The sequence below is a fragment of the Chthoniobacter flavus Ellin428 genome (assembly GCF_000173075.1).
GTDB classification, from domain to species: Bacteria; Verrucomicrobiota; Verrucomicrobiia; order Chthoniobacterales; family Chthoniobacteraceae; genus Chthoniobacter; species Chthoniobacter flavus.
In genome coordinates this window covers 570974-675211 of the sequence record NZ_ABVL01000001.1, presented here as the reverse complement: position 1 = coordinate 675211, position 104238 = coordinate 570974, and the positions used below count along the sequence as shown (strand labels likewise).

The window sequence follows — 104238 nt, the reverse complement described above, 5'->3', positions numbered from 1 at the left end:
GAAGTGTAGAGACTCCTATCAGTCCCATGGTCCTATACATCCTATCCCTCCTATTCTGGCTCGGCGAAGGCAGCGCCCCTCACTCGAAATGAATATTCCCCTGCCGGTTCGGCTTTCGTAGCGGGGTTTTGCCGCCCGCCTTCCGGCGCAGTTCGTCGAAGACCTCGTCCAGCCCGTCCACCTTCATCTGGTGCACGATGCGCAGCAGCTCGCCCAGTCGCCCCTGGGGAAATCCCCCTTTGCGGGCAAACCAAGCAAGGTATTCCACCGGCAAATCGTAGAGCGGCACCCCGCGCGGTGGAAAGTGCGCAGGGCCGAATTTGCCAAACGGCATGTGCGTCGTCGCGATATCGGCGAAGTCCGCTGCCATCCAGTCGCGAAGCCGCTGATCGTCTTCGTCGCTGGCCATCGGGATATACAGATGGACGCGGGCGCGCCGCTTACTTCGCGTCGAGCGTGCGAATCTTGATGTCGCGGAACTTCACCAGGCCGCCGTGATCCTGCAGCAGGATCGGCGAGGAAACCTTCTCCCCGAAGTGCGCCACCTTGGCGAATTTGCTCTTGGCGATGCGTGCCTTCATGTCGTCGCTGCCGAGTTCGAATTCCACGGTCTTCACGCCGTTGAGCCACTCTTCGCAATGGTTGCCTTTCACCACGATGCGGCTGGAATTCCACTCGCCCACCGGGTTGATCTTCTTGTCGGCCGGCGGTTCGATGAGGTCGTAGAGGCTGCCCGTTTGATGCAGACGCCCGCCCTTGATGCCGTCCGGATGATGCTCGTCGTCGAGCAACTGATACTCGAAGCCGACATTTTTGTCCGGGTTGGGCAGATTGTATTTCACCCCGCTGTTCGCGCCCGCGCCGATGATCCAGTCGAACGTCAGCTCGAAGTTTTCGAAGCGATCCTTGGTCACGACATCTCCGCCGCCGCCCGCTTCCGCATGGACGAGCACACCGTCCTGCACTGACCAGCCTTTTTCCGGGAAAGCGGTCTTGCCGATCGCCACCCAGCCATCGGTGTCCTTGCCGTCGAAAAGCAGTTTCCAGCCATCCGCCTTTTCCTTGGCCGAGAGGGTATTATGATCCTCGGCAAAGGCCGCGACGGTGAGGATCGAGAGGCTGGCAACGAGGGGAAGGAAGCGGGACTTGATCATAAAGGGGAGAGTGGGTGGGGAATGAAGAGCACCCGAAAACGGGCACCACGTCAACCGCGCCGTCATTCAACTCCTAGCAGCCTGTCGGAGTTAACCCTTGGTGCCTTCCTCACTGGCAGGAGCATTCGGGAGCGTTTTCTGGTCTGAGTTTTGGGTTGCCCCCGTGGCGGTTGGTTTTGCGGTCAGCGTGAAGGTTTAAAAGTCGCGCGGGAGCGTTCTCCGGTGCTGGAGGGCGGCTTGGCGTCCTTGCTCAGGTGGTTTGGAGATCCGTCCCGAGATGATAGAGGCGTTTGAGGTTGTAGCTTAGACTGACCAGCGTCCATTCCAGGTTCACCTTGGCCAGACCGCGCAGGCGGAAGCGCCGAAAGCCCAGCGCTTCTTTGATGATCCCGAAGACCGGCTCGATGGTTTGTTTGCGCAGCGCGTAAAGCGCGCGTCCGGCTTGGGTCTGGACCCGATGGGCCATGTGTTCGACGGGCGGAGCAGCGGCGGCCGGCGGGCTCGGATCGTCGCGCTTTTCGAGTTGGGCGATCGTCCGTCCGTGCTGCTGCCGGCCAGTCGCCGCGTAGACTTTCGGGCCGCTCCGCTCGCCCTCGGGGGCTTCGACGGCGGCGACGGCCGCCGCACTGTAGAAGCCGCTATCGACCAGCACCGAGGCGATGGTCGTCACCACGGGGCTGATGGCGGCCACGGTCGGCACCAGTTGTTGTTTGTCGTTGGGGGCGTTCGTCACGTGTTGGGCGATGATCAGGCGGCTGTCGACTTCCACCGCCGTCTGGGCGTTATAGCTTTGCTCAAAGTGCTGGCCACTTCCCGCTTTCATCACCCGGCTTTCAGGGTCGGTGAAGTTATATTGGTCTTGGGCGTCCGGGCCTTCGGGAGGCGGCTTGGGATCGCGTCCCCGCGGTTTCTTCCCACTCCTTTTGGCTTTGGCTTCTCGCTCCTGGACTTTGGCCCGGTAGGCGGCCAGTTCCTCCTGGCGGCGGGCTTGCGCACGCTCTTCGATCACCGCCACCGCTTCCTTGAGCTTGGCCAGGCGATCCTGCCGGCGGCTCACTTCCTCGGGAATGGAGAGCCCGTCCTGCAATGGAGCACTGTCGGCGCTTTCCGCTTTGGCCAGCAACTGTGCGATCTGCTCTTCGAGCAATTGCATTTGGGCGACGGCGTGGCCGTGGCTCACCGCGCTATGCTTGCTCGCAGAGGCGAGGATTTTTGTGCCATCCAGCGCCACGGTGATGTCCCCCACCTGGAGCACTTTGGCGCGCGCCGCGCATTCGAGCACCTGGTGAAAACTGCTTTCCAAAAGCGCCCGGTTGCCCCGGCGAAACTCGCAAATGCTGTCGTGGTCGGGATGAGTGTCCGCGCACAAGTAGCGCACCGCCACGTTCTCGTGCGTGAGCCCCTCGATTTTCCGGCTCGAAAAAGTCCCCGTGGCATAGCAGTAAATGAGCAGCCCCAGCATCATCGCCGGCGGATATTGTTCGTCGCCGGTCCCACGATGGTTGACCCGCGCTTCCCCCAGATCGAGCAGTCCAATGGCGTCCATGACGAAATGCACCAGATGGTTTTCCCGCACCCAGTCCCGCAAATCCGGCGGCAACAAAAGCGGCGTGTCGTGGTCGATATTGACAAAGCGGGCGGCCATTCCTTCTCTCTACCGAATTGGCCGCTCGATGGAAAGTCCGACAGGCTCCTAGGGAAAATCCTGCCCTTATCGAGCGCCCGTCGCCGCGGCCGGAGCCGCCGGAACTCCAGGGGCCCCCGGGGCCGCCGCGTTCCAGATCGGGCGGATGCGCAGGTTACGGAATTCCACTTCCTCGCCGTCGTCCATGATCAGCAGCGCCGTCTTGAACTTCGTGCCAAAGCCCTGCCACTGCTTCACACCACTCGCCTTCACCTGTTGCAGGAATTGCGGCGAGCCGAGATCGTATTCCACGACCTTGCCGCCATTGAGCCAGTGTTCGACATGATTGCCCTGCACCAGGATGCTGCCTTCATTCCATGAATCCGGGCCATTCAGTTTCTTGTCCGCCGACGGGGGGATGATGTTGTAGAGCGCGCCCGTGCGGCGGATCGGGCCGCCTTTGAGGCCGTCCGGATTATGGACGTCGTCCATGATCGTATAGATGAAGCCCTTCGGTTCCTTCGCCGAACCGGTGGCAAAATACATGATCCCCGATTTGCCGGAGACCGAGAGCTTCCATTCGAAGTGGAACTCGAAGTCCAGATACTGATCGAGCGTGATGAGGTGACCACCGGTCATGAGACCCATGTCCTTGATCTCCTTCACGCAGAAGATCGAGCCGCGGTCGATGCGCCAGCCGCGGTTGATCCAGTCATTGAAGGTCAGGCCGCGGAGGCCGTAGTTGTTGCGTCCATCGAAGAGAATCCGCCAGCCAGCCGCACGCTCTTCGTCAGTCAGCGTAAAGACCTTGGGTTCCTCTTTTTTCTCCCCCGTCTGATCCCCGGCTTTGGCCGGAGCATCCTGTGCCATTACCATGCGGGCGCCACACAAAATCACAGCGATCAGACTCAAAAACTTGGGTTTCATAGGGAAATTGCGCCGAGATGACTACGGCAGGGGTTAATTTCTTTGAAGCGGAAAAGGTTGTGCGGGAAAATGCGGAGGGCAAGGGAAGACCTGGTGACATTTCGGCAACCAGTATTTCCCCCATTTCGCGGGCATTCTCCTAAAGACGCACGAGTCCCCGGAATCTTAGCAAAGGATTCTATGACACTGCCCATTCTTCCCATTCATCCGCTCTTTCCCAACCCTTGGAAAAGCCACCGTCCGCCCTGCCGAAATTGACTTCCCACTTTCCCACTTTCGCACAATCTCCCATTCTCGACCCATGACCCTCCCGCCCGTCACCCTTTATCGCTCCTCGGAATACCTTCTCGCCCAGCGGGGCGAAGATTGCTTCCGCCTCGCGGAGCAGCAGCTCGACACGCTTTTCACCCAGGCCGACCCCGCGCGCTGGCTGCAGGATCAGCTCAGCCGCGCCGAACCCATCGTGCGCCCGTCAGCCCTCCTCGCCCCGATCGGCAGCCAGGAAGTATGGGCAGCCGGCGTCACCTACCTGCGCAGCCGGGACGCCCGCATCGACGAGTCCAAGGACGCGGGCGGCGGCACTTTCTACGACCGCGTCTATGACGCGCCGCGCCCGGAAATCTTCTTCAAGGCGACGCCGCAACGCGTAGTCGGGCAGGGCGCGAAGGTCCGCATCCGCAGCGATTCGAAGTGGAACGTGCCCGAACCGGAAGTCGCGCTGGCGATCAATCACGAGGGCCGCATCTTCGGCTACACCATTGGCAACGATATGAGCTCGCGTGATATCGAAGGCGAAAACCCGCTCTATCTCCCGCAGGCTAAAGTCTACGCGGCTTGCTGCGGGCTCGGGCCCGGCCTAGTCGTCCGCGAACCACTCCCGCGCGAGACGAGCATCGACCTCGAAATCCTCCGCGGCGGCCAGGCGGTCTTCAGTGGCTCGACCGCGCTCAACCAAATGAAGCGCAATTTCGAAGAACTCGCCGAATATCTCTATCGCGACAACACCTTCCCGCAAGGCGCCTATTTGCTGACCGGCACCGGCATCATCCCCCCTGGCGAATTCACCCTGCTGCCCGGCGACACGATTCGCATTAGCGTTGCGGGTCTCGGCACATTGGAAAACATTGTCGCCTAGATAAAAAGCTGCCTTCTCGACTGAGACGCCGACGGTCATAGACCGCCGCCACAGTCAGCCCTCATCCTTCACTCAATATGACTCTTCACGGAAAAAGCCTCATCGCCGGCGTCCCGGCCGAAACCAGCGCGCGGAGTTTTCGCGCCGTCAGCCCGCTCGACAGCAGCGAACTCGAACCTGCCTTTCACGAATGCGTGGCCGAGGACGTCAACCGCGCGCTCACTCACGCCGAGGAAGCCTTCCCCATTTACAAAAAAATCAGCGCCGAAGATCGAGCCGCTTTCCTCGAGAAGATCGCCGAAGAAATCCTCGCCATCGGCGATGACCTGATCCAGCGCGCCCATCTCGAGACGGGCCTGCCGATCGATCGCCTCACCGGCGAGCGCGGGCGCACCGTCGGCCAGCTTCGCCTTTTCGCCGAGGTCATCCGCGAAGGCTCCTGGGTCGATGCCCGCATCGATCCCGCGTTGCCGGATCGCAAGCCGCTCCCGCGTCCCGACCTGCGCCGCATGCTGCGCCCGCTCGGGCCAGTCGTCGTCTTCGGCTCCAGCAATTTTCCCCTCGCCTTCTCCGTGGCGGGCGGGGACACCGCAAGCGCCCTGGCCGCGGGCAATCCCGTGGTGGTGAAAGCGCACCGCGCGCACCCCGGTACGAGCGAACTCGTCGCCGGCGCCATCGTGCGCGCCGTGGAAAAGTCCGGCCTGCCGCACGGCGTCTTCGGCATGTTGCACGGCGCTGGTTCGGAAATCGGCATCGCGCTGGTGAAGCATCCTTTCACCCGTGCCGCAGGCTTCACCGGTTCGCGTTTCGCTGGCCGCGCACTCTTCAACGCCGCCGCCGGTCGCCCCGATCCCATCCCCGTTTTCGCTGAGATGAGCAGCCTGAATCCGCTCTTCATCCTGCCCGGCGCCCTGCGGGAACGCGGCGCGCAACTTGTCGAGGGATTGAAAACTTCCGTCACGCTCGGCGTTGGCCAGTTCTGCACCAAGCCGGGTCTCGTCTTCGGTCTCGGTGGGGCGGAGTTCGAAAGTTTCGCCGAGAAATTCGCCGCCGCCATCCGTGGCGCCGCTCCGGCGACGATGCTGCATCCCGGCATCTGCAAATCCTTCCACGAAGGCCTCGACGCCATGCATAAAGTCCCCGGCGTGGTCGTGCTCGCGGAAAGCGATACCGATGCCGAACCCAAGCGCACCCAAGGGGAGCCGACCGTTTTCGCCACCGACGCGGAAAATTTCCTGAAACATCCCGCGCTGCACGAGGAGGTCTTCGGCCCCTACACATTGCTCGTCGATGCGCTTAGCTACAACGACCTCCAACGCATCGCGCATCATCTCGAGGGCCAGCTCACCGCGACGATCCATGGCACGGCGGAAGATCTCGCCAATGCCGCCGACCTCCTCGCGATCCTCGAGCGCAAGGCCGGACGCCTGATCATCAATGGCTTCCCCACCGGCGTGGAAGTATCGCCCGCGATGAACCACGGCGGCCCGTATCCTGCGACGACCGACGAACGATTCACCAGCGTCGGCACTGCGGCGATCCAGCGTTTTGCCCGTCCGGTCTGCTACCAGGCGTTCCCCGGCAGCGCGCTGCCACCGGAACTCGCCGACGCCAATCCCCGGGGCCTCATGCGCCTCGTGAACGGCAAGCTGACTCGAGACCCGCTCTCCGCATAAAAGAGCCGAAGCCGCCGGCGATTCTTTTGAGAAAAGGTTCCCACAGACAGAAACCCTCTCCGCAAACCACCGGCGGCTCTCAACTGTCAACTCTCAACTATCAACCAGTCAGTGCACATCGCCACCCACACTCACGTGATGGTGCTTCGTGCCAACGGTCGTATGTGATGAGCAGCCCGACGCGAAAACCAAGGCGCTGGCTGCGAACAGAATAAGAAACAGGGTTTTCATAAGGATTTAATTACTGTTTCGCACGCCGCAGTCATCCTGCGCGGGTTACCCCATTCATGTTTTTCCATCGCATCAACGATCGACACAGTCTCCGCCAACTTTCCGTGCGCGATGCCGAGGAGCTTTTCTCCGTCCTTGATGCCAGCCGCGCCCATCTGCGCCACTGGCTGCCGTGGCTCGACCGCACGAGATCGGTCGCGGACTCCCGTCAGTTCCTCACTGAGGTCGTGCAACAAGCCGAGGTGAATCACAACATCCATGCTGCGATTCTCCTCGATGGCCGCATCGTCGGCGTGGCCAGCTATCACCGCATCGACTGGCAAAACCGCAACACCGCCATCGGATATTGGATCGCCGCGCCGCAGGAGGGACAAGGCTTGGTCACCGCAAGTTGCCAGGTGCTCGTGGATCACGCCTTCGCCGCACTCAACCTGCATCGCCTCGCCATCGCCTGCGCCACCGGCAATGCCCGCAGCCGCGCCATTCCACCGCGGCTCGGTTTCGTCCACGAAGGCCGCCAGCGCGATGCCGAATGGCTCTACGATCATTTCGTCGACCACGAAATCTACGTACAATTGCAACCGCAGTGGGAAGCGCGGATGATTACCCGCCTCGCGGACACTATCCCGCGGCCCAAATAACCTCGCGTCACCATGAACGAAGCCATCCAGGCCGGACTCACCAAAGCCGGCGTTGCCACCGCCGAGCGCCATCTTTTCTTGTGCATCGGTCCGGACTGTTGCGCGCCCGCCGACGGCGAACGGGTGTGGGAGTATGTGAAGCAGCGCGTCCGCGAGACCGGCCTCAAGGCGATGCGCACGAAGGCAGGCTGTTTTCGCATCTGCTCCGGCGGGCCGTGGCTGGTGGTTTATCCGGAGGGGATATGGTACGGCGGCATCACGCAGGATCGTTTCGAGCGTATCCTGCAAGAGCATCTCCTTGGCGGGAAGCCGGTCGCCGAATGGCTCGTCGCGCGCAACGATTTGCACTGCGGAGGATAGAAATAATAGGACCGATAGGAGTTATGGGATTGCCGCTTCTCTCATGTTTCCTATTCCTCCTATAACTCCTATCTCCTCCTATATTCTCTCACGTAGCGCGCCGATGCGCCGTTTCAACTCTGCGGTATTGAGGTAAGTCGTCCGCACTGCCCACCACACCCGCGGCAAGCCGCGCGGCACCACCAGCTTTTTGCGCAACAGCGCCACGATCTCCGGCCGGCCATATCCCTCGAGAAACCTCCCGGCACTCGGCAACCATTGCTCGGCGGCAATCCGCCCGACCATGTCCTGGAGGAAGATCAGCAGATCATCCGCCTGCCGCTCATCGGCGCGAATCGTCGGGTGATGCATGACCTCGAAATCGATCAGCCTCGCCCGGTCCGTCGCGGCGTCGTAGACGAAATTCCCCGCGTGCGGATCGCCATGCGACCATGGACCGCGGAAGGTCGCGCACTCTGCCGCGTGTGCCCGGCGCAATTCCCGCGCCGCCGCTTCCAGCATGCGCGGGGTCAGCGTCCCGTTATCGAGATGATACGAAAGGTTCTTCCCCGGCACCTCTTCCGCGGCCACCGCCGATGCGCCCTCGGCAAAGGCGCGGAATTCGCCGCCATGCAATTGCAAAAAACATTCCACCTCCCAGCGCTGCCACATCGCGATCTGGTCCAGCGCCTGGATGGGATTGCCCGCCAGTCGAAAAAAGCGATTGGCGCACGCCATGACGGGCCGCGCCGTCCAGCGCCGCTGTTTGATCCACAGCGCACGGCCGTCCCGGCATTCCCGCCAGACGGCATTGATCTTGATCCGGTCCACGAGGGCTCCGGCGGCGCTAACGATTCGGCTCATGGCCGCTCAATGTGATGTGCCGGCAGCGGCGACGCAACCACGCTGGGGGCTGTTCCTTAGAACAAGTTAAGGAAAGAACGAGTCGCGCGAAGCGAGTGTTGCCATCGCCCCGGCTCTCGATAGCCTCGCTCTCGATGCGCCCCCTTGGATGCTGCATTCTGCTCGCGCTTCTCGCCCTGCCGGCTCTGGCCGCGCCGGACTCGGGTGCATCGTCCCCGGCAGTGTGCCGACTTCGTTCCGCCAGTTTCCGCCACGACGTGCTCCTCCGCGAAACCGCCGAGGACGCGGCCAATAACCACGCGTCTTTTTCTCTGCCTCTCGGGGGCCGTGAACTGGAGCTGCAGCCGACCGCGTCCACGCCCTACGATCGCTATTTCAGCAGCGTGCGCTCGGTAATCGCGAGCCTGGAACCGCACAGCACGACGAGCATGGTCAAGGCCTGCCACCTCATGAAGGTCGGTCACAGTTTCAAATACCTCTCCCGTGATCCCTACCGGCCCGATCCTCCGAAGCTCACCGAGATGCAGCACTCCGGGGACTGCAAATCAAAAGCTCTATGGCTCTACGATAATCTCGCCGACGCCGACGCGCTCTTCGTCATCGGCAAGGCGGAAAAGAACCTGAGCACGAGCCACGCGTGGGTCTATTGGCACAGCGGTGGACGTTGGTGGATTCTCGATTGCACCGACCGCGCCGACCCCATCGCCGCGGACACCGTCGCGCCTGGCCGGTATGTGCCCTATTACTCCTTCGGCAAGCTCGGCACCTATCGGCATCCGGCCGGAAAACTCGCCGCCAATTCCGCCAACATCAGCACGGCCAGCACCGCACCGGTCACGTCTCCCTCCGCTCCCCAAAAGACGCGCTAGCAAATACCGGCCTCCTAAAGGAAGCCTTTCACGCCAGGAGGCTTACCCTGTCGTCCGCAATCCACTCGCGATCGCGTTAATCGACAGCAGCAAATCCGGCAACATCTTTTCCGCTGCGGCTTCATCGCCGGCTTTGCGATATCCACGCCATTTCTTCAGCAGATGAATCTCCTGCAAATGCAGCACCCGCAAGGCATCGGCCCGTAACTTGAGCGTGCGCAACATCCGCGGACGACGTTCCGCCATCGAGGCTCCGCGCAGCTTTTCCAGCATCTCGCGGGTGAGGTTCCACTCATCGATGATGATCTTCATGAAGCGATCGCGCAGTGACGTGTCCTCCACGAGATCGGCGTACGCTTGCATCAATTCCAGGTCCGTGCTGGCGATGCTGGCTTCGATATTTGTGAGCACGTAATAGAGAAACGGCCAGGTGCGCAGCTGGTCCTTAATGTCGGCGAGTTCCGTCTCGGTCAGCGCCTTCAATCCAGACCCCGCTCCAAACCAACCGGGCACATAAAAGCGCGACTGATTCCAACTAAACACCCACGGAATCGCGCGAAGATCAGCGAGGCTCGGATTCCCGGTGCGGCGTGACGGACGCGATCCGATGCGGCTGTGCTCCAGTGCATCGATCGGTGTCGCCTGACGGTAAAACGTGATGAAATCCTCCGCATCGAGCAGTCTCCGATACGACTGCTGACTCGCTCGCGAAAGACGCTCCAGGACCGGTGCCAGCGGCGGCGTCACCGGCGCGCTGCGCTCGTGATCGATGGTGGTGGCGGCGACGCCGGCGAGGAGCAGCTCGAGATTGTAAGTTGCGGTAACGAAGTGCCCGAATTTCTGCGCGATCGTTTCACCCTGCTCGGTAAGGCGGATATCGCCGGAGAGTGAATTGTTCGGCAGCGCTTCGAGGAAACGATGTGTCGGACCCGCACCACGGCTGACCGTTCCGCCACGACCATGGAAAAAGCGAATGCGTATACCGGTATCCCGCCCAAGCTGCGCCAGGCGCGCCTGCGCTTTTTGCAATCCCCACTGGCTCGCGAAAATGCCGGAGTCCTTGTTGCTGTCGCTGTAGCCGACCATGACCTGCTGGGTGAGCGACAGCTTTTCGCGGCCCCAATTCCACGCGAGAAAATTGAGACTGCGGCGGGTCATCGGCTCATCGAGAAATGCGCCGAGGATCGAAGGCGCGGCCTCGAGATCGTCGAGCGTTTCAAACAACGGTACCACCGGCAGCACACAGACGAGACCCTCGGGCAAACTGCGCGTAAGGCCGGCTTCGCGAGCGAGCACGTAGACGATAAGCAAATCGGAAAGACGCCGCGTCATGCTCACGATCAGCGCGCCGATGCCATCCGCACCGTAACGCGCGATGTGCGCGGCGAGCGTGCGAAAGCAGCCGAGGACCGCATCCGCTTCCGGTCCCGCCGAGGCCGAGGCATGCAGGAAAGGCCGCGGCGAACGCAGCTCCTTTTCCAAAAAACGCAGCCGCTCATTTTCCGTCCACTCCTCCCACTGGCTGCCGTCGAGGCCCGAGGCGTCCATGAGTTGCGACAACGCTTTCACGTGGAAAACACTGTTCTGGCGAATGTCGAGTTGGGCGAGGTGGAAACCGACGAGTTGCACCGCGCGCAGCACCGGCCGCACGTCGGAGTCCGCCAGGCGTTGCGCGCCCACTTCCACCAGCGAATCGCGCAGAATCCCAAGGTCCGCGGCGAGTTGTTCGGCCCGCTCGTAGCTACCGGGGTCCGCCCGTAATTGCGAAATCCGGTGCGGCACGATTTCGATCGGCAACCGATCGATCATCAATTCCACATACTGCCGCCAGGGCTCGCTCGTGTTGGTGGAAAGAACGGCTCGCGCTTTTTCGCCCAGCGATTCCGCGAGCTTGTCCCGCGCTGCCACCAGCGATGCCGGCAGCGGTTGCATCCACTGTGACAGACTGAGCTTTTCCGCCAGCATCACCAGTTGCTGGCGAAGAACGACAAACGCATTCGCCCGCAAACGCTCCAAAGTTTCCGCCGTCACCTCGGCGGTAACGCCCGGGTGCCCATCGCGATCGCCGCCCACCCAGGTCCCGAAACGGACCTGCGGCAATTTCGATTCATCGCGCAAATGACTCGCGTCGAAACCGGCCGCCACCCAGGCCTCCTCGAGGCGTTCATCCAAGGCTGGCAGTACCGAGGGGAAAACGTCGCGCAGATAGTGGAAGACGTTCCGCCGCTCATCGGTCAGCGTCGGCTTTTCGAGGAGGATTTCACCCGTGCGCCAAAGCCGCTCGAGCGCTGCCTTGGTCTTCGCCCGCAGGGAGTGCAGTTCGGAATTCGGGAGGGTCTCGCGGTCCGGACCGGAGAGCAGCGCGAAGAGCGAGCGGTGCTGATCCAGCACCGCCAGTCGCTTGGCCTCCGTCGGATGCGCCGTCAACACTGGCTCCACTCGCACCCGCGCGAGCATCTCGCCGATAACTGACTCGGGAACCCCTTCCGCCTTCAACTTGGCAAAGCGTTCGCCCCACAATCCGCGCTCGGCGATCAAACCACTTTCCCGCTCGCGAATCGTTCGCACATAAGCCGCGGCGTTCTCCTCGACCATGTTCAGGATTTGGAAGGCGATGGAGTAAACCAAACCGATTTGCCCCGGCACCTGCTCGGTTTCGAATTTCGTGGGATCCGAGCCAAACCAAGGCAGGTGGCTGGCCAGGTCGCTGTGGCCGAGTTCACGCAAAACCTCGCCCAAACACTCGATGAAAAACCGCAAATCGCGCTCGATTTTCTCGAAGCCGATCGTGACGTAGTCGGAAGCAGGTTGGCCCTTAGTCATAGAAATGAAAACCCTGCGCTGTTTTTCCTCCCGGACATGGCAGGCGGCAAGAAAAACCGTGGCGTCGGATTTTTCTTCAAGGTCGAGCACCCCTCTGCTAGGCCGTTGAACGGAAAGGATTTGGCGCTAATGAGATTGCTTACGTTCCTTGCATTTGTGTTGGCCGGATCGGTGCTGTTTTTTGAACTCACCGGGAAGCAGAGCAGCGTGCCCTCGCCCGGCGTGGCTGTCTCCCAACCGTCCACCTCGAGAATCGCCGCCTCGCCCAGTTCGCCCGTACCGGCGAAATCTTCGGTGCCATTATCCTCTCCTTCGGTCATTTCGCAGTCGTCGGATGCGCTTTCGTCCGCGCTGACCTTCGTGAAACAAAAGCTCTCCGCAATACCGTCCGCGATTCCCGGCGGCGCTCCGGCGGCTCTGCTTTCAAAAAGTCACAGCCGCTCCGAGTTGCGGATCGCCCGAGGCATCGTGATGGATCAGGTCGGCTCCGACCTGGTGCTCAATTGCAGCGGCTGGATCGTGCACGGCGTCAGCACCCCGACCTATGCTGGCGATGGTTTGGGCATGAACGTCATTTACGGAAACCTCGTGGAGACTCATGAGCAGTTCCAATTTGGCCGGCTGATGACCGTGGATCACGGGGTCCTGCGGGAAAGTCACAGCGTTTTCGACCGGTCGATGTGGAGCACCGCCAGCTATCTCGACGGTCCCGTCATCGTCAGAGGCTACCCAACCGGAAGGGCGACCAAAGGAAAAGGCATCAAAATGGTCGTGGCGCCCGAGGGCAGTGATGACTGGCAAGGAAGCTCTATCCCCGTCTACACCGCCAGCTTCGATCTCGCGGATTAGCTGGAGGCGCATCAGTGCGCTCACGAGACAACGAGCCATTTGTAGGCGGAAAGGACCGCTGAGGAACTCCCTTTCCACCTTCACTTTCACTTACCACTACGGGTCCACCGGAAGAACTGTCCCCTAACGCCAAATCACCCCAACGAGGGCAAAGAAAAAGCCCCATCTCCTGATTTAACAAGAGATGGGGCGTAAAACTGGCGACGTCCTACTTTCGCACAAGCTAGACATGCACTATCATCGGGGCTGCAGCGTTTCACTTCCGTGTTCGGAATGGGAACGGGTGGGTCCACTGCGCTGGGATCACCAGAAGTCTGACGAATTTGAGGCCACACTAAGGCTCAATCTGGGAGGTTTCTCACTGGGGGGTGTGAGTCGAACCTCAAATTCGCCAGACTTCTAACGACCCCATTTCATGGGGATTTGATCGCTGCTTCGCAGCGAAGGGTTTCGATACTTTCATATCGGTTCCCCTGCGGTCAATTGGATTTTACTCCAACTGAACCGTCGCTTTTCGTTTTTATTTGGTTGTCAAAGAACCCGGCCAAGTCGCCTTACGACGCTTTATGGCGCTTTACCGATTCTCTGACATCTACATACAGGAGTTTCATACAGCCCTTTTCAGGCTGAGTTTTGTTTAAATTTGTCAATTTCGCTCATCTCTTAAAGTAAGAGGATGAGGAAATGACCAAGCCGAACGGATTATTAGTACTTCTCAGCTGAACATGTTACCATGCTTACACCGGAAGCCTATCAACGTGGTGGTCTGCCACGATCCTTCGGGGAAGAGTCATCTTGGGAGAGGCTTGGCGCTTAGATGCTTTCAGCGCTTATCCTTTCCGAACATAGCTACCCAGCACTGCCTTTGACAAGACAACTGGAACACCAGTGGTTCGTCAGACCCGGTCCTCTCGTACTAAGGTCTGAACCCCTCACTCTTCCTGCGCCCACAGCGGATAAGGACCGAACTGTCTCGCGACGTTCTGAACCCAGCTCGCGTACCACTTTAACCGGCGAACAGCCGGACCCTTGGGACCTTCTCCAGCCCCAGGATGTGATGAGCCGACATCGAGGTGCCAAACCGAGTCGTCGATATGAGCTCTTGGACTCGATCAGCCTGTTATCCCTAGCGTACCTTTTGTCCGTTGAGCGATGGCAATTCCACATTCAACCACCGGATCACTTGGACCTGCTTTCGCACCTGCTCGACTTGTAGGTCTCACAGTTAGGCTGGCTTATATCCATATACTCGTCACCTGATTACCAACCAGGCTGAGCCAACCTTCGTACTCCTCCGTTACTCTTTGGGAGGATACCGCCCCAGTAAAACTGACCGGCTGCCAGTGTCCCTCTGCCAGATCATGGCAAGAGGTTAGAGTTTCCAGTTTCAAAGGGTGGTGTTTCATTGACGACTCAACATCCCCCGAAAGAGATGTATCAAAGTCTACCACTTACGCTAAGCATTAAAACCGAAAACACAGTAACAGCGTACAGTAAAGGTGCATAGGGTCTTTCCGTCCTGCTGCGGGTAGGCGGCATCTTCACCGCCACTACAACTTCGCTGAGCTCCTCGTTGAGACAGCGGTCAACTCGTTACACGATTCGTGCAGGTCGGAACTTACCCGACAAGGAATTTCGCTACCTTAGGACCGTTATAGTTACGGCCGACATTCACGGGGACTTGGGCTCGAAGCTTCGCTTGCGCTAACCTCTTACCGTAATCTTTCCGCATTGGTCACGTGTCACACCCTATACTTAGTCTTGCGACTTGGCAGAGTGCTGTGTTTTTGTTAAACAGTCGGTTGACCCCTTTCACTGCGGCCCCTATTGCTAGGGGCACCCCTTCTTCCGAAGTTACGGGGCTAGATTGCCGAGTTCCTTAACGAGGTTTCACTCACGCGCCTGGGTATACTCTACCCACCCACCTGTGTCGGTTTACGGTACGGGCGACCTTGGAAAGGGGCAAAGGGTTTTCTCGGTGTTTGCTTTAAAGGATCCGTCTTGGCCGTAGCCTCAACGTCCGCTTGCGCGACAGTCACTTTCAATCGACTGCCCTTCTCCGCACCCACGTCACCTTCGCTTTAACCAAAGCCGGTGCTGGAATATTAAACCAGCTGTCCATCGTCTACGCCTACCGGCCTCGACTTAGGTCCCGACTAACCCTGTGAGGACGAACCTTGCACAGGAAACCTTGGGTTTACGGCGGCCAGGAATCTAACCTGGCTTATCGCTACTCATGTCTGCATTCTCACTTGTAGAAACTCCACGGTTGCTTCCGCTCCCGCTTCTGCGTCGCTACAACGCTCCCCTACCAATCAAGGAAAACGAATTCTCCTCAATTCCAGAGCTTCGGTATACCGCTTATCGCCAATCATTTTCGGCGCGAAAACACTCGATGAGTCAGCTATTACGCACTGTTTAAATGATGGCTGCCTCTAAGCCAACATCCTCATTGTCTAAGTATCTTCACATCCTTTCCACTGAACGGTATTTGGGCACCTTAGCTGCTGGTCTGGCATGTTTGCCTCTCGCGCACGAAGCTTATCCCTCGCGCACTGACTCCAGGACTTCTCCCTGTGGCATTCGGAGTTTGATTGAATTCGATACCCTGGTATGGGCTCTAGTTCATCCAGTGCTCTACCTCCACAAGTCAGCATCCTAGGCTAGCCCTCAAGCTATTTCGGGGAGAACCAGCTATCACCGGGTTTGATTAGTCTTTCGCTCCTACCCACAGCTCATCCCAGAACTTTTCAATGTTCACGGGTTCGGTCCTTCACGCTGTATTACCAGCGCTTCAACCTGGCCATGGGTAGATCACCTCGGCTTCGGGTCTACTGCCAGCGACTATGGGCGCCCATTTCGGACTCGCTTTCGCTTCGCCTCCACCCCAGAAGGGCTTAGGCTCGCCACTGACAATAACTCGCAGACTCATTAAGCAAAAGGCACGCCATCACCCTTGCGGGCTTTGACACCTTGTAAGCACATGATTTCAGGGACTATTTCACTCCGCTCACAGCGGTTCTTTTCACCTTTCCCTCGCGGTACTTGTTCACTATCGGTCGCCAATTAGTATTTAGCCTTACGCCGTGGTCGGCGTGGATTCACGCGAAGCTTCACTTGCATCGCGTTACTCAGGGACTCCCTAGGCGTGCTCGGATTTTCGATTACGGGCCTCTCACCCTCTATGGAGCGATTTTCCAGTCGCTTCATCTAATCGTTGCACTGCCACATCGGGGCCCTACAACACCACGAGTAAACCCGTGGTTTGGGCTGTTCCGCTTTCGCTCGCCACTACTTACGGAATCGCTTCGCTTTCTTTTCCTCTGGTTACTGAGATGTTTCACTTCACCAGGTATTGCTCACGCTGAGCTATTGATTCACTCAGCGGTAATGGAAGGTTAATTCCACTGGGTTACCCCATTCGGAGATGCACGGGTCAAAGCGTATTTGCCGCTATCCGTGCCTTATCGCAGCTTATCACGTCCTTCATCGCCTTTTGGCACCAAGGCATCCATCATGTGCTCTTTGTAGCTTGATCAATCTGATCCTCACATCCCGGTTAAGGGACATGGGAAATATGATAACTGAAACTCTCGTTTCAGACTCAGCTCTAAAAAAGTTGTATTACTACCCTGTATGTAGATGTCAAAGAACCGGCCGAGCTCAAGTTGGCTCGACGGGGAGAATTTGATGCCTGGAATCTCTTCCTAAGTCACACAAACTCAAAACGGTCGTTCTTGCTTCTTTTTTTCCCCTTCTCCCACTCTCCCTTTCTCCCTTTCATTTTCACCCCTGCCCTGCTCAGCCTGGTGGGCGTGGCAGGATTCGAACCTGCGACCCTGCGCTTATCAAGCGCATGCTCTAACCAACTGAGCTACACGCCCGAAAAGCGGGTTGATAGTTGAGGGTTGATAGTTGATAGCCGCGCGGCGTTTGCCGGGCGGTCTTTTGATGGCTGAACTATCAACCATCAACTATCCACTATCAACTTTCTAGTGGAGGCAAGGGGATTCGAACCCCTGACCTATAGCTTGCAAAGCTACCGCTCTACCAACTGAGCTATGCCCCCTTGGGTTCACTTAATGTGTGTTCGAATGTCTTTTGGTGTTCCCTTGCCTAATTAGGCCAAACGCTTTCGCGTTTAGTCTGGGAATCGAAGCAAAAACTGAATTGTGCGCTACCGTTTCAGATACTCTGATGCTCCGGTTTCTTTCGTTACCGAAGTCTTAGGGTCGCATCGTTTCCAGGGAAGCTTTTGAAGGGCTTCCAGGAGACATTAGCGATCGACCTATGCCAGTTCCGTGAGGAAGTAAGGCATTTCTCCTTAGAAAGGAGGTGATCCAGCCGCAGGTTCCCCTACGGCTACCTTGTTACGACTTCATCCCAGTTACCACCCATACCTTAGGGCACTGCCTCCTTGCGGTTGGCGCATGCACTTCGGGTACAAGTGACTTCCATGATGTGACGGGCGGTGTGTACAAGGCCCGGGAACGTATTCACGGCGTCGTAGCTGATACGCCATTACTAGCGATTCCGGCTTCATGGAGGCGAGTTGCAGCCTCCAATCCGAATTGAGCCCAGTTTTAGGGATTTCCTCCACCTCGCGGTTTCGGTTCGTTCTGTACTGGGCATTGTAGTACGTGTGCAGCCCTAGCCGTAAGGGCCATGCTGACTTGACGTCATCCCCACCTTCCTCCCCGTTTCACAGGGCAGTCTGAACAGAGTGCTCGATCCGTAGATCGGTGGCAACAGTTCACAGGGGTTGCGCTCGTTGCGGGACTTAACCCAACATCTCACGACACGAGCTGACGACAGCCATGCAGCACCTGTGCAAATTCCATATTGCTATGGTCGCCGGCTTTCACCGACTTAGAGATGCATGTCAAGGCTAGGTAAGGTTCTTCGCGTTGCATCGAATTAAGCCACATACTCCACCGCTTGTGCGGGCCCCCGTCAATTTCTTTGAGTTTTAATCTTGCGACCGTACTCCCCAGGCGGCGCGTTTAACGCGTTAGCTCCGGCACAGAAGGGGTCGAATCCTCCCACACCAAACGCGCACCGTTTACTGCCAGGACTACCGGGGTATCTAATCCCGTTTGCTCCCCTGGCCTTCGTGCCTCAGTGTCAGTAACTGTCCAGAGATTCGCCTTCGCCACTGGTCTTCCTTACGATATCTACGCATTTCACTGCTACACCGTAAATTCCAATCTCCTCTCCAGTACTCCAGCACCACAGTATCAAGTGCAGTTTCGGGGTTGAGCCCCGAGATTTCACACCTGACTTATGGCGCCACCTACGCACCCTTTACGCCCAATGAATCCGAACAACGCTTGAGACCTCTGTATTACCGCGGCTGCTGGCACAGAGTTAGCCGTCTCTTCCTCTTCAGGTACTATCAAGCCGGCAGTAGTTATTTGCCGGCAATTGTTCCCTAATGACAGGAGTTTACAATCCGAAGACCTTCATCCTCCACGCGGCGTCGCTCCTTCAGGGTTTCCCCCATTGAGAAAAATTCTCGACTGCTGCCACCCGTAGGTGTCTGGACCGTGTCTCAGTTCCAGTGTGGCTGGTCGTCCTCTCAGACCAGCTACCCGTCATAGCCTTGGTGAGCCGTTACCTCACCAACTAGCTGATAGGCCGCGGGCTCATCAAGAAGCGCCAGGTTGCCCCGGCTTTGGTGTCAGAGAGATGTCTCCCCTAACCACATGCGGTATTAATTCGCCTTTCGGCGAGCTATCCCCCACTTCTCGGCAGATTGCCCACGTGTTACGCACCCTTACGCCACTGGACATCACTTGTATTGCTACAAATAATATCCCGTTCGACTTGCATGTCTTATCCACGCCGCCAGCGTTCGTTCTGAGCCAGAATCAAACTCTCCGTGAAAAACGGATGAGAACATTTAAGTCCTCAAAGTTTGCGTAAGACAGCTGCTAAAGCTGCTTACTAAATCTGACTGTTCATAACCTGCTTTCTCGCCTCAACCCGAAGGTTGTCAGCTTAGGCAGGGTTTGTTCAGTCTTTATAATTTTTGAAATCAAAGATCTGACGTATAACGCACAATTCAATTTTTGCTTTCTACGCCTCGATTTCTCCTCCAGGAAACCAAACCTTGCGATTCGAATTCCTCGATTCAATCCGAGGCGTCTAGTTGACCGTTCTGAGTCTGCTCTTTCCGCCAACGCTTTCCACCTTCGCTTGCGCTTTGGTTTTCAGCCTCGACGGAGTCGTGTGACAAACTCCAGAATCAAACTTTCAAAGATCATTGGCTTCACAAACATCCGGGCAACAAAAAACTCAATCTCATCGCTCCGACTTTAATGATCACCGTCATCTCGACGTTGACCCTCATTGTCGGGACAAGATTGAGTCTCAATCTGAAGTCCCAGTTGTTTGGAAGATCCACCGCTCCATCTTGAGGAGCAGTCCCGCTTTTCGTGTCGGGCCTGCTACTTTAGCTGTCGGCTTCGGCGGGTCAACCGGAAATTTGAAATTTCTTTCAACTTTCTCAGTTACCTCTCGAAACTTTCGCTTCGGTAACAGCGCCTTTCGTGGCGGGGCGCGCACTCTAGCGGGTCGCTTTGATCGGTCAACCGGATTTTTGAAATTTCTTTCAACTTTTCCAGTCGCCGCTCAGCGCGCTTTCGCGTTGTGCAGCACCACCTTTTTGGGCGGGGCGCGGAAATTAACGGGACGCCACAATCTCACAAGAAGAATCTCGAAAAAAGTGACGTTTACCTCTGAAAATTACGGCGCAGGGTGGGTGTTTCAGACTCCATGATCACCCGCCAGGGCGGGCGCAAACTGGTCCTTTCCCAAGCTGAAACGATATCCGGGCATCGTTTAGCGATCGATTGCTGTCGCGGCGGTCGGTTACCGGCAGAGGAGATGGGAGGAATAGGAAGAATAGGAATTATGGGAGTCCCATGCCTCCTATAATTCCTATTTCTCCCATCTCTCCTATTCGCCGACAGTCACAGGCCACCGCTACAGAGACGGCTTCGAAGGTCGCCCCTCCCCCAGGCAGACGCTCTCGAGCGTCCGAGGCTGGACAGGAAGTCGGGGGAAGAGGGACAAAAGCACTCTGAGCCATGCCCCGTTTTCTCCCCTTCCGGTTCTCTCTTTCCTATCGGCAATCTGCTCTCTCCCATTGCTCGTCTTCCTGTTGCCTCTGATGGCCGCGGACGGTCCCGCAATCCCTTCAGCCACCAATGCGACCGAGGCCACGGAGATTTCCTGGCGACTCGCCGGTCCCGGTGGCGGCGGATGGATTCCCTCTCTCCTCTGGGACCCGCATGACGCCCACACCCTCTACGTCGGCTGCGATGTCGGCGGCTTCTTTGTCTCCAAGGCCCACACGCCATAGGGTCCTCTCAGCCCTCCGCTTTTTCCGACCCCGTTTCTTCGCTCGGAGAGCCATGCGGCCAGCGCGCGAGGCTCTCGGCGTGCAAGTGGCGAGCCGGACGCAGGCGGCGGATGAGGCCGTAGCGCGGGCTGAAGAAGAACGCCGCGAAAAAGACGATGCCGAGGACGAGGACAATGCTGGCGCCCGAGGGAAGATTCAGCCAGTAGGAAAGCAGCAAGCCCGCGAGGGAGCCGAGCATGCCGATCACCCCCCCGCCCCAGAGCATCGTTGAATAGGAATCGCAGAGGAGATAAACGGTCGCGGCGGGCAGAATCAGCAAGCCGAGCAACATGATGACGCCGATCGCCTGCAGCGAGGCGATCATGGTCAGCACGAGCGAAAACATGAGGATGAAGTTCAGCCAGTTCACACGGATGCCCTGGCTCGCGGCCACCGTGGGATCGAACAGGGTGAGCAGCAAGGGCCGTTGCAAGCCGACGAGCAAGGGCACAACGATGAGGCTGATGCCCCAGATAATCCACAGATCCGAATCCGAAAGCCCGAGGATGTTGCCGAAGAGATAGTGGAGCAGCGAGACGCGCACTTTCACAAAGCTGATAAGCACGACGCCGAGCGAAAACGCCACGGTGTAGAGCGCACCCAGTGCGGTGTCTTCCTTCAAGCGCGAGCTACGGGCGATGATTTGCGCGCCCATGGCCACGATGAGCGCCGCGACGAGGGCGCCGAAAAACAGACCGACGGGCGCCAGTCCGAAGAGTAACAACGCGACCGCCAAACCCGGCAGCAGCGAGTGGGAAAGCGAATCGGCCATCAGCGCCAGTCGCCGCAGGACGACAAAGGCGCCGAGGAAACCATTGGTGAAGCCGAGCAGCGCGCCGCCGACAACGACGCGCCGCATGAATTCGTGGTGAAAAGGTTCAGTGAGCCAATCCATGGAGGAAGTGCTTAGTGCTCAGTGGTGATGGTGATGCGGCCGTCCGGCGGGTCCGGTGAAAGGCGCGGTGTGGTAGGTCTTGTGAATGTTCGCCTCGGTGAAGACTTCGGCCACCGGACCTTCGGCGATGAGTTCGCCGTTGAGCAGGATCACGCGATCAAAGAGTTCCGAGACGGTCTGCAGGTCGTGATGCGAAGCGATGATCAGCTTTCCCTGGCCGCGCAGGGTCCGCAGCATTTCCTTGAGATTGTCCTGCGAAGGCTTGTCGAGCCCGGTGAAGGGTTCATCGAGCAGGAAGACGTGAGCCTGTTGGGCGAGTGCCCGGGCGAGGAAGGCTCGCTGCTGCTGGCCGCCGGAAAGCGCGCTGATCTGGCGGCGATGCAGCGTTTCCAGACGCATGGCGGCGATCGCTTCATCGACAGCAAGGCAATCTTCCTCCCGGAAACGCCGCCACCAACCGAGCCGCAAATAACGGCCCATCTCGACGAGACCGCGGACGGTGGTCGGGAAATCCCAGTCAATATTTTCCCGTTGGGGCAGATAGGCGAAATCCTTGGTCGCCCCAGCCACTTCGCGGCCGTGAAAAGTGATGCTGCCCGTCTCGCGCGGCAGCAGGCCGACCAGTGATTTGAGCAGCGTGGATTTGCCCGCACCGTTCGGCCCGAGCAGGGCGACGGATTCGCCACAGCCCAATTCGAAGGCGATGTGGTGTAGCGCCGGTACGCGGTTGTAGCTCACCGTGAGGTCGCGGACGACCAGGCGATGGGCCGATGTAGGATCGAGAGTCGGGGTCAGGCGGCTCATGGGAAAGTGACCACTTCATCGTCCGCTCCTTTGCCCCAAACGCTCTTGTCATGCGTGTCCCCGGCCGGGTCGGTCAATTGCACGCGCATCGCGGAGAGCGGGCCGTCTTCCGGCCATTCGACGTGGAACTGCAAATCGACTCCTTCCGCCGGATATGCCATGGTCACATCATGCTCCATATCCGCCTCGGGAGCGGGCGCTTCCCAGATGACTTTGTCGAGGTTGCTGACCACCACTTTTTTCGGCACGGTGGTGAATGTCAGATGCAAATGAATTGCTTGTGCGGCTTCCTCTTTCGGAGCCGGAGGCGCGGGCGCAGCCACGACCACTTCGGGGCGCGTCAATTGCCACAGGGGAATGCCCGCCAGGGCGATGATGATGAAGGCGAGCAGCGCCCGCAGGAGCGGCGAGCCTCTCATTATTTCAGGGCCTCGACGATCGTCACGACGTTGTGCTTGTACATCGCCTCATAGGTGGAAGCCTCAGGTGTGTCGCCCAATCCATCCGCATAAAGCGGCGGCGCGATTTTCACTCCCGTCTCGCGCGTGATCTCCGTCATCACTTTGGGGATTTTCGATGTTCTCCCGGGAAGATGGCTTTCACGCCCTCAGATTTAATCGCAGCGACGATGTCGCCAACTTTTTTCGACGAAGGCTGATCTTCGCTCGAGACGCCTTCGATAGCGTGGATGGTAAAGCCATTCTCGCGGGCGAAATACTGGAAGGCGTCGTGTGAGGTCACCAATTTGCGTTTGTCGCGTGGCAATTTCGCGAGTTCCACTTTCACCCACTTCTCCAGCGCATCCAGTTTGGCGAGATACTTGGCGGCGTTTTCGGTGAACGTCGCTTTGTCCGCGGGGCTCACCTTGATCAACTCATCGCGCACGATCTTCACCGCCTTCTCCGTATACAGCACGCTCTGCCACCAGTGCGGATCTTCGACGACTTTGTCAGGGTCCTTCTCCGACTTCATCTTCAGCGAGGCAAAGCCATCGCCCACCTCGACGAGATCACCCTTCGTGCCGGTCGCTTCCTTCAGTTTGCCGACGTAGCTTTCCATGTGTTTCGCGGAGAGCAGGATCAGTTGCGCATCGCCGACGATCTTCAAGTCCTCGGGCTTCGGTTCGAATTCATGCGGATCGATGCCGGGCTTCACGTGCCCGGTCACGGCCACGCGGTCGCCGCCGACTTGCTGGGCGATTTCGGTGAGAATGGTCGAGAAGGTCGACACACGAATTTTGTCGGCGGCCTGCACAGCCATGGCGGCCGCGAAAAAGGCGATGAAGGAAAGGAGCGAAATCTTCACGGCAGCAACTAAAACAGTCGATTTCCTAAATGCAATAAATTTGCATCTGTAATTTTCGCCTACTGGCCGCGGCACGGCTCCTCACAGTGTTAACCTTCCAAGGGGCAAAAAATTGACGTTTAATTCTCCCCTCCCGCGCGATTGCATTTTGCCGTCCGCTCATTACTAAACCCCACATGCGCTTCATCCGTCTTTTGCCGCTCCTCGCTCTTTCCTTGTCGTTTCTCGGCGCACGCGCCAGCGCGGAACTGAAGTGGGATCATCCCGTCCAGACATTTCATCGGGTGCCGGAGGACAAGGAAATCGACGCGCACTTTCCTTTCAAAAACGTGGGTGCCACTCCGGTCACGATCAAGACCGTGCGCACTTCCTGCGGTTGCACCACGGCACATCTCGAGAAAAAGACTTACGCGCCCGGTGAAACGGGTGAGGTGGTGTTGCACTTTACCTTCGGTGACCGGAAGGGCGCTTATCGCAAGAGCGCGACGGTCACCATCGACGACAAGGCGATCGAACCATACGTCATCGGCCTGATCATCGACATCCACGATCCGGTGACCATGACTCCGGCGCTCGTCTATTGGAAGAAGGGTGACCCTACCGAGGCCAGGAACGTGCAATTCACCGTCGAAGCGGGCCAACCGGTGCACATCAAGAGCGTCACGTCCTCGAATCCGCGCCTCGCGGCGAAACTCGAAACCACCAAGGCCGGCGAGCAATACGCCATCTCGGTGACGCCCACGGATACGGCGCAGAAAGAGTCCGCGGAGATCAGTATCCAGACGGATTTCCCGTCGGACGCGCCGCGCGCCTACACCATTCACGCGCGCATCAAGTGATCCGCGCGCTGCGTCAGCTTGCCATCGTGCTCGGCATCGCGCTCCTGCCGGCGCTGATCTCGGGTGCGGTGCAGTTGAAATGGAACGCCGAGGTGCCGTCGAAGAAGGACGAGGTGACCATCGCGATGGTGCACAACAACTGGTCCGACCATGTGCTGTGGGTCGACGCCCGGACGCGCGCAAAATACGATCACGCTCACATTCCCGAGGCGGTGTTGCTCAATGAAGATGAGTGGAATTCGCTGGTCGCGAAATTCCTCGATGCCTGGGATCCGGATGTGCCGGTGGTGGTCTATTGCGATGGCGGAAGCTGTGACGCCAGTCACGCGATCGCGGACCGGATGCGCTCGGAATTGAAAATCGAGAAGGTCTACGTCTTGAAAGGAGGCTGGGGCGCATGGTCGGGAAAATAATCGTCCTGCTCCTGCGTCTCGCCGTGGCGGCAGTCTTCCTCTACGCGGGCGTGATGAAGATCTGGGACTTCCGTCACGGCCAATCGGCCACGCCGGATTTCACCCTGGCCATCCAGCATTTCGAGATTCTCCGGAATCCCGACCTGCCCGTGCTGCTCGCGGTTTATCTGCCGTGGCTGGAGGTCACCGCGGCGATCACGCTTTTCGTGAAACGTCTAGCCCTCGGCGCGGCCACCGCGGTCACGGTGATGAGCGTGGTCTTTCTCGGCGCCATCGGCAGCGCCTGGGCGCGTGGCTTGGACATTTCGTGCGGATGCTTCGGCAAGGATGAGGTCTCCATTCCGTATTCATCGATGATGTTGCGCGATGGAATATTACTCGCGGCAGCGGTGGTCCTGCTCGTTTGGGAAGCTCGGCGGAATCGGGCATTGATTCCCAATTCGAAGGCGGAGTCACTTTCCTAGTGTAGTGCGTCGCAATTCGCTCCTGAGAACCGCTCCCACTCGTCACCCGCAACCGCTTCCCCAATGAAACGATTTCTCGTCTTCCTCGCCGCTCTTGCGCCCTTGGTCCCGCCGGTTTTTGGCGATGAGGCGTTGAGCCCATGGGGCGTTGGCAGTTGCTATAGCAACAATCGCTCCGCGGCGGATAATGCGCGCTGGATTCCGCAGATGGAGGAAATCGGGTTACACAGCTATCGGACGCCGCATACGGATTGGGGCGCGCTGGAGACGACGCCGGGCCAATGGAAATGGGAAGCGCTGGATCAGCAGATGGATTATCTTACCCAACACGGGATGAACTTCGGCGGCACGCTGATCGGGACGCCGAAATGGAACACCAAGGACAGGCCCGGATCGCTCCCAGTGAACAACATCGAAGGATGGTCGGCCTATGTCTCCGCGGTGGTCGGACATGCCAAAGGCCGGATCCAACGGTGGGAAGTGTGGAATGAGCCGCCCAATTTCACGGGGAAGAATCAGAAGCCGGCGGACTATGCGAAGATCGTGGCCAGCGCTTACGATGCGGCGAAAGCGGCGGATCCTTCGTGCCTGATCGGGCTGGCCGCGAAATCGGCACATATCAATTACCTGGAGCAGGTCATCCAGGCCGGGGCGAAGGATCATTTCGATTTCATTACCCTGCACCCTTACGAAATCCTGAACGGTGTGGTGGAGGACGCCGGCACGGAGTCCGTCTTCCTGCACATCGTGCCGACCCTGCGCAAAATGCTGGCGGCGCAGGATCCGGCGAAGGCGAACGTGCCCGTCATCTTCACCGAGTTGGGCTGCGACGCAAAAAAGGGCCTCGACGTGCAGGCCAATGCGCTGGTGAAAGCCTACGTCATGGGCATCGCGGAAGGCGTCGCGTGCATCGAATGGTTTGAAGGACGCGACGGCGACAGCGGCCCGATGGGCCTGCTCGACGGGAAGGGAAATCCGCGGCCGAGCTATGAGGCGATGAAGCATTTGATCGAGCATCTCGGGCAGCACCCGAAGTATCTGGGTTGGATCCTGCTCAATGACCGGCATTACGCGTTCGCATTTCAGGGCGCGAAGACGACGGCGCTTGTGACCTGGGCACACACGCCGGAAGCGAATGCCGTGCAGTTTGGCAAAGCCGTGCAGATCGTGAGTGTCACGAGCGGCGAAAGCAGGACCGCGAAAGATCTTACCCTGACCACCGCACCTGCGCTCGTCCTCGATGCGCCAGAGGATCTACTGAAAAAGGCGGCGGCGAACAAAGACAAACCCGTCCCTTGGGATGGCGATTACTCCAAGGCGCAAAGCGTCTCGCTCACCATGGGCGAACAGCACGCCGAGCGGGGCTTGCACACGCTCTCGGGTGAATCCCTGGCCAAGGCCGTGGTCGTGTATGGCGGGGCGGCGCGAGCGGGCAATGTCCCGGGTGGCAATGTCTTCGTGGTCGATCCGGAATTCCTCTCTTACACGACTACGCCGATCGAGATCGAGGTCGTGGTGCGGCGGAATGAAGCGAACGATAACTCGGGCTTCAAACTGGTGTACGAATCCAGGACGGGCTTCAAAACCGCCGGCGGATGGTACACGGTGCCGGACAACAAGGAATGGCACACGCAAAAGTGGCGGATCGATGACCCGCAGTTTGTGAATTACTGGGGGTATAACTTCTCGCTGGTGTCGGATGGGAATGTTTACAACAAATACTATCTGCAGAGTGTGACCGTGCGGAAGCTGGAGAAGTAACGCGGGGGCGGCGCGTTCGTGGCGACTTGACCGTAACTCGGGCGGCCTTGGGCCGAAGGCGCGCGTCGTGCTTTCCCTGCGACGCGGCCGGCGACATTTACACTTTCTTAACAACAAACCGGCTGCGCAATCATACTCTCTTAACAAGCCGTTGCGAGAGTGCTGCATGGAAACCGGCGGAACCCCGCCGCTTCCCCAACACAAAACTGATGCAGCATATGAAATCCTCCACTCGCCGCAGCCTGGTGCTGTCCGTGTTCGCGCTGATGGGTGTCAGCGTCGTCGTCGTGGCTCAAGTCGATCCCCCTAATAACAAGGTCCGCGCGCGACGGCAGATCCATCATCACGACGGCAATGCTCCGCACGCCAATGGCCGGCTCGGTGATCCCCTCCCAGACCTGACGCAGGATCAACTCGCCGCCTTCACCGACGGGCTCGGCGAATTTGAAAACGTGGAAACGCCGGAGAGCGGTCTCGGGCCGGTTTACAACAACACCTCGTGCGCCAATTGCCACTCGGCTCCCATCGTGGGTGGCGCGAGCGCGGCCACGGTGACCCGTTTCGGCAGAATGGACAAAGGCGTATTCGATCCGCTCTCGCAGGACGGCGGTTCGCTGATGCAGAGCCGCGCGATCGATCCCGCAGCGCTGGAACATGTGCCCGCCGACGCGACGGTCGTCGCCCAGCGATTGGTCACCCCGCTCTTCGGCGCGGGGCTCATCGAAGCAATTCCCGACGCGGCCATCCAGGACCTGGCCAAGCGCAAGAAAGCCGATGGCGTCCTCGGCCGCCCGGCACTCGTGCAGGATGTAACCACCGGGACCATGCGAGTCGGCCGCTTCGGCTGGAAAGCGCAACAAGCCACGCTGCTGGCCTTCGCCGCTGACGCCTATGTAAACGAGATGGGCATCACCAGTCGTTTCTTTCCCACGGAGAATGCGCCCAATGGCGACCAGAAACTTCTCGCCGAGTTCGACAAGACGGCCGACCCGGAGGATCAGGTCGACCCAGCGACCGGCAAGAGCGACATCGACAAAGCCGCCGACTACATGCGCTTCCTCGCTCCGCCGGCGCTGCCGCGCGTGAATTCCGAGGTGCAACTCGGCCTCAATTTGTTCATGCGCGTCGGCTGCGCCGAATGCCACGTGCCGACCTTGTTCACCGGACCCAACACCGTACGAGCCCTCGACCGCAAACCGGTGAACCTTTTCTCCGATCTGCTCCTGCACGACATGGGCAGTCTCAATGACGGCATCGCCCAAGCCGATGCCCTGGCCAATGAAATGAAGACCGCGCCGCTCTGGGGCCTGCGCCATCGCGCGCCGTATCTGCACGATGGCCGCGCGCCGACGCTCTTCCTCGCGATCACCGGTCACGATGGCGAAGCCGCACCGGCTCGCGACCGCTTCAACAAGCTGCCGAGCAGCCAGCAGAAGCAATTGGTCGATTTCCTGAATAGCTTGTAAGCCATTCGCATTTCGCGAGCAGCGCCGGGAGACACCTTCATGTCTCCCGGCGTCTTCATTTGCATGACCCGAAAGTGGTATTTTCGCGGGTCTCAGTTTCGGATAAGCGTGATGTCGTTTCCGTTAACTCGTCGAACGACTACACCGTTCCGCCAACCCCGAAACTCCCCCTATGAACTGGATCCGCATCCTCCTCGCTGCGTGCCTCGTCTCCCTCACCACCGCTCGCGTCCACGCCGGACTCGCCATCACCACGGATGGTCAACCGAAAGCCACCATCGTCCTCGCGGAATCACTCCGCCCCACTGACCTCGCGGTCACGGCACTCGTCTCACACATCAAGGAAATCTCCGGTGCCACATTGCCGGTGATTGCGGAAAAGGAACTCGCCAGCGCGCAGATCCAGAATGGCCGCATCGTTCCCTCGGACAGCAAGCTCGCCGCGCAAAATTTCATCCTGCTCGGGGATGGGGCATTGACGCACAAGCTCGGGTTGTCCCTCGATGACCTGGGCCCCGGCGGAATTGTCGTGCAGACCGGCGGCAACACACTCGCGCTGCTAGCCAAGGACGACCACAGCAGCAGTCGTGAACCCGCCAGCGCGCGACCGGTGTTTCGTTTCCTCGAGGCGCTGGGCTGTCGCTACCTGTGGCCGGGGGAAACCGGCAAAGTCATTCCGCGCGAGAGCACCATCACCGCGCCCGATCTGCGTGTACGGTTCACTCCGCAAATTGGACAGCGCAACATTCGCTTCTCGCCGCCGGATGCACGCGACATGGCCAAGGGTCTCGCCTGGCTCGGCGCTACGGTTGACGACTATCGCACGGGCTTAAATAGCGCCGAGCAGACCGAGGCCACGGGTTCGTGGGTAGCGTGGAACGGCCTCGGCGGAAATGTCGGCATAGTCGGCGGCTCAGCGGGCGGTGGCCTGCGTGGCGGCTGGACAGAGTATGGCGCGACGCACCCCGAGTGGTTTGCCCTGCAGGTGGATGGCACGCGCGACCAGAGCAAGGCTAAGGGACGCTGGCGGCTTTGCGTTTCCAATCCCGGTCTCATCGAGCACGTCGCCGACGACATCATTGCGCGGCTCAATGGCCACGCCCAGGGCATCATCTCGCTCTGCCCGAATGATGGCGGCTACTCGAGCTTCTGCCAGTGCGAGGAGTGCAAGAAGCTCGATCCGCCGAATGCGCCGAAAGTGAAAATGCTTCTCTTCGCGCATGTCGGCGGCTCGGAGCGCACGGAAGTCGAAGTGCCCGCGCTCACCGATCGCTTCGTGCACTATTGGAACGCGATCGTCGAACGCGTGACGAAGGTCGTGCCCGACCAACTCTTCCTCGTCGAAGCTTACAGCTACTACTCCGATCCACCAGTGCGCGAGAAGCTGCACCCCAATATCGTTGTGCGTTACGTGCCGAGCGTGGCCGATGGCTGGAAGGGCTGGCACGATGCCGGTGCCCGACGGCTCTACTGGCGTCCGAATAATCTGCACAGCGGCTATCGCGATGGCGTGCTCAGTCCGAAGGCCCGCGAAACGGCCGAAACGCTGAATTACCTCGGCAGCGAGGGCATTCTCGCCACGGACATGGATAGCATTCACAACCACTGGGCGACGCACGGACTGACCTACTACGTTGCGGCTAGATTGAGCTGGGATCCGTCGCTGAAATTCGACGCGGTGCTCGATGACTATTGCCAGAGCGGCTTCGGTGCCGGTGCGGAATCGGTGAAGAAATACTTCCAGCTCGCGGGAAAAGGTGTCGTCCCGGTGACGGTCGGCCAACGCGGCGCATTTCCAAAAATAGCCTCCGAGACGATCGACCAACTCCGCGGCCTGCTGGTGGCGGCGGCCAAGGCGACCGAGAAGGACGCGCCCGCACATCGGCGGGTCGCCTTTCTGCGAGCCGGCCTGGAATTCACCGCGATCAATGCCCAAGCCCATCGCCTCGCCGAGGCCGCAGAGGCCGGAACGCCACCCGAGGCAAAAGCCGTGAGTGAAGTGATGGAGCACCGCTGGCAACTCATGCGCGCGCTGCTGCAACAGCAGCCGCTCGCCGTGAATGTGGGCGTCGTGGCCGCGGCCGATGAACCGCTCAACCGCGCCTTGCAATGGAAAGGCCCCTCGGAGTCGGGCAAAGCCGGAAAGCTGCAACTTCCCGCCGGGGACAACTGGCTCAACGAAGACCAAAGCGCGACACGGAAATGAATAGCAGACGAATCCTTCTGTGCCTCTGGCTGGCCAGCCTGGCCGTCGCGCACGGTGCCGACACGCCGCGCGACTACACCTCGCGCGTTCCCAAGTTCACCTTCGCCGAAGATCTCGCGGCTCAAGAAGCGCAGCTCAAGGACAACCCACTGATGCAGCGTTTCCGCGAGGAGCGTCACGCCCTTGCCGCCGATCCCTTGCGGCCCGCCTATCACTTCTACAGCCCGGAGGCGCAGCTCAACGATCCCAACGGCCTCTGTTTCTGGCGGGGTCGCTGGCATCTCTTTTACCAGGCGAATCCGCCGGACGATCATCGCTGGCACTGGGCGCACGCGGTCAGCGACGACCTCATTCATTGGCGCGATCTCCCCTACGCGATCTACCCGAATCCCGAGGAGCAATGCTACTCCGGCGCGACCTATGTCGATGGCAACCGCGTCATCGCCATGTATCACGGACGCGAACTCGGCAACATGGCCGCGACCTCGCACGATCCGCTGCTGCTCAATTGGGAGAAGGTCACCGGCACGACGGTCATCCCGTTGAACAAGGACGGAAAGCGCTATCACTTCCTCTCCGCTGAGCCGTTGCCTTATCGCATCTACGACGCGTGCATTTGGAAAAAGGGCGACACGTATTACTCGCTCTCCGGCTCGGTGGATTACAACGGCCCCGCGGGCAAGCCGATGCTCGCCGAGTTTCTCTTCCGCTCCCGTGATCTCGCAAAGTGGGAGTTCGTGCATCAATTCGTCGAAGGCAACCGCTTCACGCCCCCCGGCGACGATGGCGCGTGTCCCTATTTCTGGCCGATCGGCGACCGGCACATCCTGATCTTCTTCAGCCACACGAGCAGCGCGCAATATCTCCTCGGCGATTACGACACGCAGAACGACAAGTTCAACGTCACCGCGCACGGTCGCTTCTGCTTCGGCCCAGTCCTTCCCGGCGCGGTGCAGGCGCCCTCGGCCACGCCGGATGGCCAGGGCGGCGTCATCGCGATCTTCAACATGAATCCCGCGATAGCCGGCCATCGCAGCGACGGCCTCATGACGTTACCGCGCCGGCTCACGCTGGTCGGCAAAGAGGATCTACATCAGGAGCCTGCGGGTGACATTGAGTCCCTGCGCGGTGCCCATCAGCACCTCGATGCAAAGTTGTTGCCGGCGAATCAGGAAATTGTCCTGCCCGATATTCACGGCAACACGATGGAGCTCAACGCCGACATCGATCCCAAAGGCGCGCCCATGGTCGAGTTGAACGTCCTGCGTTCCGCCAACGCGGAGGAAATCACTCGCATCGCCCTTTTTAGAAATCGCCAGGTCACCAGCCGTTTCATGCCGCCGCAGCAGAAGCTCAGCGTCGTCACGCTCGATAACACGCGCTCTTCGCTGCTCGCCGACGCCCAGTCGCGCCCGCCCGAAACCGCCTCCGTTCTCATCCCACCGGATGAACCGTTTCACCTGCGCGTCTTCATCGATCGCAGCGTGGTCGAAGTTTTCATCAATGGCCGGCAATGTCTCGCCGTGCGCGTGCAACCGAGCCGCAGCGACAGCGTCGGCGTTTCCCTGCGGGCGCAAGGCCAGGACGCGGAACTCCGCTCGCTCGATGCCTGGCAGATGAAGAGCATCTACAAGTAACCGCTCTAGTAAGTGTAAGGCTCCGGCAGTTTGAAGGCGTCCTTGATGATGTGAAAAGTCGGCACATCCTCTTCGAAGATGATCTCCACGATGTCGAAGCGGAACAGGATGTTGTCCGGATTGCCGAGCAGATCCAGCCAGGCCAATGCACCGCGCGCGATGAGCTTTTGCTTTTCCCGCGTCACCGACTCCGCCGGCGATCCGAAAGTCAGGCTGCGCCGCGTCTTTACTTCCACGAAGACCAGCGTGTCGTGATCGCGGCAGACAATGTCCACTTCGCCGCCGTGCGGCGCGCGGAAATTCCGATACAGGACGCGATAACGGTTGCGCTTGAGATGCCGTGCCGCGAGCCGCTCCCCTTCCCGCCCGAGCCATTCCCGGTCGTCTTCGCCGCTTCCGTTAGCGGAAGGGGAGTTCCGCCTGTTCGACGGGGAGAAAAGATCGGCGATGAATCGGACAAGGCCCATGTTCCTTGAGTCTAGCGAGGTGCAGCTCAGTGCCATAGCCTTTATGCTGCCCAAATGCATAGCCGGGATGCCGTTGATCCATCTCGACCATAATACGGTCGCGCGTGACCTTGGCGATCACACTCGCCGCGGCGATGCTGAAGCTTAGCGCGTCGCCGCCGACCAAGGCGGTGTGCGGTATGGGAAACGGGCGGACCGGCAGGCCGTCGATGAGCGCGTGATCCGGTTTCGTGGCCAGCGCGGTCACCGAGCGCCGCATCGCTTCGTGCGAAGCGCGCAGAATGTTGATGCGGTCGATTTCTTCGACCTCGACGACGCAAACGGTCCAATGAACGTTTTCCCGCGTCGTCAGCTCGGCATAGATTTTCTCGCGCTGCTCGGCGGAGAGCTTTTTGGAATCGTTCAGCGTCTTGTGCCGAAATTTCTCCGGCAGAATCACCGCCGCCGCCACTACCGGCCCGGCCAGGGGCCCGCGCCCGACTTCATCGATCCCCGCGACCAGTACGCAGCCATCCGCGCGCAACTTGCGTTCGTGGCGCATCCCACAAGGCATCAGCGGGCGAAGGGGGTTGAGGGTTCGAAGCGGGATTCAACGCTCATCGCTAAAATGGAAAGCCGCGTGAGGAACCAAAGCAAACTCCAAACGCATCGTCTTTGCAGATTATTCGTGTTCACGAATCCGCGAGCTATGAGCGCTTGCGTTTTTTAGTGCGGTAGTCCTCTACCGCTTTCGAGAGGTGACTCCCAAAGCGCCAGAGGACAAGCGCACTCCAAAACGCAAGCGCCTCACCTTACCGCAAACAATTCGCGGACGCTCGGGCGTTCGATACCACCCGTACAAAAAATGTGCGGCGATCCAATGGATCGCCGCACACGAATTTCGATTTGGCTGCGCTGTTCAGCTTAGGCCGAAGCCGACGCCTTTTCGCGGACGGCCATCGCCGCCTTGCCGGTGCGCTTGCGAAGATAGTTGAGCTTGGCGCGGCGGGCCGTGCCAGCGGTCTCCACTTCCACCTTGGCGATACGCGGCGAGTGCATCGGGAAAACGCGTTCCACACCTTCGCCGTAGCTGATGCGGCGGACGGTGAAAGTCTGGTTGATGTCGCGGCCCTTACGGCCGATCACGATACCCGTGAAGATCTGGACGCGCTCCTTGTCGCCTTCCTTGACGATGGTGTGCACGCGCACGCTGTCGCCCACGTGGAACCGTGCGGTATCCTTCTTGAGTTGCTCCTGATTGATTTTGTCGATGATAGTGGGCATGGCAGTGGCTCCGGGTTGTAATGAAAAAAAGGGACGGGAGTAATAGCTTGATTCCGCCGCAGCGCAACCCAATTTTCACGCCTCCCTCACTTTCGCAATCCCCTTTCTCTCATGGACGAGATCATCGACCTGCACAGCGATACCTATTTCATGGGCGAAGCCCTGCGGCAAGCCCGTCGGGCTTGGGAGCAGGAGGAGGTGCCGATTGGGGCGGTCATCGTCCACCAAGGGCGCATCATTGCCCGGGCTTGCAATCAAGTCGAGGTCTTAAAAGACGCCACAGCGCATGCCGAGATGCTGGCCATTACCCAGGCGGAAAGCGTGCTCGGCGACTGGCGGCTCAACGAATGCGACCTTTACGTGACCAAGGAGCCCTGCCCGATGTGCGCCGGGGCACTCGTCCACGTGCGCATGAAACGGGTGGTGTTCGGGTGCCCATCGCCGAAGGATGGCGCCGGCGGCAGCCTGCTGCAGATCCTGCAACACCCCAAGCTCAACCATTCCTGCGAAATCACGACCGGCGTCCGGCAGGACGAATGCGCGGCCATGCTGCAGGCGTTTTTTAGAGAGCGGCGCGGCTGAGACCTCCCAGCTTACGGCACCTTGAGTTGCGACTGCGGGATGAAATCGTGGGTGGCGATAATCTGCTGGCCTTTTTCGCCAACCAGAAACTCGAGCATCTTCTTCTTTTCCGAGGCCGGTTCGTGGGGAAAAACGACCACCACCGGGCGGGTCAGCGGGTAGCTGCCGTCGAGAATATTCGCCTTGTTCGGTTCGATGGCTTTCCCGTTTTCGCCGATGAGGGCCAGCGGGTAGGCGGTCTTGTGATCGGCCCAGCGCAGGTTGGCGACAGAAATTCCCCCGGAGGCGAACTCGAGCGCGTTCTTCATGTCCGGGCCATCGGCCACCACCTGCCAGGCCACGCCCGGCGCACGATGAATGTCACCGTAGAGCCAGTTCGCGAAAATGTCCCACAACCCCTTTTCGTGGCCGGGCTCGAAAAACACCATCGGGCGATCCTCGCCCCCCACTTCCTTCCAGCTGCGCACCCGGTTTTCGTAAAGGCTGATGATCTGGTCGCGAGTGAGTGCGTGGACACCGCCATCCCAAACCGTGCGCGACACCACCACGGTGACGACCTGAGTGCCCAGCGTCGTCTCCACAAAATGCATCGCCGGATTGCTCACACGCTCGTCGACTTTCAACGGACGGGTGAGCAGGATCACATCGACATCCCCCCCGCTCAGGCTCGCGGCGACCTGCGTATTTCCTGCCTCCTCCACGAGGCGAACCTCAATCCCCGACTCGTGAAGCGGGCGGATGATGTCCCTGGCCAGGGGCACGAGCGAGGGCGTGCACTGCAGCCGCAACGGCGGATCAGCCAGAGCGCTGACACAGAACAGGCCGGAGACGGCAGCGAGGAGAAAGGGAAAGGACTTCATGGGGCCGAAAGCGGGCGAGAACCTAGGCAGGCAATCCGGCTTCGTCGAGCGCGCTAATGCCCCTTTTCCGAAAAAAGAATAACCCGCGTTGCGCGCAAACGGGGGGCGCGCAACGCGGGGTCTCGAGGAGGAAAGCAAAAAGCTTTCGGGAGAAATTAGCGTTTGCTGAACTGGAAGCGCTTACGAGCGCCGGGCTGACCGGCCTTCTTGCGTTCCTTCATCCGCGGGTCGCGGGTGAGGAAGCCTTCGGCCTTCAGCGGTCCACGGAGCTCGGCATTCGTCTCGGTCAGGGCGCGAGCCACGGCGAGGCGCACGGCGCCAGCCTGGCCATTCACGCCGCCGCCGGTCGCGTTCACCGCGAGGTCATACTGATTGACGACCTTGGCGACTTCGAGCGGCTGGAGAACGGTGTTCTGCAGAGCGGTGGTCTTGAAATACTCTTCGAAGGGACGGCCGTTGATCTTGATCTTGCCCGTGCCCGCGGAAAGGCGGATGCGAGCGACGGCGTCTTTGCGGCGGCCAGTAGCGATGAATTCTTGCTGCGACATTTTAGGTAGAAATTAGACGATCGAGGTGACGGGGGTCGGCTGCTGGGCCGCGTGCGGATGCTCGGCGCCCTTGTAAACCTTCAGCTTGGTATAGACGGCGCGACCCAGCTTGTTGTGCGGGATCATGCCTTTCACGGCGCGCTCCACGAGGAGCTCGGGACGGCGGGCGCGGCGGGCCTTGACGGTCTCGCTCTTGTGGCCACCGACGTAGCCGGAGAAGCTCATGTAGGATTTCTGTTCTTCCTTCTTACCGGTCACACGGACCTTCTCGGCGTTGATGACGATGACGAAATCACCGGTATCGACGTGCGGAGTGAAGATGGCTTTTTCTTTGCCGCGAAGGAGGTTCGCGGCTTTGGTGGCGACGCGACCAAGCACCTGGTCGGCGGCGTCGATCACCCACCATTGGCGGGCGACTTCGTTGGCTTTGGCGGAAAATGTCTTAGTCATTACTTCTGGTCCCTGTGGAAAAGGGTGCGCAAACTAGGGGTGAGGGTCACCCCTGTCAAACACTTTTCCGCCGGGTTACGTAAACTTTTCAAGTCCGGCTTTTTCGGGTCGGCACGAATATAGCCGTAAAGGTGTGCGCTGCAAAGCCAGAAACAACCATTTAGCCACTTAAAGAAGAGCGGCTTTACCCGCGGTCCGAAACGAGCTTCGCCAGCGCCGCGGAAGCTTGATCGATCGCCGAGGACCAATCGCCGAATTTGGGCTGCCGGAAGATGCGCATAGTGGGATACCACGGGCTGTCTTCACGCCCCAGCAGCCAGCGCCAGCAGGTATCGAAGCGATTCAGCAGCCAGACCGGCTTGCCAAGCGCGCCGGCCAGGTGCGCCACGGCAGTATCCACGGTGATGACCAAATCCAGGCACTCGACCAATGCCGCGGTCTCCGCGAAATCGCGGAGTTCCTCGCTCCAGTCGAGCAAAGTCATCCCGACGGGTGGAGTTTTCGCCTGCTCGGCCGGGGGCCCCTTCTGTAGGGAGACAAAAACGACGCCGGGGACTTCCGCGAAGGGGGCCAACTGACCGAGGAGCACCGAGCGCCGCCGATCGATCCGATCAGCGTTGAGTTGCCGCGGGCGCATTCCTCCGGCCCAGACCAATCCGACTTTCAGGGCATTTCCTTCCAGTCGTTCCTTCCATCGGCGGACCCCGGCAGGATCGGCTCGCAAATACGGGATCGTAGCCGGGATCGTCTCCACGCGCGTGCCAAAGGCCAGCGGGAGACTCATCATTCGGCAATGCAATTCGAAGTCGGGCAGCGGGTCCCCTATGACGATGATTTCCGCCACCCCCTCGAGGCTGGTGAAAAGCGACTTGAGCTCGGGCTGGCACTCGAGGATGACGTGCCCGCCGCGCTCAGCGATCAGCGGTGCGTAGCGGACAAATTGCAGGGTATCGCCCAGGCCTTGCTCGGCGTAAATCAATACACGCTGGCCATGGAGCGGTTCGCCTCTCCACATCGGCTGCGGAAAGTCCCGCTTCGCAAATCGCAGGTCCCCCACTCCCCAGCGGCTTTCATACAGCGGCCAGCCTTGCTCGAAATCGCCCTGCAGCAGGAGCTGGAGGGAGTAGTTGAACTTCGCTTGCGCGGCCTGCGGCTGAAGCTCGATGGCGCGGCACAACTCGGCGCCCGCCTCGTCCAGGCGCCCCTCGGCCATCAGCGTCACACTGAGATTGCTGTGCGATTCGGCCTGGTTTGGCTGGAGCTCGAGCGCGCGGCGAAAGGCGTCACCGGCCTCCTGCAGGGCGCCTTGGGCGATGAGCGCGACGCCCAGATTGTTGTGCGCCTCGGCGTGATTTGGCCGGATTTCGATGGCGCGCCGGCAGGTGGCCACGGCTTCGTCGAGACTCCCTTCATCCACCAGCGCATTACCCAGGTTGCAGTAGGCTTCGACATAGTCCGGGTAGACGGCGATGGCGCGGCGAAAGGCGGCGATCGCTTCGGCCAATTCCCGCTGGTTCACCAGCGCCACGCCGAGGCTGTTGTAGCCATTGGCGTATCCCGGCTGTAACTCCACCGCGCGCCGGCAGGCGGCGACGGCTTCTTCACCGCGTCCTTCGCCACCGAGGGCGATGCCCAGATTGTTATGCGCCTCGGCGAGAGTGGGCCGCAACTCGATCGTCCGGCGCAACACGGTCACGGCTTCGCCCAGCACGCCTTGGGCGATGAGCGCGGAGCCGAGATTGTTGTGCGCGTCGGCATGATCGGGCTGCAGTTGAATCGCTCGACGAAACTCCGCCATGGCTTCATCGAACCGGCCGAGATTGCGCTGCGCGGCGCCGAGGTTTGAATGAAAATCCGCGACGTTCGGCGCGAGGGCGATGGCTTTCTGGATCAACTCCACGGCCACCTCATGCCGTCCCACCTGGTCGGCGATGACGCCCAGCAGGTGCAGCGCGCCGGCGTGATTCGGCTGCGCACCGAGGATCTGGCGGTAAAGCCCCTCCGCCTCAGCGAGACGCCCGGCTTGGTGGTGCGCGACAGCGAGCCGAAAAGCCTGATCAAGGGGGACAGCAACCATGACCTACCTGTGCGCGAATCGGGAGTGGTTCACAAAGGATTTATCCACTCTCCACCCGTGTATCGGCTACCGGCGCGCGATCAATCCTCTTTAATTGGCGGAAGGATCCTGGCAGCGAAACTGGTCTCACCCCGCTCGATCAAACGCGCCGAGCCCCGCTCACTGCGGCATCAGCTTGATATAATCAATGATCCCGGTGTAGCCCGAGCTGCTGGCGTTTTTGCCGGTGATGGTGAAGCGGAACCATTGGTCGCCGTTGGTCGTTGGTGTCCATGTTCCCAGATCGATCGAGGTGTAGACGGTGCCGGAGGCATAGTTGTCCTGCGCCGCACCGAGATTGGTGAAGGTGCCGTTGGCGGGAGCGACGGCCAGTTGCCAGATGCCGCGATTGCTATATTTCTTAATGCCAATGGTGACGTCGTAGGAGCGCGCGGTGACGTTCGGAACGACGAAAGTAATCTGATCACCCACGGCCACGGAAACGAGTTCCACCGCCGCTCCGGTGCTAAAGTTCGGGTCGTTGATCAGTGATACCGTGTCGCCCGGAGTGGACGACTGAATCCAGAGGTCTTCCGCTTCCTGGGTGTCGCTGGCGTAGTAATGGAATGTCCCGCGGCCCGCCGTGCCGATAAACGCGCTGTTGTATTTCTGTCGATCGCCGGTCAGTGCATAGATCGGCTCGATGGTAGGAGTGGGCAGTACCGTCCACGTGGCTCCGTAATCATCGGAACGATAAACGCCCTGCACGCCGCCAACCACTCCAGCGATATAAACCGAATAACCACTGCCGGAGGAAGACTTGCCAAACCCAACGTTGCTCGTCTTGCCAACAGCCGTGTTTTTCGTCCAGGTCACGCCGGAGTCCGTGGAACGCCAGAGACCTCCGCCGTTGCCATTGTAAGTGCCATCGTCGCAAAGCCACACATCGCCGCCGCTGGGATAGGTCGGTGAAACGGGCGCGGCCACGAGTTGCGGAGTGCGCATGTTATAACTGTTCCCGTTGGAAACGGAACCCACTTGCGTCCAGGTCTGTCCTCCATTGGTGCTGCGATAGATGAGGTGAGCCGAACCGCCGAATTTACCCATGTAGAAATAGCCATTGCCGCGATCCGCCGCCAGGCACTGGCCAGACATGCCGAGGCTGTTGCCGTTCGTATAGACGCCCACGATTGGGGAGTTGGGCGCGCCGGTCGAGGCCGCCCACGTCACGCCGCCGTCCTTGCTGTAATAGGCGGGAATCGTGGCCTGCGAATAGTTGATCGGCAGCCAGACGAAATTGCCCGGCGCGGTCGAGGAAACGGCGATGCGTCCGCCACCGCCACCATTCGAGCCACTGATGATCGCCGCCGGTGGAGTGGAGGCATAGACACCGGAAGTTCCCTGGTAAACCGGGCGAGTATTCCAATTCAGGGCGGCTTCCGTCCATGAAGTGACATCCTCAGCATAAACTCCCGCGGTAATATTCGCCGTCCCCGTGCTCTGGAGATAGAGGCGCAAGGTGGCAGAGGTAATGGATGACACACCGGTCAGATCGAATTTCAAATACGTCCAGCGGTTGTAACCAGCGGCGTCGGTTTTCACCAAAAGCGAGGTGGCCGTCCCGAAGTTCGAACCCGCCGCGGAGCCGTCCTGCACATAGGTATCCTCGGAGACCGGCACGGTGGTGGTGCCATTGAGGACCAGTTGCGGCGGATTGGCCGTTTCGCGCGAAGCGAAATTCAGCGGCCCCTGTCCCGTGGTGGCGCTGCGCAGGATGAGCGTCACCGGGCCGCCGAGGTGCTGCTGCAGGTAGAGGGTCAGGTCCCAAGTGACCCAGGTATTCGTGCTATTGCCCGGCACGACGATTTGCTGGGCTGCGCCGAAGGCCGACCAGGTGGCGCCGCCATCCCGTGAAAACGCCCCGCTACCGGGCTGGTATGTCGCCGCGTTTTGCACCCAGGCGCGGGCCCACGTGAGGGGCACCGACTCGCAGAAGTCCAGGCTCGTGTTGTTTCCCCCGCTGGGGTTTTTCAGGCTATTGCCCTCCGTGCCCGTCGGCCGCTCAAAGACGTTTTGATAGCAAAAGCCGCCCACGTCCCCCACTCCGGTGAGGAGCTGCGCCCCAGTCGGGGCGTTTTTCACTGCCGCGACGACGGTTTCTTCCTGGCCTTTTTGCAGGGTGTACCACTGGCAGCCGGAGGGAGTGGTACCCAGGTCCTGCGCATCGCGTGTCCGGTAGGCGCCGAAGAAATCAGCCGCCCAGAGCTCATTGGAATTTGCGGGATTGATGAGCAGACCGGAAATGTTGCCGAACCAGTAACCGACGAGACACGGCGCGCCGTCCGGTTCCGTGCGCGGAATGCCCGTCGAACCACTGGTCATGCCGTTGAAAGTGTACTGCTGCATGGCCCAGGTGGCGCCGCCGTCCGCCGAGCGCCAGATGCGGTTGAATTGGCTGCCGGAATTGCCTTCGGCCACGATGACCTTGCTGTCCGTGACATCGTTGGGGTCGGTGGCGACGCCGTTGTAACTTACCCCGGTCGGCAGGGACGAAAGCAAGGTGAGCGTTCCACCACGCGGCAGTTTGGCGCAGCCATCGGTGCCACCGGTAACGTAGAGCGTGCCATTTTTAGCCAGCTGCGCGCGGCGCGGGCTCGGCAGGCTGGCGCCGGTGACCAGAGACCAGGTCGCGCCCGCATCCATGCTGCGATAGATTCCACCGGCAGTCGCATCGTGGACACCGGCATAGACGATCGTTGGCCCGCCATTGTTCTTGTCGCAGATCACGAAGGTCACGCCCGCTCCCGAAAGGCCAAAGGGCACGGAGGTGCTGGCAATTTGGACCCACGTCCAGGTGGTACCGCTCTTTACGCCTTTCTGTAGGCCGGTCGTGCTGGAGCCATACCAGACGGTATTGGGATCATTCGGATCGACCGCCAACCGCTCGCCGTTTGAGCGATAACTTCCATTCCCATTTTCGGTGAGACTCGAGCGGATTTGATACCAGGTAACTCCCTCGTCGTCCGAACCCCAAATGCCATTGCCGGCGCCGACATACACGCGGTTCACATTGCTCGGATCCGTGCCGATGGACTCGACATTCATGAGCGAAGAAGCGCCCGACGTGCCGTAGGCGACCATGTCATCGGTGAGCGAAATCCACGTGCCATTGACGCCATCGACATCGGGCACCCACCGGAATGCGCCGCCGACATCGGTGCGGCAGTAAATGGCGCTGCCGGTGACATTACTCACGAGGCCAGTGACGAAACCACCGCCGCCGAGCGGAACGGTATCCCAAGCTCCAGCGGCGAAGGTATGGGTGGTAGCAGCAGCCGCGAGCAGGCTGGCAAGTGCGGCGTTTCGAGCAAAAGCGAGAAGGCTTTGGAACATTTGCTTCATAGGAGAAACGGGGGTTGTGCCGTCGCATTGAGGCTGCGGTGACCATGTGCATCCGGCAATGAAGCGCGTGTAGCGCTTTAGTATTACGCCTGAGTTGGACGCCATCGCGAGTGGGCGGCGGCCTACCTTACGTGGTCCTCCCTATCGGTCTCCAAAGAGGACCCAGCTACGATGGATCGATGATCCCGCGCTTGATGGCGATGACCACGGCATGAGCGCGATCGCGCGCGTCGAGTTTCTGAAAAATGCGCGCCATGAAAACTTTGACTGTGGCCTCGCTAATCCCCAGGTGATCGCCGATTTCTTTGTTCCGCTCGCCGGCGGCCGCCCGGACTAACACTTCGCGTTCGCGCGGGCTGATCTCCACCTTGCGCGCACGATCATGGAGCAGGGCTTCGAGTCCGGGCGAAAAATAGGATTTCCCGCCGTGGACCGCGCGAATGGCCTGGATGATTTCGCCGCGCTCGGCGGATTTCAAAACGTAGCCGGCGGCGCCGGCGCGAACGGCCAGGTGAATATGTTCGTCGCCATCCAGCGCGGATAACATGAGCACTCGAGCCCCGGGATGTTCCTCACGAAGAAGAGCCGTGGCTTCCGCGCCGTTGGGCCCGGGGAGACGCCAATCCAGGAGCACGACGTCGGGCCGATGCTGGCGATAGGCAGCCAGCATCTCCTCGCAATTGCCCGCTTCGGCGACCACGGCGAGATCCTTTTCGACCCGCAGGGCGACGGCCAGGCCGCGCCGCACCATGAAGTGATCGTCGACGAGCAGGACTCCGATGGCAGCGGTTTTCATGATGGCAAAAAGACAGCGGGGATGCGCACCTGCACTTCGGTTCCACGACCGGGCGCGCTGGCAATCGCGAAATTCCCTTTCATGCGCAACGCACGTTCGCGCATGCCAGCCAGTCCAAAGCCGCCACCATCGTGCGGTGTGACGGCATCGGGATCGAAACCGGCGCCATTATCGACCACCCGCAGACAGATTTCTTCCACGCCAAAGCCCAGATGGACCGTGACGCACTCGGCGCGGGCGTGTTTCAGCGCATTGGTGAAGCTTTCCTGCACGATGCGCAAAAGATGATTCTGCACGACCGCCGGTAACGGCCGCCGGTTTCCTTCGACTTCCACGCGCAAATGCAAACGCGCCGCCTGCGCGCTCGACGACAACTCATCATGAATCAGCGAGACCACATCGACCGAGGCCAGCGCGCCGGTGCGCAATTCCCAAATCGCGTGACGGGCTTCGGCGCGCGTGTGTCGCGTCATCTCCGCCGCTTCGCGCAAGAGCTCCCTGGCACGCTGCGGATCCGCTATTTCCGCCTGGGCAGTTTCCAGCATCAGGCCCAGGCCCACGAGGTGTTGCTCGAAGGTGTCGTGGAATTCACGCGCAATGCGCATCCGCTCCTCCTGCAAGGTCTGCTGTTCGATGTGCTCGCGAATCGTTTCGGTCTGTGCCGCGACCCGCCGGCGCAAGGCGAAGATCCAGATGAAGGCCGCGCCGGCCACGCACGCCGTCAGGGCCAGCACGATGACTACCCGGCGCACCGTCCACCAAGGCGGCAGCGCGAGCAGCGTGACGTCTTCCGGCTGGCGCATCCATATCTGATAAGCAAGCGGCAGGACGCTCAAACCGGGCGTTTGCTGGGCCTGCACCACACACACTCCGCTCACGCGCAATCGGCTGCCCGCCGGAAACGTCACGCGAGGCGGCGCACCAGGACGCACATCGAGCCGCGCGCAAACCGTCATCTGCCCGACGAGAAGAATGAGCGTGTCTTCTTCCAGCCCCGGTTGGGCGCTCAAGAGCACGCCTTCCGTCGAGACGAGTGCCCCATGATAGTCACCACTTGCAATCTCGTGAGGTCCGAGCGCTTGGGGCGGCGGTGGTGACTCCTGTCTCAGGACTCGCACCAGCGCATCGCGCAGCACCGGTTTGCGATTCGTGGATTCGACATGCCCGGCCACGTCCACGACCTGCCCCGGCCGCAGCAACAGCGGCTGCGTCGTCTGCACCCAGAGGCTGCCGGAATAGTAGCCGTCCTCGCGGACGCGCATAAAAAAGCCGCGCTCCGGGCGCGCCAGAGTGACCTGGCCTTGCACGTGCACCCGATCCGGTGGGCTCGCCTTGGTAAAGAGCGTGTGATAACTGCGCGGCGCTTCACCAAACATCCTTTCCAGAAAGGTGGCATCAGGCCGGCACTGTTCGACCGCGGGAACATAGAGCACCGTCCGGGTGACACCGCTGTGCTGATCGCCAAACGTTCCGAGGACGCCGCTGACGGTCACGGGCACACCCAAAAGATAGCTGGGCAAATCCCGGGTATCGGGAAACCCGCAAATCAACGCCTCAAAGGAAGAAGCGCCCAGATCGAGGTCCAGGCGCACCCGGTCGTTGACGCGCTTGATCGAACGCACGTTGCCCCGGATTGAAATCCAGTCGGCATCGTAGGAGCCATCGGCCAGACGCTCCGCCACAGCGGCCGTCGCCTCGGGCAATTCTCCATGGCTCAACACACGAATCTCCGGCGCCGTCCCCTTCTCGCTCGTCACAATTTCCGAAGTGAGCCCCTCCGCGACCACACCCGTGACTTCCACCCGGTCGCCCGGATTGAATTGGCGGTCAGCCGCGGTGCCGAGATAGATGCCGCCTGTCTCGTCGCTGAAGAAAGTCAGAAACCAGGTCGCCTCACTATAAGTGATGACGCCGCGCAAAATGGCAGCCGGATGTCCCCGGACTTCCGCAGGGCTGAGCGCACGGATTTCGCGCACACTTCGCAAAGGCTTCGCCGCCGGCGCAGCCGCACCCAGCATGGTTCCACTCAAGGCAATGAGGCATGCCAGAATGATCCAACGGGGGAAAGTGGACATCGCGGCGAGTATCCGAGCCGCTCCCTTCCTTGTCTTCAACAAAATGAGCGCGTTTCGCGATGGGGAAACTTCGTGGTCTCTGATTTCACGAGAACGCGATACTTCGCCGCTTGACCCTTCCCGGCTCCGTACGGACTCTCCCGGGCGCCCATGGCAACCGCCTTTCCAACGCAACGTACTATGCCGGCTCCCTGGCATGAGGTGCTCGGCCCGGACAACGCGGCGCGTCCGTCGTATCGGAAACTGCTGGAGGACCTCGGGCAACTCCGTTCGGTGGACCTGCGGGCATTGGACGATCGCATGGCGGCGACGCTGCGCGAGATGGGCGTGAATTTCGATGTGATCCGCAACGATCCGTGGGGGCGTCAGCCTTGGACCTGCGATGTGCTGCCGCACATTTTCGCGAGCGAAGACTGGGCGTTGCTGGTCGCGGGATTTCGCCAGCGGTTGCGGGCCTTCGAGCACTTCCTCGCCGATGTCTATGGCAAGCGGGAGATTCTGCGCGCGGGCGCGGTGCCGATCCATGCGGTGCTGGGCAGCCCGCATTTTCAAAACGCCTGCATCCACCTCCCTCGTCCTGGCAATGCCTATCTGCACCTCAGCGGTATGTGCGTGGCGCGCGATGCGCGCGGAAAATGGCAGGTGAAGCATCATCATTTCGGCCACGCCACCGGCATTTCCTACATGATGCAAAACCGCCGCGCGCTGGCCCGCGTGTTGCCGGAGATTTTCCAGGATACCGCCGTGCAATCGCTCGCGGAAATGCCGCTGGCCATCATGGAACGATTGCGCGAGACCAATACCAGCCGCGGTGGTGAACCGGCCGTGGTGCTGCTCTCTCCCGGCGCGGGCAGCGCGGTCTCCAGCGAGCAGAGCTTTCTCGCCCGGCGCATGGGTATCCCTGTGGTGCAAGGCGGCGACCTGCTGGTGCTGGACGATTGCGTGTTCCTCAAGACCGTGCGCGGACTGGAGCGCGTGGATGTCATCTACAATCGCGTCGCGGATTTCTGGCTCGATCCCCTCGTCTTTCGTTCGGATTCGATGCTTGGTGTCCCCGGTCTGGTGCACTGCTTGCGCAAGGGTACCGTCGCGCTCGTCAACGCCGTGGGATCGCAACTGGCCGACGACCGCTCCCTGCTCGCCTTCGCGTCGCAGATCATTCGCTACTACCTCAACGAAGCCCCGCTCCTGCCGACAGTGCCGACCTACTGGCTCGGCGACATCGACCAGCGCGAGATGGTGCTGGAGAATCTGGAAAACTATCGCATCCGGCCGATCTCGCGCGAGAGCACCTCGGGCTCGTGGGAGCGCGCCTCTGTGCGCGACGACGCGGTCTTGCGCCAGGAGATTCGCAAGAACCCCGCGCACTATGTCGCCCAGCCGCACAGCGAAGGCGCACCGACCATTTGCTTCGATGACGGGCAGCGCGTGGAGCATCCGCAGGATCACATCCTTTTCGCCGCGCGCAGCGGCGCGAATTTCGACGTCTTTCCCGGCGCGCTCACGCGGGTCTTCTCGCGCGTCGATCCACGCGGCGAATTCGGCTTTGGCTGGACGAGCAAGGACTCCTGGGTGCTGGCGGATGAAAGCACGAATACCCTCCTGCCGACGCTCGCCCGCCGGACGCCGCATGCGGAGTTTGCCCCCCGCCAGGTGACGAGCCGCGTGGCGGAAGCGTTTTACTGGATGGGCCGCTATCTCGAGCGGGCCCATCATCAGGCCCACCTCATCCAGGTAGTCGAAACGCTGGAGACCGAAGAACTCAACAGCGCTGAGCGCAAAGCATATCGCCCTGTCTGGAACCGGTTGCTGCCCCCGCTCGAAAAAAGCGCCGGCACGAGCCGCCGCAGCATCGCCAATCGGTTGGATCGTTACCGTCTCGTCTTACTGCCCGAGCCCGGCAGCGTGGTGAGCACCTTCCTGCGGGCGATGTACAACGCGGAAAGCGTGCAGGACTCGCTCAGCCCAGAGGCGTGGGCCACGCTCAGCGAATTGCGAATGCGTTTCCAGCGCACGCGTTATCGCGATGGATTGAGCGAGCCGGAAGCGGTGCGCATCACCCGCCGCATGTCGGAAGCCGCGACCCAGCTTATCCCGCAATTCTTCGCCATTGCCGACAACACGATGCTCGCGGACGACGGCTGGCGCTTTTGCGAGATCGGCCAATTGCTGGAGCGCGCGGTGATCACCGCCAACTCCGTCCGGTCGCTCAGTTCGACCCTGGCCGCGGCACCGGGCGGCGACGCCCACGCGAGCGAAATCGAGCTCAGCGTTTTCCTGCGCATGCTGGGTTGCCGCGACGCCTACCGGCGCATTTTCCAAATGCGCGCCGAGCCGATTCCCGTGCTCGAACTGCTCTACCAGCATCGCGAGGTACCGCGCAGTGTGCTGCGTTGCCTCATGAAATGCGGCGCCCTGCTCCGCGAAAGCCTCGCCCCAGAAGGAACCGAACAAGCCAGCGCGCCCGCGGACATCGAAGAACTGGTGCACCAGATCAAGCGCATCGACTGGCGCGCCTTCGTCCGCATCGCCCACGATGAAGACCAGCCGGCCACCGGCTTCGGCCCGGGCAGCGCACGTGCAACCGGACGAATTGGAGCCACTGCTCGATCGGCTGATGCAGTCCACGATGGACGTCCACACGGTCATTGCGGACAGCTTCCTGAATCACCAGGCGCGCATCGGGCAGGTCACGCAGCCGATGTTGCGGGGGTTTTAGGAGGCTCTCCTATAGCTCCCATCCTTCCTATTCCTCCTATTCGCGATGGTGGGATAGGAGATATAGGACCGATAGGAAGAATAGGAAACCCCGCCCCCCCTTTTTCCTCTTTGGCCACGCGCCCTGGCGGGTTACACCGGGGTCATGCGTTTCCTCCTGCCCCTGCTCCTCTCCGCCACGCTGGCTTTTGCCGCGGATGATTTCGTCGAGTCCTCCCTGCATCGCGAAAATCCGAATGTGCCCCACGGCACGGTGACGAAAATGCCTCCGTGGGAATCGAAGATTTTCGCCGGCACCACCCGCGAGTGGTCGATCTACGTCCCGGCGCAATACAAGCCGGAGAATCCCGCGGCGGTGATGGTCTTCTTCGATGGTCACGATTACGTGAACGTGAAGGGTCACTGGCGCGTGCCGATCGTCTTCGACAACCTCATCGCCAGCGGGGAAATGCCGGTCACGATCGCCATCTTCATCGACCCGGGCAGCGACAAGTCGAAGGAGATGCCGAAGAGCGCGTGGAAGAATAGCAACCGCAGCCTCGAATACGATTCGCTCGGCGACCGCAACGCGAAGTTCCTCACCGAGGAAATCCTGCCGGAGGTGGAGAAGACCTACAAAATTTCGCCCGACCCGGAGATGCACGCGGTCTGCGGCGAGTCCAGCGGAGGCATCGCGTCCTTCACCGTGGCCTGGGAGCATCCCGAGAATTTTCGCAAAGTGCTCTCCACCATCGGGAGCTTCACCAACATCCGCGGCGGGAACGCGTATCCGTCGTTGATTCGCAAGACCGAGCACAAGCCGATCCGGGTCTATCAGCAGGATTCCGGCGGCGACCTCGATAACGAATTCGGCAACTGGCCGTTGGCCAACCAGCAGATGCACGCGGCGCTGAAATACATGGGCTACGATTGCCGCTTCGATTTCGTGGAAGGCTACGGTCACAACTCGAACTACGGCGGCAGCGTCTTCCCCGAGGCGCTGAAATGGCTCTGGCGCAAGGAAACGGCGAAGCCGGAAATCATCACCAAAGGCGATCTCGGCGGCGACATGACGCTGCACCGTCTCCTCATCGACGGCGAAGACTGGAAGCTCGTGGCTGATGGCATGAAATTCGTCGACGGCCCCTGCACCGATGTGGACGGCAATTTCTATTTTTCCGACCTCAAGGAACCGGCCATTTACAAGATCGCAGTCGACGGCACGAAGACCAAGCTCATCGACGATATTGGCAGCGGCCTGAAGTGGGGGCCGGACGGCAAGCTCTACGCCTGCCAGGGCGCGAAGAAGCGGTTGGTCTCCTATGACCTGAAACAAAACCCGCCGGCCATGGAAGTGATCGCGGAGGACGTGAACCCGAACGATCTCGTCGTGACCTACAAGGGCGACATCTATTTCACCGAGACCGGCAAACATCAGGTCACGCGCATTGCCGCGAAGACGCATGAGAAGAGCGCGGCGGATGTGGGCATCACCGGCCCGAATGGCATCACCCTCTCGCCCGACCAGGGCACACTCGCGGTTTCGGATTATGCCGGCGAATACGTCTGGACCTTCCGCGTCGAACCAGACGGAAAGCTGACCGCCAAGGAGCCTTACATGACGATGCGCCGCCCGATTGATCCCAAAGGCGAATTCAATCGCGCCGAACCGCCGCCCTACAAAAAAGCAGCCGGCGGCGACGGCATGGCCACGGATATGCAGGGCCGCTACTACGTGGCCACCGCGCTGGGCGTGCAGGTCTTCGATCCCACCGGCCGTCTCTGCGGCGTCCTGCCCAAGCCGCAGGTTGACAAGCCGTTGACCAGCGTGATGCTCTCCGGCGCGAATCGCGAGTATCTCTACATCATGAATGGCGACAAAATCTTCCGCCGGAAAGTGCAGGCAGTCGGCGCCGTCTTCTATCAGGCGCCGCACTGATTGCCGCACCAACCTCACACGCGCACTTGCCTCCTCGCGGCAGGTAGCTAGACTTGGCGCTGTCATGGCGTCGTTGCTCATACGCTCCACGCTTTTCCTGGCACTCGCCCTCGCGAGCGCCACCGCTCAGGACTTGCCCAGGAAATCGGGCCCCGCGGATATCATCGATCCCGAGCCCAAATTGCTGCTCAACGATCTGCCGGATGTGCCCATCCCCGGCACTCCGTTTCCCGATAGCCTCGCGGCGGACCAGACTCCGGCGGCCATCGCCAGGCTCGAAGGCGCTTTGGCACGGGCCAAAAAGAACGCGGCTTTTCGGGAGCGGCTTTGCAAGACCGGCGTGCTTTCGAAGCTCGAAGCCGAGCAAGGCGAGATGACGGTCGTGCGGTTGACCAGGGACTTGGAAAACGCGCGGCTCAAAGCACTGCAACAGGAATTAGCCGAGCGCCGCAAAGAACCTCCAGCGGATGAAGCCGCGAAGAAGGAGCTGCAAGATATCGAAGTGCGTCTGGCCGCCGCGGCGGTAACCGCGCAGGACGCCACGACGAAGTGGGAACAGGCGGTCAGGAGCGCCGCGGAAATCCGCGTCTGGCGGGAGCGCAAGCTGATGGCCCTGGGTGCTGGATCGAAGTCCTCGCTGAAGCGAGCGGAGGCGGCCCTGCAGAGTCTCACGGCAACACCCGCAGTCGCACCGATCGCCGCGCCGCCACCGAATCCGTAAAGAAGTGGATCGGGACAGGTGGCGCATAGCAGAGAAACACGCGAAGCGTGTCCCAAAAAAACATCGTCATCCTGAGCGGAGTGCCCCGGGGCGAAGGCGGGCGGGGCACGTAGTCGAAGGACCTCTGACCTCCGTGGGCGAAGGTGGAGGGAAAATAGACGCGTGGCCACGTGTAAGCGGTGAAAGCTCCGCGCGAAAACCCACAGAAATTGGAGGTCCTTCGGCTCCGCCCATGCTTCCCCGCTCCGCTCAGGATGACGATTGGTTTTTGGATCGCCCTTCGGGCGGATGCAGCCACGCACCCATTACGGCGACAACCGCTCGATCTGCCACCCGCCATCGGGCTCGCGCGTATAGCGCAGCCGATCGTGCAGCCGGCTCCGCCGTCCCTGCCAAAACTCAATCGTCTCCGGCACCACGCAGTACCCACCCCAATGCGGCGGCAGCGGAATCTGCCCTTGCCCGAATCTCTCCCGCGCTTCGGCAAATTGCCTCTCGAGCTGCGCCCGATCCGCAATCACCTCGCTCTGCGTCGACGCCCACGCCCCGACCTGGCTGGCTTCCGGGCGGGTGTGAAAATAAGCGGCCGACTCCTCCGCCGAGGACTTCACCACCTTGCCGGTGACATTCACCTGACGCTCCAGCGCGTTCCACCAAAAGGTCAGCGCCACCTTCGGATTCGCCGCGAAATGCCGCCCCTTCGCCCCATCGTAGTTGGTGAAAAACGTGAAACCCCGATCATCGCAAATCTTCAGCAACACCGTGCGCGTCCACGGCTGCCCCGTGGCATCCACGCTGGCCACGGTCATGGCATTCGGCTCGAGAAGCTGATGATCCACCGCCTCATTCAACCAGGCGTTGAATTGCTTGATCGGATCCGGATCGAGATCACTCCGGCGCAGACCGCGCTGGGCGTAATCCTGCCGGAGAGCGGCGAGCTCGGCGGGAGATAACATCTACTCTTTCTGCGGCGGCAGCTCGACGATCTCAAACCAGTATTTTTCCAGCGTCTGCAAAATATCCACCAGTGCCTCGAAAGTCACCGGCTTCACGATGTAGCTGTTCACGCCGAGATCGTAGCTCTTGTAAATGTCCTCGTCCGCCTTGGAAGTCGTCAGCACGACCACCGGGATCTGGCGCAAATCGGGATCGCCCTTCAGTTCCTTGAGCACCGTGCGGCCATCTTTCCGCGGCATGTTCAAGTCGAGCAGGATGAGGCCCGGGCGCGGCGCTTCGGCGGGCGGCGCATACGCTCCCGTGCGGCGAAGATAGTCGAGGAGCTGCTCCCCGTTTTCCACGAAGCGCACATCATTGATGAGGCGCGCCTCCTCAAATGCCTCCTGGGTTAACCGCCGGTCGTCCGCGTCGTCGTCGGCCATCAAAATGGTTATCGGCATGGCTTCTCTACTCATTTGCTTGGGGTGATGGTTGGGTCACCGGCAGCGTCACAATGAACGCGGCACCTTGACCTTCCGCACTCTTTGCCACAATCGAACCGCCGTGCCTATCAGTAATTTTTCGGCACACCGCGAGACCAATGCCGGTACCCTCATATTCGCTGCGGCTGTGCAGCCGCTGGAACACCACGAAAATCTGATCACCGAATTTCGGATCGAAGCCGATGCCATTGTCGCGCACCACAATCTTGCAAATCCGCTGGCCGGGAATTGCCACTTCGCCCGCGCTGCGTTCCTTCACCTCGTAGATGCGCCCCTCGATGACCACTTCGGGCCGGTCGCCGGGCCTTTGGAACTTGAGGGCGTTGCTGATCAGATTCTGGAAAAGCTGGCGCATCTGCACGGCATCGGCCTCGATCGTGGGCAAGTCACCGACCTCGATCTTCGCGTGCTGCTGTTCGATGGTGATTTCCAGATCGGACAACACGGTGCGCACGACTTCGTTGAGGTCGCACGCCTCGAAAGGCAGCGCGCGGCTGGTGATCCGCGAGAGCTTGAGCAGGTCCTGGATGAGCACCTGCATCCGCTGGGCCGCATTCTGCATGCGGTCGAGGTAATCGAGCCCCTGGGCACTGAGCGTCTTCCCGCACTTCACCCGCAGGCGGTCGCTGAAAGCCTGGATCTTGCGTAGCGGTTCCTGCAAATCGTGCGAGGCCACAGACGCGAAGTTTTGCAGCTCGGCATTGCTGTTCTCGAGCTGGGCGGCGAAGCGCAGCAGTTGCACTTCGGAGATCTTGCGGTCGGTGATATCCGCGCTGATCCCCACCAGGCCAATGACGGAGCCATCCGTGTCGCGCAGCGGCACCCTCGTGGTCTGAATCCAGAGCTCGCCCCCATCCTCCTGAAGCCGCGCTTCCTCATGATTGAAAATCCCCTCGCCCGTCTCGATCACCCGATGGTCGTCCTCGTCGAAACGCTCAGCCTCCGCCGCGGAGTAATAATCGAACACCGTCCGCCCGGTCGTCGTGCCCTCCGTTTTCGGACCATACATTTCGCGGTGGGCCACATTATCGAGAATGAAGCGCCCTTCCACGTCCTTCACGTAAACGTGGTCCGGAATGGTATCGATGATACTGAGCAGCAGGTGATGCTCGGCGGCGAGTGCTTCCTCCGCGCGATGCCGCGCCGCCACGTCGCGCAAGATGAGGAAGCAGGCCACCAGCAAGGCGATGAAGGTGAAAACGCTGCCCGCGACGATGGTCAGCGTGGTCGCGCGTCCCACGTAGCGCGTCAGCGCCGCGCGTTCCGCCAGCAACTGACGTTGTTCGCGATCGAAGTCCGCGAGGATTTTCCGGATGTCCTGCGTCGTCTGGTCGCTCTCGCCCTTGGCAAAAATCGTCAGGCTGGCGGCAAACCCCTGGGTCCGCCGGGTCTCGATTTCCGTCTGCTGCTCGGCGAAGTTGCGCTGGATGAGGGTGAGCAAGCGGTCGAGCTTCACCGTCTGTTGCGGGGTATCGGCCGTGTAGGTCTTGAGCGCGTTGAAATTCTCGATGATCTGCGCCTGCGCTTCCTCAAAGCCGCGCAGGTAGGTCTCGTCGCCGGTGATAATGAAACCGCGGCGCCCGCTTTCCATTTCCATGAGGTGCCGCTGGGTGCGCTCCTGCAGTTCCATGACCTCACGGGTGCGCGTCACCCAGTCGGCGGTGAGGATGAAGGCACGGGTGCTGCGGTAGCTGATGAACCCGATGATACCGAACATGAGGAACACCAACCCGAACCCGATGATGATTTTCCGCCGGATGGAAAACCGGGGCGCAGCGGGGGGAGGGGTCGACATCGGGGAGGAAAAATGGCGGAGGAGGTGGGATTCGAACCCACGGAGCCTTGCGGCTCTCCGGTTTTCAAGACCGGCGCATTAGACCGCTCTGCCACCCCTCCTTGAAGTGTATTGCGGACGCGCTACACCGATATTGAGGCCGCGACGCAATTTCAAATGCCATTTTCACGATTGGGCCGCTTATTGGTCGCCGCGGGAAACTCAGAACGGCCCTTCTCCACTTCCGGTCTACTGTCAAGAGTTGGCCATGATCCTGTGCTGCCCCGATCCTGCGCGATCCTGTGGGGCTGATCCAATTCATTGTATTTCCACGACAATTCCTTGTCATCAACAAGGCTCTTGCCCCAGTCCGCATACACGGTCTACAACCCGATACAGGTATGCGCCTCGTCGAAGTTGCTGATTTACCGGACCACGTATGGAATGCCACGACTCAGCATTTAACGTTGCCTTCCGCTCTAGGCGACGCCTACCGGGAGATGATCATCGAGAGCGGACTGCTCGACGCTGCGCTAGCGGCTGGCAACGATGAGGACGGACCGGTTGGCGGAGTCCGTGAAGAGGAAGCGAAGAGGCATTTTGCCCAACGTTTCAGTAGTTCTTGCGCACGTGTTCAAATCGCTCTGGTAGATCCAAAAGGGCACTTAGGCGAAGCCTCAAACCGCCTCTTTCATGCGCTCGCCGGCGGGCGCGTTACGCTTTTGGACATCCCTTGTGGCGCTGGTGCGGCGACAGCAACCTTGCTTCTCACGATTGCAGCCTTGCGTAGAGCCCGAGTCATCCCATCACTTCCATTAGATGTATTCGTGGTCGGCGGCGACTTCTCCATACATGCCCGCAACCTGTGCGAACGACTCATGTCCAAGATCGATCCCGCGTTGCGGCAAGCTCAAATCTTCGTTCGCCATAAGCACGTGGAATGGGACGTTTGCGATCCGGTCAGCACAACGTCTCTTATCCAGAATTGGACCAGCCATGGCGTCGATTGCGACAGTTACCTCGTGGTAGCGGCGAATTTCTCGGGCTTTCTCGAAAAGGAGAGAAAATTTGACCAAGCCAAACCTCAATTAGAGGAAATCTTCCGCTGGGTTGGTCTCTTCCGCTCGGATGTCATTTGGATCGAGCCCCAAACCAATGTTGCCAAAGATCACTTCTTCCCTCGGCTTATTCGCGTTTTCACAGGATATCTCAAGCGGTTGTTCCTGCCCGCTAAGGTTGCAGAACAGGCAACCGCCAAATCAACCTGTCACTGCCCTCACCCTCTCGCCCCAACTCACGCACTACGAGTGAATTTGACACTCATGCGACTCGATAGAACTAACCCTCGATGAAGCCGGAATTGTTGGCATTGCGGACGGTCAACCAATATCGGTCCCGCGATATCTTCACCTACTTAGGGCTGCGATACTATCTTGAGAATCGAGCTGCTCGGAGAGACCGGTGGGCCGAAGAAGTTGCGGCTGACTTGCGCCTAGGGAAATCCTCGACCACCTACAACCTTACATATTGCTTTAAAGAGATTGGCGCCAATGGAGCGATTGGACACAGAGAGCTACATATCCCCGGACCAAACGAAGCCCTAGCTGAGGCTGCGCTACTCCGAGCATGTGCAGTGGCAGGCAGTTCGTTTCAAAGCAGTGATGCAGTTTTCAGCTACAAGCTGCCCGAAAGCACCGACCCGCGCGGCATCTTCGAACCCTATTATATTGGCTACGCGAAGCGGCATTCGGCAATTGCGAATGCGTGCAAGACGTATCCGGGCTCTACAGTTTTATATCGGGACTTGCGGCGTTTTTATCCATCGATCTCGCATAGTCTAGCGAATCAGGCATGGGAAGATGCGTGCCAAACCAGCGGTTTGGACAGAAAGTTCAAACGCCTTGGTGATCGTATTCTTCAAGACTATCGGCATGTCTCCACGAAAAGCAACAAAGGCATCATCACCGGTCCGATGTTCAGCCATTTATTGGCGAATCTCGTATTGCGTCCGCTGGATGACGTAATGATCGGCGAATTTTCCGGACGGTATTTCCGCTATGTAGATGATCTGGTCGTCATAGTGAAACCAAACGACGCCAATCGGACGGACGCCTTCATTAAAGAACTCTGCGGAGAACGTGGACTCGAAGTGAACTTGACGAAGGGGTTTGAAGTGTCGACCGACGATTGGTTGGTTGCAGAACACGATCTCAGCCTTCCTCAGGGAGGTCCATCGTGGGTCTCATTCGTCGGGGGAATAAAGCAGTTGCTCGTGAGCAACCCTGTGTCACACACCAACCTCGAACAGCTATTCAAGGACAACGGAATTCGCATTGTGCCCCTAGACTACTCGCATGCGGTGACAGATCGGTCTTGGCTCGAACGCTTTGTGGATTTGGCTTCAAAGCCATGGTTCAGGCGCAAAGTCGCTGCCCGGACTCCCCTCACCATAACGGCAGAGGGTCTCACACTCCGGGCGCTCTTTATGGAAAAGTTCCTTACCGCCTGCGAACAACCGGTGCCGCAAGGTGGATTCCATCGGAAACGTTGGCTCCAACAGTTGCGCTATGCGACCGCACGACTGATCTATTTGGCAGACCCCAAGCATTTGCAGGCAATCTCACAGGCTCTGACGAAAGTGTCGGAACTGACGGAATACGCGTCAATCTTCGATGCGTTGTCCTCCAAAGACGTCACAAGGTTGCTGCCGTTTGGCGGCAACGTAGCACAAGCGGCTGCCCAACCTTTGAAAGCCTTGGGTGACACTATAAAGTGCAACATCCCCGTCTGGATTCCAGCGGCGGTAGAAGCGCTCGGCGTGCTCCTTATTAACGGCGTCCCACTAAACATTCAATCCGCCCCATCACACGATAATCCCCTATGGTCCTTCGCAAGCTGGAACAACGGAGCAGGCGATCTGACTACAAACGGAAATTCGTATTTCCGAGAGTTGGCGTGCCTTCACGGCGCGATGGATCAAAGTCGGCACTCAGAAACGCTCGCGACCGCTTTCGATCCAGCCGAAAACCTGGTATTTGACGCCTACTGGCTCGGACGTTCGTCCTCGTAGCTGGAAAGGTAAAGGGTCTCTTTAAACGTCCGTTTCTGAGGCTATGGACCACGAGATCGACTTAGCGACGATTGAGGCGTCCCGGATGCTTCAAAACTCGTCTCACTATCAATGCGTCATAACCTCGCGGGGCTATTGGGAATTGAGACACTTCGTTTGGTCATGAAAGTTGGATACTCTAGAATTTCGACCGGTGATCAAAACCTTGCGCGGGCCATCGCCCTCGTGAGCGGCCCATCTCGGATGATGCCTTGAATGAATTTGGGCGTGACGACCGTCATGGCAACACGGGGCACGAGGTTAACTTCCGGGCCTGTCACAGCCAAGGTTAAGATCGTGCTGCCATTCCCGTTAGACCTTGGCGTCAAATTGCGGCACCTTCAGCAGTTCTCCGCCTTTCAGGGCCGATTGATGGGCGACGATGCCCGGGGCGGTGTAGGCCACGGCCTCATAGATATCCACGGCGGGTTTGCGCTGTTGCAGGACGGCGGTAATGAATTCGTGGGTGATGAAACAATGAGATCCCTCGTGTCCGCTGGCGTGCCGCAGGGGGGCGGGAAGCAGATCGGTTTGCCACCACTTCACTTCCTCGAAGTGCTCCACCGACTGGGCGAAGCGGGAGAAACCACCGGCATCTTTTTCCAGCACGGGCTCGGCATGGGAATGCACTTTCACGGCGTCGGCGCCCGGTTGCGCACCTCGGTAATAAAAGCTCATCTTGTCGCCGTAAAAACGGGCGCGTTCACCCCCCGGTTGCGCGCCGCGCCACCACACCGCCACGCGCATGGAGTTGCCCCGGCTGGTCTTGAAGAAAGCCGTCTCATTCCAGAAAGGATTCTGATAGACGTTGTCCTTCAAAATGGGATTGCCGTCGCCCCACCCATGACAGGTCACCTCGGTGAGACGCTCACCAGACACGCTGACCAGGTGCGAGGTGCAGTGCGTGGGATACTGCATCGGGGCCATACCGTAGCGCCAGGTGCGCTGGCCATTCTCGAAGAAAAGTGATTCGAGACCAGGGTGGTGATATTCGGACTCCACGAAGTAAAGGGAGCCAAATTCGCCGGCCCGATAGAACTTTCGGGCGGAAATCGTGAACTGCTGCCAGTGGCTCGTCTCCGCCATCATGTAGGTCAGCCCCGTCTTTTTCACCGCGTCGATCATCTTCTGGCAATCCTCCAGCGTCATGGCGGCGGGGACGGCGCAGAGCACGTGCTTGCCGGCGGCGAGGCACAGGAGGACGTGGCGCGAGTGATCGGGCACGGGCGTGAAGAGCGCCACGGCCTCGATCTTCGGGTCTTTCACCAGTTCCTCGAGCGAGTCGTAGGCCTTATCACATTTGTAGGTGCTTTTCAGTTTTTCCCCGGCGTTCCCGGGCGCAAATCGCTGACGGCCTCGACGATGCAATCGGGGTGCTCGTGGAACTGGAAGTTCACCCCAAAGCCTCCACCGACAATGCCCACGCGTAATTTCTTCGCCGCGACTTCCGATTCGCCCAGGAGATGGTAGCCGACGAGAGATCCCGCAGCGGCGAGCGTCGACGTTTGGAGAAAAGAACGCCGTGTGGGGAGTCCTGAATTTTCCATGGACGAAGTGGTTCCAAGAGACAGTGCAGGACGGGGTGGCTGACCGGTTTTACTGGGAGAATGGCGCATAGATGCGTTAGGAATACCCTATTTTGTCGTTGCGGGAATGGACGTTGGGCGGCCGATTCCTGTATTTTTTCGACCATGAAATATCTCCCCTATCACCACGACTTGCCCCTGGCTTTTGAGGGCCGTTTGGGATTGAGGGTCCATTGGTTTGGCCGCTACGCCGGGTATCCGGAATGGCACATCAAGAAGGCACGGTTGATGGGCGATATGGTGTTCTTTTTCTTCGTCGAGACGGAAAGTTGCTGGGTGGTGATCAACGGCGTGCGGCTGAATTTGCGCGCCGGTGACCTGCTCGTCGGTCGAGGGGGCGATGAGTTTTATTTCGGGCACCAGGCGGAACGCCCGCACGCAAGCCTCTCGGTTTCCCTGGCTCTGGAGCAAGGTGGAGTGGCCAACCGGCTTCTGCACTATGCCTTTGAGCGACGCTATACCCTGCCGGATCCTGCGTCCTACGTCGCCGAATTTGAGAAGGTCCTCGCCACTTTCCGCCGCGGCGGCCCCCATCAGGATCTGGCCATCGCGGGCGCAATCATCCGCTGGCTGGCGGGCGTCCTCGATCTTTTGCGCCCGGCAACCGCATCGAATTTCTCCGAGCCGACCGCCGCCGTAGACCGCATTCTTTCGGCCGAGGAGTGGGCGCTCTCGCGGTTAGGCGAGTGCATCACCATCAAAAGCTGGGCGGCGTCGGTGCGACTGAATTCCGATTATTTCGCCCGCCTCTTTCGCAAAAACACCGGCCGGCGGCCCATGGAATGGCTCAATGAACGCCGGCTTCAACGCGCCTCGCAATTGCTGATCAGCACTTCGCAGCCGATGCATGAGATCGCGGAAGCCTGCGGATTTCTCTGCCCGTTCTATTTTTCCAGGAAGTTCAAAAAGCACTTTGGAAAAACGCCCACGAGTTATCGGCGGAAGAGCGCGCTGACCGGTCTCATCCAAACAGGAAATTAGGTGAAGAATCCTGTAAGAATGGAATGGGGGGATTCGTTTTCTCGTAGGTCACTCTTCTTTTTCCTGATGCAACGCTCCATGCGTCCCCTCCTTTTTCTACTCGTGACTTCATGCTTCGCCAGCCTTTGGGCAACTGAACCGCGGAGCGTTTCATATGACCAGCCGCTGACGCTCAGTCGGAACGATCATTCGCGAATACGACATGAGTTTCGTCGATAGCGACCTTTCGCCGTTGCGCGATCCGAAAGCGGTCGCGCGGGCGGTGGCGGAGGCGCGACGGAATCATGCCCTCGATGAATCCAAGCCGCTGCATCAGCCCTCTCCGCACCTGATCCTGCAACTCGACATTCCGATCTCCGTGCTCGGCAAGGAGGGCGATGATTTCTGCCCGGCAGAGCGAAATGTGCGGGAGATCGATCTCGGCGCGGAACGCCCGGTGCAGAGCGCGGACTTGGGAAAAACGCGCTTTCGAGTTTCGGGGAAGCTCTGGCACGCAGTCACGGTTCACCATCTCCGGCCGATCATGATGAAGGTTACCGCTTGGGAGCGGGCGAAATGAGCCGTCGCCATCGCTTCGTTCATTGAGCCTGTAACGGCTGGCGTCATTTTGGTAAGAAAGATGCGAACTTTCCACCGTGTCGCGCGCCTCCCCTCCCTCTCCTCAATTTCTGACGACCCATTGGTCGGTCGTGCTCGCGGCGCAGGGCGACGCCGCGACGGTGGCGCGGGTAGCCTTGGAGACGTTGTGCCGTTCCTATTGGTATCCGCTCTATGCTTATGCGCGGCGGATGGGACAGGCGCCGCAGGATGCCGAGGACCTGACGCAGGAATTTTTCGCCCAGTTGCTGGAGAAAGATTGGCTGCTGGCGGCGGCGCCGGAGAAAGGGCGGTTTCGCACGTTTCTCCTCGTGGCGCTGAAACGATTCATGGCCAAAGAGTGGCAGCGGGCCAGCGCGCAGAAACGCGGCGGCGGGCGGACGCATCTTTCGCTCGATACCACGGATGCCGAGCAGCGATACGCCGGTGAACCAACGGAGCCATGGACGGCGGAGGACATTTACGAGCGGCGCTGGGCGATGACGCTGCTCAATCAAGCGCTGGAGCAATTGCGCGCGGAATTTGCCGAAGCGGGAAAGGAAGCGGAGTTCGAGTGCTTGAAGCACTGGCTCTCGGCGGATCGCGGCGGGATTCCGTATGCCGAACTGGCCGTGGAGCTGGGCCACAGCGAGGGCGCCGCGCGCGTGGCGGTGCATCGGCTGCGCAAGCGCTTTCGCCAGCTTTTCCGTGAGGCCATCGCCGCCACCGTGGCGGAAGGAGAATCGGTGGAAGAGGAATTGCGCCACCTCGTGGCAGTGCTCGGTCGCAGCTGATCGACCGTAACATTCCATGGAAATTTCGTAACTCCACTGGTGATGAATCCAAATGAACCAGCGAAATGCCCGCAATGCGGTGCTCTCCTGCCCGCCGATGCTCCCCAGGGCCTCTGCCCCCGCTGCCTGGCGGCGATGAACCTGGGCACCGATACTCTCACGGACGCGGAAGCCGCCGCCGGCCGGCCGGCGGCGCCTACACCGGAGGAACTCACGCCCCATTTTCCCCAGCTCGATATCCTCGAATGCCTCGGCCGCGGCGGAATGGGGGTGGTCTACCAGGCACGGCAGAAATCGTTGAACCGGCTGGTCGCCCTGAAATTACTCGCCCCGGAACGGGCGGGTGATGCGGATTTTGCGAAGCGCTTCGCCCAGGAGGCGCAGGCGCTGGCCGCGCTGAGTCATCCGCATATCGTGACGGTGCATGATTTCGGGCAGGCGGGCGGGTTCTATTACCTGCTCATGGAATTCATCGATGGCGTGAACTTGCGCCAGGCGATGCAGGCCGGACGTTTCAAGCCGGAGCAGGCGCTGGCCATTGTGCCGCCGATTTGCGCTGCGCTGCAGTATGCCCATGAGCACGGGATCGTGCATCGCGACATCAAGCCGGAGAACCTCCTGCTCGACAAAGAAGGCCGCGTGAAAATCGCCGACTTCGGGATCGCCAAGATGCTCGGTGAAGAGTCCTCCACCGGCATCGCCGAATCCCAACCGGCCGGCACGCCGCAATACATGGCGCCAGAGCAGAAACAACATCAGCGCACCGATCACCGCGCGGATATCTATTCACTCGGGGTCGTGCTTTACGAGATGCTCACCGGCGAACTGCCGGGAGAAAAGCTGCAGCCGCCCTCGTCCCGCCTTCGTGGGCTGCAGATCGACGTGCGGCTGGACGAGATCGTGTTGCGCGCACTGGAGAAGGCGCCGGAGATGCGGTTTCAGACGGCGGCGGAACTGCGCACCCAAGTCGAAACGGTGGCGAGCCATCCGACGGCGTCCGCGAAGGCCAATCCGGCGCCAGGTGCTCCGCCGCGGGTCCTCAAAATCGGCATGGCCTATGTCACGACGCCCGACCAGCTCCGCACATTCGAAGGGCGCTTTTTTCTTCATCGCACCAACACCCAGCTACACCTCGACGAGCAGCAACTCTCCTTCGCGCTGGCCAGAACGCCCACGAGCATTCCCTTGGCAGCCATCGGCGATCTGAGCATCGGGCATTTTCCGCGGATGATGAATCCGGCCGGGATTAATTACATCAGCGTGAGCTATGAGGAAGGAGGCGAGACCCGGCGCGTGTTGCTCACCCCCAACGAGGGATTGATCGACTCGCCCGGGCACGTCAATCGGCTCGGCGCGGAATGGTTCGCGGCCATCAGGGACGCCGTCACGGCCACGACGGGCAAGGCGCCCGCGACCACCCCCGCGGAGCAACTCGGTCTCCCCTCCTCGCCCGCCGCACTCGCCGTATGGGCGATGATTCTATTGCCGGCGCTGCTCTTGTTGCTGGTCACTTTCTCCATCGCCGGCTCAGGCAGTTTCCTCACGCCGCTCAATACTACTCTTATCGGCGTTCTCGTCCTGGGCTCTCTCGCGGTGGTCTATCGGTATTCGCGAGGACGCGAGAGAGTGGCGGGGGACTCCGCTACCAGAGAGCCTGGGAGCGCAGGCAATACCAAATCGCGGCACGCCTGGGTCTGGCTGGTCTCGGGCATCGTTGCCGTGATCGTGTTCGGCTTCTTTGTGCTCTGCGCGGGGGTATTTTGGCTTTATGGCCGCGCAGCAAGCTCGAACAGGCAGGCGGTCGCGCAACAAGCCACGGCCATCGCCAGGGAAGCCGCCGCACGCCAAGCTGCGGAAGCGCGGACCGCGCATTCTCCGCATCAGCCCAACACGAAAACCGAAATTCATCTCGTTCCGCAATCGGTGGTGGACTCGGCGCGAGCGGCACGGGATCGGGCGACGAAGCTTTTTCAAGCCGGCTTCAAGGACCCCAGCGCGGTTTCGAAAGCGGAGGAGCAATTGCGCTGGGCGGAAGCGATGTATGCGGGCGATCGTCTGCGCGCCGCACTGGCCCGGCGGGATGGGGCGAAGGAGCGCCTGACCTTGCTGCAAAGGCAGCGGCTGGCGCTTCGGGGCCAATCTGGCCCCGTGCCGGTAGATGATGAACTGACTGCGGCCGAGCGCGAACTGGCCGAGGCGGAAGCTCGGGTCGGCGAGTTGCAGATGTCTGGCACGCCGAACGGTGGTCTTCTGCCGGTCACTCAGAGCAATGGCCATCTCGTTCCCCAGTCCGTGGTCGACTCGGCTCGGGAAGCCCTCGACGTGGCCCAGAAGCGCTTCGAGGCGGGAAACATTGATCAAGTGACCTGCATGAAGGCCAGGGAGCAGTTGCAATGGGCGGAGGCCATGTTTGTCGGGGATCGACTGGGGGCGGCGAAGGCGCGGCGCGATGGGGCGCGCGAGCGACTCGAAGTGTTAAAACAAATGTCCCTGGCTGGAAGGGCCTCGCCGGAAGATATGGCGGCGGTGGAACGTGAAACGGCGGAGGCCGAGGCTCAGGTCAGCGAGTTGCAGGGGGCGTCTCGGTCGACGACGCCCGGTGCTAAATAAGAAGCTCGTAGCGAGGCGCTTATCCGGAGGGATGCGCTCCTGCGAGTTCCCAAACTTCTTCTGGCAGTGGATTTCCAGGAAGATGGGGACGCGCGGGAGCGCATCCCTCCGAGTGCCCCCGGGCGCGGAATCTTCTCAGCTGATTTTTTGGCTCTGGCAGCTTGTCAATCTGCACGGTTGCACCGACACTCCCCGTCCCATTTTTGTGAAGATCCTCGTTGCTCCGGATAAATTCAAAGGCTCGCTCTCCGCGGTGGCGGTGGCGGAAGCCATTTCGGCCGGCTTCCGCCGGGTATGGCCGGAGGTGGAGATCACGCACGCACCCATCGCGGATGGTGGGGAAGGTTTTGCCGACGCCTTGCGCGATGCACTGGGTGGCGAGTGGGTCACGACCCGCGCGCTCGACCCCATCGGGCGCGAGGTGGACGCGCGCTATGCCTGGGTGGAAAGCGAGAAGCTGGCGATCATCGACATGAGCGAGACGTCGGGGCTCTGGCGGCTCAAGCCAGAGGAACTCGCCCCCCTGCAGGCGAATACTTTCGGCACTGGGCAGCTCATTCGTCATGCGACCGAGCGTGGGGCGCGCAAAATCCTGGTCGGCCTCGGTGGAAGTGCGACGACGGATGGCGGGATCGGCATGGCGGAGGCACTGGGCTATAATTTTCTGACCAGCGACGGCGAGGACCTGGAGCCGATTCCGGGCAATCTGCTCGCCCTGATCCGCGTCGAGGCCCACAACGCGATCGATCTGCCGGAAATCATCGCGGCGTGCGATGTGCAGAATCCCCTGCTCGGCCCGCGCGGAACGGCCCACGTTTTCAGCCCGCAAAAGGGCGCGAAGGAAATGGACATCGTGGCGCTGGAAGAAGGGCTGCTGAATCTCGCCGACGTGGTGGCGAATGATCTGGAGTGCGATTTCCGCGATACGCCGGGAGCCGGCGCAGCGGGCGGGATTGCTTTTGGTCTATTGAGTTTTTGCCGGGCGAAAATTTGCTCGGGATTCGACCTTGTCGCCGACACGCTGCATCTCGAAGACCGCATCGCGGCGTGCGATCTGGTCGTCACCGGCGAAGGCCGCATCGACGGGCAAACGCTGGAAGGCAAGGGCCCGGCCGGGGTGGCTGCGCTCGCTCGCAAACACCAAAAACCGGTGCTGGCGTTCGCCGGTTCCATCGCCGACAGTCCGGCTGTGGGTTCCCTCTTCGACGCGCTCTGCGCCATCATCGACGAACCGGTGTCTCTCGACGCCGCGATGCAGCGTGGCGCGGAATTTCTGGAGCGCAGTGCCGCACGCGCCGCACGGACGCTCCGCCTCGGACAAAGACTATGAAAGATAAACGCATCGCCCTTCTTTTTGCAGGACAAGGAGCCCAGGCTGTCGGCATGGGCAAGGATCTCGCGGCCAAGTATCCTGCCGCCGCGGAACTCTTTTCCAAGGCTGACAGCATTCTCGGTTATTCGCTGAGCAAGATCGCGTTCGAGGGGCCGGACGAAGAACTCACCCAGACCAAGCACTGCCAGCCGGCGCTTTTCGTGCACGGCCTGGCTACGCTCGCGGCGTTGCGCGCGGAAGTCGGCGAGTTTTCGGTGCATGCCGCGGCGGGTCTTTCGCTCGGCGAATTTACCGCGCATTGCGCGGCGGGGACGTTTGATTTTGAGACCGGCCTGAAGCTGGTGGCTCGCCGTGGGCTGTTCATGCAGGAAGCCTGCGAGCAGACCAGCGGTGGCATGGCGGCGATGATCGGCGCGGATGAAAGCACGGTGCGCGCGCTGGCCGCGGAGACCGATGTGGACGTCGCGAACCTCAACAGCCCCGGGCAGATCGTGGTCTCGGGCGAGAGCTCAAAGGTGGCGCTGGCCGTGTCGCTCGCCAAGGAACACGGCATCCGCATGGCCAAGACTTTGAACGTCGCCGGTGCGTATCATTCGCGGCTCATGAACTCGGCATTCATCCGGCTCGGCGAGGAATTGCAGCGCACCTCGCTCGCTACGCCGCGCTTCATGGTGATTTGCAATGTCGATGCGGCCCCGGTGCGCGAGGAAGAGGAGATCCGCTCGTCGCTGCAGGATCAGGTGACCGGCACGGTGCGCTGGACCGAGACGATCGAATACCTCGTCGATGAAGAGAAGTGCGACCTTTTCCTCGAGCTCGGGCCGGGCGGCGTTCTCGCCGGTCTGCTCAATCGGACACGCAAGGGCACGCCGTGCATTTCGATCACGGATGAACCTTCGCTGGAAGCGGCGTTGACGGCGCTACGGAGCTAGGTAGGCGGACGCGCTTCGTTGCCACTCACGGCTGGCCGAAGGTCACCGCATTGAGCGAGGGCCCAGGCGGGATAGTCACCTTCTTCCACTCCATGAGATCGTGGGAGACGTGGATGTTTCCGCCCCACGAAAATCCGAGGCCGAGCATGCCCTCCCGCGCCCAAGCCACATTGAAGGGAATGGGCTTCGGCTGCCTGGTCCACGCAAGCCCATCGGGCGAAGCCCACACCGCCCGGCCACCGCTCACGAGGAAGCGCGTGCCGGTCCACGCGATGTGCGAGAAGTTTTCCATCACATCGGTTTCGTGTCGCTCCCACGCCTGGCCATCGTGCGAGCTTTCGATCAGGCCATTAGGGCCCACGACCACGAAGTGTCCTGACCCGTAGGCCACATCACGCGCGGCAGGCGCATCCAGCGCCGTATGTTCCCAACTCCGCCCGTCGCTCGTCACTCCGCGCCAACTCACACGTTTTTTGTCCGCCCAGAGATCGACATCACCGATGATGACGAAACGAAATCCCGCCTCGGTATCGCCACAGGCACTCCGACGCGCATGCACGCTCCCCTTCCAGTCGAGCCGCGCACCGTAATCGAACTTCTCGCCTGTTTGCGAATACATCAGTTCGGCATCGTGGCCAGCCACGAACAAACCGTGACCAAAGGCGATCGTTGCCACACGTCCTTTCACCTCCTGCAGTGACTTCCATTCGCGCCCGTCGACCGTGCTCAGGATGTGCCCGGTCCGCGAACCGCCGCCTACGGCAATGAAACGACCCGCACCAAAAGCCACGTTGAAAAGAACATCGTCGTTGTCCGCCGCCTGGTCGCTCCAACGCTGGTCGTTTTCCCAAGTCACCCCATCGCGCGAGGTGATGCGCCGCCCTCCGTACCCGACAGCGACGAACAGGCCCCGGTCGTCTGCGCGGACATCGCAGACCAAAAGCGCCAGCAGGGCCGCTACGAACGCGCCACGCATCGCAGCTTATTCCTTCAGCAGCTTCTCGACCTCGGGCGCGAGTTCGTCGTCGGTCAAGCCGACCTTGCGAATCATCCCTTTCTTATCGATCAGCCACGCCGATGGAATCGCCTGCACGCCGAACTGCTTGACGATTTTGCCGTCCCAACCGTCACCGTCGAAATGCTGGCGCCAGGTCATATTCATCCTCTTCATCGTCTCTTCCATCGCGTCCTTGTCCTGATCCAGCGAGATCCCAACGATCTCAAAGCCCTTGTCATGCAGCTTCTGGTAAGTAGCCGAAACCGTCGGCATCGCTCGCATGCAGGGCCCGCACCACGAAGCCCAGAAATCCAGCAACACCACCTTGCCGCGCAGGTTGGCAAAGTCGACCGGCTGGCCGTCCGATGCAGTGAACGATAAATCGACCGGTTTGCTCGTGAGCTGGGCGGTTTTCTCTTTGCGTTCGAGCGCGGCCTTGGCCACTTCCGCCTGGCGCGGGTCGGAACCGGCCGCCAGTTTTTTCAGCGTCGCCATGCCCTCCGACGTGGGATCCGCATCCAATGCCCGCATTTGCAGCGCTTTCACCTGCTCAGCCAGTACGTGGTCTGGGTATTTCTCCAGGTAATCCGCGACCGTTTTCTGGAACGCGACGAATCCCTCGGGTTTGTCCGGGGTCAGCGTGGAACTCTCGAGCAGGAGTTTCATGAACGAAGCTTCCCCTTTGATCGTCGCCGGTGCCTCCGGGGCATCGAGGATTTCGCTCAGTTTCTTCTGCTCATCCGCGTTCGGATCCTGGATACCGTATTCCCGCAGTTTCAAGGCGACCCGCAGGACGATCAGGCGTGCCCGCCAGCTCCGTTCATCGGCGGGAAATGTTTTCACGAAGGCCTCCGCTGTCGATTGCGCGGTCAGGAAGTACTTCAGGAGTTGGTCGAATGCTTCTTCCTGCGATTTCGGCGTCTCCGTGGGCGACTTCTGGGAGTTTTCCACCTGCTTCCAAGCCTCGTCGGCCGACTTCACTTTCGAAAAATCGATAACCGGCACCGAGACCGTCTTCTGCTCCTCAGCAGCGAATGTCGATAGCGACAGGGTGAGCAAGACGAGGGAGAGAAGCAGTCGGCTTTTCATAGGAAGGTCATCCAGCATAGCACCGAGCAACGCTGCGGCGAGAAACTTCCATCCGTGGTCCACCCCACAAGCCGGGGACTTCACCCTCGGTAAAACGAGGCCGCCCCCCCAGCAACGTTCAGGTGACAAAGTGCCCGATTCATTGACACGACGCCCGACCATTGCTAGCTTCCGCGCAAATTTCCGAGCCCCGAGCGCATTTTCCCCTATGCTCGATCGACAAGTACTCGTACTCAATCGGCTCTGGCAGGCAATCAATGTCTGCACAGTGCGGCGGGCTTTTACTCTCGTGTGCCAGGGGCATGCGCAGATTGTTTTCGCGGATGGGGGCAATAATTTCCGTACGCACGACTTCGAAAGCTGGCGCGACTTTTCACATCGCGAACCTGAGGAGGAAATGGTCCACACCATCGCCTTCAAGATCCGCATCCCGCGCATCATCGTGCTGATGTTCTTTGATCGCCTGCCGAAGAAGGAAGTGAAATTCACCCGCGCGAACATCTTCGAGCGCGACAAGAATACCTGCCAGTACTGCGGCAAGGTCTTCGACAAGCGCGACCTGAATCTCGACCACGTGCTGCCCCGCGACAAAGGCGGCCAGACCACGTGGGAGAACATTGTCTGCTCGTGCATCCCGTGTAACACAAAGAAGGGCAATCGCCTGCCCCTCCAGGCGGGCATGCGCCTGATCAAGAAGCCGGTCCGGCCGAAATGGCGGCCCTTCGTGAGTATCACCTTCGACGGCCACCGGCATGAGAGTTGGCGGCACTTCGTGGATCTCGCCTACTGGAACGTCGAGTTGGGCGATTAGCCGGAGGGACGCGCTCCTGCGCGCTTCCCACTCTTCCCTCCGTCTGACCGCGAAGATGGGGAACGCGCGGGAGCGCGTCCCTCCGTTACTTCTGCGCGACCGGGTGGGTCACCACACGGGTCTCGATCGGCACGCCCTTTAGCGATTTCAGGATCGGTTGCGGGAAGATGCCGAAGATGAAGATGAACAGCGCAAGGATTCCAACCGTGAACTTGGTCAGCGGGGCGACCTTGATGACCGTTTCGTCACCGGGCTCCTGCCAGTACATCGCGGCCACGACACGCAGGTAGTAGTAGAAGCCCGCGCCCACGGTGACGATACCGATGCCGATCAGGCCGTAGTTGTGCGCTTGCACGGCGGTGGCGAAAACGAGGAACTTGCCGAAGAAGCCGACGGTGAACGGGACACCAGCGAGGGACAGCATGGCCACGAGCAGGCCGAAGGCGAGGAACGGCGAGCGCTTGGCGAGGCCGTTGAAATGCGCGATGTCATCTCCGCGCGAATGATTGGCCACCACGATCATCACCAGGAAGCTGAGGAGGGTCATCAGGAGATAACCCGCGAGATAATAAGCCACCGCCACACGCGAGGACCCGAAGCCTTCCGGTGAACCGGAAACGCTGGCCACCGCGATGAGCAGATAGCCGGCGTGGGCAATCGACGAGTAAGCGAGCAGGCGCTTGAAGTTGTCCTGCGGCAGGGCCGCGAGATTGCCGTAGATGAGCGTGGCACCCGCGATGACGGCGAGCACCATTAGAATCTTTTCGCCCGCGCCCGGAGCCGCGAGGAAGGGCTGCAACACCCGCAGGAGCACGATGAAACCGGCAGCTTTCGAGCCGACGCTAAGAAAGCCGTGACCGGCGTGGGCGCGCCTTGATAGACGTCCGGCACCCAAAGCTGGAACGGCACCGCGGCAACCTTGAAGCCGAGGCCGACCAGAATGAGGACCACACCGAAAAGGAAGGGCGCCTGCGGGACATGCCCAGCGGCCACCACCTGGCGGATCAACTCGAGGTTCGTCTGGCCGGTCACTCCGAAAATCCAGGTGATGCCATAGACGAAGAAGCCCGTGCTGAGCGCACCGAGAATCAGGTACTTCACCCCCGCTTCCAGCGAAGCGGATTGCCGGCGCATGTAAGCGACGAGGATGTAGAAGCTGATGGTGACGAGTTCGAGCGAGACGAAGATGAGGAGGAAGTCCACGGCACTCGCCATGAACATGAGTCCCGCGCAGGTGAAGACCGGCAAACTGTAGAACTCGCCAAGGCCCGCCCCGGGTGTCGCGCTGGGAATGAACTTCGCCAGCACATCCTTGTATTCCAGCGCCATGATCAACACGACGATGGTGGTGAGGAGCGCAATGCGCTTGAAGAACAGCGCGGTGGGATCCGCAATATAGAATGGAGCCAGGTTGCCGACATCGGCCCGGGCGAAGAAAGAGAAGCCGACCAGCGCCAGCAGGACGGCGATAGCCATCCTGGCGAGGCCACGTTTGTCCTCGCTCTTACTAAACGACTCCATCAGCAACATGATGATGCCGAGAATCAGGACGGCGGTTTCGAGAGAAATCGAAGAGATCATTTATTTCGGCAGAAGGGCTTGGATGCTCGGCTGCACGTAGGCGAGGAACGCGCTCGGCGCGAAGCCCGCGACAAGCAGGAGGGCGAGCAGAAGGATGACCGGCCAGCGGAGCGATTTGATGGGATCAACGTATTCCGCGGAATCCTTTCCGGGCGCACCGAGGAAGATGGCACGGTAGGCGCGGAGCATGTAGACGGCGGAGATCACCACCCCCCAGAGGGCGAAGACGGTGGCGAGTTGGAAATTCGGAGCGACGAGGCCGGGACCGGGCTTGAAGGCGCCGAAGAAGACGTTCACTTCGCTGGCGAAATTGGCAAAGCCGGGCAGGCCGATCGAGGCAAAGGCCGCGAGGCCGAAAACGAAGCCCATCCACGGGGCGGACTTGGCCACGCCTCCAAAGCTCTCGAGCAGGAGCAACGGATTCCTTTGCCGGAGGAAACCAGCGAGGGCGAAGAGCGCGGCGATCGAGAGACCGTGGGCGAACATGAGCAACGCGGCGCCGCTCACGCCGACGATATTCAGCGCGGCGATCCCGAGGAAGATGTAGCCCATGTGCATCACGCTCGAATAGCCGAGCAGCAGGTCGAGCTTCTTCTGCGCGATGGTCACGAGACCGATGTAGATGATATTGCCGACGAGCAGGATGAGCAGGAGGCTCGCCCAGACTTTGGCGCCCTCCGGCAGCAGCGGCAGCGCGATGCGGATCAGACCGTAGAGGCCGAATTTCTTCAGCACACCGGCGTGCAACATCGCGACCGGGGTCGGCGCGGAGGAGTAGGCCGGCGGCGCCCAGGAATGGAACGGGAAGAGCGAGATGAGGATGCCGAAGCCGATCAACAGGAAAAGGTACGGACGGCTCTGGGCGGCGGCGGGAATGAGGCCGTTGCCCGCGAGACGCTGCAGTTCAATGAGACTGAAGGTGCGGGAAGCCGCCGGCACTGCCAGGTAAAGATCTACCAGGCCGATGAGCAGGATGATACTGCCGAGGCCGAGGTAGATCGTAATCTTCCACGCGGCGGTGTAACGCTCACCATAGCCCCACAAACCGATGAGCAGGAAGGTCGGGATGAGCGCCAGTTCGTGGAACGAATAGAAGAAGAAGAGATCGGTGGAAGCGAAGGCACCCGCCGCGCCCGCGGAGATAAAGAGCAAGCAGGCGTAGAAGAGATTCTCCCGCTTCTCGATTTTCGGTGTCACCCACACGGCAGCGAGAGTGACGATGCCGGTGAGCAGAAGCATCACCAAGCTCAGGCCATCGGCGCCGACCGCGTAGTTGAGCTTCCACTCCGGCACGATGGGCGTGATGGATTGGAACTGAAAACCGCCGGCGGCCTTGTTGTAAGACAGGAAGCCGAACAGGGTGAGCAAGAACTGCACGGTAGCCGCGCCAAGCGCCGTCTTGCGAGCCGGGGCACCGGCCAGGATGGCCAGGGCCGCGAGGATGGGGATGAAGATGATGAGACTTAGCATCAGCGAAAAACCAGGAAGTAGATTGTGGCCACGACGCCGAGGCCGAAGAGGAAGGCGTAACCTTGCAGGTTACCAAACTGCAGGAAGCGCAGGACGTAGCCGATGCCCCACACGGCACCACTGGTGGCGCGGACCAGGATGCCATCGATGATCCATTGATCGATGAAGCGGGCCATGGTGGCGAGCAACTCCTGTGTGCCGGCGATGAGCGCGGCGTAGATTTCGTCGAAGTAGAGCTTATCCCGCAGCGGCGCGAACGGGAACGGTTCCTTCGAGCGGCCGGAATAAAGGAAGTAGCCAAGACCGGTGCCGAAGACAAAAGCGAGAATCGCCAGCGTGGCGACCACACCATGTCCCCCGCCGTGCTCGATTCCCTCCACCGCTTGGGAGAAATTCTCACCAAGAGCGTGGCCGCCAATGAAGTGATAACCGGCGAAAACCGAGAAAAAGGCGAGAATCACCAACGGAGCGGTCATGCGGAACGAACCATCGTGGGCGTGGTCGGCGGCATCGCTGCGCGACGAACCGAGGAACGTCACGACGAAGAGCCTCGTCATGTAGAAGGCGGTGAGGAACGCGGTGAAGACTCCGAGGAGGAAGACGAGATAGGAATGCTGCTGCCAGGCGGCAAGCAGGATCACATCCTTCGAGAAGAATCCGCTGAACAACGGCGTCCCGATGAGAGCCAGGTAACCGGCGGCGAACGTCCAGAACGTCCAGTCCATCTTTTTGCGGAGGCCACCCATTTTCCAGATGTCCTGCTCGTGATGCATGGCGTGGATGATCGCGCCGGCGCCGAGGAAGAGGAGCGCCTTGAAGAAGGCGTGGGTGAAGAGATGGAACATCGCGGCGCCCGGTGCAGCGAGGCCGATGGCGCAGATCATGTAACCGAGCTGCGAGAGGGTCGAGTAAGCGAGGATGCGCTTGATGTCATCCTGTTGCGTGGCGATGAGCGCGGCGAGCACGGCGGTGATGATGCCGATGGCGGCGATCACCGATTGGCCGGTGGGCGAGAGCTGAATGAGGAAGGACACCCGGGCGAGCATGTAAACGCCCGCCGCCACCATGGTCGCGGCATGGATGAGCGCGGACACCGGCGTGGGGCCTTCCATGGCGTCGGGCAACCACACGTGCAGCGGGAACTGGGCGCTCTTGCCGATCGCGCCACAGAAAATCAGGACCGTGACCAGCGTGAGGAAGCCGGCGGTCAGGCTGAGATTGGGCAACGCCCCCTGCATCTCGCTGAAGACCACGCTGCCGGTCGCCGTCCATACCATCAAAATGCCGAGCATGAACCCGAAATCACCGATGCGGTTGGCGAGGAAGGCCTTGTTGGCCGCGGCCGCCGCCGAATCGCGGGTAAACCAGTGGCCGATGAGCAGATACGAGCTCACGCCGACGAGTTCCCAGAAGATGAACATCATCACGAAGTTATTCGCGAGCACGATGCCGAGCATCGAGAACATGAAAGAGCGAGAGGTTGCCCGAAGAAGCGCGCTTCGCTTTCATCCTTCCTCCATATAAACGAGGGAGTAGATGTGAACCAACGTACCGACACCGGTCACGACGAGGAGCATGAGCTTGCTCAGCTCATCGACGGTCACGCCGATGGGCACATAGAAGGCCGGGCGAAAGTCGAGCCACGGAATCTCCGACGTGCCGTTGTGGCCGGCGAAAACGAAGAGGGCGGCGATGAAGGTCAACGCGACCGTCAGGACAGAGATGCCGGCAGCCGTGCCGCGCGATTTGCGCAGGAAGAGCTGGATCAGGACAGCGCTGAACAGCGGGGCGAGGAGAATGAACCAGGGAAAGTGTGCGTCCATCTTAGACTGACAACAAGGGATGAATTGGCCCGCGAATCACGCGGATAACACTAATGGATTTCACAAATAAATTTCCTCTTTAATTGTAGGGACTCGTTGAGCGGCGGCTTTCAATTTCTCACCACGAATAAAACGCTCGTATTGCACCTTGGGATAATGACCGAAGTTGACGAGCAACGCCAAATCGTAGCCGCTGGCAGCGAGATAGTTAATGACTTGGGCGCGGTGCTCATCAACCAAATTCGAGACCGCTTTAATCTCGAGAAGAACTCTTTCGAAACAGATGAAGTCGAGCTGAAACGTCTGGGTCAGGGTACGGCCGCGATAAGTCAGGGTCATCGGGGGCTTCGAGCGAAATGGTATTCCTTCAGCTTCGAATTCGATTTCCAAGCATTCGTGAAAAACCTGCTCTAGAAAACCGCAACCCTTGTCATTGTACACCGCGAAACACGCACCGAGAATTCGGTAGCTCTCCTCTTTGAAAAGGATATTTTCGGTTTCAGACATTCGAGTAATTCGAGTGATTCGCGGGCTCTAGAATTTTAAAGAGTTGATGTCCTCGACGTGAGTCGTCTGCCGGGCGCGATAGAGAGCGACGATGATGGCGAGGCCGACCGCGACTTCAGCCGCGGCGACGGTGATGATGAAGAAGACGAGGACCTGCGCATTGTAGTTGGGCAGGCCGTTGACCAGATTGAAGCGGGAGAAAGCGACCAGCGAGAGGTTGGCCGCATTCAACATCAGCTCCAGGCACATGAAGATGATGATGATATTGCGGCGGAGCATGACCCCGGCGAGGCCGATGGCAAAGAGCAGGCCGCTGACGAAGAGGTAGTGAAAGAGAGTTATCGTCATTTCAGTTCGCGCTTGGAGAGAACGACCACCCCGATCGTGGCGACCAGGATGAGGACGCCGATGACCTGGAATGGCAGGTTATGAACGGAGAAGAGCGTGGTGCCCACGTTGGTCACGTCGTCGATGCTCTTGCCTTCGCTCGCCCACATCGTGGGAAACGGCTGATGGGCCGCGGAGTAACGCTCGAGGACCAGCCAGAGCTGCGCGATGAAGGCCAGGGCCACGAGACCGCCGCCGACATAGGCCGGCAGGTTCGGCTTGCGCCGCGTCTCGGCTTTCAGGTCGAGCAACATGATGATGAAGAGGAACAACACCATGACCGCGCCCGCATAGACGAGCACCTGGATCACAGCGATGAAATAGGCATCGAGGCCGACAAACAGCGCCGCCAGCCCGAGGAAGGAAACCACGAGGCACAACGCGCTGGCCACCGGGTTACGATTGGCAACCACGGCGATACCGAAGCAGACGGTCAACGCGGCAAAGAGATAGAAAAGGATCGGCGACATCAGCGGATTACTTCTTGGGGTTCCACTTGTGCACGAGGCCTTTCATCACGCCGCCGAGCTCATAGAGCTTGGCCTTGTCGTGCTTCATCTCGGCCCGGGTCGTGCCGGTGATCGCGTAATCCTTGCGCAGGAAGATGGCCTGCTCGGGGCAGACTTCTTCGCAGAGGCCGCAGTAGATGCAACGGATCATGTCGATCTCGAATTCCTTCGGACGCTTCTCGACCTTGGCGAATTTCGACTCGGCGGGAATTTCCTCGGGCGTGATGGTGATCGCCCGCGGCGGGCAAATGAACTCGCAGAGCTGGCAGGCGACGCAGCGTTCGCGGTCGTGCTCGTCTTTGACCAGCGTCGGGGCGCCGCGATAGTGCTCGGGCATGTGCGCATCCCATTTTTCCTCGGGATACTGCATGACGACCTTGGTCTCCCCCTTGAGCATCCGCTTGAGATGCTTGATGGTGATGGCGAGGCCGGCGACGATGGAGGGAAGATAGATCTTCTCCTTCCAAGTCAGGTTGGGACGTGGGACAACGTAGGCCATGTTAGTGAGTGCAGGCGAGGATACCCGCGGTGAGGAAGATGTTCACGAGGGCGATTTCGAAGATGTAGAGCCAGCCGAGCTTCATGAGCTGGTCATAGCGGAAACGCGGGAGGGTCCAGCGGACCCAGATGAAGACGAAGAGAAGCGCGGCCACCTTCGCGAAGAAGGCGGTGATGTTCACGATCCCCCAAATGAGACCGGGGACGTGGCGTAATATCGGAATGCCACCTTGTGCATCGCCGTTGGGAATACCCGGGACGTGATAACCGCCGAGGTAAAGCACGACGATCAGCGCACTGCCCGCAATCATCGCGGTGTATTCGCCGAGGAAGAAGAGGGCGAACTTCATCGACGAGTATTCGGTGTGATAACCGGCGACGAGTTCCGTTTCCGATTCCGGAAGATCGAACGGCAGACGGTTCGTCTCCGCGAACATCGAGATCGTGAACGTCACGAAGGAGATGATGATGGGAATCCAGAGGAGCGTCTTCCCCCACCCCAGATGGCCATTCGAATAAGGCAGCATCATCCAGCCGTTGTGGATCTGGTATTCAACGATCTGAGGCAGGCTGGTGGAGCCGGCGATGAGCAGCACCGGCACGGCGCTCAGGCCCATGCCAAGCTCATAGCTGATCATCTGCGAGGTGCTGCGGATGCCGCCAAGGAAGGGATACTTCGAGTTCGACGACCAACCGGCGAGAACGATGCCGTAGACGCTCACGCTCGAGATGGCGAACATGAAGAGGACGCCGACATTGATATTCGCCACGACCATCGGCACGCCGAGGATCGTGCTGCCGAAGGGAATCACCGCGAGGGTGACGATCGCCGGCATCATCGACAGCGTCGGGGCGATCCAGAAGTAGAACTTGTTGACGTGCGCGGGGACGAAATCCTCCTTGAGGAGGAACTTCACCGCGTCGGCAATCGGCTGACCGAGACCGCCGAGGAAGGGCGACCAGTCTTTGCCACCGATGAGCGAAAGCGGGAAGCCGGTGCGGTTCGGGCCCACGCGGTCCTGGATGAGTGCACTGACACGGCGCTCGGCATAGACCGTGTAGCTGACCATGGGCAGCACCACGAGGAAGATCAGGAAGATCGTCTTGGCCAGCGAGGTGCCGACCAGGAACAGGAAGTCAGTGGAGTATAGGTAATCCATCGATCGAAAATGGTGACTTACTTCGCGGCTTCAGCGGGTTCGGGTTCAGGCGTCTTTTCCTGGATGACCTGCACACCGAGGTCACCGATCTTGCTGAGATTCAGGCCGGCGAATTCCTTCACTTCGGCCGCCAGCGATTTGAAAACGTCCTCGATCATGTAGAGGCCATTGGAGCCGGAGACCGCCTGGATGAGATCGCGCAGGATCTCCCAGTCGTCATGCGCTTCGCCGGGGGCGTTGACCGCGCGATTGAGGCGCTGAAGACGGCCCTTGAGATTGATCATCGAGCCACGCTTCTCGACCCACGCACTGGCGGGGAGGAGGACGGTGGCATGCGGCGTCGTCTTGTTGGGCAGGATGTCGAGCGCGATGATTGCGTCGAGCTTCGCCAGGTCTTCCTCGGTGAGGCCGGCCTTGGTGAGGTCTTCGCCCATCGTGATGACCACCTTGATCGTCCCCGCGCGCACGCCTTCGACGAACTTCTTCAAACGTCCGCCGGGCTTGCTGGTGGTGAGACCGAGCACCTTGGCGCCGTTGGTATTCGGATTGCGATCCGCGGCGATGAGCAGGCCGTCCGCCGTGCCGTTGCGCGGCAGGATGTCGTGCTGCTTCTTGATGTTCAGCGCGTTGACGAGGCGCGTGGTGAGGAAGAGCTCTTCGTTGGTCTGCCGCCCGGAAGCGAGCAACCAGATCTGTTCGCTCGGCTTGGACTTCAGCACTTCGGCGGCGATGGCGATGGCCGTGCGCCACTCCACCGGCTGACCCTTCACCGTCGGCTGATGCAGGCGATGCGCATCGGCGACGTATTTGAAATTGAGGCGATGCGAATCCGGCAGCCACACGCCGTTCACGTCGTTATTTTCGCGCGGGGTGATGCGGTAGATCTTATTCTCGCGCGAACCGATGGTGATGTTCGAGCCGGTGCCGCAATTGACATCGACAGTCTTGGTTTCCTTGAGGAACCACACGCGCATCTTGAAGCGGAAATCCGTCGAGGTCAGAGCGCCCACCGGGCAGATGTCCACGGTGTTGAGCGAGTAGTTGTTATCGAGAACGCGTTCCGGATGGCAGGCGATGCTGTTGTAGCTGCCGCGATCGACGATGCCGAGCACGTCGTCGTGAGCCACTTCCTTCATGAAACGGATGCAGCGCGTGCAAAGAATGCAGCGCTCGGCATCGAGCGTGACCCGCGGTCCGAGCTCCACGTTCTTCGGCTTCTTGACCTTGTGCTCGAGGAAACGCGATTCGCCCTGGCCGTATTCGACCGAGAATTCCTGCAGGCGGCATTCGCCGGCCTGATCGCAGATCGGGCAATCCAGCGGGTGATTGATGAGCAGAAACTCCATCACACCCTGACGGCACTCCTTCGCCATCGGCGAATCGGTGCGGATGCCCATGCCTTCGGCGACGTCCTGCGCACAGGAAATCTGCGGACGCGGAATCCAGGCGATCTCCGGCTTGCCATCGGCGCCGACGACCGGCTTGCGGTCCGGCGTCATCTTCGGCATGCCCATCTCGACGAGACACATGCGGCAGTTACCCGGCGAGGAAAGCTTCGGGTGGTAGCAATAACGCGGAACGTATTTGCCGGCCTGCGAGCAGGCCTCAATCACGCGGGTGCCTTTGGGAAACTGGTGCCAAACGCCATCAACCTGGACGTTCAACATTTGGACTGGAGCGGCGGTTTCGGTGCTCATCAAAAGTTACTTGGTAGCGGCGGGTGCAAACGGGGCGCCGGTGCGCTGGTCGTGCAGCGTCTCGATCTTCTCGTTTTCGACGAGTTGCTCCGGGGTGTATTCCGGCGGCATGGGCGGCGGGATGTCCTTCTTCGCCTTGGCGGTGAATTCGTCGCGGAACTTGAGGACGAACGACTGCGTCGGCCACGAGCAGGCTTCGCCGAAGGCGCAGATGGTCTTGCCGGCGATATTGTCGGCAACGTTCTTGAGCACGTCAGGATCCTTGGCCGTTCCCCCACCCTCGATGATACGGTCGGTGATCTTCTTCATCCACAACGCGCCTTCGCGGCACGGGGTGCACTGGCCGCACGACTCGTGGGCGTAGAATTCGTTGATGTTATTCAGCGTCTCGACCATGTCGCGCGAGTCGTCCATGACGATGACGCCGCCGGAGCCGGCCATCGAGCCCGCCGCGGCGAGCGTGTCGAAATCCATCGGGATTTCTTCGAGCGTGATTTCCTTGTCCTTGAGCTTGTACTTCTCGCCGGCCTTCAGCACTTTCGCCGAGGAACCGCCGGGGATCACCGCCTTGAGCGTGCGTCCGTCGCGCAGGCCGCCGCAGACGTCATTGATCAGTTCGCCCATCGTCAGGCTGCCGACTTCCACTTCGTAATAGCCGGGCTTCTTCACGTCGCCGCTCACGCAGAGAATGCGGGTGCCGGTATTGTTCGGTTTGCCGAGCTTGGCGTATCCCGCGCCGCCGCCCATCGCGAGGATGTGCTTCACGTCGCAGAGCGTCTCGACGTTGTTCACGATGGTCGGGCACTGATATAGACCGAGCACCGCCGGGAAGTAAGGCGGCTTGATGCGCGGGTAAGCGCGCTTGCCCTCGAGCGATTCGATGAGGCCGGTCTCCTCACCGCAGATGTAAGCGCCCGCGCCGCGGTGCACGTAGATCTCGCAGTCGAAGCCGGAGCCGAGGATGTTCTTGCCGAGGAAATTCTTCGCCCGAGCTTCGGCCAGCGCCTTTTCCAAAATCTGCGCCCCTTCCGGGAATTCACCGCGGATGTAGATGTAGGCGAGGTTCGCGCCGACCGCGAAGCACGAGATGACCATGCCTTCGATCAACTGATGCGGGTCCTGGTGGATGATGTAGCGATCCTTGAACGTGCCGGGTTCGGACTCGTCCGCGTTGCAAATGAGATAGGTCGGCTTCGGCCCGCCGCGCTTGATGAAGCCCCACTTGACGCCGCAGGGGAAACCCGCGCCGCCACGGCCACGCAGGCCGGATTTCTTCACCTCATCGACAATCTCCTCCGGCTTCATCTTGAGCGCCTGCTCGAGCTGTTTGTAGCCGCCGTCGTTCAGGTAGCAGTTGAGGTCGTTCGTCCAGCCTTCGCGATCGATGTTCTTGAAAACGACGCGCTTCTCGCGCGGATGCGGCGGGCGCACGCGCGGCATGGTGGCGTCGCTGCGCTGGAGCTTCAGCAGCTTGGCGGCGTCCTCGAGCTTGACGTTCTCCTTGAAATTGTCGTCGACCATCGCCACCGGCGCGCTGCCGCAACTGGCGAGGCACTCGACGAATTCGATGGAGTATTGGCCATCGGGCGAAACGGCGATGGGATTGCCGTGACCGGCATTGGCATGATGCGCGCCTTCCTCTGCCCACTTTTTGAGATCGATCCCGGCGGCAGCGGCAATCCTCTCCTTCAGCTCGTAGCTGCCGGCCATGGCGCACGAGAGCGTGCGGCAGACGCGGATGTGGCGCTTGCCCGCGGGCTCGCGGCGGAACATCGGGTAGAAGGTGACCAACTCGAGGATATTGATCGGCTGCAATTCGAGCTTCTGCGCGATCCAGGAGATGGCTTCGTCGCTGATGAAGCCGAAATGCTCCTGCCACAGGTGCAGCAGGGGCAGCGAAGCACTCCGCTTCGAGGCGGGATAGTGCGTGATCGCTTCGTCGATTTTTGCGAGCAGGTCGGATGGAACTTCCATTAGAAAATCAGTTGGGCTGGCGCGGCTGAGCAGGCGCGGGCGTGGTGGGCGCGGTCGCTTTCGGCTCGCTGGTGTTGGGCAGCGGGGTGGTCATTTCCGGCGACGGCGGACGGCGCGGAATCATGTGAAGCTCGCTATCTTCGGGCGCAGGCGTTTCGCCGAAGTGGTCGACCCGGCGGATGAGCTTATTGTCCACGAAGTGCAGCTCGATGGTGTGACCATCCTGCTTGTAGTAATAACGCACCCCGGGCAGATCCTTCGTGGTCTGCATCTCGATGGGAAAGGATTCAACGCGGTTCGGCTGCCCGAGAATGGCTTCGACTTCCTTGATGGAAAGCGCCTTGCCACTCTTTTCCGCCTGCTCGTAGAGCTTGTTCACGGCGTCGATATTGCGATCCGCCAAGCGGGGGCCACAGGCCGAGAGGCCGATGACGAGAGAAAGGGATAGCGCAATGGCGGGCATGGAACGCACGTTGGACTGCAGTGTGCGAACGTGGCCGCAGACTCGCAAGCCGAATTTGTGAAACTTTTCACAAGCTCCGATTTCCGCCAGCCAATTGCAACGGGGGCGCAGGCGATTATTTCACCCAGTTGTCGCGTTCCCGTCACTCATTGGCCACACGGCACCCCCATGCTGCGGTCGCCAATCAAGGCACCACTTAGACTCACCAATATTTGCAGCCATGCGATCGGGGGATAACATGGCCGCACAAAGTGGGCGGCCCACTTCACGCTTCGGCGAGGAGTGGGCCGCGTTTTTATCCCACGGATGGCAATTTGCGTGGTTTGTCCGCGGGCGGAGCGCGGACGATTTCGACATCCGGTGCCTCCGCACTCATCGCTGGTGGCTGATTCAGAGGCACTTCCGGCCCGGGAGGAACGGCGCTCTCCCCATCCGGCCTGGCGTTCCGCAAACTCACCGTCTCGATCACCAGTTCGGCAATCCGCCGGTCGCGCTGCCGCAACTGGGTGGTCATTTCTTCCATCTTCCTGGCCATGGCCTGCCGAACGATCTCCAGATCGATCCGCAGGTGATCACGTTCACCAGTGACCTTCGCGAGCTTGATCTCAAAGGCAACCGCGCGCATGGCCTCGTTGGCCAGTCGGTGCCGCTCCGCACGGAGTTCCACGATACCGGCCTGCAAATGCTCCAAATCCTGCGTGGTCTTCTCGAGAATCTGTTTGAGCTGGGCGTACTCGTTCGATTTGCCCGCGAGCTGCCGCTGAAAATCCGCCGCCAGATCCTGCGCCTGTAGCAAATCGTTCTTCAGCGCCTCGTGGTCCGCGATCAACGAACCGCTGAGATTGGGATTCACCAATTGCCGCGACGCGGGCGCCTCCGCCGGAGTCGTTGACCCGTCCGGCGTCTGAGGCTGATGAATCCCTTCATTCATAGACCGTGAAAAGCGCGCATAGACTACCCTGTGGAGGGAGCAATACGTATGCCCCGGGTTTAAAACAGCGGAAAATATACGTAGTGGCCTCCAGCGTGAACTCTTCTGCAGAAAAGTCCGAGGGAGCCTTCGAGTCAACATTTTCGCATTGCGGGTTCTACGGGAAAGCGTCCCCCAGCCGATTTTAGATCGGCATCCTCAGGACGGGCCATCCGAGGTTTTCAATCCGACCTCATTTCACCTCATCCACAACGATGGAGAAGCGCAGGGCTGTACCGAGCAATCCTTGCCGGTAATAGAAGCGGTGCGCGAGGACGTTCGACAACGGCGTATCGAGGAGGAGCTTTTCACAACCAAGAATCCGAGCTTCCTCGCGGAGACGCTGGAGCAGCCGGGCGCCATGGCCATGCCCCCTCGCCTCTTCGGAGGTCACCAGGTCATCCACGTAGAGATGGGCACCATGCACCAGGTTCTCGATGATCCGAAAACCCGCCAGAGCCAAAAGGCGGCCATTCTCCCAGAGCCCCAGGAGGCGATATCCGTCAGCTTGCTGACGGCGCCAGCGCGCGATGAATTCCACTTCGGATGACAGATGCGGACGAAGCTGCCGCATCAGGGGAAAACACAAGCGCGCTTCCGTCTCGAGATCGAGTTCGCGGATCTCAATAACCGCGTCGGAGGCGGCACTCATTGGGCCGCGGTCTTGGGCTCGAGCGTGGACGGCGGAGGCGGAAAACGGAAGGCAATGCTGATCCGGTTCCAGGCATTGATCATTCCCACGGCAGCCGTCAGGTAGGCCAGTTCGCTCTGGGAGAAATGCGCGGACACGGCTTGATAGGCGGAGTCGGGTACGCCTTCGTGGTCGAGGGCGGTGAGCATCTCCGTCCACTCCAGCGCGGCTTTTTCGCGATCGGAAAAGACCTCGGCATCGCGCCAGGCGGCCAGCAGGTCGAGTTTGATCTGCGAAACGGAAAGCTGGCGGAGATGATTGAGGTGAAACTGCGTGCAGAAGGTGCAGCCGTTGATTTGCGAGGCACGGAGCTGGGCGAGTTCGGTAAGATCTCGATCGAGACCGGAAGCGCGAATGGCTTTGCCGACTTCCATGAGCGCAGCATTGGCAGCTGGGGCCACCTGGCTGAATTCAGACCAATCGAGGCGGGCGTGAGAAGAGGTCATGGCTTGTCAGAATCGGTGAATGTGTGAATGATATCAGAACTCGAACAACATATTCGAACTCTGATATGATGCGCAAGCGCTTTTCCCCTCCGGCTTCGTCCTCCGTCCCCGCCATCCCCCGCCCCGGTGAAGGCAAGCGCGGGGAAGCGGGACACGTCGGCTATCTATTGCGACAAGCGCACGCGATTCATCGACTCCGCATGGAACGCGCCCTGGCCGACTTGGATGTGACCCCTCCACAGTTTGCCGTGCTCACCATGCTCAACGCATATCCGGGAATTTCGAATGCGGACGTCGCCCGGCTTTCCTTGCTTACTCCGCAGACGGTCAGCGTCATCGTCACCAATCTGGAGAAAATGGGCGCCATCGCCCGCCGCCCTCATTCCATCCACGGACGGATTCAACATCTCGACGTGACCGAGGCTGGGCAAAAGCTGCTCACGCTATGCCGCACGCGAGTGCAGAAGATCGAGGCGTGGCTGCTGGAGGGACTGACGGCCGCCGAGGAAAATGCCGTGCGACGCTGGTTGGGAGAAATCGCGCTCCGCCAAGAGCTGGAGGAACAAAAGTAACGGTATTTGCTTCGCTGGTCTTCTAACGTATCCCTCCATCGACAATCTTCTGCCTAGCGGCAAAGCTTTCGGTGAATTATTCTGTAGCTGTATGACCTTTACTCGACGCATCCCCGCTGACCGTCTGCTGGACTTTGATGTTCGGGAGGGTGACACACTCCGCGTGATTGCGACAAGTGGCTCCGCTTTTGTCGTGCAAGTGAGCCGCGCTGAAGAGGGATCATTGCATCGCAAGTCCACAGCGACCGAGTGGTTGCGTCATGCCAAGGGCAGCGTGCGTTTGGAAACGGGCGAGACCGCAAATGACGTACGGATGGAATATTATGCGGCGAAATACGGCCTTGCCCAGTGAATGCGAGTCTTTCTTGATACTAATATCGTTCTCGATGTGCTCCTTAATCGCCCGGCGTTCATCGTCGACAGCGAAGCAGTAATTCTGCGTTGCGAGTCAATTGGCCATCCGATGTTTATCGCCTGGCACGGCCTGGCCACGGTTTACTATCTGCTCAAAAGAGGGCGCACGGAGAGCGAGGCGTTGATTGAATTGGACAAGCTCCTGTCGTGGGTTTGCGTGGCTGATTGCTCGGACGCCGACGCCCGTACCGCGCGTGCCTTGAGTTTCACAGATTTCGAGGATGCTTTGCAGGCCGTCTCCGCGGCAGCGTCCGCTGCCGATTTGATCGTCACACGGAACATCGCTGATTTTTCTAGAAGTAAGGTCCCAGCAGTGACCCCACAAGAGCTTCTTCAGCGCCTTCCGATCCCCTAACGGTGATTGGATCAGGTTTTCTGATCTGCTTCTCGGCTACTTAGCGGTCGCACTCGCCCATCACGAAGTCCAGCGAACCGAGGATGGCGACGACGTCGCTCATCATGTGGCCGGGCAGGATCTTCGAGAGGATCGAGAGATTGCAGAACGAGGGGCTGCGAATCTTCAGGCGGTGCGGGGTGCCGCCGCCTTTCGAATTGATGTAAAAGCCAAGTTCGCCCTTCGGATTTTCGTGGCCGAAGTAGATTTCGCCGGGAGGCGCATCAACACCCTCGGTGTGCACGATGAAGTGGTGGATGAGCTCCTCCATCTTCGTGAGCACAGCCGTCTTGGGCGGCGGAAAATTCTTGGCGTCACTGACGTTGATCGGGCCACCGGGCAGCTTGTCGATCACCTGATGCAGGATGCGAATCGACTGGCGCATTTCTTCCATGCGCACGACATAGCGGTCGTAGCTGTCGCCCACCGAACCGATCGGCACGTCGAACTCATACTGCTCATAGCCGAGATACGGATGCTTCTTGCGCAGGTCGTGGTCGATACCGGAGCCACGGAGGTTCGGGCCGCTGAGGCCGAAGCTGAGCGCGTCTTCCTTGCTGATCGTCCCGATATCCTTGGTGCGATCTACGAAGATACGGTTGCGGGAAAGCAGGTTGTCGGTCTCATCGATCACCGCCGGGAGTTCGCTGAGGAATTTCTTCACCTGATCCAAGAAGCCGTCCGGCAGATCGCGGGTCTGGCCGCCCACGCGGGTGTAGCTGGTGGTGAAGCGCGCTCCGGTGAGCAACTCGACGAGATTGTAGATCTTTTCGCGCTCGGTGAAAGTGTAGAGGAAGACGGTCATCGCACCGCAATCCATGGCGAAGCAACCGACGCCGAGGAGGTGCGAGGAAATGCGGGCGAGCTCGCAGCAGATCACGCGAATGGCCTGGCCGCGCGGCGGCAAGGTCCAACCCATGAGCTTTTCCACCGCCAGTGCGTAGGCCACGTTGTTCGCGATCGGCGCGAGGTAATCCAGTCGATCCGTATAGGGGATGAACTGGTTGTAGTGCATGTTCTCGGCGATTTTTTCGTCGCCGCGATGCAGGTAGCCGATATCCGGCGTGGCCATGGTGATGATCTCGCCGTCCATCTCCAGGATGAGCCGCAGCACGCCATGCGTCGCCGGGTGCGAGGGCCCCATGTTGAGGATGAGCTTTTCCCCGAGCAGGTCCGTGGCGCCGCCGCTTTGATTTTCTTTCAGAGCGGTCTGGACGCGGGCCAGAGTATCGGGATGTTCGAGTTCAGTCGTGGTGACAGCCATTGGCGGATACTGGACGGTACGGCCCTCTTGCCGGGAGCCGCAAGCGGAATTTGTGAAAAGATTCACAAGCTCCCGGGCCCACACTCCACCAAGTGCCTGCATCAGGCCTGCGTCACTCTACGCATGGAGCTGGGTTTCCTGCGCTTTTTCCCGTCGCCGCCAGGTCGTCTCGTGACGACGAAACACGTCGGTATCCTTGCTGTTTCTCCCGCCCATCCGCGATAAAGTAGCGGTCTGGAATAGCAGTTGCACTACTCGCCCCCATGATCACCATCAACCTCGCCCTCAAACCCGCGGACCTGCGGAAAAAGATCGAGCGGTTGTGGGAAGTCTCCGCGCCGAAAGTTCTCGCCATCGATCTCGCTGAGACGGCCGGCAGCGCGCCACCCGTTTTCACCGTGCAGGGCAAATACACCGGGCACAACAACGCGGATGCGGTGCCCGGCTTTATCTACGGTTCGGCGCTGTTGCAGTACGATGCGTTTTGGGACGAGTCGTTTCTCCTCCTCGGCGCCGAGCGGACGAAGCAGCGCATGACGCACTTTGTCACCCGCACCGGCGCGCACGATCACGGCAGCAATATCGTGAGCACCTATGGCAATCTCTGGCGGCTCATGAATGAAAGCCGACTGGCGGAGGACGATGCCGAGCGCGGTTTCCTCGAGCTCGCCCTCAAGTGTTCCGGCGCGGTGCAGGCCGCTCGCTGGACCTTCGTTTCCAATGGCGAAGGCTTCATCCACGCGGCGCACGGGCCGCACTCGTTGCAGATCGAAACGATCCGTTCACTGCGCTCGCTGGCGCTGGCCCACAAGCTCGGACACTCGCTGGCCAGCGAACACGATGAGCGCATTTCGCTTCTGCGCCGCCTCATCGAACACGCCCGCACCACGGCGAAATGGAGCGTCTATTACGGCTCTGGACGCGACGCCTACGACGTGCGCGGCCGCATCGCGCAGGAGAGCGTTTTCAACGTAGCCGACGGCGCCTATCGCGGCCCCGGCACGCAGCAAGGCTACTCCCCTTTCACCACGTGGACGCGCGGACTCGCCTCCGCCATGCTCGGCTTCGCCGAACAACTCGAATACGTCGCTACGCTCGACGGCACCGGGCTCGATAAACTCGGCGGCCGGGATGCCATCGAAGCCGTTCTTCTCAATGCAGCACGTTCGACCTCCGATTATTACATCGAGCAAACGCCCGTGAACGGGGTTCCCTATTGGGACACCGGTGCGCCTGGTCTGCGCCAGCTCGGCAATTACCTCGACCGGCCGGCGGAGCCGTTCAATCCGCACGAACCCGTTGATAGCTCGGCTGCCGCGATCGCCGCGCAGGGTCTTCTGCGGCTCGGCAATCTGCTCACCAAGCGCGGCCAGGTCGCCGAAGCCGAACACTATTGGCAGGCCGGCCTGACGATCACGGACACCATCTTCGATGATCCGTATCTCAGCACGGACCCGAAGCACCAGGGCCTGCTCCTTCACGCGCTCCTGCATCGTCCCAATGGTTGGGACCACGTGCCGGCGAACAGCAAAATCCCCTGCGGCGAATCCACCGCCAACGGCGACTACCACGCCCGCGAACTCGCCCTCTATCTCCAGCGCGTCTACGAGGAAAAGCCGTATCTTTCTTTCTGCGGACTTTAGCCCAGCAATCCTTTCACCACATTCGCCTCTTCGACTCCCGTAAGCCGGCCGTCTAGGCCTTGATAGCGGTAAGTCAGACGCCGATGATCGAAGCCGAGGAGCTGCAGAATCGTGGCGTGCAGGTCGTGCACCGAGACCGGATCGCGGGCGATGTTATAGGAGAAATCGTCGGTCTCGCCATAGACAGTGCCGCCCTTTGTACCGCCACCGGCCATCCACATGCTGAAACAGCGCGGGTGATGATCGCGGCCATAGTTTGCGGAGGTCAGGTGACCTTGGGAATAGACGGTGCGCCCGAATTCTCCACCCCAAATGATCAGCGTGTCATCGAGCAGGCCGCGTAGTTTGAGATCCTGAATAAGCCCGTAGCATGGGCGATCTATGTCCTGGCATTGGGTCGGCAGCCGCCCGGCGATGTTGAAATGATGGTCCCAGTTGTTGTGATAGATCTGCACGAAGCGCACGCCACGTTCGACCAGACGGCGCGCCAGGAGAGCGGAGTTGGCAAACGTGCCAGCCTTCTTCACCTCGTTGCCATACAAAGCAAGCGTCGCGGCTGATTCACTGGAGAGATCAGTGAGTTCCGGCACGCTGGCTTGCATCCGATAAGCCATCTCGTACTGCGCGATGCGCGTATGTGTCTCAGGGTCGCCCACCGCTTCGTAATTGAGTTGGTTGAGCGCATTGACCCCATCGATCATTTGCCGGCGGACTTCGGCGGGCACACCCGCTGGATTGTTGATGTAAAGGATAGGGTCACCTTTGCTGCGGAAAGCAACGCCGGCATGTTCGCCCGGGAGGTAACCCGCCGACCAAAGCTTCGCCGAAATTGCCTGGAATTGGTCGCGGAAGCTGGGCTCAGCGACGAGGACGACAAACGTGGGAAGGTTCTGATTGAGAGAACCGAGACCGTAGCTTGCCCATGCACCCAGACACGGCCGACCGGTCACCGGATTGCCCGTTTGCATGAAGGTAATGGCCGGTTCGTGATTGATCGACTCTGTATTCATCGAGCGAATCAGACACAGATCGTCGGCGCACTGGCTCAGGTTCGGCAGCAATTCTGCATTCAGCGACATCCCGCAACGGCCGTGCTCCGAGAATCGATATTTCGACGGTGCGACCGGGAAGCGCGCCTGATTCGTGGTCATCGTCGTGAGTCGCTGGCCTTTCCTTACGGAATCCGGGAAATCTTTGGCATACCACTTCGCCATTTCCGGTTTCGGATCGAAGAGATCCATCTGCGAAGGTCCTCCGACCATATGCATATAAATGACCCGCTTCGCTTTTGGCGCGAAATGCGGCGCCAACGGTTGATCGCCATTGACGGCCAGCGCGTGCGGATCGCGTCCCAACAGCGAGGCCAGCGCCGCGAAGCCCAGCACATTGGCTCCTCTCCCGAGAAACCGGCGGCGGGATTCATAGAGGTTGTGAGCATTCACTGGAATCATCAGCATTCGCTATTTGTTCAGGACCTCATCGAGGTTCATCAATTGATTGCAGGTCATCGTCCAGGCGGCTAACTCCGGCGCCGGCAGGGAGCCATTCACCGGCGTCTCACCGATTGCCAGCAGGGCTTTGGCATCCTCGGGGTGATCGAGGTAATAAGCGCGCCAGCGGTTTTGGTTTTTCCGCACGATCGTCTCTTCCTCCGGACGGAGGGGCCGGCAGAGCAGACTCTCCGCGATGTAGTCGATCGTTCTTTCACCATTGCCCGCCCCCGCCGCAAAGGCGTGGCTCGCCAACACGCGCGCTGCTTCAACAAACTGGGTATCGTTCATCGTCACCAACGCCTGTAGCGGAGTATCGGTGCGCTCGCGGCGCAGGCAGGAGGTCTCGCGGGTCGGCGCATTGAAAGCCTCCATCGCCGGTGGTGGTGCACTGCGTTTCCAGAAGGTGTAGAGACTGCGGCGATAAAGGTTCTCACCGTGGTCTTGCTGGTAGACGCGCGTGTTGCTGGCGGGAAGCGCAATCGTTTCCCACACCCCCTCCGGTTGATATGGCTTCGCGCTCGCACCACCGATGGTCGACGACAGTTCGCCGCTGGCCGCCAGCGCATAGTCGCGCACCATTTCGGCATCCATCCGGAAGCGCGGTCCCCGGGAAAGCAGCCGGTTCTGCGGGTCGTGCTCGATTTTTTCCGGGGTCAGCACCACGGCTTGCCGATAGGTCGCGCTGGTCACGATCAGCCGCATGATGTGCTTCATGTCCCAACCGCTCTCGCGGAATTCCACGGCCAGCCAGTCGAGCAACTCCGGATGCGATGGCGGTTCGCCCATGATGCCGAAATCCTCCGCTGTCTTCACCAACCCCGTCCCGAAGACCTCCTGCCACAGACGATTCACGATCACTCGGGCGGTGAGCGGATTGGCAGGATCGACCAGCCATTGGGCCAGGCCGAGTCGATTGCGCGGCGCATTCTTCGGCATGGGGTGCAACGCGGAAAAAACGGCCGGGCCTACTTCTTCACCCGGTTGTTCGTATTGTCCGCGGCGAAGAATGTGCGCCGTGGGCTTGGAATTCATGCGTTCCTGCTGAATCGGTGAGACGACACAGCGGTCGTAGATGCTTTGTTTTTCCGCCTCGAGCCGGTCGAGTTTGCGCAAGATGTCGACTGCCCCGGGATCTCCCGCCAGATAAACGTCGGAGAGTTGCTCCGCATTCCGCCCCATATCCCCTCCAGTCGGATGCAGAACGTCGAGCAGATGAAGTAACCCTCGTACTTCCACCGAGGTCAGGGCGCGATCGAAAACCTGGACCTCCTGGACCGCGCCGGTGAAGGACTGGCGCCCTCCCTGCTGCCCGAGGCGAAGCGGTGCCGCAACACGGATCGAATCCGTTAACGTGTAGCCATTGTCCCGCACTTCAATCGGCTTTCCATTCACAAACACGCGGATCCCGGATCCCTTGCCAGAGCCATCATACGTCACCGCTATATGGCTCCATTCATTGAGCTTCATCTTGGCATCGGTAGCGATGGCCAGGATCGCCTCGTCCCGCCACCGTTCCACTAGATAAACGAAGATCTTCTGCTCCTTGATGGCGATCGACCAACCGCGGTATCCCTTCGCCGGATCCACGCGTGAAAGGAGCGTGCCGTCGCCGGAAGTACGAATCCAGGCGCTTACCGAAAAGGGTTGGTCTCGCTCGAAATTCGCAACGTCGCCGAGATCCAGCGTTGTGTCTTTGTCGATGACCAGCGCCTGCCCCGCTTTGCCCGGCTCAGTGAGGTAGTCCTGCTGCCGCGCCAGCGTGCGAGGAGAACCCGCGACCGTACCGTGCAATTCCTTGACGTTGCCTTCATCCAAAGGCAGCGAGACAACGTTGCCTTTGATCCGCGCGCGGATTTTCTCCGCGGTGACCGTTCGAGACCAATTCTGAAAATCTGGCTCGATTTGCTTGCGCCGCGCAGCCAGCTCCGCATCGATGGCCCCAATTTCCTGCGGCAACGCTTTCCAGCGCGGCGCATCCTTGTCGGACGGCATGACCAACACCGGCGCGGTATCGCGAACGTCGTTGTCCAGGCCTTCCTGGGTGGTATTGCGAAAGAATGCGCTCATCGCATAAAAGTCTTTCGTCGTGATCGGGTCGAACTTGTGATCGTGACACACTGCACAATTCGCCGTCAGCCCCAGCCAGACCCACGAGGTCGTCTCCACGCGCTCTCGCGCGTAGTTGCTGAGATTTTCGTCGGGAAATGTCCCCCCCTCCGAAGTGGTCATATTGCAACGATGAAAGCCGGTGGCAATCAGTTGCGATTGCGTGGGATGCGGAAGCAAATCGCCGGCGATCTGTTCGATGGTAAACTGATCAAACGGCATGTTCCGATTGAAGGCATCGATCACCCAATCGCGATAAGGCCACTCCTCGCTATAGTTATCGGCATTGAGCCCGTGGGTGTCCGCATAACGCGCAGCGTCGAGCCAGTAACGGGCTCGATGTTCGCCATAACGTGGAGACGCCATCAAACGATCGACCAGCTTTTCATAGCGGTCGGGAGCCGGGTCATGGAGAAAGTGGTCGATGATTTCCGGCGCGGGCGGCAGGCCGGTCAAATCCAGCGAAACCCGCCGCACCAAGGCGCGCGGATCCGCCTCCCGCGCTGGCGCCAGTCCATGGCTCTCCAGCTTGGCCTGCACAAAACGATCGATCGGATTTCGCGCCCAACTCGTGTCCTTCGTCAATGGAAGGGGTGGTCGCTCCGGCTTGATGAAGGACCAATGTGGCTGCCACGGCGCCCCCTGAGCGATCCACTTGCGAAAGAGCGCTATCTGCTGCGGCGTCAGCTCATGATGCGACTCCGGCGGAGGCATGACCTCGTCCTCGTCCTTGGAAGACAGCCGCCGATAGAGCGGACTTTTCTCCGGCCAGCCTTTGATGACGACGGGCCCGCCTTTGCGCTTCCCGAAAAACCCTTCCACCTGGTCCAGTCGCAGCGAAGCCTTGCGCGCAATCGGATCCGGCCCATGACAGGCAAAACAATTCTCCGCCAGGATGGGGCGGATATCGCGATTGAAGCGCATCGGAGCATCCGCCGCCTGTATCCGACCTCCCATGAGCGGGCAGATCGCGAAAGCGGTGATGAACAAGAGGCACTTCCTTTTCATCATTTCAAAAGTCACGAGCGTAATCGATTCTCGGAAGGGTAGCTATTCCCACGCCTGCTGCCGCAAAGTTCACCGATTTGCGGACTTTAGCCCAGCAATCCCTTCACCACGTTCGCTTCTTCGACGCCGGTGAGCCGGCCATCGAGGCCTTGGTAGCGGTACGTCAGGCGCCGATGATCGAACCCGAGGAGCTGCAAAATCGTGGCGTGCAGGTCGTGCACCGAAACCGGATCGCGGACGATGTTGTAGGAGAAATCATCGGTCTCGCCATAGCTCGTCCCAGCCTTGGTTCCTCCGCCGGCCATCCACATGCTAAAACACCGTGGGTGGTGATCGCGGCCGTAATTGGTCGTCGAGAGATCGCCTTGCGAATAAATCGTCCGCCCAAATTCGCCGCCCCAGATGATGAGCGTTTCGTCGAGCATCCCTCGCTTTTTCAAATCCTGAATGAGCGCGTAGCACGGGCGATCCACATCCCGGCACTGGGCGGGTAACCGTCCCGCGACGTCAAAGTGGTTATCCCAGTTGTTGTGATAAATCTGCACGAACCGAACGCCACGCTCCACCAACCGACGGGCGAGCAATGCGGAATTGGCAAAGGTCCCCGCCTTTTTCGCCTCCTCCCCGTAGAGCTCAAACGTCGCCGCCGGTTCGCTGGCCAGATTCGTGAGCTCCGGCACGCTCGCCTGCATGCGATACGCCATCTCGTATTGCGCGATGCGGGTGTGTGTTTCCGGATCGCCCACGGTTGCGTAGTTCATCTGATTCAACGCGTCGATGCCATCGAGCGTCTTGCGCCGAATCGCCGCCGGCACTCCCGGCGGGTTATTGATGAAAAGGATCGGATCTCCCTTGCTGCGAAAGGCCACGCCGGCGTGCTCCCCGGGCAGATAGCCCGCCGACCAGAGCTTCGCCGAGATCGCCTGGAATTGGTCCTGCCGGGTAGGCTCAGCCACGAGGACGACGAAGGTGGGCAGATTCTGATTCAACGAGCCGAGCCCGTAACTCGCCCACGAGCCGAGACACGGGCGCCCGGTCACCTGATTGCCCGTCTGCATGAAGGTGATCGCCGGTTCGTGATTGATCGCCTCGGTATTCATCGAGCGAATCAGGCAGAGATCATCGGCGCATCGGCTTAGATTCGGCAGCAACTCCGCGTTCATCGACATCCCGCACTGGCCGTATCGGGCAAATTTGTATTTCGACGGTGCGATGGGGAAGCGCGTCTGCCCGCTGGTCATGGTCGTGAGCCGCTGCCCCTGGCGCACGGAATCCGGCAAATCCTTGTTGTACCACTTCGCCATTTCCGGCTTGGGATCGAAAAGATCCATCTGCGAAGGGCCGCCCACCATGTGCAGGTAGATGATCTGTTTCGCCTTGGGGGCGAAGTGTGTGGCGAGCGGCGCGGCGGCTTCCGCCGCCAGCGCGTGCGGATCGCGCCCGAACAGCGAAGCCAGTGCGGCGAAGCCAAGCACATTGGCCCCACGACCGAGAAAGCGGCGGCGCGTTTCGTAGAGGGAATGAGCGTCCAGGGGATTCATACGATTCGCTATTTGTTCAGGACCTCGTCGAGGTTCATGAGCTGGTTGCAGGTCATGGTCCAGGCCGCGAGTTGCGGTGTCGGCACGGTGCTGTCGAGTGGCGCATCGCCCACCGACAGCAGCGCCTTGGTGTCATCCGGATGCGCGGAATAGTAGGCGAGCAGTTCCTGCTGATTTTTCTTCACCATCGCCTCCTCGTTACCGCGCAGCGGCCGGCAAAGCAAATGTGCGGCCATATACTGAATCACCTGCTCGTCATCGCCGCCCGTGGCGACGAAGGCGTGGGTGGCAAGCACCCGCGCGGCTTCCACAAATTGAGTGGCATTGAGGGTGACGAGCGCCTGCAGCGGTGTGTCGGTCCGCTCACGCCGCAGACAGGAAGTCTCGCGCGTCGGCGCATTGAAAGTCTCCAGGGCCGCCGGCGGCGCGCTGCGTTTCCAAAAGGTGTAAATGCTGCGCCGATAAAGCGCCTCGCCGCTGTCGCGTTGGTAGCTGCGCGTGTTGCTCACCGGAATCGCCACCGCTTCCCACACGCCGTCGGGTTGATACGGCTTCACACTTGCCCCACCGATCTTCGGCGAAAGCTCCCCGCTCGCGGCCAGCGCGTAATCCCGCACCATCTCCGCGTCCATGCGGAAACGCGGTCCCCGCGAGAGCAACCGATTCTGTGGATCGCGCTCGATTTTCTCCGGCGTTAACACCGCCGCCTGCCGGTAGGTCGCGCTTGTGACGATAAGCCGCATGATGTGCTTCACGTCCCAGCCGCTCTCCATGAATTCCACGGCCAGCCAGTCGAGCAGCTCGGGGTGCGATGGGGCCTCGCCCATGATGCCGAAGTCTTCCGCGGTCCTGACCAATCCCGTGCCGAAAACCTCCTGCCACAGGCGATTGACGGTGACTCGTGCCGTCAGCGGGTTTTCGCGATCGACCAGCCATTGGGCAAGACCAAGACGATTCCGCGGCGCATTCTTCGGCATGGGCGGGAGGGCGGAGAGCACCGCCGCCTCGACCTTTTCGCCGGGCTGATCGTACTGCCCGCGGCGCAGGACGTAGGCTGCGGGTGTCGAATCCATGCGCTCTTTCCTGAATGGGAGAGACGGTGCTGTGATCCTGGATCGTTTGCTTTTCGGCTTCCAGCTTGGCGAGTTGGTGCGAGATGGCCGCCGCCTTCGCGTCGCCCGCGAGATAAACATCGAAGAGTTCTTCCTTGTCTCGCGCCGTGCGGTTCGCCGCCGGCGCGGACAGCGAACGGAGGACGTCGGGCGCCTCGTGCAATCCGCGAATCTCGACCGGCGAGAGAGCGCGATCGCAAATCTGCAGATTCTGCACTGCTCCGGTGAAGTATTGCCGGCCGACCAGACGCCCGAGTTGCAGGGGAACGGCACTGCGAATCGAACCAGAAAGGCTATCCTCAGTCGTTCGCATATCCATCCGCTGGCCATCGATAAAAACGCGGACGCCTTTGCTATGGCCGGAGCCATCATACGTCACGGTCAGATCCTTCCAGCCCGAGGGCGGTGTGGTGGTGCTATCACTCGCAATGGCAAGTAAGGCGTTCCGAGGGAATTCGTGCACGAGATAGACGTAAATGTCCTGCTCCTTGATGGCGATCGACCAACCGCGAAAACCGTTCTTTGGATCTACACGCGAGATCAACGTCCCGCTCCCGTCCTTACGAAATGAGACGCTCACCGAAAAAGGCTGGTTCCACTCAAGGTCCGCGACGTCGCCAAAATCCAGGGTCGTCTCATGATCGACCACCAGCGCCTGGCCGGTCTTGCCCGCGCGGCTTTGATATTCCTTTGTCCCCGCCACGGTTTGCGGGTGGCCACTGACCGTCCCGTGTAACTCCCGGGATGCGCCTTCGTCCAAAGGAAAGGAGAGCACATTGCCTTGAATCCGCGCGCTGAGCTGTTGCGGGGTGAGCAATTGCGACCAGCGCTGGAACTCGGGGGCAAGTTGCTGGCGGCGCTCTGCCATCGCGGACTTCCCGGCGGCGATTTCCTGCGGAATTGTCTTCCAGCGCCCTGCGTCCTGGCTCGCCGGCGACACAAAAACTGGCGGCGTATCACGGATGCCCTTGTCATTCCCCTCCTGCGTCGTATTCCGAAAGAATGCGCTCATCGCGTAAAAATCCTTCGTCGTGATCGGATCGAACTTGTGGTCGTGGCATACCGCGCAATTCGCGGTGAGTCCCAGCCACACCCAAGAGGTCGTCTCCACGCGATCACGTGCATAATTGGCGAGGCTCTCCTCGGGAATGACGCCGCCTTCAGAGGTCGTGATATTGCAGCGATGGAAGCCGGTGGCGATCAACTGCGCTGGCGTGGGATGCGGCAGCAGGTCGCCGGCGATTTGCTCGATGGTGAATTGATCGAACGGCATGTTTCGGTTGAAGGCCTCGATCACCCAGTCGCGATAGGGCCAAGCTTCGACGTAGTTATCCAGGTTCATGCCGTGCGTGTCGGCATAGCGGGCGGCATCCAGCCAGTAACGCGCCCGGTGCTCGCCGTAGTGCGGCGAGGCCATCAGTTGATCGACCAACTTCTCGTAACGATCCACGCTTTTGTCCGCCACGAATTGCTCGACGAGCGCTGGTTCCGGCGGCAAGCCCGTGAGATCCAGCGAAACCCGCCGCACGAGCGCGCGCGGATCGGCTTCCGCCGCGGGCGCCAGTCCGTTGCTTTCCAATTTCGCCAGCGTGAAGCGATCGATCGGGTTGCGCACCCACTGCGCGTCTTTTACCGCCGGCAGTTCCGGCCGCTCTGGCTTGATCAATGACCAGTGCGGTTGCCAGGGCGCTCCTTGGGCGATCCAGCGGCGAAAGAGTGCAATCTGTTCCGGTTGCAAGACATGACGCGACTTCGGCGGCGGCATGACTTCGTCCCGGTCGTGCGAAGTCAACCGTTCGTAAAGAGGGCTTTTCTCCGGCTTGCCGGGGATGACGACCGGCCCGTCTTTGCGCTTCCCGAAAAACCCTTCCTGCTGATCCAGCCGCAGCGAAGCCTTCCGGGCAATCGGGTCCGGTCCGTGGCAGGCAAAACAATTCTCCGCGAGAATCGGCCGGATGTCGCGATTGAAGCGAATCGGCACGTCATGCGCCGCCTGCGCTTCACGCGCGACGAACCAGCCGAACGCGAAAGCGGTCAGCACAATCCATTTCCGATCTATCGAAGCAAAAAACACAGGCTTATTGAGGCCGGCACAACATAGCTAATCTTGCGCCTATTCTCGCGGACTTTTGGCGCGAGGATACTCCTACACGGAAACGGTATAACGCGCAGGCGGATATTCGGAAACGAAAGACGAACATCCGTTTTTATTCTACCTTCTGACTGTTCGTTGGTTGCGCAGCGATTGGCAGGGTCACGAATTCCCCTCTTCCTCCCCGGCCTTCGGAATCACAGACAGAAGTCGCCGATGTTTCGCAAAAGCGAGGACGCACAGCACTCCACTGAAGACGAGCCAGATCGGCAGAAACGCGAAACCTTGCGCCAGGGCCGCTTCGGGACTGGGAGCGCCACCGCCGGGGCGGCCAGCGCGGAGGACGAGCGCGAAGAGCAGACTGATGAAACCGTAGCCGAGGTTGATGGCCACGCCCTTGAAGGACAGGACGGTGGCGCGGTGGCTGGAATCCGCCAGGGCATTGAGATAATACGAGACGATATAGCCGAGGGCGGTCATGGCGCCGCCCAGGGGAAGAAGAAAGATGACGCCCCAATACGTCCAGCGGCAGGCGGCGCCAAAAAGGCCGGCGAGGACGACGATGCCCAGCAGGACATAATTGCGCAGCATGGTGTTGGCCGTGACCATGCGCCGTGCGATCGGCGAGACGAGCAGGCCGAGCCCGCCCATCAATGCGCCGATAAAACCAAAGAGCGCCTCAGGCAAATGAATGAGGCGAAAATAGGAACTGGAGAAAGTCAGAAAAAGACGGGTGACGCAATCGATGAGCACCGCGGCGGTGATGACGAAGAGCGCGGTCGGCGTTTGCCAGATCCACTGGGCCGCTCGACTGGCGATCTGCCACGCAGTGCGTTCGCAACCGGCGAGCGCGTTCTCCCCTTCTCCATTCACCGGGGCCGCATGCCGGATGCGCGTGCTGGGTTCACGCATGCCCAACGCGCAGGTTAGCACCAGGATGGCACTGGCGAGATTCAGGTAGATGGGAAAGCGGATGGTGGTGGCTTTCTCGAGATGGATGGCGAAGCCCATGGAGCCCAGCGCGTGGTTGAGAAAAGACGGATCGTAGACCGCACCGCCAACGATCATCGCGATGATCATCCCTACACCCTGCCAGCGCATCACCTGATCGAGCACCAGCGGCCATTCGTGGGAACGTCCACGCTCGGCGAGCGAATCGAAGACCAGCGCTTCATCGGCGCCGCTGGCCATGCCCTCAGCGATGCCGCTGAGGATGCGATTGGCCAGGCAACAGAGCAGCAGGACGAGCCCGCCATTTTGCGGAGCGATGCTGAGCAGGATCATCTCGACCACCATGCACACGCCGGCCGCGACGACGAGCGGTCGACGGCCGATGCGATCGGCGAGCACACCTGCAGGCACATCGGTGAACACGATGGCCAGAGCCCAGGCGAAGTTGAGCAACGTGTACTCCGCCGCGCTCAGCCCGAGATCGAGAAAGAGAATCGCGAGAACCGGGTAATAAAACCGCGCATTGAACAACACGCGGAAGAGCACGAAGCGCCGCCAGTTACGATCGGCATCGCTGCGAGCGAGGGAAGTGGCGTCAGGCGATGTAGTCATGCAGCGTCGTGCGGAAGATGACGTGATAAAGGAATCGTTCGGCAATCACATTCGCATCGCGATCACCGCGCGCCACAATTCCATTGTCAGCACCTGGCAAACTTTCCGCTTTTCACTTTTCAGTTTCGCTCGCAATTTTCCTGCATGACCGAAGTTCAGCAGCAGATGATCGATAAAGCATTCGAATTGCTCAGCGAGCACTTCGACCATGTGGTGATCGCCGTCGGCACTTACGACGAGGACAAGCAGTACACGACGACGGCGTCTTACTACGGCGGCGTGGCTCCGGCGATCGGCTTGTGCAAGCTGTACGAGAAGCGCTGGACGAAAGAGCACCTCTGGGGTCCAGACGACGAGTTGGAATAAGTGTCAGGTAACAAGAGCCAGGAGCCCAGTGTCCGCTGCTCCCGCCATGGCGGGACAGATTGCGGCACCACTTGGCTCTTGGCTCTTGGCTCTTGGCTCTTGGATCCTGGCTCTTGGAACTCCAAACAAAAAACGGCGCAGGCTGCACATGGCAACCTGCGCCGTAAAATGAAGCTCCGTTCGCTTTAGCGGGAGTAGAGTTCGACGATCAACTGTTCGTTGACGATCGGGGCGATTTCATCACGCGACGGGATGCGCGAGACCTTGCCGCTGAACTGCTCTTTGTCCACCGTGAGCCATTCCGGCACCGGGGTGATCTGGGTAAGCTCGAGGTTCTTCGCCGCGAGGCGGCGCGACTGCGGCTTGTCCTTGATCGTGATCGCGTCACCAGCCTTAACGTTGAAGGAAGAGACGTCGACCTTGCGGCCATTGACCTGCACGTGGCCGTGCGAAACCAGCTGGCGGGCAGCGCTGCGGGAGTTCGCGAAACCGAGGCGGTAGATAACGTTGTCGAGACGGGTCTCGAGCAACTGGAGGAGGATCTCACCGGTCACGCCACGACGGGTGGAGGCGATGGTGAAGTAGCGGCGGAATTGGCGCTCGAGGACGCCGTATTGGTAACGCAGCTTCTGCTTCTCGCCGAGGGCGATGGCGTATTCAGACTGCTTGCGGCGCGAGCCCTTCGGGCCGTGCATGCCGGGACCGTAGTTCTTGCGCTCCAGCGCCTTCGAGGGGCCGAAGAGGGCGACTCCGAAGCGGCGGCTGATTCTTGTTTTGGGGCCAGTATAACGTGCCATAACGAGTTCTTTCTAGTGCGGGTGGATCAGACGCGGCGTTGTTTCGGCGGGCGGCAGCCGTTGTGCGGCACCGGGGTCACGTCCTTGATGATGCTGATCTCGAGGCCGACAGCCTGGATGGCACGGACGGCCGATTCACGACCGGCGCCGGGGCCCTTCACGCGGACTTCGACTTCCTTGAGACCGTGGCCCATCGCCTGGCGGCAGGCATCCTGGGCAACCATCTGCGCGGCGTAAGCGGTGCTCTTGCGCGAGCCCTTGAAGCCGCACTTGCCGGCGCTCGACCAACCGATGGTCGAACCGTTCATGTCGGTGATGGTGACGATGGTGTTGTTGAACGAAGCCACGATATGAGCGATGCCGCTGTGGACGTTCTTGCTGCCCTTAGCCTTGATGATCTTGATCGGCTCAACGACGGCGTTCGGGTCGAGGGAAAGGTTTTCTTCCTTCTTCGGCTCCGCCGGAGCGGCGGCACCAGCCGCGTCTTTCTTGGCTTTCGGAGCCTTCTTGACTTTCGGAGCAGCTTCAGCGCCTTCGGTCTTGGCGGCCGCCTTCGGGGCGGCCTCCGGAGCGGCGGTTTCGGCCTTCACGGCCTCGGGTTTATCGGAATCAGGCATGATCTTCGTTCTTTCTTTGTTTACTTGGCGCCTTCCTTGGCGCGCTGGACACCCACCGTCTTACGCGGGCCCTTGCGGGTGCGGGCGTTGGTGGAGGTGCGCTGACCGCGCACGGGCAGACTGCGACGATGGCGGATGCCCCGATAGCAGTTGATCGCCTGGAGGCGCTTGAGGTTGGACTGCAGCTCACGGCGCAGATCGCCTTCGATCGGGAGCTTGCTCGCCGTGATGGCCTGGATGATCTGGTTCAGCTGCTCGTTCGAGAGGTCCTTCGCGCGGACGTCGGGATTGATGTTGGCCTGCTCGAGGATGCGCTTCGCAGTGCTCGGGCCGATGCCGTAAATGTAAGGCAGCGACGCTTCGATGCGCTTGTCGCCGGGAATTTCAACGCCTAGGAGTCGGGGCATATTATTTAGGGATTTAGGATTTGGGATTTCGGATGTTCAGCGGATTCTTCGGGGTCGGAGTTCAGTCAGAAATCCGCAATCGAAAATCCAAACATCATTAGCCCTGCCGCTGCTTGTGGCGCGTGTTCTTGCAAATCACGCGGACCACGTTCTTGCGCTTCACGATACGGCAGGATTCGCAAAGCCTTTTGACGGATGCTCTTACTTTCATGGTTTAAAAATTGGCTGGCTGTTTGGAGGACAAAAAATCGCACTGGGAATTGACCCCAGAGCGATCGGGCTATTCTGCTACTTCTGCCGAAAGGTAATACGTCCTTTGGTCAAATCGTAGGGGGACATCTCTAGCAGAACTTTATCGCCTGGCAAGATCCGAATGAAGTGCAAACGCATTTTTCCGGAAATGTGCGCCAGGACCTGGTGGCCGTTGGGAAGTGCCACCCGAAACATGGTGTTCGGGAGCAGCTCTACGACCCTGCCCTCTACCTCAATAGCGTCTTTTTTCGCCATGTGAGGATCTCGGGCTCGCCCTTGGTGATCAGGACGGTGTGTTCAAAATGGGCGGATGGCTTCTCATCAAGGGTTACCACCGTCCATTTGTCGTCGAGCACTTTCACCGCCGCCGAACCCATGTTGACCATAGGTTCGATCGCCAGCGTCATGCCCGGCTTCAGCTTGGGCCCGCTGCCGGGCCGGCCGTAGTTCGGCACTTGAGGCTCTTCGTGCAGCTTGCGGCCGACACCATGTCCCACGAATTCGCGGACCACGGTGTAGCCATTAGCTACAATTTCATCCTCAATCGCCGCGCACAGGTCACCGAGGCGACGGCCGCCCTGGGCGTAGGTGATGGCCATCTCCAGGGTGCTTTCGGTGACGGCCAGCAAACGCTGAACCTTTTCATCGATCACCCCCACGGGGACGGTCGTTGCGGTATCGCCGACCCAACCGTCTTTCACCACGCCGATATCGAGTTTCACGATATCGCCGTACTGAATACGACGGGGACCGCCGATGCCGTGAACGACTTCTTCGTTCAAGGAAATACAAATGTTCCCGGGAAACCCGCGGTAGCCGAGAAAGGCGCTTTTGCAGCCCAACTCTGCCATGAATTCCGCGGCAGCCTGATCGACTTCGCCAGTGGTAATTCCCGGCCGGACCAAGGTCGAAACGCGGTCGAGCACTTCGCTCGCGGCCCGGCAGGCCAGCCGCATCTTTTCAATTTCGCGCTCGTTCTTGATCGGGATACTCATGCAACGACGCCCTTCGCGGCTAGTGAAGATGTTGGAAGCGCGAAGCGACGAAGATCACCATGCCCGCAATAAAGAGGATCGCAATGACGACATAGAGCCAGAGCATGGCGTTCTCCTTCACCGCCTCGCCACCGCCCGTAGGGCCGAAGCTGGAGCGGCCACGGATACGGCCCTTCCGCAGGAAGCCATCATAGTGACGCTGAATGAGATGGGTCTCGACCTGGCGCATCGTGTCCAGAATCACGCCCACGATAATCAGCAGACTGGTGCCGCCGAAAAACTGAGCCGTGATGTAGGGCACATTCATGCGCTCGGAGAGCATGCCTGGGAGAATCGCGATGATCGTGAGGAAAATGGCGCCGGCGAAGGTCAGGCGCGTCATGGTGAAGTCGAGGAAGTCGGCGGTCGGCTTACCCGGACGCACGCCTGGCACGTAGCCACCGTATTTCTTCAGGTCTTCCGCGATTTGCTGCGGTTGGAACTGCGTCGCCACCCAGAAGTAGCTGAAGAAGAAAATCATCGCCGCGTAGACCGTGTAGTGAATCCAACCGTGGGTCAGGGCGGCCGCGATATTCTGCGCCAGCGGAGAGGTCTTGAACGCGGTCGAAGCGATGGTCGACGGGAAGACCAGCAACGCCTGGGCGAAGATGATCGGCATGACGCCCGCGTAATTCACCTTCAGCGGCATGTACTGCGTCTGGCCGCCGTAAACTTTCTGGCCCACCACGCGCTTGGCGTATTGGACGCTGATCTTGCGCTGCGCCTGGGTCACGCAAATGACCGCCGCAATGACGATGATCAGGAACGCCAGCATGGCGACGAGAACGATCGGTTGCACTTGCGCTCCCTTCCCAGCCGTAGGAACGAACGTGCGCCAGGCTTGCATCAAACCTGCGGGCAGGCGGGCGACGATGCCGACGGTGATGATCATCGACATACCGTTGCCCACACCGCGATCGGTAATCTGATCGCCGACCCACATCAGGAACATGGTGCCTGCGGTGAGCGTGAGCACCGTCATGACGCGGAAGGCGATTCCCGGATCCGACACCAGCGGGATGCCCATCTTCTTGATGGTATCCATGATGCCGTGCAGGAACGGATTGTTCGCCGGGTTTTCGAAAGTGAGCGCGAGCAGGTACCCTTGGAAAATGCATAGCGCAATGGTTGCGTAGCGCGTGTACTGCATGATCTTCTGGCGGCCGCCGTCTTCCTTGGACAGCTTGCCAAGGCTCGGCACTACCGCCGTCAGCAACTGCAGCATGATCGACGCGCTAATGTAGGGCATGACGCCCAGCGAGAAGACCGCGCAGTTTTCCAATGCGCCACCACTGAAGATATTGAACAGGGCCGCGGCGTTGCCGCCGGTGTCATTGCTGACCTGCGTCGAAAACCACTCCTGAAGAACGGCCGCATTGACTCCCGGGCAAGTGATCACCGCGCCGACGCGGACCACCACCAGCAGGATCAAGGTGAAGATGATCCGGGACCTGAGCTCCGGAATCTTGAAGGTATTGGAGAATGCCGAGATCATGAATGGCCTTGCGTTACGGAATCACAGCGTGTTGCACGCAGCCGGATGTGATGAGGTACGCCAGAGGACGCCGCAAAGCGGCGTCCCTACCAGAAAGCATCCGGCAATGGCCATTACTTGAGAGTGAGAGAGCCGCCGGCTTTCTCGATCGCCGCCTTGGCGGATTCACTCGCCTTGTTGGCGACAATCGTCAGCTTCTTCTTCAGCTCGCCGCTGCCGAGAATCTTCACCGCGTCGTAGGGACGACGGATGACACCGGCGGAGAGGAGAGCCTGCTCGTCCACAGTCGCGCCGCTGTCGAACGCGTTGAGCGCGTCGAGATTCACGACCGCAAAGCGGGTCTTGAAATTAGCATTGTTGAAACCGCGCTTGGGCATGCGGCGGATGAGGGGCATCTGGCCGCCTTCGAAACCGAGGCGGATGCTGCCACCCGAACGGGCCTTCTGGCCTTTGTGGCCTTTGCCCGAGGTCTTGCCGTGGCCGCTGCTTTCGCCGCAACCGAGGCGCTTCACCCGATGCTTGGAGCCGGGACGGGGCTTGAGAGTGTGCAAATTCATAAATCAGTGATTAAGCCTGGGCCTTCTTCACCGTCAGGCCGCGGGTTTCAAAAATCTGTTCGCGCAGGCGGAGCTGCTGGAGGGCGCCGATGGTCGCCTTGACCACGTTGGCGTGATTGCTCGAGCCGAGCGACTTCGCGAGCACGTCGCGAATGCCGGCCGCTTCCACGACCGCACGCACACCGCCACCTGCGATAACGCCGGTGCCGGGGGAGGCCGGACGGAGCAGCACGCGGCCGCCACCGTGTTCACCAATGACATCATGCGGAATGGTGTTTTCGCGGATCGCGACCTTGACCATGGCCTTCTTGGCGGAATCGGAAGCCTTGCGAATCGCTTCGCTGACTTCGTTCGCCTTGCCAAAACCAACGCCGACCTTGCCGAGCTTATCGCCGGTCACGATCAGAGCGCTGAAGCTGAAACGGCGGCCACCTTTCACGACTTTGGCGCAACGGTTGATGAAAACGACTTTCTCCGTCAGCCCGCTATCGTCTTTCGGTTTTTCCTGCCGATCGCGGCGACCGCGATTACCCCGATCTTGTCTTTGTTCAGCCATAATCTTAATTAGAATTCCAAGCCGCTTTCACGAGCGGCATCGGCGAGTGCTTTGACCTTGCCATGGTAGATGAAGCCGCCGCGGTCGAAGACGACTTTGCTGACGTTCTTGGCCTTGGCGCGCTCGGCGACAATCTTGCCAATCTTGATGGCGGTTTCGACGTTGGCGCGCGCCTTGTCGCTGAGTTCCTTCTCGGTCGTGTTGGCGGAGGCGAGAGTCTTGCCGGCCTCGTCGTCGATGACCTGGGCATAGATATTCTTGCCCGAGAAGTGCACCGCGAGACGCGGGCGCTGCGGGGTGCCCGCGACTTTCTTGCGCAGGCGCTGGTGGCGCAGCTTGAGAGGATTGATTTTCGGAGTAGCCATGGCTTATTGGACGGTTTTGCCTTCCTTGCGCTGGATCTGCTCGCCAGCGTAGCGGACACCCTTGCCCTTGTACGGCTCGGGCGGGTAGTAGGCGCGGATGTCGGCGGCCACCTGGCCAACCAACTGGCGGTCGATGCCTTCGACCTTGATCTTGGTATTTTCCGCAACGGTGATCTTGATCCCCTGCGGAATCGGGAAAT

At 60.3% G+C, this 104238-nt stretch carries 93 protein-coding genes, 3 tRNA genes, 3 rRNA genes and 2 pseudogenes (1 of these 101 running past the window's edge); 32 read left to right on the top strand and 69 right to left on the bottom strand.

The features are described from left to right. Window positions 1-79: 79 nt before the first annotated feature. The 4 genes from CFE428DRAFT_RS02855 to CFE428DRAFT_RS02840 all read right to left on the bottom strand — a co-directional run bounded on the left by CFE428DRAFT_RS02855 (window position 80) and on the right by CFE428DRAFT_RS02840 (window position 3705). On the bottom strand, window positions 80-409 hold the full coding sequence (locus tag CFE428DRAFT_RS02855; RefSeq protein ID WP_006977922.1) for a DUF3820 family protein: 330 nt from the start codon (window positions 407-409) through the stop codon (window positions 80-82). Window positions 410-440: 31 nt separating this feature from the next. Then, the gene (locus CFE428DRAFT_RS02850; RefSeq protein ID WP_006977921.1) at window positions 441-1154 is read right to left on the bottom strand and encodes a 3-keto-disaccharide hydrolase; all 714 of its coding nucleotides are present in this window, start codon (window positions 1152-1154) and stop codon (window positions 441-443) included. A gap of 250 nt (window positions 1155-1404) precedes the next feature. Next, complete coding sequence (locus CFE428DRAFT_RS02845; protein ID WP_006977920.1) at window positions 1405-2799, bottom strand: IS5/IS1182 family transposase; 1395 nt, start codon at window positions 2797-2799, stop codon at window positions 1405-1407. A gap of 66 nt (window positions 2800-2865) precedes the next feature. Then, the gene (locus tag CFE428DRAFT_RS02840; protein WP_006977919.1) at window positions 2866-3705 is read right to left on the bottom strand and encodes a 3-keto-disaccharide hydrolase; all 840 of its coding nucleotides are present in this window, start codon (window positions 3703-3705) and stop codon (window positions 2866-2868) included. Window positions 3706-4006: 301 nt separating this feature from the next. Here CFE428DRAFT_RS02840 and CFE428DRAFT_RS02835 point away from each other — a divergent pair, with 301 nt between their 5' ends. The 4 genes from CFE428DRAFT_RS02835 to CFE428DRAFT_RS02820 all read left to right on the top strand — a co-directional run bounded on the left by CFE428DRAFT_RS02835 (window position 4007) and on the right by CFE428DRAFT_RS02820 (window position 7748). Then, a complete protein-coding gene (locus CFE428DRAFT_RS02835; protein WP_006977918.1) occupies window positions 4007-4840 on the top strand; it encodes a fumarylacetoacetate hydrolase family protein in 834 nt (277 codons plus the stop codon). 77 nt (window positions 4841-4917) lie between these two features. After that, window positions 4918-6516, top strand: a complete 1599-nt coding sequence (locus CFE428DRAFT_RS02830) for an aldehyde dehydrogenase (NADP(+)) (RefSeq protein WP_006977917.1) — start codon at window positions 4918-4920, stop codon at window positions 6514-6516. Between the two features lie 287 nt (window positions 6517-6803). Then, entirely contained in the window at window positions 6804-7388 is a 585-nt protein-coding gene (locus CFE428DRAFT_RS02825; RefSeq protein WP_006977916.1) for a GNAT family N-acetyltransferase, read from the top strand. A 12-nt stretch (window positions 7389-7400) separates the two neighbouring features. Continuing rightward, window positions 7401-7748 (top strand): (2Fe-2S) ferredoxin domain-containing protein, encoded by a 348-nt coding sequence (locus CFE428DRAFT_RS02820; protein WP_006977915.1) that lies wholly within the window; start codon window positions 7401-7403, stop codon window positions 7746-7748. Window positions 7749-7826: 78 nt separating this feature from the next. On the opposite strand, the gene CFE428DRAFT_RS02815 is transcribed toward CFE428DRAFT_RS02820, so the two are convergent. Beyond that, window positions 7827-8591, bottom strand: a complete 765-nt coding sequence (locus CFE428DRAFT_RS02815; protein ID WP_006977914.1) for a BUD32 family EKC/KEOPS complex subunit — start codon at window positions 8589-8591, stop codon at window positions 7827-7829. Between the two features lie 134 nt (window positions 8592-8725). Here CFE428DRAFT_RS02815 and CFE428DRAFT_RS02810 point away from each other — a divergent pair, with 134 nt between their 5' ends. After that, window positions 8726-9460, top strand: coding sequence for a hypothetical protein (locus CFE428DRAFT_RS02810; RefSeq protein ID WP_006977913.1), 735 nt, complete (start codon window positions 8726-8728; stop codon window positions 9458-9460). Window positions 9461-9502: 42 nt separating this feature from the next. On the opposite strand, the gene CFE428DRAFT_RS02805 is transcribed toward CFE428DRAFT_RS02810, so the two are convergent. Beyond that, window positions 9503-12283, bottom strand: a complete 2781-nt coding sequence (locus tag CFE428DRAFT_RS02805) for a phosphoenolpyruvate carboxylase (RefSeq protein WP_006977912.1) — start codon at window positions 12281-12283, stop codon at window positions 9503-9505. A 36-nt stretch (window positions 12284-12319) separates the two neighbouring features. On the opposite strand from CFE428DRAFT_RS02805, the gene CFE428DRAFT_RS36905 reads away from it, so the two are divergent. Then, window positions 12320-13132, top strand: a complete 813-nt coding sequence (locus CFE428DRAFT_RS36905; RefSeq protein ID WP_131990200.1) for a hypothetical protein — start codon at window positions 12320-12322, stop codon at window positions 13130-13132. A gap of 195 nt (window positions 13133-13327) precedes the next feature. Here CFE428DRAFT_RS36905 and rrf read toward each other — a convergent pair. The 5 genes from rrf to CFE428DRAFT_RS02770 all read right to left on the bottom strand — a co-directional run bounded on the left by rrf (window position 13328) and on the right by CFE428DRAFT_RS02770 (window position 19018). Continuing rightward, window positions 13328-13443: ribosomal RNA gene (rrf, locus tag CFE428DRAFT_RS02790) — 5S ribosomal RNA — on the bottom strand. A 373-nt stretch (window positions 13444-13816) separates the two neighbouring features. Then, window positions 13817-16670 (bottom strand): 23S ribosomal RNA (locus CFE428DRAFT_RS02785). A gap of 269 nt (window positions 16671-16939) precedes the next feature. Further along, a tRNA-Ile gene (locus tag CFE428DRAFT_RS02780) sits at window positions 16940-17016 on the bottom strand. Between the two features lie 112 nt (window positions 17017-17128). Beyond that, window positions 17129-17201 (bottom strand) — tRNA-Ala (locus tag CFE428DRAFT_RS02775). A 259-nt stretch (window positions 17202-17460) separates the two neighbouring features. Continuing rightward, a 16S ribosomal RNA gene (locus CFE428DRAFT_RS02770) occupies window positions 17461-19018 on the bottom strand. The 16S, 23S and 5S rRNA genes sit together here with 2 tRNA genes alongside, the layout of an rRNA operon. Before the next feature lie 1288 nt (window positions 19019-20306). On the opposite strand from CFE428DRAFT_RS02770, the gene CFE428DRAFT_RS02765 reads away from it, so the two are divergent. Then, window positions 20307-20498 (top strand): hypothetical protein, encoded by a 192-nt coding sequence (locus CFE428DRAFT_RS02765; protein ID WP_006977909.1) that lies wholly within the window; start codon window positions 20307-20309, stop codon window positions 20496-20498. A 7-nt stretch (window positions 20499-20505) separates the two neighbouring features. Here CFE428DRAFT_RS02765 and CFE428DRAFT_RS02760 read toward each other — a convergent pair whose 3' ends face one another. Genes CFE428DRAFT_RS02760 through CFE428DRAFT_RS02745 form a run of 5 tightly spaced genes read right to left on the bottom strand, consistent with a single transcriptional unit; the run spans window position 20506 to window position 23541 of the window. Then, a complete protein-coding gene (locus tag CFE428DRAFT_RS02760) occupies window positions 20506-21432 on the bottom strand; it encodes a metal ABC transporter permease (RefSeq protein WP_006977908.1) in 927 nt (308 codons plus the stop codon). A gap of 18 nt (window positions 21433-21450) precedes the next feature. Next, entirely contained in the window at window positions 21451-22236 is a 786-nt protein-coding gene (locus CFE428DRAFT_RS02755; protein ID WP_006977907.1) for a metal ABC transporter ATP-binding protein, read from the bottom strand. Then, window positions 22233-22655, bottom strand: coding sequence for a hypothetical protein (locus tag CFE428DRAFT_RS02750; protein ID WP_006977906.1), 423 nt, complete (start codon window positions 22653-22655; stop codon window positions 22233-22235). The genes CFE428DRAFT_RS02755 and CFE428DRAFT_RS02750 overlap by 4 nt, the downstream gene beginning before the upstream one ends. Next, window positions 22655-22795, bottom strand: a complete 141-nt coding sequence (locus CFE428DRAFT_RS36900; protein WP_006977905.1) for a hypothetical protein — start codon at window positions 22793-22795, stop codon at window positions 22655-22657. The genes CFE428DRAFT_RS02750 and CFE428DRAFT_RS36900 overlap by 1 nt, the downstream gene beginning before the upstream one ends. Next, window positions 22795-23541, bottom strand: coding sequence for a metal ABC transporter solute-binding protein, Zn/Mn family (locus CFE428DRAFT_RS02745; protein WP_006977904.1), 747 nt, complete (start codon window positions 23539-23541; stop codon window positions 22795-22797). The genes CFE428DRAFT_RS36900 and CFE428DRAFT_RS02745 overlap by 1 nt, the downstream gene beginning before the upstream one ends. A 176-nt stretch (window positions 23542-23717) precedes the next feature. Here CFE428DRAFT_RS02745 and CFE428DRAFT_RS02740 point away from each other — a divergent pair, with 176 nt between their 5' ends. The 7 genes from CFE428DRAFT_RS02740 (at window position 23718) to CFE428DRAFT_RS02710 (ending at window position 32327) form a co-directional block, all read left to right on the top strand. Beyond that, window positions 23718-24380 (top strand): DUF1573 domain-containing protein, encoded by a 663-nt coding sequence (locus CFE428DRAFT_RS02740; protein ID WP_006977903.1) that lies wholly within the window; start codon window positions 23718-23720, stop codon window positions 24378-24380. Further along, entirely contained in the window at window positions 24377-24793 is a 417-nt protein-coding gene (locus tag CFE428DRAFT_RS02735; RefSeq protein ID WP_006977902.1) for a rhodanese-like domain-containing protein, read from the top strand. Before CFE428DRAFT_RS02740 ends, CFE428DRAFT_RS02735 begins: the two co-directional genes overlap by 4 nt. Further along, window positions 24778-25257, top strand: coding sequence for a MauE/DoxX family redox-associated membrane protein (locus tag CFE428DRAFT_RS02730; protein WP_006977901.1), 480 nt, complete (start codon window positions 24778-24780; stop codon window positions 25255-25257). The genes CFE428DRAFT_RS02735 and CFE428DRAFT_RS02730 overlap by 16 nt, the downstream gene beginning before the upstream one ends. Window positions 25258-25320: 63 nt before the next feature. After that, entirely contained in the window at window positions 25321-27018 is a 1698-nt protein-coding gene (locus tag CFE428DRAFT_RS02725) for an endo-1,4-beta-xylanase (RefSeq protein WP_006977900.1), read from the top strand. A 218-nt stretch (window positions 27019-27236) separates the two neighbouring features. Continuing rightward, window positions 27237-28484: a di-heme oxidoredictase family protein gene (locus CFE428DRAFT_RS02720; RefSeq protein WP_157447409.1), complete on the top strand. Its 1248-nt coding sequence runs from the start codon at window positions 27237-27239 to the stop codon at window positions 28482-28484. Window positions 28485-28656: 172 nt separating this feature from the next. Next, a complete protein-coding gene (locus CFE428DRAFT_RS02715) occupies window positions 28657-30690 on the top strand; it encodes a DUF4838 domain-containing protein (RefSeq protein ID WP_006977898.1) in 2034 nt (677 codons plus the stop codon). Then, window positions 30687-32327 carry a glycoside hydrolase family 32 protein gene (locus CFE428DRAFT_RS02710; RefSeq protein ID WP_006977897.1) on the top strand — a complete coding sequence of 547 codons (1641 nt, stop codon included), beginning with the start codon at window positions 30687-30689 and terminating at the stop codon, window positions 32325-32327. The genes CFE428DRAFT_RS02715 and CFE428DRAFT_RS02710 overlap by 4 nt, the downstream gene beginning before the upstream one ends. Before the next feature lie 5 nt (window positions 32328-32332). Here CFE428DRAFT_RS02710 and CFE428DRAFT_RS02705 read toward each other — a convergent pair whose 3' ends face one another. The 3 genes from CFE428DRAFT_RS02705 to rplS form a co-directional block, all read right to left on the bottom strand. Further along, window positions 32333-32794 carry a YraN family protein gene (locus CFE428DRAFT_RS02705; protein WP_085951211.1) on the bottom strand — a complete coding sequence of 154 codons (462 nt, stop codon included), beginning with the start codon at window positions 32792-32794 and terminating at the stop codon, window positions 32333-32335. Next, on the bottom strand, window positions 32727-33335 hold the full coding sequence (locus tag CFE428DRAFT_RS02700; protein ID WP_006977895.1) for a ribonuclease HII: 609 nt from the start codon (window positions 33333-33335) through the stop codon (window positions 32727-32729). Before CFE428DRAFT_RS02700 ends, CFE428DRAFT_RS02705 begins: the two co-directional genes overlap by 68 nt. A gap of 362 nt (window positions 33336-33697) precedes the next feature. Further along, window positions 33698-34057, bottom strand: coding sequence for a 50S ribosomal protein L19 (gene rplS, locus CFE428DRAFT_RS02695; protein ID WP_006977894.1), 360 nt, complete (start codon window positions 34055-34057; stop codon window positions 33698-33700). A gap of 111 nt (window positions 34058-34168) precedes the next feature. On the opposite strand from rplS, the gene tadA reads away from it, so the two are divergent. After that, window positions 34169-34639 (top strand): tRNA adenosine(34) deaminase TadA, encoded by a 471-nt coding sequence (gene tadA / locus CFE428DRAFT_RS02690; RefSeq protein WP_006977893.1) that lies wholly within the window; start codon window positions 34169-34171, stop codon window positions 34637-34639. 11 nt (window positions 34640-34650) lie between these two features. On the opposite strand, the gene CFE428DRAFT_RS02685 is transcribed toward tadA, so the two are convergent. From CFE428DRAFT_RS02685 to CFE428DRAFT_RS36895, 7 genes are all read right to left on the bottom strand, one after another. After that, a complete protein-coding gene (locus CFE428DRAFT_RS02685; RefSeq protein ID WP_006977892.1) occupies window positions 34651-35499 on the bottom strand; it encodes a PstS family phosphate ABC transporter substrate-binding protein in 849 nt (282 codons plus the stop codon). Between the two features lie 155 nt (window positions 35500-35654). Next, window positions 35655-36047: a 30S ribosomal protein S9 gene (rpsI, locus tag CFE428DRAFT_RS02680; RefSeq protein WP_006977891.1), complete on the bottom strand. Its 393-nt coding sequence runs from the start codon at window positions 36045-36047 to the stop codon at window positions 35655-35657. A gap of 12 nt (window positions 36048-36059) precedes the next feature. After that, window positions 36060-36497, bottom strand: a complete 438-nt coding sequence (gene rplM, locus CFE428DRAFT_RS02675) for a 50S ribosomal protein L13 (RefSeq protein ID WP_006977890.1) — start codon at window positions 36495-36497, stop codon at window positions 36060-36062. Between the two features lie 184 nt (window positions 36498-36681). Continuing rightward, window positions 36682-38574 carry a tetratricopeptide repeat protein gene (locus tag CFE428DRAFT_RS02670; protein WP_006977889.1) on the bottom strand — a complete coding sequence of 631 codons (1893 nt, stop codon included), beginning with the start codon at window positions 38572-38574 and terminating at the stop codon, window positions 36682-36684. A gap of 159 nt (window positions 38575-38733) precedes the next feature. Further along, complete coding sequence (locus CFE428DRAFT_RS02665) at window positions 38734-41955, bottom strand: CBM96 family carbohydrate-binding protein (RefSeq protein ID WP_006977888.1); 3222 nt, start codon at window positions 41953-41955, stop codon at window positions 38734-38736. 166 nt (window positions 41956-42121) lie between these two features. Then, a complete protein-coding gene (locus CFE428DRAFT_RS02660) occupies window positions 42122-42751 on the bottom strand; it encodes a response regulator (protein ID WP_006977887.1) in 630 nt (209 codons plus the stop codon). Beyond that, window positions 42748-44826, bottom strand: a complete 2079-nt coding sequence (locus CFE428DRAFT_RS36895) for an ATP-binding protein (RefSeq protein ID WP_006977886.1) — start codon at window positions 44824-44826, stop codon at window positions 42748-42750. Before CFE428DRAFT_RS36895 ends, CFE428DRAFT_RS02660 begins: the two co-directional genes overlap by 4 nt. A 180-nt stretch (window positions 44827-45006) precedes the next feature. On the opposite strand from CFE428DRAFT_RS36895, the gene CFE428DRAFT_RS02650 reads away from it, so the two are divergent. The 3 genes from CFE428DRAFT_RS02650 to CFE428DRAFT_RS02640 all read left to right on the top strand — a co-directional run bounded on the left by CFE428DRAFT_RS02650 (window position 45007) and on the right by CFE428DRAFT_RS02640 (window position 50183). Next, on the top strand, window positions 45007-47745 hold the full coding sequence (locus tag CFE428DRAFT_RS02650) for a circularly permuted type 2 ATP-grasp protein (RefSeq protein WP_006977884.1): 2739 nt from the start codon (window positions 45007-45009) through the stop codon (window positions 47743-47745). Next, window positions 47690-49462: an SMP-30/gluconolactonase/LRE family protein gene (locus CFE428DRAFT_RS02645; RefSeq protein ID WP_006977883.1), complete on the top strand. Its 1773-nt coding sequence runs from the start codon at window positions 47690-47692 to the stop codon at window positions 49460-49462. Before CFE428DRAFT_RS02650 ends, CFE428DRAFT_RS02645 begins: the two co-directional genes overlap by 56 nt. Window positions 49463-49526: 64 nt before the next feature. Then, the gene (locus tag CFE428DRAFT_RS02640; RefSeq protein ID WP_006977882.1) at window positions 49527-50183 is read left to right on the top strand and encodes a hypothetical protein; all 657 of its coding nucleotides are present in this window, start codon (window positions 49527-49529) and stop codon (window positions 50181-50183) included. Between the two features lie 305 nt (window positions 50184-50488). On the opposite strand, the gene pdxH is transcribed toward CFE428DRAFT_RS02640, so the two are convergent. The 4 genes from pdxH to CFE428DRAFT_RS02620 form a co-directional block, all read right to left on the bottom strand. Next, window positions 50489-51139, bottom strand: a complete 651-nt coding sequence (gene pdxH, locus CFE428DRAFT_RS02635; RefSeq protein ID WP_006977881.1) for a pyridoxamine 5'-phosphate oxidase — start codon at window positions 51137-51139, stop codon at window positions 50489-50491. Continuing rightward, window positions 51140-51580 carry a response regulator gene (locus tag CFE428DRAFT_RS02630; RefSeq protein ID WP_006977880.1) on the bottom strand — a complete coding sequence of 147 codons (441 nt, stop codon included), beginning with the start codon at window positions 51578-51580 and terminating at the stop codon, window positions 51140-51142. A gap of 7 nt (window positions 51581-51587) precedes the next feature. Continuing rightward, window positions 51588-53417 (bottom strand): sensor histidine kinase, encoded by a 1830-nt coding sequence (locus tag CFE428DRAFT_RS32845; protein ID WP_006977879.1) that lies wholly within the window; start codon window positions 53415-53417, stop codon window positions 51588-51590. A gap of 13 nt (window positions 53418-53430) precedes the next feature. Further along, window positions 53431-53518: transfer RNA gene (locus CFE428DRAFT_RS02620), tRNA-Ser, on the bottom strand. Window positions 53519-53797: 279 nt separating this feature from the next. Between CFE428DRAFT_RS02620 and CFE428DRAFT_RS02615 the strand changes: the two genes are divergently transcribed. Further along, on the top strand, window positions 53798-54748 hold the full coding sequence (locus tag CFE428DRAFT_RS02615; protein ID WP_006977878.1) for a hypothetical protein: 951 nt from the start codon (window positions 53798-53800) through the stop codon (window positions 54746-54748). After that, entirely contained in the window at window positions 54745-56466 is a 1722-nt protein-coding gene (locus CFE428DRAFT_RS02610; protein WP_006977877.1) for an RNA-directed DNA polymerase, read from the top strand. The genes CFE428DRAFT_RS02615 and CFE428DRAFT_RS02610 overlap by 4 nt, the downstream gene beginning before the upstream one ends. Before the next feature lie 351 nt (window positions 56467-56817). Here the strand turns inward: CFE428DRAFT_RS02610 and CFE428DRAFT_RS02605 are convergent, their stop codons facing one another. Then, entirely contained in the window at window positions 56818-57873 is a 1056-nt protein-coding gene (locus CFE428DRAFT_RS02605; protein WP_006977876.1) for a Gfo/Idh/MocA family protein, read from the bottom strand. Beyond that, window positions 57819-58052: a twin-arginine translocation signal domain-containing protein gene (locus CFE428DRAFT_RS38660; RefSeq protein ID WP_006977875.1), complete on the bottom strand. Its 234-nt coding sequence runs from the start codon at window positions 58050-58052 to the stop codon at window positions 57819-57821. The genes CFE428DRAFT_RS02605 and CFE428DRAFT_RS38660 overlap by 55 nt, the downstream gene beginning before the upstream one ends. A gap of 144 nt (window positions 58053-58196) precedes the next feature. Here CFE428DRAFT_RS38660 and CFE428DRAFT_RS02600 point away from each other — a divergent pair, with 144 nt between their 5' ends. From CFE428DRAFT_RS02600 to fabD, 6 genes are all read left to right on the top strand, one after another. Continuing rightward, the gene (locus tag CFE428DRAFT_RS02600; protein WP_006977874.1) at window positions 58197-59072 is read left to right on the top strand and encodes a helix-turn-helix transcriptional regulator; all 876 of its coding nucleotides are present in this window, start codon (window positions 58197-58199) and stop codon (window positions 59070-59072) included. A 202-nt stretch (window positions 59073-59274) separates the two neighbouring features. Next, a complete protein-coding gene (locus CFE428DRAFT_RS02595; RefSeq protein WP_006977873.1) occupies window positions 59275-59631 on the top strand; it encodes a hypothetical protein in 357 nt (118 codons plus the stop codon). A gap of 76 nt (window positions 59632-59707) precedes the next feature. After that, window positions 59708-60442, top strand: a complete 735-nt coding sequence (locus CFE428DRAFT_RS02590; protein ID WP_042724224.1) for an RNA polymerase sigma factor — start codon at window positions 59708-59710, stop codon at window positions 60440-60442. A gap of 135 nt (window positions 60443-60577) precedes the next feature. Continuing rightward, a complete protein-coding gene (locus CFE428DRAFT_RS32840) occupies window positions 60578-63052 on the top strand; it encodes a serine/threonine-protein kinase (RefSeq protein WP_006977871.1) in 2475 nt (824 codons plus the stop codon). 205 nt (window positions 63053-63257) lie between these two features. Next, window positions 63258-64382, top strand: a complete 1125-nt coding sequence (locus CFE428DRAFT_RS02580; RefSeq protein ID WP_042724313.1) for a glycerate kinase — start codon at window positions 63258-63260, stop codon at window positions 64380-64382. Then, window positions 64379-65317, top strand: coding sequence for an ACP S-malonyltransferase (gene fabD / locus CFE428DRAFT_RS02575; protein ID WP_006977869.1), 939 nt, complete (start codon window positions 64379-64381; stop codon window positions 65315-65317). Before CFE428DRAFT_RS02580 ends, fabD begins: the two co-directional genes overlap by 4 nt. Before the next feature lie 25 nt (window positions 65318-65342). Here the strand turns inward: fabD and CFE428DRAFT_RS02570 are convergent, their stop codons facing one another. Beyond that, entirely contained in the window at window positions 65343-66293 is a 951-nt protein-coding gene (locus CFE428DRAFT_RS02570; RefSeq protein WP_006977868.1) for a beta propeller repeat protein, read from the bottom strand. Between the two features lie 6 nt (window positions 66294-66299). Further along, complete coding sequence (locus CFE428DRAFT_RS32835; protein WP_006977867.1) at window positions 66300-67403, bottom strand: TlpA family protein disulfide reductase; 1104 nt, start codon at window positions 67401-67403, stop codon at window positions 66300-66302. Between the two features lie 208 nt (window positions 67404-67611). Here CFE428DRAFT_RS32835 and CFE428DRAFT_RS02560 point away from each other — a divergent pair, with 208 nt between their 5' ends. Next, on the top strand, window positions 67612-68214 hold the full coding sequence (locus CFE428DRAFT_RS02560; protein WP_006977866.1) for an HNH endonuclease: 603 nt from the start codon (window positions 67612-67614) through the stop codon (window positions 68212-68214). An 85-nt stretch (window positions 68215-68299) separates the two neighbouring features. Here the strand turns inward: CFE428DRAFT_RS02560 and CFE428DRAFT_RS40270 are convergent, their stop codons facing one another. The 17 genes and pseudogenes from CFE428DRAFT_RS40270 to CFE428DRAFT_RS02490 all read right to left on the bottom strand — a co-directional run bounded on the left by CFE428DRAFT_RS40270 (window position 68300) and on the right by CFE428DRAFT_RS02490 (window position 82390). Further along, window positions 68300-69016 (bottom strand): NADH-quinone oxidoreductase subunit N, encoded by a 717-nt coding sequence (locus CFE428DRAFT_RS40270; RefSeq protein ID WP_272941088.1) that lies wholly within the window; start codon window positions 69014-69016, stop codon window positions 68300-68302. Further along, the gene (locus tag CFE428DRAFT_RS40265) at window positions 68968-69795 is read right to left on the bottom strand and encodes an NADH-quinone oxidoreductase subunit N (protein WP_006977864.1); all 828 of its coding nucleotides are present in this window, start codon (window positions 69793-69795) and stop codon (window positions 68968-68970) included. The genes CFE428DRAFT_RS40270 and CFE428DRAFT_RS40265 overlap by 49 nt, the downstream gene beginning before the upstream one ends. Beyond that, complete coding sequence (locus CFE428DRAFT_RS02550; protein ID WP_006977863.1) at window positions 69796-71265, bottom strand: complex I subunit 4 family protein; 1470 nt, start codon at window positions 71263-71265, stop codon at window positions 69796-69798. Then, window positions 71265-72731: an NADH-quinone oxidoreductase subunit L gene (locus tag CFE428DRAFT_RS02545; RefSeq protein WP_006977862.1), complete on the bottom strand. Its 1467-nt coding sequence runs from the start codon at window positions 72729-72731 to the stop codon at window positions 71265-71267. The genes CFE428DRAFT_RS02550 and CFE428DRAFT_RS02545 overlap by 1 nt, the downstream gene beginning before the upstream one ends. 39 nt (window positions 72732-72770) lie before the next feature. Continuing rightward, window positions 72771-73088, bottom strand: coding sequence for an NADH dehydrogenase subunit L (locus tag CFE428DRAFT_RS38655; protein ID WP_006977861.1), 318 nt, complete (start codon window positions 73086-73088; stop codon window positions 72771-72773). Between the two features lie 60 nt (window positions 73089-73148). Continuing rightward, entirely contained in the window at window positions 73149-73595 is a 447-nt protein-coding gene (locus tag CFE428DRAFT_RS02540; protein WP_006977860.1) for a GxxExxY protein, read from the bottom strand. A 27-nt stretch (window positions 73596-73622) separates the two neighbouring features. Next, window positions 73623-73943, bottom strand: coding sequence for an NADH-quinone oxidoreductase subunit NuoK (gene nuoK, locus CFE428DRAFT_RS02535; protein WP_006977859.1), 321 nt, complete (start codon window positions 73941-73943; stop codon window positions 73623-73625). Then, entirely contained in the window at window positions 73940-74452 is a 513-nt protein-coding gene (locus CFE428DRAFT_RS02530; RefSeq protein WP_006977858.1) for an NADH-quinone oxidoreductase subunit J family protein, read from the bottom strand. The genes nuoK and CFE428DRAFT_RS02530 overlap by 4 nt, the downstream gene beginning before the upstream one ends. A 7-nt stretch (window positions 74453-74459) precedes the next feature. Beyond that, on the bottom strand, window positions 74460-74990 hold the full coding sequence (locus CFE428DRAFT_RS02525; RefSeq protein WP_006977857.1) for a NuoI/complex I 23 kDa subunit family protein: 531 nt from the start codon (window positions 74988-74990) through the stop codon (window positions 74460-74462). Window position 74991: 1 nt separating this feature from the next. After that, window positions 74992-76149 (bottom strand): complex I subunit 1/NuoH family protein, encoded by a 1158-nt coding sequence (locus CFE428DRAFT_RS02520; RefSeq protein ID WP_006977856.1) that lies wholly within the window; start codon window positions 76147-76149, stop codon window positions 74992-74994. 17 nt (window positions 76150-76166) lie between these two features. Continuing rightward, the gene (locus CFE428DRAFT_RS02515; RefSeq protein ID WP_006977855.1) at window positions 76167-77846 is read right to left on the bottom strand and encodes an NADH-quinone oxidoreductase subunit G; all 1680 of its coding nucleotides are present in this window, start codon (window positions 77844-77846) and stop codon (window positions 76167-76169) included. A gap of 6 nt (window positions 77847-77852) precedes the next feature. After that, the gene (nuoF, locus tag CFE428DRAFT_RS02510; protein ID WP_042724310.1) at window positions 77853-79286 is read right to left on the bottom strand and encodes an NADH-quinone oxidoreductase subunit NuoF; all 1434 of its coding nucleotides are present in this window, start codon (window positions 79284-79286) and stop codon (window positions 77853-77855) included. Window positions 79287-79319: 33 nt separating this feature from the next. Continuing rightward, window positions 79320-79820 (bottom strand): annotated as a pseudogene (locus CFE428DRAFT_RS40880) (NADH-quinone oxidoreductase subunit NuoE family protein); the annotation flags it as partial. A 7-nt stretch (window positions 79821-79827) separates the two neighbouring features. Beyond that, the gene (locus tag CFE428DRAFT_RS02505; protein WP_131989151.1) at window positions 79828-80292 is read right to left on the bottom strand and encodes a hypothetical protein; all 465 of its coding nucleotides are present in this window, start codon (window positions 80290-80292) and stop codon (window positions 79828-79830) included. Window positions 80293-80578: 286 nt separating this feature from the next. Continuing rightward, window positions 80579-81214: a hypothetical protein gene (locus CFE428DRAFT_RS02500; protein WP_006977852.1), complete on the bottom strand. Its 636-nt coding sequence runs from the start codon at window positions 81212-81214 to the stop codon at window positions 80579-80581. Window positions 81215-81446: 232 nt separating this feature from the next. Beyond that, window positions 81447-81905 (bottom strand): GNAT family N-acetyltransferase, encoded by a 459-nt coding sequence (locus CFE428DRAFT_RS02495; protein ID WP_006977851.1) that lies wholly within the window; start codon window positions 81903-81905, stop codon window positions 81447-81449. After that, window positions 81902-82390, bottom strand: a complete 489-nt coding sequence (locus CFE428DRAFT_RS02490) for a carboxymuconolactone decarboxylase family protein (RefSeq protein WP_006977850.1) — start codon at window positions 82388-82390, stop codon at window positions 81902-81904. The genes CFE428DRAFT_RS02495 and CFE428DRAFT_RS02490 overlap by 4 nt, the downstream gene beginning before the upstream one ends. A gap of 65 nt (window positions 82391-82455) precedes the next feature. On the opposite strand from CFE428DRAFT_RS02490, the gene CFE428DRAFT_RS02485 reads away from it, so the two are divergent. The 3 genes from CFE428DRAFT_RS02485 to CFE428DRAFT_RS02475 all read left to right on the top strand — a co-directional run bounded on the left by CFE428DRAFT_RS02485 (window position 82456) and on the right by CFE428DRAFT_RS02475 (window position 83731). Beyond that, on the top strand, window positions 82456-82962 hold the full coding sequence (locus CFE428DRAFT_RS02485) for a MarR family winged helix-turn-helix transcriptional regulator (protein ID WP_006977849.1): 507 nt from the start codon (window positions 82456-82458) through the stop codon (window positions 82960-82962). Between the two features lie 91 nt (window positions 82963-83053). Continuing rightward, on the top strand, window positions 83054-83314 hold the full coding sequence (locus CFE428DRAFT_RS02480) for a hypothetical protein (RefSeq protein WP_006977848.1): 261 nt from the start codon (window positions 83054-83056) through the stop codon (window positions 83312-83314). After that, window positions 83315-83731 (top strand): type II toxin-antitoxin system VapC family toxin, encoded by a 417-nt coding sequence (locus CFE428DRAFT_RS02475; RefSeq protein ID WP_006977847.1) that lies wholly within the window; start codon window positions 83315-83317, stop codon window positions 83729-83731. It abuts the gene before it with no gap. A gap of 40 nt (window positions 83732-83771) precedes the next feature. Here CFE428DRAFT_RS02475 and nuoD read toward each other — a convergent pair whose 3' ends face one another. Further along, complete coding sequence (gene nuoD, locus CFE428DRAFT_RS02470) at window positions 83772-85034, bottom strand: NADH dehydrogenase (quinone) subunit D (RefSeq protein WP_006977846.1); 1263 nt, start codon at window positions 85032-85034, stop codon at window positions 83772-83774. A gap of 263 nt (window positions 85035-85297) precedes the next feature. Here nuoD and CFE428DRAFT_RS02465 point away from each other — a divergent pair, with 263 nt between their 5' ends. Further along, entirely contained in the window at window positions 85298-86677 is a 1380-nt protein-coding gene (locus tag CFE428DRAFT_RS02465) for a hypothetical protein (protein WP_006977845.1), read from the top strand. Here CFE428DRAFT_RS02465 and CFE428DRAFT_RS02460 read toward each other — a convergent pair. The 6 genes and pseudogenes from CFE428DRAFT_RS02460 to CFE428DRAFT_RS02435 form a co-directional block, all read right to left on the bottom strand. Beyond that, window positions 86674-88128 carry a DUF1501 domain-containing protein gene (locus tag CFE428DRAFT_RS02460; protein WP_042724307.1) on the bottom strand — a complete coding sequence of 485 codons (1455 nt, stop codon included), beginning with the start codon at window positions 88126-88128 and terminating at the stop codon, window positions 86674-86676. The two genes, CFE428DRAFT_RS02465 and CFE428DRAFT_RS02460, sit on opposite strands and share 4 nt — an antisense overlap. 9 nt (window positions 88129-88137) lie before the next feature. Continuing rightward, entirely contained in the window at window positions 88138-91287 is a 3150-nt protein-coding gene (locus CFE428DRAFT_RS02455) for a DUF1553 domain-containing protein (protein WP_006977843.1), read from the bottom strand. A gap of 83 nt (window positions 91288-91370) precedes the next feature. Then, window positions 91371-92825 carry a DUF1501 domain-containing protein gene (locus tag CFE428DRAFT_RS02450; protein ID WP_006977842.1) on the bottom strand — a complete coding sequence of 485 codons (1455 nt, stop codon included), beginning with the start codon at window positions 92823-92825 and terminating at the stop codon, window positions 91371-91373. 8 nt (window positions 92826-92833) lie between these two features. Further along, window positions 92834-93898 carry a DUF1553 domain-containing protein gene (locus CFE428DRAFT_RS39480; protein WP_006977841.1) on the bottom strand — a complete coding sequence of 355 codons (1065 nt, stop codon included), beginning with the start codon at window positions 93896-93898 and terminating at the stop codon, window positions 92834-92836. Between the two features lie 268 nt (window positions 93899-94166). Next, window positions 94167-95918, bottom strand: a pseudogene (locus CFE428DRAFT_RS39475) (DUF1549 domain-containing protein); the annotation flags it as partial. 273 nt (window positions 95919-96191) lie between these two features. After that, window positions 96192-97592 (bottom strand): MFS transporter, encoded by a 1401-nt coding sequence (locus tag CFE428DRAFT_RS02435; RefSeq protein WP_006977839.1) that lies wholly within the window; start codon window positions 97590-97592, stop codon window positions 96192-96194. 144 nt (window positions 97593-97736) lie between these two features. Here CFE428DRAFT_RS02435 and CFE428DRAFT_RS02430 point away from each other — a divergent pair, with 144 nt between their 5' ends. Beyond that, a complete protein-coding gene (locus CFE428DRAFT_RS02430; RefSeq protein WP_006977838.1) occupies window positions 97737-97958 on the top strand; it encodes a hypothetical protein in 222 nt (73 codons plus the stop codon). A 185-nt stretch (window positions 97959-98143) separates the two neighbouring features. Here CFE428DRAFT_RS02430 and rpsD read toward each other — a convergent pair whose 3' ends face one another. The 11 genes from rpsD to rplF all read right to left on the bottom strand — a co-directional run. Then, a complete protein-coding gene (gene rpsD / locus CFE428DRAFT_RS02425) occupies window positions 98144-98755 on the bottom strand; it encodes a 30S ribosomal protein S4 (RefSeq protein ID WP_006977837.1) in 612 nt (203 codons plus the stop codon). A 26-nt stretch (window positions 98756-98781) separates the two neighbouring features. After that, on the bottom strand, window positions 98782-99372 hold the full coding sequence (gene rpsK, locus CFE428DRAFT_RS40875) for a 30S ribosomal protein S11 (RefSeq protein WP_006977836.1): 591 nt from the start codon (window positions 99370-99372) through the stop codon (window positions 98782-98784). Between the two features lie 20 nt (window positions 99373-99392). Continuing rightward, window positions 99393-99779: a 30S ribosomal protein S13 gene (gene rpsM, locus CFE428DRAFT_RS02415; protein ID WP_006977835.1), complete on the bottom strand. Its 387-nt coding sequence runs from the start codon at window positions 99777-99779 to the stop codon at window positions 99393-99395. A gap of 97 nt (window positions 99780-99876) precedes the next feature. Further along, window positions 99877-99990 carry a 50S ribosomal protein L36 gene (rpmJ, locus tag CFE428DRAFT_RS35270; protein WP_083804931.1) on the bottom strand — a complete coding sequence of 38 codons (114 nt, stop codon included), beginning with the start codon at window positions 99988-99990 and terminating at the stop codon, window positions 99877-99879. A gap of 77 nt (window positions 99991-100067) precedes the next feature. Beyond that, entirely contained in the window at window positions 100068-100286 is a 219-nt protein-coding gene (infA, locus tag CFE428DRAFT_RS02410) for a translation initiation factor IF-1 (protein WP_006977834.1), read from the bottom strand. After that, window positions 100259-101026 carry a type I methionyl aminopeptidase gene (gene map, locus CFE428DRAFT_RS02405; RefSeq protein WP_006977833.1) on the bottom strand — a complete coding sequence of 256 codons (768 nt, stop codon included), beginning with the start codon at window positions 101024-101026 and terminating at the stop codon, window positions 100259-100261. Before map ends, infA begins: the two co-directional genes overlap by 28 nt. Window positions 101027-101045: 19 nt before the next feature. After that, window positions 101046-102560, bottom strand: a complete 1515-nt coding sequence (gene secY / locus CFE428DRAFT_RS02400; protein ID WP_006977832.1) for a preprotein translocase subunit SecY — start codon at window positions 102558-102560, stop codon at window positions 101046-101048. A gap of 113 nt (window positions 102561-102673) precedes the next feature. After that, window positions 102674-103117 carry a 50S ribosomal protein L15 gene (rplO, locus tag CFE428DRAFT_RS02395; protein ID WP_006977831.1) on the bottom strand — a complete coding sequence of 148 codons (444 nt, stop codon included), beginning with the start codon at window positions 103115-103117 and terminating at the stop codon, window positions 102674-102676. A 10-nt stretch (window positions 103118-103127) separates the two neighbouring features. Further along, entirely contained in the window at window positions 103128-103673 is a 546-nt protein-coding gene (rpsE, locus tag CFE428DRAFT_RS02390; RefSeq protein WP_006977830.1) for a 30S ribosomal protein S5, read from the bottom strand. An 8-nt stretch (window positions 103674-103681) separates the two neighbouring features. Continuing rightward, on the bottom strand, window positions 103682-104038 hold the full coding sequence (rplR, locus tag CFE428DRAFT_RS02385; protein WP_006977829.1) for a 50S ribosomal protein L18: 357 nt from the start codon (window positions 104036-104038) through the stop codon (window positions 103682-103684). A gap of 3 nt (window positions 104039-104041) precedes the next feature. Continuing rightward, window positions 104042-104238: the 3' portion of a 50S ribosomal protein L6 gene (rplF, locus tag CFE428DRAFT_RS02380; RefSeq protein WP_006977828.1), read on the bottom strand. 343 nt of this gene lie beyond the right edge of the window; the window shows 197 of its 540 coding nt (coding positions 344-540); the start codon falls outside the window, past its right edge; its stop codon occupies window positions 104042-104044.

Bases quoted from the DNA above. Each gene is read 5' to 3' on its own strand.
- CFE428DRAFT_RS02855 (WP_006977922.1), bottom strand. From the start codon at position 409: ATGGCCAGCGACGAAGACGATCAGCGGCTTCGCGACTGGATGGCAGCG.
- CFE428DRAFT_RS02850 (WP_006977921.1), bottom strand. From the start codon at position 1,154: ATGATCAAGTCCCGCTTCCTTCCCCTCGTTGCCAGCCTCTCGATCCTC.
- CFE428DRAFT_RS02845 (WP_006977920.1), bottom strand. From the start codon at position 2,799: ATGGCCGCCCGCTTTGTCAATATCGACCACGACACGCCGCTTTTGTTG.
- CFE428DRAFT_RS02840 (WP_006977919.1), bottom strand. From the start codon at position 3,705: ATGAAACCCAAGTTTTTGAGTCTGATCGCTGTGATTTTGTGTGGCGCC.
- CFE428DRAFT_RS02835 (WP_006977918.1), top strand. From the start codon at position 4,007: ATGACCCTCCCGCCCGTCACCCTTTATCGCTCCTCGGAATACCTTCTC.
- CFE428DRAFT_RS02830 (WP_006977917.1), top strand. From the start codon at position 4,918: ATGACTCTTCACGGAAAAAGCCTCATCGCCGGCGTCCCGGCCGAAACC.
- CFE428DRAFT_RS02825 (WP_006977916.1), top strand. From the start codon at position 6,804: ATGTTTTTCCATCGCATCAACGATCGACACAGTCTCCGCCAACTTTCC.
- CFE428DRAFT_RS02820 (WP_006977915.1), top strand. From the start codon at position 7,401: ATGAACGAAGCCATCCAGGCCGGACTCACCAAAGCCGGCGTTGCCACC.
- CFE428DRAFT_RS02815 (WP_006977914.1), bottom strand. From the start codon at position 8,591: ATGAGCCGAATCGTTAGCGCCGCCGGAGCCCTCGTGGACCGGATCAAG.
- CFE428DRAFT_RS02810 (WP_006977913.1), top strand. From the start codon at position 8,726: ATGCGCCCCCTTGGATGCTGCATTCTGCTCGCGCTTCTCGCCCTGCCG.
- CFE428DRAFT_RS02805 (WP_006977912.1), bottom strand. From the start codon at position 12,283: ATGACTAAGGGCCAACCTGCTTCCGACTACGTCACGATCGGCTTCGAG.
- CFE428DRAFT_RS36905 (WP_131990200.1), top strand. From the start codon at position 12,320: ATGGCAGGCGGCAAGAAAAACCGTGGCGTCGGATTTTTCTTCAAGGTC.
- CFE428DRAFT_RS02765 (WP_006977909.1), top strand. From the start codon at position 20,307: ATGGCCGCGGACGGTCCCGCAATCCCTTCAGCCACCAATGCGACCGAG.
- CFE428DRAFT_RS02760 (WP_006977908.1), bottom strand. From the start codon at position 21,432: ATGGATTGGCTCACTGAACCTTTTCACCACGAATTCATGCGGCGCGTC.
- CFE428DRAFT_RS02755 (WP_006977907.1), bottom strand. From the start codon at position 22,236: ATGAGCCGCCTGACCCCGACTCTCGATCCTACATCGGCCCATCGCCTG.
- CFE428DRAFT_RS02750 (WP_006977906.1), bottom strand. From the start codon at position 22,655: ATGAGAGGCTCGCCGCTCCTGCGGGCGCTGCTCGCCTTCATCATCATC.
- CFE428DRAFT_RS36900 (WP_006977905.1), bottom strand. From the start codon at position 22,795: ATGACGGAGATCACGCGCGAGACGGGAGTGAAAATCGCGCCGCCGCTT.
- CFE428DRAFT_RS02740 (WP_006977903.1), top strand. From the start codon at position 23,718: ATGCGCTTCATCCGTCTTTTGCCGCTCCTCGCTCTTTCCTTGTCGTTT.
- CFE428DRAFT_RS02730 (WP_006977901.1), top strand. From the start codon at position 24,778: ATGGTCGGGAAAATAATCGTCCTGCTCCTGCGTCTCGCCGTGGCGGCA.
- CFE428DRAFT_RS02725 (WP_006977900.1), top strand. From the start codon at position 25,321: ATGAAACGATTTCTCGTCTTCCTCGCCGCTCTTGCGCCCTTGGTCCCG.
- CFE428DRAFT_RS02720 (WP_157447409.1), top strand. From the start codon at position 27,237: ATGAAATCCTCCACTCGCCGCAGCCTGGTGCTGTCCGTGTTCGCGCTG.
- CFE428DRAFT_RS02715 (WP_006977898.1), top strand. From the start codon at position 28,657: ATGAACTGGATCCGCATCCTCCTCGCTGCGTGCCTCGTCTCCCTCACC.
- CFE428DRAFT_RS02710 (WP_006977897.1), top strand. From the start codon at position 30,687: ATGAATAGCAGACGAATCCTTCTGTGCCTCTGGCTGGCCAGCCTGGCC.
- CFE428DRAFT_RS02705 (WP_085951211.1), bottom strand. From the start codon at position 32,794: ATGGGCCTTGTCCGATTCATCGCCGATCTTTTCTCCCCGTCGAACAGG.
- CFE428DRAFT_RS02700 (WP_006977895.1), bottom strand. From the start codon at position 33,335: ATGCGCCACGAACGCAAGTTGCGCGCGGATGGCTGCGTACTGGTCGCG.
- rplS (WP_006977894.1), bottom strand. From the start codon at position 34,057: ATGCCCACTATCATCGACAAAATCAATCAGGAGCAACTCAAGAAGGAT.
- tadA (WP_006977893.1), top strand. From the start codon at position 34,169: ATGGACGAGATCATCGACCTGCACAGCGATACCTATTTCATGGGCGAA.
- CFE428DRAFT_RS02685 (WP_006977892.1), bottom strand. From the start codon at position 35,499: ATGAAGTCCTTTCCCTTTCTCCTCGCTGCCGTCTCCGGCCTGTTCTGT.
- rpsI (WP_006977891.1), bottom strand. From the start codon at position 36,047: ATGTCGCAGCAAGAATTCATCGCTACTGGCCGCCGCAAAGACGCCGTC.
- rplM (WP_006977890.1), bottom strand. From the start codon at position 36,497: ATGACTAAGACATTTTCCGCCAAAGCCAACGAAGTCGCCCGCCAATGG.
- CFE428DRAFT_RS02670 (WP_006977889.1), bottom strand. From the start codon at position 38,574: ATGGTTGCTGTCCCCCTTGATCAGGCTTTTCGGCTCGCTGTCGCGCAC.
- CFE428DRAFT_RS02665 (WP_006977888.1), bottom strand. From the start codon at position 41,955: ATGAAGCAAATGTTCCAAAGCCTTCTCGCTTTTGCTCGAAACGCCGCA.
- CFE428DRAFT_RS02660 (WP_006977887.1), bottom strand. From the start codon at position 42,751: ATGAAAACCGCTGCCATCGGAGTCCTGCTCGTCGACGATCACTTCATG.
- CFE428DRAFT_RS36895 (WP_006977886.1), bottom strand. From the start codon at position 44,826: ATGTCCACTTTCCCCCGTTGGATCATTCTGGCATGCCTCATTGCCTTG.
- CFE428DRAFT_RS02650 (WP_006977884.1), top strand. From the start codon at position 45,007: ATGCCGGCTCCCTGGCATGAGGTGCTCGGCCCGGACAACGCGGCGCGT.
- CFE428DRAFT_RS02645 (WP_006977883.1), top strand. From the start codon at position 47,690: ATGCGTTTCCTCCTGCCCCTGCTCCTCTCCGCCACGCTGGCTTTTGCC.
- CFE428DRAFT_RS02640 (WP_006977882.1), top strand. From the start codon at position 49,527: ATGGCGTCGTTGCTCATACGCTCCACGCTTTTCCTGGCACTCGCCCTC.
- pdxH (WP_006977881.1), bottom strand. From the start codon at position 51,139: ATGTTATCTCCCGCCGAGCTCGCCGCTCTCCGGCAGGATTACGCCCAG.
- CFE428DRAFT_RS02630 (WP_006977880.1), bottom strand. From the start codon at position 51,580: ATGCCGATAACCATTTTGATGGCCGACGACGACGCGGACGACCGGCGG.
- CFE428DRAFT_RS32845 (WP_006977879.1), bottom strand. From the start codon at position 53,417: ATGTCGACCCCTCCCCCCGCTGCGCCCCGGTTTTCCATCCGGCGGAAA.
- CFE428DRAFT_RS02615 (WP_006977878.1), top strand. From the start codon at position 53,798: ATGCGCCTCGTCGAAGTTGCTGATTTACCGGACCACGTATGGAATGCC.
- CFE428DRAFT_RS02610 (WP_006977877.1), top strand. From the start codon at position 54,745: ATGAAGCCGGAATTGTTGGCATTGCGGACGGTCAACCAATATCGGTCC.
- CFE428DRAFT_RS38660 (WP_006977875.1), bottom strand. From the start codon at position 58,052: ATGGAAAATTCAGGACTCCCCACACGGCGTTCTTTTCTCCAAACGTCG.
- CFE428DRAFT_RS02600 (WP_006977874.1), top strand. From the start codon at position 58,197: ATGAAATATCTCCCCTATCACCACGACTTGCCCCTGGCTTTTGAGGGC.
- CFE428DRAFT_RS02595 (WP_006977873.1), top strand. From the start codon at position 59,275: ATGAGTTTCGTCGATAGCGACCTTTCGCCGTTGCGCGATCCGAAAGCG.
- CFE428DRAFT_RS32840 (WP_006977871.1), top strand. From the start codon at position 60,578: ATGAACCTGGGCACCGATACTCTCACGGACGCGGAAGCCGCCGCCGGC.
- fabD (WP_006977869.1), top strand. From the start codon at position 64,379: ATGAAAGATAAACGCATCGCCCTTCTTTTTGCAGGACAAGGAGCCCAG.
- CFE428DRAFT_RS02570 (WP_006977868.1), bottom strand. From the start codon at position 66,293: ATGCGTGGCGCGTTCGTAGCGGCCCTGCTGGCGCTTTTGGTCTGCGAT.
- CFE428DRAFT_RS32835 (WP_006977867.1), bottom strand. From the start codon at position 67,403: ATGAAAAGCCGACTGCTTCTCTCCCTCGTCTTGCTCACCCTGTCGCTA.
- CFE428DRAFT_RS02560 (WP_006977866.1), top strand. From the start codon at position 67,612: ATGCTCGATCGACAAGTACTCGTACTCAATCGGCTCTGGCAGGCAATC.
- CFE428DRAFT_RS40265 (WP_006977864.1), bottom strand. From the start codon at position 69,795: ATGATCTCTTCGATTTCTCTCGAAACCGCCGTCCTGATTCTCGGCATC.
- CFE428DRAFT_RS02550 (WP_006977863.1), bottom strand. From the start codon at position 71,265: ATGCTAAGTCTCATCATCTTCATCCCCATCCTCGCGGCCCTGGCCATC.
- CFE428DRAFT_RS02545 (WP_006977862.1), bottom strand. From the start codon at position 72,731: ATGTTCTCGATGCTCGGCATCGTGCTCGCGAATAACTTCGTGATGATG.
- CFE428DRAFT_RS38655 (WP_006977861.1), bottom strand. From the start codon at position 73,088: ATGGACGCACACTTTCCCTGGTTCATTCTCCTCGCCCCGCTGTTCAGC.
- CFE428DRAFT_RS02540 (WP_006977860.1), bottom strand. From the start codon at position 73,595: ATGTCTGAAACCGAAAATATCCTTTTCAAAGAGGAGAGCTACCGAATT.
- nuoK (WP_006977859.1), bottom strand. From the start codon at position 73,943: ATGACGATAACTCTCTTTCACTACCTCTTCGTCAGCGGCCTGCTCTTT.
- CFE428DRAFT_RS02530 (WP_006977858.1), bottom strand. From the start codon at position 74,452: ATGTCGCCGATCCTTTTCTATCTCTTTGCCGCGTTGACCGTCTGCTTC.
- CFE428DRAFT_RS02525 (WP_006977857.1), bottom strand. From the start codon at position 74,990: ATGGCCTACGTTGTCCCACGTCCCAACCTGACTTGGAAGGAGAAGATC.
- CFE428DRAFT_RS02520 (WP_006977856.1), bottom strand. From the start codon at position 76,149: ATGGATTACCTATACTCCACTGACTTCCTGTTCCTGGTCGGCACCTCG.
- CFE428DRAFT_RS02515 (WP_006977855.1), bottom strand. From the start codon at position 77,846: ATGAGCACCGAAACCGCCGCTCCAGTCCAAATGTTGAACGTCCAGGTT.
- nuoF (WP_042724310.1), bottom strand. From the start codon at position 79,286: ATGCCGCGCGTGCGCCCGCCGCATCCGCGCGAGAAGCGCGTCGTTTTC.
- CFE428DRAFT_RS02500 (WP_006977852.1), bottom strand. From the start codon at position 81,214: ATGAATGAAGGGATTCATCAGCCTCAGACGCCGGACGGGTCAACGACT.
- CFE428DRAFT_RS02495 (WP_006977851.1), bottom strand. From the start codon at position 81,905: ATGAGTGCCGCCTCCGACGCGGTTATTGAGATCCGCGAACTCGATCTC.
- CFE428DRAFT_RS02490 (WP_006977850.1), bottom strand. From the start codon at position 82,390: ATGACCTCTTCTCACGCCCGCCTCGATTGGTCTGAATTCAGCCAGGTG.
- CFE428DRAFT_RS02485 (WP_006977849.1), top strand. From the start codon at position 82,456: ATGATGCGCAAGCGCTTTTCCCCTCCGGCTTCGTCCTCCGTCCCCGCC.
- CFE428DRAFT_RS02480 (WP_006977848.1), top strand. From the start codon at position 83,054: ATGACCTTTACTCGACGCATCCCCGCTGACCGTCTGCTGGACTTTGAT.
- CFE428DRAFT_RS02475 (WP_006977847.1), top strand. From the start codon at position 83,315: ATGCGAGTCTTTCTTGATACTAATATCGTTCTCGATGTGCTCCTTAAT.
- nuoD (WP_006977846.1), bottom strand. From the start codon at position 85,034: ATGGCTGTCACCACGACTGAACTCGAACATCCCGATACTCTGGCCCGC.
- CFE428DRAFT_RS02465 (WP_006977845.1), top strand. From the start codon at position 85,298: ATGATCACCATCAACCTCGCCCTCAAACCCGCGGACCTGCGGAAAAAG.
- CFE428DRAFT_RS02460 (WP_042724307.1), bottom strand. From the start codon at position 88,128: ATGATTCCAGTGAATGCTCACAACCTCTATGAATCCCGCCGCCGGTTT.
- CFE428DRAFT_RS02455 (WP_006977843.1), bottom strand. From the start codon at position 91,287: ATGATGAAAAGGAAGTGCCTCTTGTTCATCACCGCTTTCGCGATCTGC.
- CFE428DRAFT_RS02450 (WP_006977842.1), bottom strand. From the start codon at position 92,825: ATGAATCCCCTGGACGCTCATTCCCTCTACGAAACGCGCCGCCGCTTT.
- CFE428DRAFT_RS39480 (WP_006977841.1), bottom strand. From the start codon at position 93,898: ATGGATTCGACACCCGCAGCCTACGTCCTGCGCCGCGGGCAGTACGAT.
- CFE428DRAFT_RS02435 (WP_006977839.1), bottom strand. From the start codon at position 97,592: ATGACTACATCGCCTGACGCCACTTCCCTCGCTCGCAGCGATGCCGAT.
- CFE428DRAFT_RS02430 (WP_006977838.1), top strand. From the start codon at position 97,737: ATGACCGAAGTTCAGCAGCAGATGATCGATAAAGCATTCGAATTGCTC.
- rpsD (WP_006977837.1), bottom strand. From the start codon at position 98,755: ATGGCACGTTATACTGGCCCCAAAACAAGAATCAGCCGCCGCTTCGGA.
- rpsK (WP_006977836.1), bottom strand. From the start codon at position 99,372: ATGCCTGATTCCGATAAACCCGAGGCCGTGAAGGCCGAAACCGCCGCT.
- rpsM (WP_006977835.1), bottom strand. From the start codon at position 99,779: ATGCCCCGACTCCTAGGCGTTGAAATTCCCGGCGACAAGCGCATCGAA.
- rpmJ (WP_083804931.1), bottom strand. From the start codon at position 99,990: ATGAAAGTAAGAGCATCCGTCAAAAGGCTTTGCGAATCCTGCCGTATC.
- infA (WP_006977834.1), bottom strand. From the start codon at position 100,286: ATGGCGAAAAAAGACGCTATTGAGGTAGAGGGCAGGGTCGTAGAGCTG.
- map (WP_006977833.1), bottom strand. From the start codon at position 101,026: ATGAGTATCCCGATCAAGAACGAGCGCGAAATTGAAAAGATGCGGCTG.
- secY (WP_006977832.1), bottom strand. From the start codon at position 102,560: ATGATCTCGGCATTCTCCAATACCTTCAAGATTCCGGAGCTCAGGTCC.
- rplO (WP_006977831.1), bottom strand. From the start codon at position 103,117: ATGAATTTGCACACTCTCAAGCCCCGTCCCGGCTCCAAGCATCGGGTG.
- rpsE (WP_006977830.1), bottom strand. From the start codon at position 103,673: ATGGCTGAACAAAGACAAGATCGGGGTAATCGCGGTCGCCGCGATCGG.
- rplR (WP_006977829.1), bottom strand. From the start codon at position 104,038: ATGGCTACTCCGAAAATCAATCCTCTCAAGCTGCGCCACCAGCGCCTG.